Source organism: Pseudomonas sp. NY15354 (assembly GCF_048068075.1).
Classification (GTDB): Bacteria; Pseudomonadota; Gammaproteobacteria; order Pseudomonadales; family Pseudomonadaceae; genus Aquipseudomonas; species Aquipseudomonas guariconensis_C.
This window is the reverse complement of the sequence record NZ_JBLUPV010000014.1, coordinates 1-109,761: the sequence shown is the minus strand read 5'-3', so window position 1 is coordinate 109,761 and position 109,761 is coordinate 1. Positions and strand designations below refer to the sequence as shown.

Genomic DNA, 109,761 nt, shown 5'->3' with positions numbered 1-109,761 from the left:
ACGAGGCGCGGGTGCGCCTGGAGCAGGGGCGCAAGGGTGAGGAGGCGGTCAACGAGGGGCGCATCGCCCAGACCGTCGAGGCAGCGAGCCTGGTCGACCAGCTCAAGGCCTCGGTGAGCGACACCGGTTACCAGAGCGTCTTGGGCGAGGTGGCCGGGCATATCGCCAGCTTCTCCGACAAGCTCAACGAATACACCGACCTGCTGGCCAAGGAGCAAGGCATCAAGGCTCAGTTGCAGGCCCGGGCCGAGCAGGTCACCAGCCGGGTCAACCAGGCCTATGCGAGCCAGGAGCAAGCCATGCAGGGCGAACTTGCCCGCAGCACGGTCGCCATCGCCTTGGCCACCGCGCTGGCCTTGCTGGTGGGCGTGCTCGCCGCCTGGTTGATCACCCGTGCCGTGGTCGGCCCGCTCAAGCGTGTGATCGCCCGGGCCCAGCGTATCGCCGCGGGCGACCTGGCTGTCGAGACCGAAACCACGCGGCGTGACGAGGTCGGCCAGCTGACCTTGGCCATGCAGCAGATGGCCGCCGGGCTCTCCGGTATCGTCAGTGGCCTGCAACAGGGCATCGAACAATTGGCCGGCAACGCCCAGGCGCTGTCGGCGGTCACCGAGCAGACCAACCGTGAGGTGGGCAGCCAGAAGGAAGAAACCGAGCAAGTGGCCACCGCAATGCAGCAGATGACGGCCACCGTGCACGACGTGGCGCGCAACGCCGAGGAGGCCGCCCAGGCGGCGCAGAGCGCCGACGACAAGGTCGAGTCAGGCCAGCAGGTGGTGCGCCAGAGTATGCAGCGCATCGAACAGTTGGCTGCCGCGGCGGAGACCGCCAGCGCCGGCATCGACAGTTTGAGCGCCGAAATCCACACCATTGGCGACGTGCTGGAAGTGATCAAGAGCGTCGCCGAGCAGACCAACCTGCTGGCGCTCAACGCAGCGATCGAAGCCGCTCGGGCCGGTGAGCAGGGGCGTGGCTTTGCCGTGGTGGCGGACGAGGTCCGGGCCCTGGCGCGGCGCACCCGGCAATCCACCGAAGAGATCGAGCGCCTGGTCGCCAGCCTGCGCGGCAACGCCCAGCAGTCGGTATCGCAGATTCGCGGCAGTACCGAGCTAGTGCGTCTGGCGGTGGCCGATGCGCTGCACACCGAAAGTGCGCTGGGCAGCATTGCGGCTGCGGTGTCGTTGATCCAGCAGGTCGCCGCGGCGGCGGAGCAGCAAAGCTCGGTGGCCGAGGAAATCACCCGTAGCGTCACGCAGATCCGCGGCAGCGCCGATCAGGCCGCCCTGGCCATGCAGGACAACGCCCGCTCGAGCGTCGAATTGGCGCAGTTGGGCACTGACCTCAAGGGCATGGTCGGCCACTTCAGATTGTGATCGAGTGTGTCGGCCCTTCGCGGGTAAACCCGCGAACAGGCCGGCACTGACAACAAGGCATCGTCAGCCTTTACGCGGGCTCAGGATCAGCAAGGTCAACACCCCCGCCACAATCCCCCAGAACGCCGAGCCGATCGAGAACAAGGTGAAACCCGAGGCCGTCACCATGAAGGTGATCAGCGCCGCCTCACGCTCGCGGGGCTCGCCCATGGCCACGCTCAGGCCGTTCATGATCGAGCCAAACAACGCCAACGCCGCAATCGACAGCACCAGCTCTTTGGGCAGCGCCGCAAACAGGGCTGCCAGTGTGGCACCGAACACCCCGGCGATGCCGTAGAAAATCCCGCACCATACCGCCGCGGTGTAGCGCTTGCTCGGGTCCTCATGGGCGTGGGGGCCGGTGCAGATCGCTGCGCTGATCGCCGCCAGGTTCACGCCATGGGAGCCGAACGGCGCCAGCAGCAGCGAGGCAAAGCCGGTGGCCGAGATCAGCGGCGAGGCCGGCACCTGGTAGCCATCGGCCCGTAGTACGGCGATGCCCGGCATGTTCTGCGAGGTCATCGCCACCACGAACAGCGGGATGCCGATGCTGATGGTCGCCGCCAGCGAGAAGCTCGGCGTGGTCCACACCGGCTTGGCCACCTCCAGGTTGAAGCCGCTGAAGTCCAGCAGACCCAGGGCGCCGGACAACGCAGTGCCCACCAGCAACGCGGCCAGCACGCAGTAGCGCGGCGACAGGCGCTTGACCAGCAGGTAGCTGAAGAACATGCCCAGCACCAGCACGGTGCGGTGTTGGGCCGCGACGAAAATCTCGCTGCCGATCTTGAACAAGATGCCCGCCAGCAACGCCGAGGCCAGGGATGCCGGGATGCGACGCACCAGACGCTCGAAGCTGCCGGTCAACCCGCAAATCAGCACCAGCACCGCGCAGGTGATATAGGCGCCGATGGCCTCGCCATAGCTGACCCCGCCGAGGCTTGTGATCAGCAATGCAGCGCCGGGGGTCGACCAGGCGATGGTGATTGGCGTGCGATAACGAAGCGACAGGCCGATGCTGCACACCGCCATGCCGATCGACAGGGCCCAGATCCATGAGGAAATCTGCGCACTGGTCAGCCCAGCGGCCTGGCCTGCCTGGAACATCAGCACCAATGAGCTGGTGTACCCCGTGAGCATGGCGATGAAGCCGGCGACAATCGCCGACGGGGAACTGTCTGCCAGAGGGCGCAGGCGCGCGGAGGTGGCATCGGTCATTGAAAAGTCCTTGTAAAGGTGTAAGCAGTTTTTTCAGACTACCGTGACCGGGCGCAATCCTTGCGATACAGCGGCCATTGCATTTAGCCGTACAGTCGCCAACTATTGGGCACGATTGCGTAACTGCGCGGGAGGGGAGGAGTGATGTACAAGGTTTACGGGGATTACCAGTCGGGCAACTGCTACAAGATCAAGTTGATGCTGCACCTGCTGGATCGCCCCTACACGTGGCATCCGGTGGATATCTTGAAGGGCGAAACCGAGACGCCCGAGTTTCTGGCAATGAACCCCAACGGCAAGGTCCCGGTGTTGCAGCTCGAGGATGGCACCTGCCTGTGGGAGTCCAACGCCATCCTGAACTTCCTGGCCGATGGCAGTGATTTTTTGCCCACCGAGCCACGCCTGCGTACCCAGGTGCTGCAATGGCAGTTCTTCGAGCAGTACAGCCACGAGCCCTACATTGCCGTGGCGCGGTTCATCCAGTTCTACCTGGGGCTACCTGACGAGCGCGTGGAGGAATACCGCAAGTTGCACAAAGGCGGCTACAAGGCGCTCAAGGTCATGGAGAGGCAACTGCAGATGACGCCTTATCTGGTTGGCGACCAGTATTCGATCGCCGACGTGGCGTTGTATGCCTACACCCATGTCGCGCACCAGGGCGGGTTCGACTTGACGGATTATCCGGGCGTGCGGGCGTGGTTGGCGCGGGTGGCGAGCCATCCGCGGCATGTGCCGATGGTGGACTGATCCAGGCTTTTTGCTAGCGGTTCCGGCCCTTTCGCCGGTACACCCGCTCTTACAGGGTTCTTCGTACCTGTGGGAGCGGGTTTACCCGCGAAAAGGCCTCCACAGCCTGTGTTTCAGACTGCCGCGAAGCGTTTGTCCAGGTAGGCAATGATGTCCTTGGACTCGTACATCCAGGTCACCTCGCCACCTTCCTCGATACGCAGACACGGCACCTTCACGCGGCCGCCGCCCTCGAGCAGGGCCTGGCGGTGGGTCGGGTCGTTCTTGGCGTCGCGCAGGGCCACCGGCACGTTGAGGCGGTGCAAGGTGCGGCGGGTCTTGACGCAGAACGGGCAGGCGTGGAACTGGTACAGGGCCAGATTCTGGGCGTCTTTGGTGACCTGCGCCTGGGCTGCGGCATCACGCTTGCGCTTGGCCGGGCGGCTGATCCAGTCACCGAACACGATAAGCTGGCCGAGGCCGACCCGCAGGGCTTTGACGATCATGGACAACTCCTGAACAAAAGAAAAAGCCGACCTCGAAGGGTCGGCTCGCAGTCACACGCCGATCACTTGATCAGGCTGAGGAACTCGCTGCGGGTGGCGGCATTGGAACGGAACTCGCCGAGCATCACCGAAGTGATCATGGTGGAGTTCTGCTTCTCGACGCCGCGCATCATCATGCACATGTGCTTGGCCTCGATGACCACGGCCACGCCGGCGGCACCGGTCACCTGCTCCACGGCCTCGGCGATCTGGCGGCTGAGGTTTTCCTGGATCTGCAGGCGGCGGGCGAACATGTCGACGATGCGCGCGACCTTCGACAGGCCCAGGACCTTTCCCTTGGGCAGGTAGGCCACGTGGGCCTTGCCGATGAAGGGCAGCATGTGGTGTTCGCACATCGAGTAGAGCTCGATGTCCCGGACCAGCACCATCTCGCTGTTGTCGGAGGTGAACAACGCGTCGTTGGTGACTTCTTCCAGGGTTTGTTCATAACCGCGGCAAAGGTACTTCATGGCCTTCGCGGCCCGCTTGGGCGTGTCGCGCAGCCCCTCGCGGGAGACGTCCTCGCCGAGCTGGCTGAGGATCGCGGTGTAGTTCTGTTCCAGGGACATGGATCTACCTGTGGGGGATTAATCGCAAAGACGAAGGGTACGGCGGCGAAGGCGAGCCTGCAAGCCTGGCGTCACTCGTCGCGGCCTTCGAGCATGGTGCGCTTGAGCATCACATAGACCGCGCCGGTGCCGCCATGGCGGGCCTGGCAGGAGGTGAAACCGAGCACTTGCGGGTGCTGGCGCAGCCAGGTGTTGACGTGGCTCTTGATCATTGGCCGCTTGCCGTCCAGGCGCGCCGCCTTGCCGTGGGTGACGCGCACGCAGCGCACTTCGAGCTTGGTGGCCTCGGCGATGAAGTCCCAGAGGGTCTCGCGGGCTTTTTCCACGGTCATGCCGTGCAAATCGAGGCTGCCCTCGAAGGCGATCTGGCCGAGCTTGAGTTTGCGGATCTGGCTTTCCTGCACGCCATCACGGCGCCACATCAGCTCGTCCTCGGCACCGACGTCGATGACGAACTGGTCGGACATGCCATCGACCACCAGGGGCTGGTCGCTGTGCACGGTCGCTGCCATGCGCAGGCCGGCCAGTTTCTTGCGGTCGGCCTTGGGTTTGCCGACATCGGCGCGGTCGTGCTTGATCGGCTTCACGCCGTGCATCTGGGCGCTGAAGAGGGAAAAATCGTCGTCTTGCATGGTGCCTCCACGTAGGGGGCGTAGTTTACGTGATCAGCCTTTTGACGTCAGTACCAGCCAGGCCTGGTTGTGTAGGCGTGGCGCCGCGAAGGGGCGCGTAGCGGCCCCAGGCGCTGTAAAGGGGAGTCTTCGCGCAAGGCTCAGTCGTGCTTTTTCATCAAGTGCGGCGACAGGTTCAGCCCGTGCCCGCGACGCAGGCGGATCCGGCTGCGCCGCCAGAAGCGCACGCCCAGGTAGAGCAGCAGCAAGCCAACCCCCGTCAGGATCACTGACAGTGGGCGGTTGGCATTGAGTTCGGCCAGGGCGCTGTAGTTGCCCAGAAGGCCCGCGATGCCGGCCATGGCCAGCAGCACGCCCAGGGTGGCCACCAGGGCGGACAGGCCGGCGGCCAGGCGCGCACCCCAATTGCGCGGTTCGCGCTGGCGCAGGCGTTTGGCGTCGAAACTGCCTTTGAGCTTCATTCCGATTTCCTCTGTAGGTATCCGGAATTCGACCTGGGGTCGGCCCTGGGGTTCCGCCCGTCTGCCGGGCGGTCGTGGCTCAGATCAGGCTGGCGGTCGGGGCGACGCAGGCGAAGTTGTCGGCCATCACGGCCATTTCACACTGATGGATCTGCGCGGCCGGGATCACCGTGTCCTTGAACGCGAGGTCGCGGGTGGTGGAGGCATCCGCGACCAGGGTGCAACGATAACCATAGTCCTTGGCGCGGCGCACGGTGGTGCTCACGCTCGAATGGCTCATGAAGCCGCAGACGATCAGGTCCAGATGACCCAGCTCCTGCAGCGTCTCGTGCAGCTTGGTGTTCTTGAAGGCGTTGGGCATGCGCTTTTCGATGATGATCTCACCCTCGCGAGGCTCCAGCCCCGGGATGAACTCGCCGCGGCTGCCCTGCGGGTCGAACAGGCCACCGACGGTGCCCAGGTGGCGAACATGGATGATCGGACGGCCGGCCTTGCGCGCGGCGTCGAGCAACCGGGCGATGTTGGCCACGGCCTCGTCCATGCCCGACAGCGCCAGGGGACCGCTGAGGTACTCCTTTTGCGCATCGATGACAATCAGGCTGGCTTGGCCCAGCTTGGCCGGCGGATAGTCGCGGCCGCTGAGGCGGAACATCGTGGTTGGAACGGACATCAAGGGCTCCTTGGGTAGGGCTTTTGTATACCTATTCTCCCTTGCCTCGGCGCCAATGTGAATGGTTGACATTGCAGACAGCATGGTTACTGGCCTCTGGCTACCGGCTGGGCAATCGAAGGGAACATTTGTGTCGGTGGGCTGTTAGACTTTTGTCCTGTCTTAAAAGGAGTCATCCGTGATCACATCCCGCCTGCGCACCCTGCGCGACCATATCCGCTGGGCGGTCAGCCGCTTCCATGAGCACGACCTGTTCTTCGGCCACGGTGCCGACAACGCCTGGGACGAAGCCCGCCTGCTGGTGCTGGGCGCCGTGCACTTGCCGTGGGAAGTGGCCGACAGCTACCTGGACTGCCAGCTGGAAGATGACGAACGCGTGCGCCTGCAGCACCTGCTCAAGCGCCGAATCGAAGAGCGGGTGCCCACCGCTTACCTGCTGGGCGAGGCGTGGTTCTGCGGCATGTCGTTCGTGGTCGACGAGCGTGTGCTGGTGCCGCGCTCGCCCATCGGCGAGTTGATCGAAAAGCGCTTCGAACCGTGGCTGGCCGCGGCGCCTGCGCGCATCCTGGACCTGTGCACCGGCTCCGGTTGCATCGGCATCGTCGCCGCTGACGTGTTCCCCGAGGCCGAAGTGGTGCTGGCCGACCTATCCTTCGATGCGCTGGAAGTGGCCAACCACAACATCGAGCGCCACGGCCTGGAGGAGCGTGTATACACCGTTCAGGGTGATGGCTTCGCCGGTCTGCCGGGGCAGCGCTTCGACCTGATCCTGTCCAACCCGCCGTATGTCGATGCCGAAGACTTCGCCGACATGCCGGCCGAATACCACCACGAACCCGAGCTGGGCCTGGCCTGCGGCAACGATGGCCTGGACCTGGTGCGGCGCATGCTCGCCGAGGCGGCTGACCACCTGAACGAAAAAGGGTTGTTGATCGTCGAGGTGGGTAACAGCCAGGTGCATGTCCAGGCGTTGTACCCAGAGGTGGACTTCGCTTGGCTGGAGTTCGAGCGGGGCGGGCATGGCGTGTTCATGCTGACCGCCGAGCAGTGCCGCCAGCATCAAGAGCTGTTCCGCTCCCGCGTCTGATCAAGGCAAAGGGCTGCGGCGCAGCCCATTCGCGGGTAAACCCGCTCCCACAAGGTTCGACGCTGACCTGTAGCAGCCGAACTGCGACGCAGCGGAGCTTGGGAAAATTACCGGAAGGGCAAGGCGCAGCCGCTGCATTGGCCGGGCTGACGCCTTCGCGGGTAAACCCGCTCCCATTAAGGTTCGACGCTGGACCTGTGGGAGCGGGTTTACCCGCGAAGATGACGCCGCGTCTCTAGCGGGTGGCGATCCAGATCAGCAACCCGGCCTGGAACACGGCAAACGCCACCAGGCAGGTGATGGTGAACCGCAAACCGCTGTCTTCGCGGCGGTACTTGGCGACCCGTTCATCGCGCTCGCGCAACTGCGCCTGCTTCTCCAGTAACTGCTGCTCGGCCTGTTGCAGCATTCCGGCGGCTTCGAGGATCTCGACGCGCTGGACTTTCTCGTTGTTCCAGCCGCCCTTTAGCTGGCCCACCGGGGTGTCCATGGTACGCCCCTTGAGCAGTTGCCCCCCCTCGTACTCCACCGTCAGGCCGACACTGCTGAGCACATGGTCGCGGCGCAGGCGGGTGTCTTCGTTGAGGGCATCCTTGTTGGGCAGCGCCATGCCCTCGACCTGATAGTTCGACCAGCGCTGTTGCAGCCATTGCACTGCCTGGCCCAACAGGAAGCGCCCCAGGCCGCGGTTCAGGGGTTCCAGCTGCAAACCGTTGTCGTCGCCAATGCGCACCTGACGCTGCTCGTGATCGACGCGGATATCCAGCTGGTTCTGCTCCTTGCGAACCTTCTGCCCGGGCAGGCGGATTTCCAAGCGCAGCAGGCTGTGCGTCTTGCTGTGCCGCTCGGCATGGCCGAACTCGACGAAGCGCAGCGGGCGGGCGCCGCTGTTGCGGTCGATGGGCAAGGCCGCCAGGCGCAGCAACTGGAAGTGTTCGCAGGCCAAGTCTTCCCAGGGCAATGGGGCGCGTTCCGGGGCTTGGGGTTCTTCGTCCGCCTCAACGGCAGCGGGGGCGTCGGTCATCAGGGGTGTCCTCGAATGCACGGTGGCGGTGATTCGATCGGGGCTGCCTTGCAGCCTTCTCGCGGCACAAGGCCGCTCCTACAGGCATTGGGTAATGTCTGTTAGGAGCGGCCTTGTGCCGCGAAAGAGCCGCATGGCGACCCCAAACACACCGCCTCAATGATTGCGTTATCGGCAGCGACCAACACTTCCTGAGCCGAATCTACGCCTGCGGCAACTGACGGATGAACGCCACGATCCGAGCCCCCAGCTCACGGGCCAATGGCAGGCCCGGGTTGCGGTAGCTGTCGCGTTGCTGGCTCATGTCCCGTGGGCTGATGCGCAGCATGTGATTCATGCCATCGATCAGCGCCAGTTGCGCGTCGGGCTTGGCGGCCTTGAGGCGCTCGGCATCGGCGACCTCCACCTGCACATCGTTGCGGCCCTGGATGATCAAAGCGGGCATCTGCAGACGAGCGAACGCTGCTGCCGGGTCCTGGCGCAGCAGCGAAATCAGGTAGGGCTGTACGCTCGGGCGAAACACATCGCGCAGCGGCGCGGGTACATCGAACGTGGTCTGCCCGGCCTGCAGGCGGTCGATCACCGTGTTGCCGCGCGCCAGTTCCGCCGGCGGCAGGCGCTGGGCCAATTGTTCGCGCAGCACGTCGGCCACGGGGCGACCACTGCCGGCCACGGTGATCACCGCGCTGGCGCCGGCCTGTTCAGCGGCCAGGGTCGCGATCAGCGCGCCTTCGCTATGGCCGAGCAGGATCAACGGACCGAAGCGTGGGTCGGCCCTGAGCTTGCGGCCCCAGGCCACCGCATCGGCCACATAGCGTTCGACGCTCAGGTCTCGCTCATCGGGCGTGGCCGGCTGGCTGGCGGCCACGCCACGTTTGTAGAAGCGCACGCTGGCGATGTGCTCGCCGGCCAGCAGCAAGGCCAGGCGCTTGAGGTTGTCCAGGCGACCGCTGGCGGGATTGTTGCCGTCGCGGTCGGTGGGACCGGAACCGGCAATGATCAGCACCACTGGCGGTGGTGTGGCCTGTTGGGGTAGCAGCAAGCTGCCATGGAGCACGCCCTGGCCGGTGTCCAGGTCGATGGGACGTTGCAGGACGGTCGGGGCGGCGGCCTGGGCGAGGCCTGTGCACAGCAGCAGGAGCAGGGCGGCGAGGCGCAACATCATAGGGCTACTACTTGGTGGGATGTCGGTTGGACCGGGCGGTTGATCGAAGGTTCTGCCATGCCCCTTCGCGGGTAAACCGGGTGCGACAGGTTTCAGCGCAACACTGTGGCGCGGGTTTGCCCACGACGGGGGCCGAACCGAGCACCCGAATAAGGGGAATTTCCGTATACTGCGTGCCTCCTTCACATTCAGGCTGATTCGCGGAGCGTCCATGTCCGGCAATACCTACGGCAAGCTGTTCACTGTCACCACCGCAGGCGAAAGCCACGGCCCGGCGTTGGTCGCCATTGTCGATGGGTGCCCTCCGGGCCTGGAAATCTCCCTGGCCGACCTGCAGCACGACCTCGACCGCCGCAAACCGGGCACCAGCCGGCACACCACCCAGCGCCAGGAGCCGGATGAGGTCGAAATTCTCTCGGGTGTGTTCGAAGGCCGTACCACCGGCTGCTCCATCGGTTTGTTGATCCGCAACACCGACCAGAAGTCCAAGGACTACTCGGCGATCAAGGACCTGTTCCGCCCGGCCCACGCCGACTACACCTACCACCACAAGTACGGCATCCGCGACTACCGCGGTGGTGGCCGCAGCTCGGCCCGTGAGACCGCCATGCGCGTGGCCGCCGGTGCCATCGCCAAGAAATACCTGGCCACCCAAGGCATCCGCGTGCGTGGCTACATGAGCCAGCTGGGCCCGATCGAGATCCCGTTCAAGACCTGGGATTCGGTCGAGGACAACGCCTTCTTCAGCCCCGACCCGGACAAAGTCCCGGAGCTGGAGGCCTACATGGACCAGCTGCGCCGTGACCAGGACTCGGTCGGCGCGAAGATCACCGTGGTCGCCGAGGGCGTGATGCCTGGCCTGGGCGAGCCGATCTTCGACCGTCTGGACGCCGAACTCGCCCATGCCCTGATGAGCATCAACGCTGTCAAGGGCGTGGAAATCGGCGCCGGGTTCGCCAGTGTCGCCCAGCGTGGCACCGAGCATCGCGATGAGCTGACCCCTGAGGGCTTCCTGAGCAACAACGCAGGCGGCATTCTCGGCGGGATCTCGTCCGGCCAGCCGATCATCGCCCACCTGGCGCTCAAGCCGACCTCGAGCATCACCACTCCGGGCCGCTCCATCGATGTCGACGGCAACCCGGTCGAGGTCATCACCAAGGGCCGTCACGACCCGTGCGTGGGCATCCGTGCCACGCCGATCGCCGAGGCGATGATGGCCATCGTGTTGATGGACCACCTGCTGCGCCACCGCGCGCAGAATGCCGATGTGAAGGTGAATACCCCGGTGCTGGGCCAGCGCTGATTCGTCTGCACTGGTCACTTGGCGGGTAAAGCCGCTCCTACAGGATCATCGCAGTTCCTGTGGGAGCGGGTTTACCCGCGAAGGGGCCGGCACAGGCAACAAAAGGCCCGACCCATGCCCCCGATCCCTTACTGGCGCCTGTCCAGCTTCTATCTCTTCTATTTCGCCCTGCTCGGATCCACCGCTCCGTTTTTGGCGCTGTACTTCGACCATCTAGGCTTCTCACCGGCGCGCATCGGCGAACTGGTGGCCATCCCCATGCTGATGCGCTGCATCGCCCCGAACCTGTGGGGCTGGCTGGGGGACCGTAGCGGCCAGCGGTTGCTGATCGTTCGCCTGGGCGCCTTGTCGACCCTGGCCACCTTCTCGTTGATCTTCGTCGACAAAAGCTATGCCTGGCTGGCGCTGGTGATGGCCCTGCACGCGTTCTTCTGGCATGCCGTACTGCCGCAGTTCGAAGTGATCACCCTGGCGCACCTGCACGGGCAAACCTCACGCTACAGCCAAGTGCGCCTGTGGGGCTCGATCGGTTTCATCCTCACCGTGGTGGGCCTGGGCCGGCTGTTCGAGTGGCTGAGCCTGGATATCTATCCGCTGGCGTTGGTGACCATCATGGCCGGTATTTTCGTCGCCAGCCTGTGGGTGCCCAACGCCCAGCCGGTAGAGCATGCCGAGCGCAAGGGAGCAGGGGGCTTTCTGCGGCAATTGACGGCGCCGGGTGTGCTGGCGTTCTACGCGTGCGTGGCGCTGATGCAGCTCAGCCACGGCCCTTACTACACCTTCCTCACCCTGCATTTGGAGCACCTGGGTTACACCCGGGGTGCCATCGGCTTGCTGTGGGCGCTGGGGGTGGTGGCCGAAGTGCTGGTGTTCATGGCCATGAGCCGGATCTTTGCCAAGGTGTCGGTACGCCATGTGCTGCTGGCAAGCTTCCTGCTGGCGGCGCTGCGTTGGCTGCTGTTGGGCAATCTGGCGGATATCCCGGCTGTGCTGGTATTCGCCCAGGTGCTGCACGCGGCGACGTTTGGTTGTTTCCATGCCGCGGCCATCGCCTTCGTCCAGGCCAGCTTCGGCGCCCGCCAGCAGGGGCAGGGCCAAGCCCTGTACGCGGCGCTGTCTGGCACGGGCGGCGCCCTGGGCGCGTTGTATTCGGGCTACAGCTGGAAACTGCTGGGCCCGGCCTTCACCTTTGGTATGGCCAGCATCGCGGCACTGGCCGCAGCCGTTATCATTGCCTTTTGTTCGAAACAGACCAGGACCAGCCCCTGATGAGCATTCTCAGCGTTTTCCATCTCTCCAGCCCCGAGCTGCCGAACAAGGTGCTGACCCACCACGACGATATCGCCGCCACCCTGGCCGAGCAGGGCGTGCGCCTGGAGCGCCGCACCGATGAGCTGCGCATCCGCCCGGGCACCGCCCAGGAGCAGGTATTGGCCGAATGCCAAGGGCTGTTGGATCAGTTGATGACCGCCCATGGCAGCGTAGCGTTCGGCCTGCTCAACCGCGACGGCCTTGACCCGACCCAGGCCGATCTTCGCGAGGAGCACGTGCACGAGGCGGTCGAGGTGTTTGCCGTGATCAGCGGACGTGCACAGGTCAGCTTGCGCCTGGGCGACTACGTGCAGGCAGTGTTGTGCGAGAAGGGCGATGTGCTGGTGGTGCCGGCTGGCCTGCGCCGCTGGGTGGATCTTGGGGACAACCCGTTCTGCCTGGCCTTGCGCCTGTTTGGCAGCGAAGCGGGGATGCAGCCGCAGTTTACTGGCGATGCTTCGGCTCGGCAGTTTGCGGGGATGGACGAGCTCTGATGCACGCGACTTCGCGGATAAATCGGCCTGCCGATTTACCCGCGAAGGCTGCGGCGCATTCAGCGATAGGTCGGCAGGGCGAAACGCTGCTGGCTTTGCAACATGGAGATCACCGGCAGTTCGCTGGCCTGCTCGGCCAGATCGCGGCGGATGGCGCTGATCGCCCAGGACAACTGCTCGGCGCTGTGCAACTGTGCGTAGGTCAAGGCACGGCGAGTCACCTTGCCATCGGCTGCCCGCAAGGTCAGCTGGATACCGCCGTCGGGGCGAGGCTGGGTTTGGACTTGATAGGCGCAGAATACCGAGGCGAACTTTTCCTGGATGAGGTCCATATCTCAACTCCTGACTGTTGGGTGGGCAGACGTGAGTTGAGCGTTGCAGTGACCGTGCCAGCCTACGACTGGTAAAAATATCCTTTTAAATCAATATGTTGGTTGTTGATTGAGTTTCGTCGACCGTGCATTTCGCATGGTCGTGCATTTTGTACAGTGCAATTTGCAAGGTTCATAAGGTTTGTCTCTCGGGCCGATAGAATCTGAACCTTTGACCGCCTGGCACTGCCTGACAAAGACTTGGGCTCTATTCCTGCCAGGAGGTTCCAGATGTCCGACCAACAGCCCACCGCCATGACCGATGAAGAGACCGCAGCGTTTGCCGAAGAAGTCTTCGAGCGCGCCCGGCGGGGGGATGCGCCCATGCTCGAGCGTCTGCTGCAGAGCGGCCTGCCGGCCAACCTGCGCAACCACAAGGGCGACACCTTGCTGATGCTGGCCAGCTACCATGGCCACGTTGAGGCGGTGCGAGTGCTGCTGACCCATGGCGCCGACCCGCTGATCGCCAACGACAACGGGCAACTGCCTATCGCGGGCGCGGCGTTCAAGGGGGACCTGGCGATGATCCGCCTGCTGATCGAACACGGCGTACCGGTGGATGCTGCCGCCGAGGACGGTCGTACCGCATTGATGCTGGCGGCGATGTTCAACCGTAGCGAGATCCTCGAATTCCTGCTGGCCCAAGGCGCCGACCCTGCGCGTCAGGATGCCCGGGGCGCCACCGCCTTGGCCGCCGCTCAGACCATGGGCGCGGCGGACACCGGCGCGCGCCTGCAGGCGCTGGCCGGCTAACCCTCAGGGGGCATTTGCGGCTATCCTTGGCGACTTTTTCGCCAGCGCAGGGGCCCCCCATGAAAAACCAGTTGTTCGAACTCATCAGCCTCATCGGCGCCGGCTGCATGCGCGAGCAAGACATCGAGCGCATCGCCGATGAGGCCGCCCAGGCCTACGCCGATCCCGCCGCTTTCCTGGCCGCCAATCCGGACATCAACTACGACGACAGCTTCCCTATCCCGCTGGGTGAATGGGTCGTGGTCGGCAGCCTGCCGGACACCGTGCTGTTCCAGGCCGACAGCTATCAGGAACTGTTCGAGCGCATCACCGAGTCGTTCGACAAGAGTGTCCCGTTCAACCTCAAGCCCAAGCAGTTGGCGCGCACCGAGCCGCTGACCGCGCTCAATCGTATCCAGGTCCAGATGGGCGCCCTGAACAAGGAAGCCGGCGGCTATGTGCTGGTCAACTTCAGTCAGTTGCTCGATGACGAGCTGCAAATGGTGATGGTGGGGCAGAACGATCTGGCCCGGGTGTTGGAGCTGGGGGCAGAGGTGGGGATCAAGGTCGAGCCGGCGCTGGAGGCGTTGAAGGTCGCGGTTCACGTCTGACGTCAGCTCGGCCGTTGCTACTTCGCGGGTAAACCCGCTCCAGGGCTCAACGCTGGCCTGATGGGAGCGGGTTTACTTGGAAGAGGTTGGTACAGATCAGCCCAACGCGGTATCGAGGAACATCATCACCGCGAACCCACCCATCAGGCCCAGGGTTGCCGAGGTCTGGTGCCCATTGCGATGGGTTTCGGGAATCACTTCGTGGGACACCACGAAGATCATGGCGCCTGCCGCCAACCCCATGCTCACCGGGTAGGCCAGGGCGAAGCCGGTGGAGATGCCCAGGCCGATCACCGCACCCAGTGGCTCCATCAGGCCGGAGCCGATCGCTACCAGCGCCGCCTTGAGGTTCGACAGACCTGTCGCACGCAGGGCCAACGCCACCGCCAGGCCTTCAGGAATGTCCTGGATGGCGATCGCGCTGGTCAGCGGCAGGCCGATGTTCATGTCGCCGTTGGCGAAGCTCACACCGATGGCCATGCCTTCGGGCAGGTTGTGCAGGGTGATCGCCAGCACGAACAGCCACACCCGGTTGATGCGCTCCGCCTCTGGGCCGCAAGGCCCGGTGCTTTCGTGCTCGTGCGGGGTGAAGCGATCGAGGCCGAGCATCAACAGCACACCCAATCCCATCCCCAATACCACGGTGAAGGCTGCAGCCGGGCCATTGCCGGTGATCTCCCGGGCTGCGTCCAGGCCTGGCAGGATCAACGAGAACGAGCTCGCCGCGAGCATCATGCCGGCGGCAAAGCCGAGCATCACGTCCTGGCTGCGCGTGCTGACATCGCGCAGCACCACCGCCAGCACCGCGCCCAGAGCCGTGGCGCCGAACCCCGACAGGCCGCCGAGCAGCGCCAGGTGCAGGTTGTCGGCATGGTCGCCATGAATCGCGTTCCACAGGCTGGCCGCGAGCAGGCCGAGCACCACCAGCAGGCTCAGGGCCAGGCCGGCGCTGAGCCAGGGAGTGCTCGCGGCCTGTTGTCGCCAGGCGTTGAACAGCGAGACGGGAGCAGGGCTTTCAGTGGCGTGGGCAGGGGGCATGCGGACCTCGTGACAATGTATGAACGCAGTCTAGCCATTGACCTGCCGCCGCGGCCAAGCATTCCATTCTATCGACGCAATAGCCGGCTATGCTTGGCGGCAAACCTTTTGGCAGGAGCGGTCGCATGGGTTCCACCTTCAACAGCCTGGTCGGGCTGATCATCCTCGCCCTGGACATCTGGGCGATTCTTCATGTGCTCAAGAGCGGTGCCGAGGTGGGCATCAAGGTGCTCTGGATCTTGTTGATCGTCCTGTTGCCGGTGCTCGGGTTGATCATCTGGGCCATTGCCGGGCCCAGGGGCAACCTGAAGTTCTGAAGGCGCCGGCATAAATCCGGCCCATTGGCAGGTTTACCCGCCAATGGGCCCGCTAGACAGCGCAAACGCCGGCTCGTGACAAAATTTTCACACTGGATTATCGAAAATCCGCGCCGCACAATGCTGCGTTGGCCCAATAGCCGTGCTTTGATGGCCGGGCCCTTCAGGTAGCAGGGCGATTTCGCCTTTCCGCAAACCCGCAATCCTAGGATCCCCCCATTCATGGCTAACACGGATGCCTTGAAGCAACGGGCCGTGCCGGCTTCGTTCGCGCCGACCCTCAAATCGCACCTGGCCTACACGCTACTCAGCGGCCTGGTGATCATGCTGATGCTGAGCCTGGTTCGCTTGGCGTTGCTGATCTACAACAGCGACATGATCGGCGATACACCGTCCTCCACTGTGGCCGAAGGTTTTCTCAACGGCCTGCGCTTCGACCTGCGGGTGGTGGTGTACCTGAGCATTCCGCTGCTGCTGGCGCTGCTCAGTCCCTGGGCGATGGCCCGTCGCGGGCTCTTCCGCCTGTGGCTGACCCTGGCTTCCAGCGTGGTGATGTTCCTTGGCCTGATGGAAATGGACTTCTACCGCGAGTTCCACCAGCGTCTGAACGGCCTGGTGTTCCAGTACATCAAGGAAGACCCCAAGACCGTCCTGAGCATGCTGTGGTACGGCTTCCCGGTCGTGCGCTACCTGCTGGCCTGGCTGTTTGGCACCTGGCTGCTGAGCCTGCTGTTCAAGGGCATCGACCGCCTGACTCGCGGTGACGGTGTCTCCCAAGGCTTGGCGCCACGTCGTGTCGCCCCTTGGTACCACCGCCTGGCGGTGTTCATGGTGGTCCTGCTGGTGGCGGTGGCCGCTGCCCGTGGCACGCTGCGCCAGGGCCCTCCGATGCGTTGGGGTGATGCCTTCACCACCGACTCGAACTTCGTCAACCAGCTTGGCCTGAACGGCACCCTGACCCTGATCGACGCGGCCCATAGCCGCTTCGGCGAGGACCGTGCCAATATCTGGAAGCCCACCGTCGAGCAGGACGCGGCCACCCAAGCTGTGCGTGACCTGCTGCTGACCCCCAACGACACCTTGGTCGATGCCGATGAAGCTGCCGTGCGTCGCGACTTCGTGCCGCCAGCCGACCGCACCCTGGCCGTCAAGAACGTCGTGGTGATCCTCATGGAGAGCTTCGCCGGTCACTCGGTGGGCGCCCTGGGCAGCCCCAACAACATCACGCCGTACTTCGACAAACTGGCCAAGGAGGGTCTGCTGTTCGACCGCTTCTTCTCCAATGGCACCCATACCCACCAGGGCATGTTCGCCACCATGGCCTGCTTCCCGAACCTGCCGGGCTTCGAGTACCTGATGCAGACCCCGGAGGGTGGTCACAAGCTGTCTGGCCTGCCGGCATTGCTCAGCGCGCGTAAATACGACGACGTCTACGTCTACAACGGTGACTTTGCCTGGGACAACCAGTCCGGTTTCTTCGGCAACCAGGGCATGACCACCTTCATCGGCCGTAACGACTTCGTCAATCCTGTGTTCTCCGACCCGACCTGGGGCGTGTCCGACCAGGATATGTTCGACCGTGGCAATGAAGAGCTGGCCAAGCACGACGGCAAGAAGCCGATCTACGCGCTGCTGCAGACGCTCTCCAACCACACGCCATATGCACTGCCCAAGGACCTGCCGGTCGAGAAGGTCACAGGCCTTGGCCGTCTGGATGAGCACCTCACGGCCATGCGCTACTCCGACTGGGCCCTGGGCCAGTTCTTCGAGAAGGCACGTAAGGAGCCTTACTTCAAGGACACCCTGTTCGTCATCGTCGGCGACCATGGCTTCGGCAACCAGCAGCAGGTCACCGAGCTGGACCTGGGCCGTTTCAACGTGCCGCTGTTGCTGATCGCCCCGGGCATCCAGGAGAAGTTCGGCGCGGTCAACCACACTGTGGGTACCCAGGTCGACATCGTGCCGACCATCATGGGCCGCCTGGGTGGCCAGACCCGTCACCAGTGCTGGGGCCGCGACCTGCTCAACCTGCCTGAGGGCGACCCGGGCGTGGGCATCATCAAGCCGTCGGGCAGCGAACAGATCGTCGGCCTGGTCAAGGGGGATCGCATCCTGATCGAGTCCAAGGACATGAGCCCGCGCCTGTACCGCTACCAGCTGGGTCGCGAGTTCAAGGCCGAGCTGATCGAGAGCCCCGACCAGCCTGAGCTGTTGAAGAGCCTCGAGTCCTACATCCAGACGGCGACCAAGAGCCTGATGGAGAACACCGCCGGTGTCGTCCACGGCACACCCAAGGACTGACGCCGCGCGCGTTCGCCCCCACAGATGATGCGCAAGCCTGCATCTGTGGGGGCGGGGCTCGCCCCACCAAAGCGGCTTAACTGAACAAACGCCCTCGCCGACGGTCAAGGATACTGGCAGCACACACCCGGTATTCTTTGATTGAGAGGGCAATTCAATGAAAGAGTGGGAAGTCACCTTCGTCGACCAGAATGGCGTACAGAGTTCACTGCTGTACAACGGTGATCAACGCCCAAGCGATGAGCAAGCCGCCCGGTTGATCCGTTCGCATTTGTTCCCCGTCATCGATGAACTGGACCTCAATGACTTCCAGGACCGCAGTCCTTCCCCCACGGTGCGCTGGCTCAAGGAGCAGAACGGCGTCTCCATCACCGGCATCGATGAACGGCCCTGAGCGCGCTGCGCTGGCGCTGTGAGCCAGCAGGCACTACGCTCAGACGAGGCCCGGGTCTTTCTGCGGATCCGCGTCGGCTCCATTCGCGTCTCTCATTAGCTCGATCTGCCAGGCACTCGATTGTGCAAAGCAGGTGCGTTGTGCACGGAAAGTCTATCCATTGCGTTTGTAGGAGGACGTTTCATGAGCAGCCAGAACGACGATATCAGCAGCAATGTCCTTCGCCAGATGAAAGCTGGCGGTTTTGACTTCACCCGAATCCATCCCATCGAGTTCTATGCGGTGTTCCCCGACGAGGCCGGTGCGCGGCGTGCGGCCGGGCAGTTCCGTGGTGAATCCCTCAATGCCCAGGTGCGCGAGCTGGACGATGGCGCGTGGCACCTGGAACTGAGCAAAATCATGTATGCCACCTACCGAGGGATCGGCGCCTTCGAGGAAGCCTTCGAGCAGGTCGTCTCGCCGTTTGGCGGCGAGGTCGAGGGCTGGGGCGTGAAGCAGGAGCGGCCGGTCGCCTGAATACCTTGGGCCTGGGGCCGCTGCGCGGCCCATCGCAGGCTGCGCCAGCTTCCACGGTGTTTGGAAAGATCCACAACAGCGCAGGTTCTACAGTGCTTTGGGCGCCCCTCAAGGCTTGCGCTTGGCCATGTGCGCCAGGTAGGCGATCAGTTCGTCGAGCTCCTGTTCGCTCAGCACGTTTTCGGCAAACCCTGGCATCTTCGCCTGAGGCCATTGCCGCAGGCTTTGCGGGTCGCGGATGTAGCGGCGCAAAAAGCCTGGCTGGAAGTACTCGGTGGGGTTATGGGGTACGTTCAGGTCTGGGCCGAACTGAGCATCGCCTGCACCATTGAGGCGGTGGCACGCCAGGCAGTTCTGCTGGAACAGGGCAAAGCCTCGGCGCACCGGATCGTTCGCTGAAAGCTTGGGGTCGGGCAGCAGGGCAGGGAAGCGCGCCTGCACCGGCGGCAGGCGGCGAATCGTGGTGATCTGGAACGGCCATTGCTCGGGGCGGATGCCACTGGCCTGAGGGTTGGTCCAGACCAGATAGAACGGCCCGGCGCTCGGTTTGCCGTTACCCAGGGCGGGCCAAGGTTTGGCGGGGTCTTCCACCGCCAGCCACGCCCGTGCGGGCCCAGCCTGCAGCAAGGGCGCCGCGGGCATTTCGGCGGCGAAGCCATCCAGTGCGACGGCTTGCAGGTGATCGTCGGCCCCCACGCCTTCGAGCAACGCGCTCAAGGGCACCGCGCGGTAGTGCATGGGGCGCTTGTAGGAGACATCCTGCTCGATGCTGATGTCCTGGGCCTGCGGATGAGCCAGCAACGCCTCGCTTTGCCACTGGCGTGCGGTATTACCGAGCTCCAGATGCAATTGCGCCGCCGACAGCGGCAGGCAGAACAGCAAGGTCAATAGGGCAAGGCAATGGCGCATGGGTAATCTCCAACCATTTTTGGTCGGCAGATTACCTGCGCGATGCCTGTAAAGGCCACGGCTGCGTTTATCCGAACAAGCGTGTCAGGTTCGGCAGAATGAGCAGCAAGGTCGTGGCGAAGAGAATGAGCCCGGCTTGGCGTACTTTCGATTGTCTGAACATGGCGGACCGCCTTCTTGTTGTTATTCCTGAATAGCCCTTGGCTTCCTTGTCTCGCTTCGGGTCGATCGCGACGGCGTTTGGTGACGCCGGTCCCGCATGCCTCTTGTCTCTTGTGTCTGGATATACAACCAACAGTAGGGTGTGCGTTATCCATGTTTGAGAACCCTTTGTTCTATTGGTTGGCCCGTTGATTTCTTTCGCTTATGAGGCCAAGGGCTATCACGCTGGCATGCTCTGGCTAGACAGCTGCGCCCCCAATGCCCGACCCGCTGAAATAAGTGACCGTTCGTCAGTGCATCCTACTTGCTTGTAGGTAGGTTTCGCGTCAGTCTCTACAGCAAAAATCCCACACACGTCGTTCAGGACTATCCCTATGTCGTTACGCATCTGCATCCTGGAAACCGATGTCCTGCGACCGGAGTTGACCGCGCAGTATCAGGGCTACGGAAGGATGTTCGAGCAGCTGTTCTCGCGTCAGCCGATCGCAGCGCAGTTTCGCGTCTATAACGTGATGAACGGCGAGTACCCTCCCGAAGGCGAAACCTTCGATGCGTACCTGGTGACCGGCAGCAAGGCGGACTCGTTCGGCTCCGATCCCTGGATCCAGACGCTGAAGGCCTATCTGCTCAAGCTCTACGAACGTGGCGAGAAGCTGCTGGGCGTGTGTTTTGGCCACCAGGTGCTGGCGCTGGTGCTTGGCGGCAAGACCGCGCGGGCCGATCAGGGCTGGGGCCTGGGGATCCACCGTTACTCTTTGGCCGCCCACGCCCCGTGGATGGACCCTGAGGTGTCCGAGCTGACCCTGCTGATCAGCCACCAGGACCAGGTGACCGAACTGCCTGAGGGCGCCACGGTCATCGCCTCCAGCGATTTCTGCCCCAACGCGGCCTACCACATCCGCGATCAGGTGCTGTGCTTCCAGGGGCATCCGGAGTTCGTCCATGACTACTCCCGCGCCTTGCTCAATGCGCGCCAGGAGGTATTGGGCGAAGAAGTCTACCAGCGGGCGATCGCCAGCCTGGAGGAAGACCACCAGGGCGATCTGGTGGGCGAATGGATGCTGCGGTTCATCGGTCACTCGGACAAGGCGAAGGAGAACGCGGCCTAGGCCTAGTCAAGGCCTGTCCTGCAGGCATTGGGCGGTGTTTCAGAGCTGCGTTGTACCGAGGCGTCTGTGGCGTCCTTTTCGCGGGTGAACCCGCTCCCACCTGGATTTGCTCAGGCCCTTGTGGGAGCGGGTTCACCCGCGAAGCGGGCGCCGCTATAGCCAGCCGGAGCGCTTGAAGCTGGCGAACAATGCGCTACACCCCACGCCAATCACGCCCAAGACCCCAAAGTACCCGTAATGCCAGCCCAGTTCCGGCATGTTCTGGAAGTTCATCCCGTAGATACCGGCAATCGCCGTGGGGAACGCCAGGATCGCCGCCCAGGCTGCGAACTTGCGCTGCACGATGCTCTGGCGTGACGACTCCAGCAGCATGCCGATCTCGATGGTCTGGCTGGCGATGTCGCGGATACTGGCCAGGTCTTCCATCTGCCGAGTGACATGGATCTGCACGTCACGAAAGTACGGGCGCATGTTCTTGTCGATGAAGGGGAAGTTCAGGCGCTGCAGCTCTTCGCTGACTTCGACCATCGGCGCCACGTAGCGACGCAGGCGCAGGATGTCCCGACGCAGGCTGTGCAGGCGCTGGATATCCTCTTCCTGGAGCGAGTTGCTCAGCACGCTTTGCTCCAGCTCCTCGATCTCGCCGTGGATGGCCTCGCTGACCGGCTGGTAGTTCTCGGTGACGAAGTCGAGCAGGGCGTACAGCACGAAGTCTTCGCCATGCTCGAGCAGCAACGGGCGCGCCTCGCAACGTTGGCGCACCAGGGCATAGGATTTGGAGTGGCCGTTGCGGCAGGTGATGATGTAGCCGTTGCCGGCAAAGATATGGGTTTCGATGAATTCCAGCTTGCCTTCATGGCGTACCGGCGAATAGGTGACGATGAACAAGGCGTCGCCAAAGGTCTCGAGCTTGGGGCGGCTGTGCTTTTCCAGCGCGTCTTCGATGGCCAGTTCATGCAGGCCGAACTGACGCTGCAGGTTGGCCAGCTCTTCGGCGTTGGGCTCCTCCAGGCCGATCCAGACGAAGTGCCCGGGCTTGCGTGCCCACTCGCTGCCTTCATCGATGCTGATGTTGGTGACCTTTCTGCCGGCGCTGTATACCGCCGATGCCACGACTCGCCCCATGGTTGTCCGCTTCTTCGGTTGAACACCCGATACAGCTTGGGCTCTGTCACGTCATAGAGCAACCATCGTCTGCCCGCCAAAGCCGCTGGCGGGCGACACGCATACCGTGGCTCGAATCAGTGCTGCGCCAGCTCACCTTCCATGCGGTCGATGCACTGCTGCATCTGCGTGCGGCATTGCTCGATCAATTCCGGCAGGTCCTGTTGGCTGAGGCCTGCAGTGACAATCGGCGGCAGCGAACGCACGATCACCGTGCGCTGGCGCCAGCTGTTCAGACCCAGGCGCTTGGAGTAGCGGCTGACGCACACCGGCACGATGGGCACGCCGGCCTCGACGGCCATGTGGAAGGCGCCTTTCTTGAAGGTCAGCAATTGTTCGCCGGGGTTGCGGGTGCCTTCGGGAAAAATCCAGATCGAGGTGTCGTTGCGCAGGATGCGCGTGGTCACCTGCATGGCCTTGCGCGCTTGATAGGCGTTCTTGCGATCCACCAGCACGTTACCGCCCAGCCAGAACAGCTGGCCGAACAGCGGGATCCAGCCCAGGCTCTTCTTGCCGATGGCCACGGTGCGTTGCGGCACGACCTGGCCGAGGATGAACAGGTCGAAGTTGGATTGGTGGTTGGCGACGATGACGCAGCCGGGCGGCTGGTCCCACAACGGGCCGACCTCGGCCTTGACCCGGATGCGCATCAGCCAGGCAGCAGGGAGGCTGTAGAGGCGGGCGAAGACGCGGCTGTTATCGGGGTTGAATGGCCGGCACAGGCCGATGACCAGGCCTGCCACGCCGACGACCAGAAAATGCAGCGCCAGAAGGAGCATGCGGAGCATATAGAGCATGGGACGACTCACACACCAGACAGTCGCGGCGCAGTGTACGGGTGTGCACTGCCCGGGGCAAACCTTTGGGTGTGGCGGAGCGGGGCAAGCCTGCCCTACAGGTGGCGGTGCTTTTTGTAGGCGCGGGCTTGCTCAGCGATCAGCGCTCTCGACTAGCCCATTTGTTGCTGGTCCAGCACGATGGCATTGTCCAGCGTTTCAAGCAGGGCTTTGCGTACTTTCAGCTTGGTGTTCTTGTGCGCCAGCATGTTGATCTTCTTCAGTTCGCGGGCGGCCGCCAGGGCGGTTTCCTGCAGTTGTTCGGCGGGCACCACCTTGTCGAGGAAGCCTGCGTCCACGGCGGCCTGCGGGTCGAACACCTCGGCATTGATCACCGCACGATGGAAAGCCGAGCGGCGCAGGCGATCACGGGCCAATTCGATGCCGGCGTGGTGCATGGTCATGCCGATCTGCACTTCGTTCAGGCAGATCTTGTAGGGGCCTTCGACACCGATGCGGTAATCGGCCGACAGCAGCAGGAACGCTCCCTTGGCCACGGCGTTACCTGGGCAGGCGACCACCACGGGGAAGGGGTGGCTGAGCAGGCGACGGGCCAAGGTGGAACCTGCGGTGACCAGGCCGACGGCCTCTTTCGGGCCGGAGGTCATCACCTTGAGGTCATAGCCGCCGGAGAGAATGCCCGGCTGACCGGTGATGATCACCACCGCACGCTCTTGCACGGCGCGGTCCAGGGCGGCATTGAAGGCGGTGATGAGGTCCGGCGAGATGGCGTTGACCTTTCCGTTGTTCAGGGTCAGGGTGGCGATGCCGTCTTCGGCATGGTAGGTAATCAGCTCGCTCATGACAGAGTCCTTTGGGTAACGTGGCGACGACGGTACCCAGCGGCGCCGATCAGGTAAAGCAATAAGGCTGACTGGTCGGTCAGCGTCTGGGCTGCGTCCCTTGTCGCGGCGGGGTGGGGGTCAAGGCGGCTTGTAAAAGCACTGGCGAGATTGGCAGCATCGCCCTGGCAGGCCCGGTGTTTTGGCCAATTGGCTTAAGCGCATGAAAATTCTGAAAAAAATGCTTGCCAAAGGAAAAGGCTTCTACTAAATTAGCGCGCCTCGACAGGCTGAACTGCTTGAAGAGATCCGGTGAAGTGTCCGAGTGGTCGAAGGAGCACGCCTGGAAAGTGTGTATACGAGAAATCGTATCAAGGGTTCAAATCCCTTCTTCACCGCCACATTCCACAAGAAGCCCCCGCGCAGAAATGCCGGGGGCTTTTTGTTTCCTGTCCAAAAGTGCCGTGCGTCCCACTGCGGGACAAGCCCGCGCCTGCAAGGGGTGCGATGACCTTGTAGGCGCGAGCTTGTCCCGTGATGGGCTGTAGGGCCGCCAGACCTCAGAAGCTGACCGAGGCCGACAACCGAGCCGTGCGTGGCGCGCCCTGGAACAGGTAGTTGTCCCCCAGGTAGTTCCCCACATCCCGCCAGTAGCGCTTGTCGAAGACGTTATCCACCGTCAGGCGCAGCACGGTGTCATAGCCGCCGATGCGGGTGCGATAGCGGCTGCCGATATCGAACACCGTGTAGCCACCTACCTCCACATTACCCGCCTGGCTTGCGTACTTGCTGGCGCTGTAGCGGGCGCCGCCGAGCAGGGCAAGGCCCGGGACCGGCAGGCTGTAGTCGGCCTGCACTGCGGCGCGCAGCCGGGGGACGTTGATCGCCTGGTGGCCTTCGTAGGCGTCGGTGCCGCTATTTTGCACCCGGGCGTGAATGGCCGCGGCACTGGCCTGGATTTGCAGGCGCGAGGTCACCCAGCCGCTGGCGCCCACTTCCAGGCCGGTGTTCTTCTGCTGGCCTTGCTGCACATAAGTGAAGCCGCCGCTGTCCGGGCGTGCGTATTGGTAGGCCTGGCGGATCTGGAACAGTGCGGCACTGAAGCTCATGCCCTGCCAGTCATGCTTGATGCCCAGCTCCGTCTGGTGCGACAGGGTGGGGGCGAGGATTTCCGTGGCATTGCTGGCGAACCAAGGCGCGGTGCCACCGGCGGACAGGCCTTTCGAGTAGCTCGCGTAGAGCGTGGTGTCCGGCTGCGGCTTGTAGATGAGCGCGGCGTTGGGCAGCAACTGGTATTGCTGGGTATGGCGGCCGGCATCGCCGTTCTCATCCCAGGTTTTTTCGTCCAGGCGCACTTCGCGGGCACCGATGATGGTTTGCCATTGTTCGTTGAAGGTGATCTTGTCGCTGATGAACAGGCCGTATTGGCGGCTGTCCAGGCGGCGTTCGCTGGAGCCGATGGGCTTGTCGGAAGGGTCTTTCGCTGGCGCGCCGGTATAGATATTGCCGGTGCCGATCCATTCCATGTAGCTCGGGCGCTGATCGAGCGTGCGGCGCTGGGCGCTAGAACCGACAGTCAATTCATGCATCACGCCTAATACGTCGAAATGACCATTGAGCATGGCTTGGGCTTCATCGATGCGTCGAGTGTCATCAGGGCTGCGGAAATCATACATTTCATAGTCCCCGTTACTGCCGAAGAAGGCATCGGTTCCCGAGCCCCAGGCAAACGCACTGTAATCATCGATCACCACCTTGCTGCGCGAGGCGCTCAGCGTGCCGCTCCAGGCATCGCTGAAGCGGTACTCGAACCGCCCACCCAGGTTCAGCGAGTCGTTCTGCACAGGCTTGGCCCAGCGCTGGTAGGCCAGGTGGTCGTCAGGGTCGACGCCATGGGGCACCTCGGTGCCGCCGAGCAATTGATACCCGGGAACCGACAGTTGCTCGCGGTGTTGGTATTCGGCATCGAGCTGCAGCGTGGCATCGGGGTTGATCTGCCAGTCGAATGCCAGGGAGGCGAAGTCGCGCTTGCCATCGGCATGGTCGACGTAGGAGCGGATGTCCTCATGGGCCAGGTTGGCGCGCAGGCCGAACTGGCGCTCGCTGCCGAACCAGCCCCCGAGATCCGTGGCCAGGTAGCGCTCGCCTTGTTCGTTGGTCGATACACTGACGCTGCGCACGTCCTCGGGACGCTTGGTCACATAGTTGATCAGGCCACCCGGCGCCGACACGCCGCTCTGCAAACCGGACAACCCCTTGAGCAGTTCCACCTGCTGCTTGTTTTCCAGCGCCACGTTCTGCTCGCCAGCGATGGTCTGGCCGTTGATGCGGTAGCTGCTGGCGGCGTTGAGCTCGAAGCCACGCACATTGAAGTTCTCGTAATAACCGACCGGCGCGTAGCTTTCGCCAACCGACGCGTCGCTTTGCAGCACGTCGCTGAGCGTGCGGACCTGGCGATCGTCCAGCAGCTGGCGACCGAACACGCTGACCGAGGCTGGCGTATCGAGCAGCGGGCCTGGCTGCAGACCGCCCACCTGGGCTTCGCGTACCTGATAACCCTCCTCGCCGTATACCTCCGATACGCGCAGTGGCGCCAGGGTGACGCTGTCATCGGCCAGCCCCTGGGCGCTGTGCAGGGCAAGGCCAAGACCAAGCAGGCGAAGGGGCAGGCGAGGGCGAAGCGGGGTCATGCAGGGCTCCTTGAAGGCTGGGCGCTGGTCGGGCGGATGCCGGGGTGTCAGGCAGGGTGGCGCCGCCGACGTTGCGTCGGGCGGGCAAAAAGGGCGCCATGGTAGCAGGCAGAAACGCGCCAGGCGCCTGCATTTCGCAGGTGCCTGGCGACTGAAACGATTGGGTGACGAAAATGTTTAGCCAGCGGGGGCGCGCTGCTGTTTGCGCCAGTTGTCGTCGATCTTCGACCAGGTCTTGCCATCGGTGATGGCCATCAATTTGCGACCGTCCTTGAAGGTCGCCAGGAATGTCGCCTCTTCGTCCTTGCCGCCGAGCCAGAGCCCGGCAAGCAGACCGACCGGCCCGGCCACCAAGGCACCTGCCACGCCCCAGCCGATGGCACTGCCCAGGCTGCGACTGGGCTCGAGGCTCGCGAGCCTGAGGTCCTGGATACGAGTGAGGGAAATCCGCTCGCCTGGCGATGGGCTGCGCGGGGTCTTGAGTGTGAGCGATCCATTGCGATACTCGCCTTCACCTTGCAAGAAATCGCCGGATTGCACCGTGAGTCTTGTCATTGTGTCGTCCTGTCCGGGAAAGGGCTTTGACCAGCGCCTACTGAGCGCTGTGGCGCTCAGCAAGTCAACGGGCAGGCGACGGAGGGTGGATGGCGCATTGCCGCAGGATGGTGCGGTTTCTGCGGGTTATCCCACGGGCAGGAACAACGATGATCATCTGCTCCGGCCCTTTCGCGGGTGAACCCGCTCCCACAGGTTCGGCGGTGCCATCCACCGCGGAGTCTGCTGCCTGGCGGTTCGACGTCTCGATACCCCCCACAAGAGCTGCGCAGGTCCGGTGGGGGCGCGAAAGGTCAGACAGTCATGCCGTCTGCACAGTCAGCTTGCGCTTGCGCTCGGCCAGCGCCCATACCACCAGGGCCAGCGTGCCGATGATCAATCCAGCCACGACGATCCCCATCCAGCCCTGGCGTTGGAACAGCTGGGTACCCAGCAGCGAACCCAGCGCGCCGCCAATGAAGTAGCAGGTGATGTACCCGGCATTCAGCCGTGTGCGGGCTTCCGGGCGCAGGGCGATCACTGCGTTCTGGTTGCTGACGTGTATCAACTGCACCGCAAGATCCAGCACCAGCACCCCGATCAGCAAGGCCACCAGCGAACTCTGGGCAAAGCCCAGCGGCACCCACGACAGCAGCAGGGCGATCAACCCGACGGTGGTGCCCAGCGAGCCTTGGCCACGGTCGGCCAGGCGTCCAGCCCAGTTGGCCGACAACGCACCGGCCGCACCTGCCAGGCCGAACAGGCCGATCACGGCGTCGGAATACTGGTAGGGCTCACGGGCCAGCAGGAAGGCCAGGGGTGTCCAGAACAAGGCGAACAGGCTGAACGCCAGCAGGCCCAGCAGCGAGCGCAGTCGCAGTACCGGCTCCTCGACGAACAGGCGGAACACCGAGCCGATCAGGGCCGGGTACTTGAGCCCTGCATGGGAATGATGCTGCGGCAGGCTGCGATACAGGGCGATGGCGGTCACCGCCATCAATACCGCGGCCAGCACATAGATGCTGCGCCAGCCGCCGATTTCTGCCATGAACCCTGCGGCAGTGCGCGCCAGGAGAATGCCCAGCAGCAGGCCGCTCATCAGCGTACCCACCGCGCGGCCGCGTTGCTCCGGGGCGCTGAGGGTGGCGGCCATGGGCACCAGCACCTGGGCCACGACCGAGAACAGGCCGGTCAGCGCTGTGCCCAGCAACAGCCAGGGCAGGCTCGGCGCGCAGGCGCTGATCACCAGGCCCAGGGTGGCGATGGCGACCATGCAGACGATCAGCCGGCGCTGTTCGAACAAGTCGCCCAGCGGTGCCAGCAGCAACAGGCCGGCCCCGTAGCTGAGCTGGGCGGCGATGACGATGGTCCCGGCGCTGGCGGTGTCCAGGCCGAACTGTTCAGCGATGCTGTGCAGCAGAGGTTGGGCGTAGTAGTTACTGGCCACGGCAAGGCCTGTGGCGGTGGCCATCAGCAGGATCAAGGCGCGGCTCAGGGAGGGGGTGGTCATGGCTGCTCTCGTTGCGGGCAATCGGAAGTGAAGGCAAGTATCGGGAAGTGCACGGCATGACGCCAATGTATAGTTTTCAACTTATCTATCTCGAAAACAGATCAATCCATGAACCTCAAGCAGCTCGAATATGCCTTGGCCGTGGCCGACACCGGCAGTTTCACCCGCGCCGCCGAACGTTGCCATGTGGTGCAGTCGGCGCTCAGCCATCAGGTGGCGCGGCTGGAGGCGCAACTGGGGGTGAGCCTGTTCGAGCGCAGTTCGCGGCGGGTACGACTGACGCCGGCCGGTGAAGCCTTCGTGCTCAGCGCCCGCCCTGCGGTGGAGGCGGCGTTGCGCATCCCCGAGGACGTCGCCGCAGCCTGCGGCCAAGTGCGAGGACGGTTGGCGATCGGTGAAATCAGTTCGCTCACGGCGCTCGATCTGGTCGACCTGCTGGCGGTGTTCCACCAACGCTACCCGGATGTGGACATCCGCTGGTTGACCGCCAAGAGCGAATGGCTGGTGGCCGATGTCTGCGAGCGCCGCCTGGACGTCGGGTTCATTGGCCTCTGGCAAGGCGAGACGCTGCAGGGCGTGGAGCATCGTTTGCTGGCGCGTGAGGCCTTGGTGGCGGTATTGCATCCGGACCATCCTCTGGCAAATCGTGGGCAACTGGCCCTGGCGGAGCTTTCGGACCAGGTGTTGGTGGACTTTCCCGAGGGTACCGGTGCGCGCCGGCAGACCGATGAAGCGTTTTTGGCGGCGGGTGTGCAGCGCCGGGTGCAGTTCGAGATCGGTCATATCCGTCTGGTGGAAAAGTTCGTCCAGCGCGGTATGGCCGTGGGCTTGGTCCCGGAACGTATCGCCCAGGGCTTCCAAGGCGTGGCCATGGCACACCTGGACGATGCGCCGGTGCGTCATCTGTATGCGGTGTGGTCGAGTAGTCCGACGCCGGCGGCGCGGGCGTTTCTCGAGTTGCTCCAAGCGCATCTGCAACCACTTTGAGGCCTCGCCCTGGTGTTCGCGGGTCAACCCGCTCCCAGCGGATCACGGTGATCTGGCGGGAGCGGGTTGACCTATGAGCAGGGCGATACTCAGGCGGCAAAGCCCCCATCGGCGGTCAGGCTCGCGCCGGTGATATAGCCGGCTTCGGGCCCGGCCAGGTAAGCCACGAAGCTGGCGATCTCGTCGGCCTGCCCATAGCGCCCGATGGCCATCAGCGGGATCAGGCTGTCGGCGAACTCGCCGGAGGCCGGGTTCATGTCGGTGTCCACCGGCCCAGGCTGCACATTGTTCACGGTGATGCCCTGCGGGCCCAGGTCACGGGCCATGCCGCGGGTCAGGCCGACCAGCGCCGACTTGCTCATGGCATAGGGCGCGCCGCCTGCGAACGGCATGCGCTCGGCGTTGGTGCTGCCGATGTTGATGATGCGTCCGCCCTGGCCCATGTGGCGCGCCGCGGCCTGGCTGGCGACGAACACGCTGCGCACGTTGATGGCCAGCATGCGGTCGAACTCGGCGAGGTCGAACTCGGTCACCGGGGCCACGGCGAGCACACCGGCATTGTTCACCAGGATGTCGAGGCGGCCGAAGGCTTCGACGGTGGCCTGCACGGCCTGCTGCACGGCGACGGCGTCGGCGCTGTCAGCGCGCAGGGCCAGGGCCTGACCGCCATTGGCGTTGATGTCGGCAGCCAGTGCGGCGGCGGTGTCGGTAGCGCTGACATAGGTGAAGGCGACCTGGGCGCCTTCCTTGGCCAGACGGCGGACGATGGCCGCGCCGATGCCGCGGGAACCGCCCTGGACCAGGGCCACCTTGCCGTTGAGGTTGAATGCGTTGGACATGCTGATCTCCTGCTTCGAAGCAAGGCCCGATGCCTTGGATGGACGCCAGTATCGACCGTGGATTACCTGCTGATAAGATGGCAATCGCTATTAGCAGAGTAAACCTTGGGTTGGTAATCATGGCCATGGAATCGTTCAGCACGCTGGAATGCTTCATTCGCAGCGCCGAAGTCGGCAGTTTCGCCGAGGCGGCCCGGCGGCTATCCCTGACCCCGGCGGCCGTCGGTAAGAACGTTGCCCAGTTGGAAGCACGTTTGGGGGTGCGGTTGTTCCAGCGCAGCACCCGCAAGCTGACCCTGACCGAAGCGGGGCAGCGGTTTCTGGGCGAGGTGAGCGACAGCTTTCGTACCATCCAGTACGCCATGGCCAACCTGGCCAGTGCCGAGGGCCAGCCGGCCGGGGCGTTGCGGGTAAGCATGGGTACGGTGTTCGGGCGGCTGTACGTATTGCCGTTGCTAGGGGAGTTCTTGCAGCGCTATCCGGCGATCATCCCCGATTGGCATTTCGACAACCGCCAGGTCGATCTCATTGGCCAGGGCTTCGATGCAGCCATCGGCGGCGGCTTCGAGCTGCCACCGGGCGTGGTGGCGCGCAAGTTGACGCCTGCGCATCGGGTGCTGGTGGCGGCACCTGACTATTTGCAACGGCACGGGTCGATTGATGCGCCCGAGGTCTTGCCACGGCATGCCGGCATCCTGATTCGTTCGCCGCAGACCGGCCGCGTGCGTTCCTGGCCGTTGACCAGCCGCTGGCAGGAGCAGAGGCCCTTGCAACTGCACCAGGCGATGACCATGAGCGATTCGGACGCCGCCTGTGTAGTGGCCGAGCAGGGGTTGGGCATTGCCCTGGTCAGCCTGCCTTTCGCAGTGCCCTATCTGGTGGCCGGGCGGCTGCGCAGAGTACTGCCGGACTGGTATGTCGACGATGGGCATATCAGCCTGTACTACGCCGAGCACAAGCTGCTGCCGGGCAAGACCCGGGCGTTCATTGATTTTGTGGTACAGCGCTTTGGCGAGCAGGGGTTGGCGAGGCGCTTCAATGCCCTGGAAGCGTTGTAGGTTGGCGGTGATCCGTTCGCGGGAAGCCAGCGAAGGGGGGGCGTTCAGACTACCTCGACCACCACCTGGACCTGCGCCACTGCGGCCACCATCAGGCTCACCTCGTCATCGACCTTCTTGCCCAGCAACTGCTGCCCCAAGGGTGAGCGCGGGGTGATGACCGTCACCTGCTCATCCCCAGAGCCGATCTTCAGCCCGGCGGCTTCCGGCCCCAGGAACAGCAGGCGCCGATCGCCGCTTTCGTCTTCCAGGGTGACGAGGTTGCTGATCTGGATGCCGCGCGCTGGATCATAGTCGCGCAGCAGCAACTGTTGGTACGCCAGCAGCGACTGGCGGATCTCGGCTGTACGGCGGGCCTGGCCGGTGGCGAGGTACGAGGCTTCCAGGCTCAGGGTGTCGTACTTGTTCTCGGCGATGTTCTCCTCGGCAGTGGCGGCTTCGTAGGCGGCCTGGGCGGCGCGCCGGAGCACCTCTTCATCGCGTACGAGGGTCTCGACGATACGGGCGAGCAGGGTGGGCTTGTCCATGGTCAGTAGCAGAACTCCAGCACGTTGGCTTGGCTCTTGTCGGTGGGGGCGGTGCGGTTCTGCTGCAGCCAGAACTGACACTTGGGGTTGTTCAGGTTGCGCGGGTTGCCTTGGGCGGCATCGGCGGCCTGGCGGGCCTCCTGTTCCTGCAGGATGACCTTGTAGCGCTCGAACATCTCGGCCTGGGCGTCGGCGGGCTGGGCAGGCGCTGGCGCGGGGGCATAGGTGCTCGGCGCAATGGCTTGGGCCACCGGTTGCACCTGCTGCGGCCACCACTGCCAGGCCAGCCACAGGCTCAGGGCGATGGCGACGGCACCGAGCCACAGGCCCAAGGCCACGCAGAGGACCAACTGCACAGGCTTGAGGGTAATCTTCAGTTCGCGGTGACGGGGCATGATGGCCTCCTGGCAAGCGGTTCGTGGCCAGCATTGTCGCATGGCGATGGTCGATATTTTCAGCCTCGCGCTTTCGTCTGCGACAATTTATCCGCAAAATCGGTGGTTTTTCCGCGCGGTGAGGGGAGTGGGCAATGAAAGCCACCTGGGACATCTTCTGCACGGTCGTGGACAATTACGGTGATATCGGCGTGACCTGGCGCCTGGCCCGGCAACTGGTGGCCGAACAGGGCCTGGCCGTGCGCCTGTGGGTGGATGACCTGGCCGCGTTCGTGCGCCTGTGCCCGCAAGCCGATGCCGACGCTTCGCAGCAATGGCAGGCGGGCGTCGAGGTACGACACTGGCCTGCCCAGTGGCACCCGGCGGAGCCCGCCGATGTGGTGATCGGCGCCTTCGGCTGCCGCCTGCCTGCGGACTACGTCGAGGCCCTGCGCTTGCGCACCACCCCTGCGTTGTGGCTGAACCTTGAGTACCTCAGTGCCGAAGACTGGGTGGAGGGTTGCCACGGCTTGCCTTCGCCACAGCCCAATGGCCTGCGGACGATCTTTTTCTTCCCTGGATTCACCGACAGGACCGGCGGCTTGCTGCGCGAGGACTCGCTACTGGCCCAGCGAGAAGCGTTCGAGGCGGACCCGGTGGCGCGTCAGGCGTTTCTCCAGGGGCTGGGCGTGCAAGCGCAGGAGGGCGCGCAGTTGATTTCGCTGTTCGCCTACGAGAACGCACAATTGGGCAACTGGCTCGATGCCTTGGTCGAGGATGTCCAACCCAGCCATCTGTTGGTGCCAGAGGGGCGCATCCTGGCCGATGTGCGTCGTTGGCTCGAGGCGCCGACCCTGGGTGTTGGCGATGTGCGGCGCAAGGGCGCGTTGACGGTGCAGATCCTGCCTTTCGTCAGCCAGGAGGACTACGACCGGCTGCTCTGGGCCTGCGACTTCAATGCCGTGCGTGGCGAGGATTCGTTCGTGCGTGCCCAGTGGGCCGGCCGGCCGCTGCTGTGGCACATCTATGTCCAGGAAGAGAATGCCCATTGGGAAAAGCTCGAGGCCTTTCTCACGCTTTATCGCCAGGGCCTATCAGAAAAAGCAGGGGATGCGCTGGTCGCGCTCTGGCGTGCCTGGAACATGGATCAGGACATGGGCGCCGCCTGGCGCAGGGTACGTGAGCATTGGGCGGAGCTCGTCGCCCATGCCCGGCAATGGAGCGCCGCACAGGCCGCTCGGCCGGACCTTGCCACGACGCTGGTACAGTTTTACCGAAATTGGCTATGATATGCGGCCTCGATTTTTATAAATCCATCCAGATTCGGATACTTCGTAATGAAAACTGGTAAAGAACTGAAACCCGGTACCGTACTGCGGATCGACAACGACCCGTGGCTGGTACAGAAAGCCGAATTCACCAAGTCCGGTCGCAACAGCGCGATCATGAAGACCAAGCTGAAGAACCTGCTGACCGGCTACAAGACTGAAACCGTCTACTTCGCCGACGACAAGCTGGACGACGTGATCCTCGATCGCAAGGAAGTCACCCTGTCCTTCATCAGCGGTGATGCCTACACCTTCATGGACACCACCGACTACACCATGTACGAACTGAACGCCGAAGACATCGACGCCGTTCTGCCGTACATCGAAGAAGGCATGCAGGACGTCTGCGCCTTGACCATGTACGAAGAGAAAGTCGTATCGGTCGAACTGCCGACCACCATCAGCCGTCAGGTTGTCTACACCGAGAACGCTGCACGTGGCGACACCTCGGGCAAGGTCATGAAGCCGGCCAAACTGGCCAACGGCACCGAAGTACAGGTTGCCGACTTCATCGAGATCGACGAGATGATCGACATCGACACTCGCGACGGCAGCTTCAAGGGCCGTTCCAAGAAGTAATCCTTCTTGCGATCGCAAAAAACCCGGCCTCGGCCGGGTTTTTTATGCCACTGCAACGTGTTCATGTCATGCACTGCAGTGCCTTCTTCGCGGTTAACCCCCCCACAAGTATCACCACAAGCCCGGTGGAAGCGGGTTGATCCGTCAAAAGGCTCAGACGGTCACATGCAGCCTTACATCTACGTTGTTGCGGGTGGCGTTGGAGTAAGGGCACACGTGGTGCGCTTTCTCCACCAGTTCCTCGGCTTGTGCCTGGGCCAGGCCCGGCAGGTTGATGTGCAGGTCGATGTCCAGGCCGAATCCACCGGGGATCTGACCAATGCCGACCTTGGCCGTGATCGAGGTGTCTGCCGGCAGTTGTTGCTTGGCCTGGCCCGCGACGAACTTCAGAGCGCCGATGAAGCAAGCGGAATAACCAGCGGCGAACATCTGCTCCGGGTTGGTACCTTCACCGCCTGCGCCGCCCAGTTCCTTGGGGGTGCTCAGCTTGACCTCGAGCTTGCCGTCGCTGGAGCGGGATTTGCCATCGCGCCCGCCAGTGGAGGTTGCTTCGGCGATGTACAGAGGAGTGACCTTTTGCATCTTGAGCCTCGCTTGTGTGCTGTGCGCCATGGCGCTGGGTGAGTACGGGATTTAAATTAGCGTTCAATTATTTTGCGCGCAAGATAAATTTGCCGCCGCTCATCGGAACGGCCTTCCCAGCATAGTCCTCAGAGGTTTTTTTGCAGACTGGCGCGCAGCTCCAGCAGGTCCGCTTGCAGTTGTTGCAGGCGTTCGATGCTGCGCCCGCTGGCTTGCAGGATGCATGGTGGCACGCGTTTGGCCTCCTCCTGCAGGGCGTGGCCTTTGTCGGTCAGTTCGACCAGTACCACCCGTTCATCCTCGCGGCTGCGGGTGCGCTTGAGCAGGCCTTCGCTTTCCAGGCGCTTGAGCAAGGGCGTGAGCGAGCCGGGATCGGTGAGCAAGCGTTGACTGATCTCGCCCACGGTGAGGCCGTCCTGCTCCCAAAGCACGAGCATGGCCAGGTACTGCGGATAGGTCAGGCCCAAGGCTTGCAGCAGCGGCTTGTAGACTTTGGTCATCAGCAACGAGGTGGAGTGCAGGGCGAAGCAGACCTGGTTGTCCAGCAGCAGCTCGTCGCAAGGGGCGTTGGTGGTGGCGTTCATGCAGGTCCTTCAATGAGTTCAGGTGAAAATCTAGCACGCTGATGGTTAGCGCGCTTACTACCCGCGCAGTTCGCTGCGCAGGGCCAGGTCCCAAGGAGGGATCGGGCTGAAGCGGCTCTTGAGGAATTCGAGCAGCAAGCGACTGCGAGAGTTCGTTTCATGTGCAAGGCGCATTGCATAGATGCCGCTGCTTTCTGCCGGAGGCAGGCCGTTGTCGCAGAACAAGGGCACCAGTTCGCCTCGCAACAGGTAGTCGCTGATCAACCAAGTGGGCAGATGCGCGATGCCGAGCCCGGCCAAGGCGCCGAACAGCAAGGTTTCGGCGTTGTTGGCAGCCATGCGCATGCGCGCGGGGCGATACAGACGTGCCTGACCATCCACTGTGAAACGCCAGGCGAAGGGGGGCGCCAGGCCGTCCCAGTCCAGGCCATGGTGCTCCGGCAGCTCGCTGGGGCTGGCGGGTACGCCGCGGCTGGCCAGGTAGGCGGGGCTGGCGCAGGCAATGCGCACCATGTACGCCAGGGGCGTCGCCACCAGTCGGGTATCGGCCAGAGGGCCTGCGCGCAGTACCAGATCGACTTCTCCCAGATGACTGCCGTGCAGGTCGACGAAGCTGTCGATCAAGCGCAACTGTACGTCCAGGCCCGGGTAGGCCACCAGGAAGTCAGCAATGGCCGGGGCCAGGTGGCGGCGCCCGAACGCGGCGGGGGCGTCGACGCGGATCAGGCCCTCCGGCGCGCTGCTCAACGACACTGCTTCGGCCCGTGCCAGACGCAGCTCCTCGATGATGCGCCGGGCCCGTTCGGAGAAGGCCTTGCCGGCGGGCGTGGCGCGTACGGCGTGGGTGCTGCGGTCGAACAAGCGGCTACCCACCGCTTGCTCGAGATTGTCGATGCGCCGGGCCACGGCCGAAGGCGTCAGCGGATAGCGCCGGGCAGCGGCGGAAAAACTGCCGGTTTCCAGTACATCGAGGAATAGGCTCAGTTGTTCGGTGAGGATATCGGGGCTCATGTCGACTCTGCTTGTGCGAAATACGCAAAGCCATTGTGCGCTGCTGTGCGTTTCCCCGCCAGGTATCCGTCGCTAGCATGCAGGCATCGTTGAACGTAGGTGAGGCCCTGATGATCGAGTGGTTGATGTACATAGCGCTGGGCGCGGCCCTGGGCACCCTGGGAGGTCTGTTCGGCATTGGTGGCGGCCTGATCGCCATCCCGGCCCTTGGCGTGCTGTTCGGCCTCGACCAGCAATTGGCCCAAGGGACGGCGTTGGTGATGGTAGTGCCGAACGTGTTGCTGGCGCTGTGGCGCTATCACCAGCGCAACCGCATCGAGCTGCGCCATGCGCTGCCGTTGGCGGCGTGCAGCTTTCTGTTCGCCTGGCTCGGGTCGATCTGGGCGGTCGGCATCGATGCCCACTCCATGCGTCTGGGCTTCGTGGGCTTTCTGGTGGCGCTGGCGGTGTGGAACGTGGCGCGGATGTTCCTGCCGGTCGCACCGCCGAGCACCGAGCTGCGTTATCCCTGGCCATGGCTGGGCGTGCTGGGCAGCTTTGCCGGTGCCATGGGCGGGTTGTTCGGTGTGGGCGGGGCAGTAGTGGCCACGCCGATTCTGACCAGCGTGTTCGGCACCACCCAGGTGGTGGCGCAAGGGTTGTCCCTGGCCTTGGCCGCACCCAGCACCCTGGTGACTCTGGTCACCTATGGCGTGCACGGTAGCGTCGATTGGCACGTGGGGATTCCGTTGGCCATCGGTGGCCTGCTCAGCATCAGCTGGGGTGTGAAACTTGCCCACGCACTGCCGGAAAAAGTACTGCGCACGCTGTTCTGTGTCTTCCTGGTGGTCTGTGCGGTGATGCTGGCCTTTGAGCTGTAGACAGCGGCAGTTCCGCTCCTTACTTGAACCCTTCCACGATGTAATCGGCCATGCAGTCGGTGATGGGCGACTGATGTTGCGTGTTGCGCAGCAGCATCACGTTGGCCAGGGGCAGTTGTGGCAGGCCTTCCTGCTCGCCGAGGGTGCGCAAGTTGCCGCTGATCAGGCTCTGCAGTTGCGCCGTCACCGCCAGGCCTGCGGTGACGATGGCGAAGATCGCCGCAAGGCTCGGGCTTGTGTAGGCAATGCGGTAATCGATGCCTTGGCTCTCCAGGGCATTGCACGTCCAGGCGCGGCAGAAGCAATCGGTGTTGAACAAGGCCAGGGGCATGGGCCGTTGCTCCTGGGGGCAAAAGCCCTGGGCGGCCGCCCAGACCAGACGCTCCTGGCGCAGTAACTGGCCGATCTCGTTGCCGGGTTCGCGGGTGACGATGGTCAGGTCCAGGTCCTGGCGCAGCATCAGTTGCTTGGACGAGTCGCAGTGCACCTCGACCTGAATCAACGGATACGCCTGGGCAAAGCTTGAAAGAATGGTGGGCAGAAAGCGCATGGCATAGTCGTCTGGCGTGCCGATGCGCACCACGCCGACCATGTGCGGCATGCGCAGGGTGTTGAACACCTCGCCCTGCAGCTTGAGGATGCGCCGGGCATAGCCGAGCAGGACCTGGCCTTCGGCGGTCAGGCGTACCTGGCGGCCGTCGCGCTCGAACAGTTGGCGCTGGAGGATGTCTTCTTCCAGGCGTTTCATCTGCATGCTCACCGCCGACTGGGTGCGGTTGACCACCTCACCGGCACGGGTGAAGCCGCCTTGCTCGGCGATGGCGACGAAGGTACGCAGGACGTCGGCGTCGAGGTTCTGGTACTGGGACATTGCATCAATCTCCGAGATGCATCGCATCAGAAACATTCGTTGGATTGATCTTAGGCCGGGCGCGAGACTGAAGCCATCTTCACGGAGGGCTTCAAGATGAAAGGTCAGATCACTTCCCTGTACGTCAAACCTGCCTTTTCGTTCACCCATCTGGGAGAGGTCGCACTGGCGCAGATCCTTCGCTGGTACCAGTTGTACCGTCAGCGTCGGGAGCTGCTCAGCCTGAGCGATGCGACCTTGCATGACCTGGGGCTGAGCCGGGCGGACATCCAGCAGGAGGCCGAGCGGCCATTCTGGGATGACCCTCTGCGCAAATGATCGGGTGTTGCTGTGGTCGTTTCGCGGGTAAACCCACGCCCACAGGATCACCGCTGATCGTGTGGGAGCGGGTTTACTCGCGAAACAGTTGACGCGATTGAGGCCTTAGCGGCGCACTTGCTTGAGCGTCTCGGCGATCAGGAATGCCAGTTCCAGCGACTGGTCGGCATTGAGCCGTGGGTCGCAGTGGGTGTGGTAGCGATCCGACAATCCGTCCTCGGTGATCGGCCGTGCGCCGCCAATGCATTCGGTGACGTTCTGCCCCGTCATCTCGATATGGATGCCGCCGGCATACGAGCCTTCGGCCTGGTGCACCTGGAAGAACTGGCGCACCTCATCGAGAATCTGCGCGAAATCCCGCGTCTTGTAGCCGCTGCTGGCCTTGATGGTGTTGCCGTGCATCGGGTCGGAACTCCACAGCACCTTGCGGCCTTCGCGCTCGACGGTGCGAATCAACCCGGGCAGGTGATCGCCCACCTTGCCGGCGCCCATGCGCACGATCAGGTTCAGGCGTCCCGGGTCGTTGGCCGGGTTGAGGGTGTCGATCAGGCGGATCAATTCCTCGGGATTCATGCTTGGGCCGACCTTGACCCCGATGGGGTTGTGCACCCCGCGCAGGAACTCCACGTGCGCGCCATCCAGTTGCCGGGTGCGGTCGCCGATCCACAGCATGTGCGCCGAGCAGTCGTAGTAGTCGCCGGTCAGGCTGTCGCTGCGCACGAAGGCTTCCTCGTAGTTGAGCAGCAAGGCTTCGTGTGCCGTGAAGAAGCTTGTTTCGCGCAGTTGTGGCGCGCTGTCCAGACCGCACGCGCGCATGAAGGCCAGGGTTTCGTCGATCCGTCCGGCCAGTTGGTGGTACTTCTCCGACAGCGCCGAATTGGCGATGAAGTCCAGGTTCCACTTATGTACCTGGTGCAGGTCGGCAAAGCCGCCCTGGGCGAATGCACGCAGCAGGTTCAGGCTGGCAGTGGCCTGGTGGTAGGCCTGTAGCAGACGCTCCGGGTCCGGGACGCGGCTTTGCTCGTCGAAACCGATGCCGTTGACGATGTCGCCCCGATAGGCCGGCAGCGTCACCTGGCCAATGGTTTCGTCGCCTGCGGAGCGCGGCTTGGCGAACTGCCCGGCCATGCGTCCGACTTTCACCACTGGGCAGCCGGCGGCGAAGGTCATGACGATCGCCATTTGCAGCAATACCTTGAAGGTGTCACGGATCTTGGCTGCCGAGAACTCGGCGAAGCTTTCGGCGCAGTCGCCGCCCTGAAGCAGGAACGCCCGGCCTTGCGTGACCTCGGCGAACTGCCGGCGCAGCTCTCGCGCCTCGCCAGCGAACACCAGGGGCGGGTAGCTGGCCAGGGTCTGCTCGACCTTGAGCAGGTGCGCGGCGTCGGGGTAGGTCGGTTGCTGCTGGATCGGCAGGGCGCGCCAGCTATCGGGACTCCAGGGTCGGTTCATCACAGGCTCGGTGTTGTCGGCTATAGGCATGATCGCCATGGTAACAGTTGGCGGCGCGCTTGTTGCACCGGGGGCATTGGCGGACAATGTCGGCTTTTGCGCGGGCAGGTGTCGGTCATGGGGACGGAGCGGGAAGAGCGGTTGTTGGCCCGGGTCGAGGATGCCTTCGGGGTCATCAGCGTCTATGAGGTGGAGGACTACCGCTTCCTCGAGTTTGGCGATGCCATCGAGCAAAGCTGCACGTTTACCGCCGACCCCAGCTGGCTGGAGTACGACTACACCCGCGCCATGCTGGTGGGCGCGCTGTGCCATGAACAGCCCGAGAGCGCGTTGTTCCTGGGGTTGGGCGCCGGGACATTGACTCAGGCGTGCTTGAAGTTCCTGCCTTTGGATGATGTCGAAGCCATCGAACTGCGGCCGGATGTGCCGCGCCTGGCCATGGAGTACATGGGCCTTGATGATGATCCGCGGCTGTATGTACGGGTCGGCGATGCCTTGGAGCTGCTGCCCACGGCCGAAAAAGCCGACCTGCTGTTCGTCGACCTCTACACCGACCATGGGCCGGGCGTCGGCCACTTGGCCTGGGGCTTTCTGGAAAACTGCCAGAAGCAGCTCAACCCCGGCGGCTGGCTGGTGATCAACCAGTGGGCTGGCGATGATGGCAGGCCGCTGGGCGCGGCCCTGTTGCGTGGGTTGTACCACCGCCATTACTGGGAGCTTCCGGTGAAGGAAGGCAACGTCATCCTGCTGGTGCCGGCAGACCTGGACCAAACCCTGGACCTCAATGGTTTGCGCGAGCGCGCCGAGGCCCTGGCGCCGCGGCTGGGGTATTCGCTGGAGTACCTGATCAAGGAGGTCCGGCCGGCGACCTGACGGGCAGGGGCATCTTGTAGGCGCTGGCGATAGCCTGCGCTTGGGGCGCGAAGCGGCCCCTTACCATTACGCTGGTGGAAACGATTCAGCCGCATGTAGCTGACTGCTGCGTGCTGGCCTTCACAACTGAAAAAAATCTCACGGTCCGGCATCAATTCGGGTATAGTACGCGCCGGTCTTTTAGCGGACCCCAAAATCAGGTGGTGCAAACCCTCCGAGTCCAGCTTCGGCTGCACGTCCGCTAGGCGGACCTTCCCAAGACGTTCCTTTTTCAATCGTTTTCGCAAATCCCCGCCGCCAAAGCTGCCTGGGTGACCTTTTGGTCTTTCAAGGCATGTGCAGCTTTGGAGCATGGGTCTTTGCGGATGCACATAGAGGCAGACCCATGACCCAGGAAACCGGCGGATTCGCCGCTCTCGATCTTCATCCGAACATCGTTGCCGCCGTGCTGGCCACAGGCTATGAAGAGCCATCGGCCATCCAGCAACAATCGATCCCGATCATCCTCGCCGGTCACGACATGATCGGCCAGGCGCAGACTGGCACCGGCAAGACCGCTGCCTTCGCCCTGCCGATCCTCAACAAGATCGATGTGAGCAAGCGCGAACCGCAAGCCCTGATCCTGGCGCCAACCCGTGAGTTGGCGCTGCAAGTAGCCACCGCCTTCGAAACCTACGCCAAGCAGATGCCAGGCGTGAACGTGGTCGCTGTGTACGGTGGTGCCCCGATGGGCCCACAACTGCGCGCCATTCGTAACGGCGCACAGATCGTCGTCGCCACCCCTGGCCGCCTGTGCGACCACCTGCGCCGCGACGAGAAAGTCCTGTCCACCGTCCAGTACCTGGTACTCGACGAGGCGGACGAGATGCTCAAGCTCGGCTTCATGGACGACCTGGAAGTGATCTTCAAGGCCATCCCTGAGTCGCGCCAGACCGTGCTGTTCTCCGCCACCCTGCCGTCTTCGATCCGTTCCATCGCCGAGCGCCACCTGCGCGAGCCGAAGCACGTCAAGATCCAGAGCAAGACCCAGACCGTCACCGCGATCGACCAGGCCCACCTGATGGTCCATGCCGACCAGAAGATCCCGGCTGTGCTGCGTCTGCTGGAAGTGGAAGAGTTCGACGCGCTGATCGCCTTCGTGCGTACCAAGCAAGCCACCCTGGACCTGGCCGCCGCGCTGGAAGCCAAGGGCTACAAGGCTGCCGCGCTGAACGGCGACATCGCCCAGAACCAGCGTGAACGCGTCATCGACTCGCTCAAGGATGGCCGCCTGGACATCGTCGTCGCCACTGACGTCGCCGCCCGAGGCCTGGACGTACCGCGCATCACTCACGTGTTCAACGTCGACATGCCGTACGATCCTGAGTCCTACGTGCACCGTATCGGCCGTACCGGCCGTGCCGGTCGCGAGGGTCGTGCGCTGCTGCTGGTCACCCCGCGTGAGCGTCGCATGCTGCAGGTCATCGAGCGCGTGACCGGGCAGAAGGTCGCTGAAGCCCGTCTGCCGAACCCGCAGGCCGTGCTCGATGCGCGTATCAAGAAGCTGACCGCAAGCCTGGCGCCGATGGTTGCCGAGGCGGAGGCCAGCCATGGCGAATTGTTCGATCGCCTGACCGCAGACCTGGGTTGCAGCCCGCGCGCCCTGGCTTCGGCCCTGCTGCGCAAAGCCACCAACGGCCAAGCCCTGGACCTGGCCTCGGTCGAGCGTGAGCAGCCGCTGGTGCCGACCTTCGCTCCGCGTGAGCGTGGTGAGCGTTCCGATCGCGGTGAGCGCAGCGAGCGTGGTGATCGCGAGCGTCGTGCGCCGATGCCGCTGGCTGAAGGCCGCGTGCGTTGCCGTACCGCCCTGGGTGCCCGTGACGGTATCGCCGCCAAGAACCTGCTCGGCGCGATCCTCAACGAAGGTGGCCTGGCGCGTGACGCCATCGGCCGTATCCAGGTCCGTGACAGCTTCAGCCTGATCGAGCTGCCCGAAGACGGTCTGGAGCGTCTGCTGTCCAAGCTCAAGGACACCCGTGTGGCTGGCAAGCAGCTGAAGCTGCGCCGCTACCGCGAGGACTGATCCTGGCGCAATGAAAAATCCCCGGCCTAGGCTGGGGATTTTTTTTGCCGCTGCATTTTTGAGCGCGGCGTAACCTGCGGGGTTAACCGCCAAAGGGCCCTTCAGTCGAACCGATAGATATCCATTCCCAACGCCCCCAAGGTGAATCCTTGGTGGACGATACCAAACCGTTCGCCAGCCCCAAGGGCGAAGAACAACGGCAGCAAATGTTCATCGCTCGGGTGATTGCGCACTGCAAACGGGGCCTGCTGCCGGTAGTCGAGCAGAGTCTCCCGGTCGTTCTGTGTCAGCTTCTCCACCACCCAGTCCCGAAATGCCAGCGCCCAGGGTTCGATCACATCCGGCCCGGCGTGCCAATCCAGTTCGCCCAAGTTATGGGTAATGCTGCCGGAACCGATCAGCAGCACGCCTTCGGCCCGCAATCCCGCAAGCGCTTCGCCGACCTTGAGTTGAAGGGCAGGGCCAAGCTGGCTGGGCAGTGACACTTGGATGACGGGAATGCTGGCATCCGGATACATCAGCGACAGCGGTACCCAGGCGCCATGGTCGAAGGGGCGGTGGGTATCCAGCCGGGTGGGTAGGCCGGCCGCTGTCAGGCGGGCACTCACCTGCTGGGCCAGTTCCGGCTCGCCCGCCGCAGGGTATTGCACGGCATACAGCGCGGCAGGAAACCCATGAAAGTCATGCCAGGTTGGCGGATGTGGATTGCCTGTCACCAGCAGCTCGCGGCTCTCCCAATGTGCCGATACCACGATGATCGCCTTGGGAAGTGCCAGGGTATTGGCCAGCTTGGATAATGCTGGCCCGCTGGCACCAGGTTGCAAGGCGAGCATGGGCGAACCATGGGAAATGAACAGGCTGGGCAGCATGGCAAAGTCCTGGCGGTTAAGATGCATTCATCTTCGATCAGTTACCGATCGAGATCCAATATAAGTTTTCAGCGCATTTCATCGAAAAACCGGGAGGAAGCATGGAGCCGGCGTTCTGGCACAAGCGGTGGGCGGACAATCAGATCGGCTTTCATCAGGCGCGCGTCAACCCTTACCTGCAAACCTACTGGCCTGCGTTGGGCCTGGCACAGGGCAGTCGCGTGCTGGTGCCGTTGTGCGGCAAGAGCCTGGACCTGGCCTGGCTCGCAGGGCAGGGGCATCGGGTCCTGGGCGTGGAGCTGTCTCGACGGGCTGTGGAGGACTTCTTCAGCGAGCACGGTCTGACACCTCAGGTGATCCAGCAGGGTGCCTTCGAAGTCTGGCGCAGCGGTGACGTGGAGTTGTGGTGCGGGGATTTCTTTGCTCTGCAGGCGCAGGATGTGGGTGATTGCGTAGGCCTGTATGACCGCGCGGCGGTGATTGCCCTGCCGCCTGCCATGCGTGAGCGTTATCTGGCGTTGCTGTCGACACTGTTGCCGCCTGCTTGCAAGGGCTTGCTGGTGACGCTCGACTACGACCAGTCACGGCTCGACGGGCCGCCTTTCTCGGTGGCGGATGACGAGATTCGGGCAGGATTTTCCAGCTGGCAGGTAGATACGCTCGAGGAGCGGCAGATCATCCAGGAGAGCCCGAAATTCGAACAGGCCGGGATGACGAGCCTGGTCGAGCGGGTATATCGGCTGCTGCGTTGAGGTGGGGATTTACGACAGCCAAATGAAAAAGGGCGACCGAAGTCGCCCTTTTCTGTTTGCGTTTGGATCAACCGCGGCGGCGCAGCGCCTCGATGCGGTCTTCCAGCGGCGGGTGGCTCATCAACAGACCCGCCAGGCCGTGCTTGAGGCCGCCGTTGATGCCGAACGCCTTCAGGGTGTCGGGCATGTGCACAGGCATGCCTTGTTCCACGCGCAGGCGCTGCAGGGCACCGATCATCGCGCCGGTACCGGCCAATTGGGCACCGGCTTCGTCGGCGCGGTACTCGCGGCGGCGCGAGAACCACATGACGATGATGCTGGCCAGGATGCCCAGGATCAGTTCGGCGACGATGGTCGCCACGTAGTAGGCAATGCCCTGGCCTTCTTCGTTCTTGAAGATGACCTTGTCGACGAAGTTGCCGATGATCCGGGCGAAGAACATCACGAAGGTGTTCACCACGCCTTGCACCAGTGCCAGGGTGACCATGTCGCCGTTGGCCACGTGGCCGATCTCGTGGGCCAGCACGGCGCGTACTTCATCAGGCGAGAAGCGCTCGAGCAGGCCCTGGGAGACGGCCACCAGGGCATCGTTGCGGTTCCAGCCGGTGGCGAAGGCGTTGGCCTCGTAGGCTGGGAAGATACCCACTTCGGGCATCTTGATACCGGCCTCGCGGGACAGCTCCTCGACCGTCTGCAGCAGCCACTGTTCGTGGCGGGTGCGGGGCTGGCTGATGATCTGGGTGCCGGTGGTCATCTTCGCCATCCACTTGGAGATGAACAGCGAGACCAGCGAGCCGGCGAAACCGAACACGGCGCAGAAGACCAGCAGTTGGCTGAGATTGAGGTCAACGCCGTTGGCCGCCATGAACCCGTTGAAGCCGAACAGGCTCAGGGTAATGCTTGCAACCAGCACCACCGCGAGGTTGGTGGCTACAAACAACAGAATGCGCATCATGGTTGTTACGTTCTCCTGACGGATGAAAATGTCGCGTACTGCGGGCTATATAAGGGGCGGGTCATACGGATTCAACCGGCCGACTATTTCAAACTGTGTACGGCGGAGTATGGCAGAGGATAGTGCGGGGGCTGTGGGATAGAGCGTTGCAGGATGTAAGAACTCTCCTGCGAGAAAACGCATGGAAACGGCTGAGCAGCTCATCGCGGGTCATCGCCAGGCGGCGGCGATAACCCGCGACGGGGCGCAATTACTGCTGGTAGGTGCGCAGGAAGTTTCCGATTCGCCCGATGGCCTGTTCCAGGTCATCCACCCGCGGCAAGGTCACGACGCGGAAGTGGTCCGGCCAAGGCCAGTTGAAGGCCGTGCCCTGGACGATCAGCAGTTTCTCCGACAGCAGCAGGTCGAGGACGAACTTCTCGTCGTTGTGGATCGGGCAGACTTTCGGGTCGATCTTGGGGAAGGCGTACAGCGCGCCCATGGGCTTGACGCAGCTCACGCCAGGAATGTCGTTGAGCAGCTCGTAGGTGCGGTTGCGCTGCTCGAGCAGACGGCCAGGCGGCAGCACCAGGTCATTGATGCTCTGATAGCCACCCAGGGCGGTCTGGATGGCATGCTGGGCCGGGACGTTGGCGCACAGGCGCATGTTGGCCAGCATGTCGATGCCTTCGATGTAGCTCTGGGCGTGTTGCTTGGGCCCGGAAATGATCAGCCAGCCGGAGCGGAAGCCCGCCACCCGGTACGACTTGGACAGGCCGTTGAAGGTCAGGCACAGCAGGTCCGGGGCCAGCGACGCGGTGCTGATGTGCACGGCTTCGTCGTAGAGGATCTTGTCGTAGATCTCGTCGGAGAACACCACCAGGTTGTGCTGGCGGGCCAGTTCCAGCATGCCCAGCAGCAGTTCCTTGGAGTACACCGCGCCGGTCGGGTTGTTCGGGTTGATGATCACCAGGGCCTTGGTGTTCGGGGTGATCTTGGCCTTGATGTCGTCCAGGTCCGGGAACCAGTCGGCCTGCTCGTCGCACAGGTAGTGCACAGGCTTGCCGCCCGCCAGGCTGACGGCCGCGGTCCACAGGGGGTAGTCCGGGGCCGGGATCAGCACTTCATCGCCGTTGTTGAGCAGTGCCTGCATGGACATCACGATCAGCTCGGACACGCCATTGCCGAGGTAGATGTCCTCGATGCCCACGCCCTCGATCTGCTTTTGCTGGCAGTACTGCATGACTGCCTTGCGCGCGCTGAACAGGCCTTTGGAGTCGCTGTAGCCTTGGGCGGTGGGCAGATTGCGGATCACATCCTGGAGGATTTCGTCCGGCGCCTCGAAGCCAAACGGCGCCGGGTTGCCGATGTTCAGCTTGAGGATGCGGTGGCCTTCCTCTTCCAGGCGTTTGGCGTGCTTGAGCACTGGGCCGCGAATGTCGTAGCAGACATTGGCGAGCTTGTTCGATTTGCTGAACTGCATGATGTGATCCCGATTGAGAAGTCGCGGCGCGCCGCCGTCAAAAGGTTTGAAAAGGGCGGAGTGCATGCCAGACTGGCTGGCAAAAGAAGCCAACTAATATACGTGTCACCCCCGCCATAAAGAAAGACGGCGCGAGGTGAAATTCAGCCTGCCGAGGTCCCCCCATGCAAAAGATCGACAAAACCCTGGATGAATGGCGCCAGATGCTGGATCCGGCCCAGTATCAGGTGTGCCGTTTGAAGGGCACCGAGCGGCCATTCAGCGGCAAGTACAACAGCGAGCGCCGCGATGGCATCTACCACTGCATCTGCTGTGACCTGCCATTGTTCGACTCGCGTGCCAAGTTCGACTCCGGCTGCGGTTGGCCCAGCTTCTACGAGCCGATCGAACAGCGCGCCATGATCGAGATACGCGACACCTCCCACGGCATGATCCGCACCGAAGTCACCTGCGCGCGTTGCGATGCCCACCTGGGCCATGTGTTCCCCGATGGCCCGCCACCGACCGGCCTGCGCTACTGCATCAACTCGGTGTGCCTGGACCTCAAGCCGCGTGACTGACCGGAGACCTGCGATGGCCGATACGCTGAAGAACATCCGCTGCGTCACCTTGAGTGGCGAGCAGAAGGTGCTGGGCGACTTCCCGGGCAAGGCGCTGCTGGTGGTCAACACCGCCAGCCAGTGTGGTTTCACGCCTCAGTACAAAGGCCTGGAGCAGCTGTGGAAGCAATACCGCGAACGCGGGCTGGTGATCCTGGGGTTCCCCTGCAACCAATTTGGCAAGCAGGAGCCGGGAGACGCGCTGGATATCGCGCAGTTCTGCGAACGCAACTTCGGCGTGAGCTTTCCGTTGTTTCGCAAGATCGAGGTCAACGGCCCGGATGCCCATCCGTTGTTCGTCGAGCTGAAAAAGCGCGCCCCGGGCATTCTAGGTACGCAGCGGATCAAGTGGAATTTCACCAAATTCCTCGTCGACCCGGCCAGCGGCAAGGTCACGCGCTACGCCCCCAACACCAAGCCCGAGGCGCTCAAGGCATCGATCGAGGCCTTGCTCAGTCGCTGAGCGGCACCCAGTGGTCGATCAACGCCAGCAGTTCCTCGCGGCGAAATGGCTTGGCCAGGTAATCGTTCATGCCGGCGGCGCGGCACCGCTCGCGCTCCTCGGGCATGGCGTTGGCGGTCAGGGCAACGATCGGCAGCCCTGACCAGCGCCCGTCCTGGCGGATGCGTCGGCTGGCCTCGTAGCCGTCCATCACCGGCATGTTGCAGTCCATCAGCACCACGTCCACCGCTTCCTGCTCCAGTCGTTCCAGGGCCTCGGCGCCCTGGGTGGCGAGCAGAACCTGGCAACCGAGCTTGACCAACATGCCCTTGGCCACCAGTTGGTTGACCGGGTTGTCCTCCACCAGCAGCACGCGCGCCCGTCGGTGTTGGGGCTGAATCTGCTGGTGGGGCAGGGGAGCGTTGATCTCGGCGCCCTCCAGTGCGCGGCGCAGTGTCTGGTACAGAGTGTTGCGTGCCAGGGGGCGCGCCAGTTGCAGCAGCGGCGCCAGTTGCGTGGCGTGTTCTTGGGTGAGGAAGTTGCCGTACGCCGTCACCAGCAGGATCGGTGCCTGCAGGCCAGGGCGCAGGGCATCCAGGTGCTCCACATCGTCGGTGATCACCAGGTCGGGGGCAGTATCGGCGGCCTGCGCCGCATCATCGAAGCCGTGGTACGACAGGCCCCAGCCGGGCAGCAGCTTGTGTAGCAGTTCGGTCAGGCCGCTGGCGGCGTTGCTCAGGACGACGATGCGCCCATGCAAGGGGGTGGGCGGGATAGCCTCGGTATGCGGAAGCAACGGCAGCTCAGCCGTGAAGCGACTGCCAAAGCCCGTTTCGGAGTCGATGTGCAGATGGCCTTGCATGGCCTTGCACAGGTTGCGGGTCAGCGCCAGGCCCAGCCCCGTGCCGCCGTACTGGCGGGTGATGCCGGCGCCGGCCTGGGTGAAGGGCTGGAAGATGCGCGCCTGGGCCTGTTCGGGGATGCCGATGCCGGTGTCACACACCTCCAGGCGCACGCCCCCGACGATAGGCGCCAGGCGTACATCGACCCGGCCGAAACGGGTGAACTTGAGGGCGTTGGACAGCAGGTTGCTGACGATCTGCCGCACCCGGGTCGGGTCGCCCAACACCGTGCTGGGAAAATGGGGGCTGATCAGGCAGGTCAGTTCGACATTGGCCGCCGCGTTCTGTGACAGCAGATTGGCAGTGTCTTCGACCATCGCCCCCATGTCGAAAGGGATGCGCTCGAGTTCCAATTGCCCGGCATCGAACTTGGACAGGTCGAGGATATCGTTGAGCAGCTCCACCAACACCTTGCCCGAGTCGTGGGCGATGGACAGCTGTTGGCGTTGTTCGGCGGCCAGCGGGCTGTCCAGGGCGAGGGAAATCATGCCGAGCATGCCGTTGAGCGGCGTGCGGATCTCATGGCTCATGTTGGCCAGGAATGCAGCTCTGGCCTGGGCCATGTCCAGCGCCTGCTGACGCGCGTGCTCCAGTTCCTGGTTGGACTGGCTCAGGCGGTTGTTGCTGGCCTTGAGCTCGTCGGTGCGGGCCGAAACGATGTCCTCCAGCTCGTTCAGGTACTCGGTCAGGCGGTTTTCGGCATTGCGGCGCTGCTGGATCTCGGTGGACATGCTGACGAACTGCTGGTTGGCGACCTTGACCAGGACGCCGATCTCATCCTGCTCATGGCCATGGGGGCACGTCAGGCGCCCTTGGTGGGGATGGCGCGGGTCGCTGCCGCTGAGGGCGGCGATCACCGTCACCAGCGGCTTGGTCAGCATCATGTAGAACAACGCCAGGAGAATGCCAGCCAGTACCAGGCTGCGGGCGAAGCCATTGACCAGGGTGATGCCCGCGCGGTCCAGGAAGCGGCCGCCAAAGGCATAGGTGTCGACGTCCAGGTACAGGGTGCCGAGGTATTCGTGAGGGAGGCTGGACAGGAACAGGCGTTCCTGGAACTGGCGCTGTTCGCCGAACAGGAAATCGCTCAGTGGTCGGTAGCGATCTTCCAGGCGGGGTCGGCTGGCATCGGCCAATACCGTGTCGTTGTTGTCGACCAGGCGCGCGCGGATCACCGCCGGCGATTGCAGCAGCCCGCCGATCAGCTCTTCGGCGAGCTCGGCGTCGATGTTATAGGTGATGCGTGACAGCGGATCGTGGCTGATTTGCAGCAGCGCCTGCACTTCGCGGTTGATGGACGCGTCTTCGCTGGCATAATCGATGCCGATCTGCACGAGGCTGAGCAGCGCCCCCAGGATGAAGCCGACCAGGACTGTCAATCGGGCTTGCTTGTATGACAGGCGATTGGTGAACTTGATATCCATGGAGTCCGAGCCGGTTTACGTCCCTTGCGCTGCGCAAGCATAGCCGATACAGCCAGGCTACTCGCGGCGCTGCGGTTGGTTTCAGGTTCATCCTTCCTTGATCAGACACTGTTGGACGGCGTGATATTGCCAATGACAGGAGCGTTCAACGGCACCTGAATCGTGGGCTGGCGTCGTGCGAAGCCCTGGACAAATTCGTCGTGCGCCGGTCGTCCGGCCGCGGCAACCGTAATGGCCGTTGTGCCTATCAGTACGCCCGCTATTGGGTCGGGCGGCAATTGTTGGAGCAGAAACAATGATCGACCTCAACGCCAGCGGCTCCGGCCTCGATGGCTATGACCTGCTGGCCGCGCAAGTGCAGGCGCTGTTCGCCGATGAGCGCGACTTCATCGCCAATGCCGCGCAGTTCTCTGCGTTTCTCTATCAACAGGTGGAGGACCTGAACTGGGCCGGTTTCTATCTCAATCGCGACGAGCAATTGGTGCTCGGCCCGTTCCAGGGGCAGGTGGCCTGCGTGCGTATTCCGTTCGGCAAGGGTGTGTGCGGCGCGGCCGCGGCATCGCGTCAGACCCAGCGGGTCGAGGATGTGCATGCCTTCCCGGGGCATATCGCCTGTGACAGCGCTTCCAACAGCGAACTGGTGATTCCGCTGGTGAAGGCGGGCAGGTTGATTGGTGTGCTGGATCTGGACAGCCCGAAGTTGGCGCGGTTCAGCGAGGTGGATCAGATCGGGCTGGAGCGCCTGGCGGCGATCTTCCTTGAGTTGACGGACTGCTGAAAACGACAAGGGGCCTGCGAGGGCCCCTTGTCTTTGGTGTGTTTTTTGTGGGTCCAACTGTCTGGCCCCATGGAGACTTCTTCGCGGGTAAACCCGCTCACAGGGTTGGTGGTGATCTTTGCAGCGCGTGAACACCGAACGCGTTACTTGCTTGGCGCGACAAGCAGGGTTGACGAAACGGTCGGAGTGATCACGCACTCAATCGTAAAGGGCTTTCTTTTTCCAGTTTTCGCTTTCGTCGGTCTTCAAGCCTTGGGTCAGCGCATTTTCGTCGTTTTCGGCAGGCTCCATCTGATCCTTCACCAGGGCGTCGGCGCGGGCCAGTAGTTTTTCCAGATAGATGCGCTGTTCGTCGTACTGCTTGGGGTCCTGCTGTTTGCGCAGGTACTGCACGCCTCGGTCGAAGGCCAACCGTGCCTGGCCGGGCTGGTTCTGCTGCAGGGCTTGCTGGCCCAGGTTATTGAAGAATTCGATGTGCAGCAGGACCAGGAGGTGGCGAATCTCCTTGACCCAATACTTGCCTTCGTTCGTCTGCAGGAAACCTTCCTGGGTGGCGCGCACGATCTGGTTGTGCAGCGACTCCAGGAGAAAACGGACTTCCTTGGCCTTGGCCTCGGTCTGGATCGGGCTGGGCGGGTTGTTGATCGCAATGCCGTCGCCTTGGGCAACGAGGCTTTCCAGCTCGCTGATGCGTCCCTTGATTTCGGTGTTTTGCTTGTCCAACGCCAATTGACGCTGATAGAGGTTGAGCTCCAGGCGGGTCAGCAACGTCTTGAGGGCCGGCGTCATCAGTTGCCGGGGGAAGGTTTCGCTGATTTCGCCGCAGCGCCGTAGGCGTTCGGCCAGTTCTATCTTCAGGCGAGCGCGCTCAAGCTTGGCGTTTTCCACGACATTGTTGAGATAGCCGATCACGATCAGTAGCGCGATACCTGCCACGATGAGCAAGGTGATCAGAAGTGGTGTCACCGTTAACGCCTCGTCAAATAGATGTTTTCCGACTTGAGTGTAGGAGAGTTCGCCTATGGCCGGGTAGACCTATCCGACGGGATTACGAATTGCTCTGCTAGCACTTTGCCACGAGCTTGCCGACCTGCTGTCAAAAAATCAACGCCAGTCGTTGGGCGCATGCTGCCCGTTGGCTTCCTGTCGCTGGAAGTCATTGATTTAAATAAATTTCCATAAAAGGGTTGACGACCCCTCAAGGCATCCATAGAATGCGCGCCACTTGCAGCGTAAAGCTCACAGCAAAGCGCGGCAGGGAGTGAAAAGTTGTAGTGTGTGTCCCCTTCGTCTAGTGGCCTAGGACACCGCCCTTTCACGGCGGTAACAGGGGTTCGAGTCCCCTAGGGGACGCCAATGCGGGAATAGCTCAGTTGGTAGAGCACGACCTTGCCAAGGTCGGGGTCGCGAGTTCGAGTCTCGTTTCCCGCTCCAGTTTTCTTGAGTTTTGCCTTTGGCAGAGCTCTAAAAATCCAGTCGCTGTCGAAAGGCAACGTGCTGGTGCGCTGAAAAGCGTCGGGTATGTCCCCTTCGTCTAGTGGCCTAGGACACCGCCCTTTCACGGCGGTAACAGGGGTTCGAGTCCCCTAGGGGACGCCAATGCGGGAATAGCTCAGTTGGTAGAGCACGACCTTGCCAAGGTCGGGGTCGCGAGTTCGAGTCTCGTTTCCCGCTCCATTTTTCAAGCTGTGTCGTTTAACGATGCAGGGGTGGTGAAGGTCGGTATGGCGCTTCATGCCAAACAGCAGTTTGCTACAAAATTTGCGGGAATAGCTCAGTTGGTAGAGCACGACCTTGCCAAGGTCGGGGTCGCGAGTTCGAGTCTCGTTTCCCGCTCCAAATCGAAAACGCCCTCTCATACGAGAGGGCGTTTTTTTTTGTGCCCGGTTTTCTGGATTTACCCCTGTGTTCTTGTTTGAGGGGGTAGGGCAAGTGTGTGCTTGCCCCAATGGATGTCGTCAGTGCTTCGGCGTTTGTTCCGGCAGACTCAGCAGTTGTTTTTGCTGGTTCCAATCGAAAGCCTCGCCGTTTTGTTCGGCTTCATAGCGCAGGTCTTCGAGTTGCTGGTACATGTCCAGTTCTTCATCGGGCATGAAGTGCAGGCAATCGCCGCCGAAGAACCACAGAAGATCCCGTGGTACCAGGTGAGCGATCTGTGGGTAGCGCTGAATGACCTGGCAAATCAGATCCTGGCCCAGGTACTGGCTTTCCAGTGGGTCCTGCGGCAGCAGGGTGAGCAGTTCATCGAAGCGTTCGAGGAACAGGGCGTGGCTCTCTTCCGGCACCTGCTCGGCTTCACCCAAGGCGACCAGAATGGTGCGCAGGTGCTGAAGCAGTTGCAGGTGGTATTCCAGATGCGGGTTGGCCATGGAAAGGGTCCTCGGTATGGCTGAAACGGGGGCGGAGTATACGCCGGTTGTGCGGGCCGTGCTGAGCGAGTCGCTTAGCACGGCCCGGGCGTCATGAGATCAGCGTACCGTGCCTTGCATCGGGCGTAGCGCCTCTTTGTCGAATGCATCCACATCGATCACCCGCCGCCGCGCAGCCTCAGCCTCTTGCAGGCGCTGCCCTTCGGATGCCTGCAACACGCCAGCCTCCACGGCAGCGTCTATCGCTGACTGCCCAGGAGCAGGGTGGACCTTGCTGTGCTTGATCGCCTCGTGCAGCGCTTTGCGAAGAGGCGCGCACTCCTCCAGCAGGTCGCTGGCCCGTTGCAGGGCTGCCACGGGGTCCGCATCGGCCTGTGGGCGGAAGCAGCCGTTCAGCAACTCTTCGAGCGCAGGGTCGCCCTTGCGTCGCCCGATCAGCTCTGCCACTTCAGCGTCCAGCTCGTCGCTTGGCCCAGTGTGGCGACGGCCCAGAGGGAAGACCAGTACGCGCAAGGCGCAGCCAACGAAGCGGTTGGGGAAATTGTCGAGCAGCCGATCCAGCGCGGCCTCTGCTTGGCCCAAGCTTTCCTCTAGGGCCCAGCGAAGCAGAGGTTGCAGGTGCTCAGGCGAGCCTAGGTCGTGGTAGCGCTTTAGCGACGCTGAGGCCAAGTACAGGTAGCTCAGCACATCGCCCAGTCGGGCACTGAGGCGTTCGCGGCGTTTGAGCGCGCCGCCCAGCATCATCATCGACAGGTCCGCCAATAGGGCGAAAGCCGCAGCCTGGCGGTTCAGCGCGCGGAAATAGCCTTGGCTGAGGGCATCGCCAGGCACCTGTTCGAAGCGCCCCAGGCCCAGCCCCAGCATCAGGCTGCTGGCGGCGTTGCCGGCGGCGAACAGGATATGCTTGAGCAGCAGTTCGTCGAACTCCACCAAGGCCTGGGCGGCATCTTCGTGCCCGGCCACGGCCATTTCATCGAGCACGAACGGGTGGCAGCGGATCGCGCCCTGCCCGAAGATCATCAGGTTACGCGAAAGAATGTTGGCCCCTTCGACGGTAATGGAGATCGGCGCGCCCATCCAGTTGCGCGCCAGGTAGTTGTTCGGGCCCAGGATGATGCCTTTGCCACCGTGCACATCCATAGCGTGCTGGATGCATTCGCGGCCACGCTCGGTGAGGTGGTACTTGAGAATGGCCGACAGCACCGAGGGCTTTTCACCCAGGTCGACGGCCTTGGCGGTGAGTATCCGGGCGCTGTCGGCCAGCCAGGCATTGCCGCCAATGCGGGCCAGGGAGGCTTGGATGCCTTCGAAAGTCGCGAGCGGTACATTGAACTGTTCCCGAATACGCGCGTACTGGCCGGTCACCAGGCTGCTGTACTTGGCCGCGCCCGTGCCACCGGCGGGCAGGGAAATGGAGCGCCCCACGGATAGGCAGTTCATCAGCATCATCCAGCCTTTGCCGAGCATGTCCTTGCCGCCGATGAGGTAATCCAGCGGTATGAAGACATCCTTGCCGCTGTTGGGGCCGTTCATGAAGGCCGCGCCCAGCGGATAGTGGCGCCTGCCGATTTCAACGCCTGCTGTGTCGGTGGGCACCAGTGCCAGGCTGATGCCCAGATCTTCCGTGTCGCCCAGCAGGTGTTCCGGGTCATAGGCCTTGAACGCCAGGCCCAGCAGCGTCGCGATCGGACCGAGTGTGATGTAGCGCTTTTCCCAGGTAAGGCGCAGGCCGATCACCTCTTCACCTTGCCATTGGCCTTTGCAGATCACGCCGGTGTCGGGCATGGCGCTGGCGTCAGAGCCGGCCAGCGGACCGGTGAGGGCGAAGCAGGGAATTTCTTCGCCGCGGGCCAGGCGTGGCAGGTAATGATCGCGCTGTTGGTCGGTACCGTAGTGCAACAGCAGTTCGGCCGGGCCCAGGGAGTTGGGCACCATCACCGTCGAGGCCAGGTCGGCGCTGCGGGTGGCCAGCTTCATCACGATCTGGGAGTGGGCATAGGCTGAGAAACCCTTGCCGCCGTAGGCCTTGGGGATGATCAGGGCGAAGAAACCGTGGGCCTTGATATGCGCCCACGCCTGCGGTGGCAGATCCAGATCCTGGCTGATCTGCCAGTCGCTGACCAGGGCGCAGAGGGCCTCGGTAGGGCCATCGATGAAGGCCTGCTCTTCGTCGGTCAGCTTGGCCGCCGGGTAGTCGAGCAAGACCTTCCAGTCGGGGCGGCCGCTGAACAGTTGGCCATCCCACCAGACCGTACCGGCATCGATGGCCTCGCGTTCGGTCCGCGACATGGGCGGCAATGTGCGCCGGAACCACTGGAACACCGGGGCGGTGAACAACTTGCGCCGCCATTGCGGCAACACCAGGAATGCGGTCTTGATGGCCAACACCAGCCAGATCAATGCCAGCAGCCAGCCCGGGGCATGCCCCCAGATACCCATCAGCAACACGTACACCGCGACGGCCCCCAGGATCTTCAGGGGGGCCAGGCGTCGATGCGTGAGGTAAGCCGCACCGAGCACCAACACCACCAACCACAGCAGCAACATAGTCCTTCCTCCATGGAACATTGGGTTCGAGCTATCCCACAGAGCTTAGACCTGCCTGGCGGGACGGCCCGACCTGAACAGTGACAGGGTATGGCAGCGAGCGTTCAGCCCGGTCGGGTGTTTCACCAAACCAGCGAGTGGATTGGAGTAGACTATCGGCCCTCTGCATACCAAAGGACGCTGTCATGCTGAAGATCTGGGGCCGGAAGAATTCAAGCAATGTGCGCAAAGCGCTGTGGATTGCCCATGAGCTGGGCCTGGACTTCGAAGCGATAGACGCTGGCGGCGCCTTCGGGGTGGTGGACGAGCCGCATTATCGGGCGCGCAATCCCAATGGCCTGGTGCCGATGCTCGAAGATGGCGACCTGGTGCTCTGGGAGTCCAACGCCATCGTGCGCTACCTGTGCGCCCAGTATGGTCGCGACCAGGGCTGGTATCTGGACGACCCTCGCCAGCGCGCCCTGGCGGACAAATGGATGGATTGGACCACCTCGTCCTTCGCCACGCCGTTCCGGCCGTTGTTCTGGGGCTTGTTACGCACGCCAGAGGACCAGCGTGACTGGGTGGCGATCAATGCCGCCCACAAGCAATGTGCGCAGCTGCTGTCGATCGCTGACCAAGCCTTGGCGCACCAGCCCTACTTGTCCGGCCAGCAGATCGGCATGGGTGACATCCCTTTGGGCAGTTTCATCTACGCCTGGTTCGAGATGCCGATCGAACGGCCTGACATGCACCACTTGCGGGCCTGGTACGAGCGTCTGCGTCAACGCCCGGCCTACCAGGCAGCGGTGATGACGGCATTGACCTGAACACCGTGGCCAGTTCGATAGTCATTATCGATACACATGACTGTACTTGCGCGGCCAAGGCTTGCACCATTGGTCGCACTCACTGCGCCAGTGATCAGCCCTGGCGTGTCCTGAACCCTTTTCTCGGTACCTGACCCGCTATGAGTTCCGCCCTGTCCATTCGACAGCTGACCAAGACCTACGGCAACGGCTTCCAGGCCCTCAAGGGCATCGACCTGGATGTCGCCGAGGGTGACTTCTTCGCCCTGCTCGGCCCCAACGGCGCAGGCAAATCCACCACCATCGGGATCCTTTCGACCCTGGTCAACAAGACCAGCGGCACGGTGAATGTCTTCGGGCATGACCTAGATCGCGACCCCGCCGCGCTCAAACGCTGCCTTGGCGTGGTGCCCCAGGAGTTCAACTTCAACCAGTTCGAGAAGACCTTCGACATTGTGGTCACCCAGGCGGGCTACTACGGCATCCCGCCCAAGCTGGCCAAGGAGCGCGCCGAGCAGTACCTGACCCAGCTGGGCCTCTGGGACAAGCGGGACGTGCAGTCGCGCTCGCTCTCCGGCGGCATGAAGCGCCGCTTGATGATCGCCCGAGCGCTGATTCACGAACCGCGCCTGTTGATTCTCGATGAACCAACCGCGGGTGTGGATATCGAGTTGCGCCGTTCGATGTGGAGTTTTCTCACCGAGCTGAACCAGAAAGGCATCACCATCATCCTGACGACCCATTACTTGGAAGAAGCCGAGCAACTGTGCCGGAACATCGGCATCATCGATCACGGCACCATCGTCGAGAACACCAGCATGCGTAAGCTGCTGGGCAAGCTGCACGTGGAAACGTTCGTCCTCGACCTCAAGCAGGACCTTGCCCAGGCGCCGGTGCTGCAGGGCTACCCGTGCCGGCTGATCACGCCGCACACCCTGGAAGTGCAGGTGGACAAAGCAATGGGTATCACTGCGTTGTTCGGCCAACTGGCGCTGCAGCAGATCGAAGTGCAGAGCCTGCGCAACAAGACCAACCGACTCGAGGAGCTGTTCGTGTCCCTGGTGGAAAAAAACCTGTCGAAGGTGGCGGTATGAGCCTGGACCTGCGCACCAACTGGGTCGCCCTCAACACTATCGTCTACCGTGAAGTCCGGCGCTTTTTGCGCATCTGGCCGCAAACCCTGTTGCCGCCGGCGATCACCATGGTCCTGTATTTCGTGATCTTCGGAAATCTCATCGGTCGGCAGATCGGCGACATGGGCGGCTTCACGTACATGGAGTACATCGTGCCGGGGCTGATCATGATGTCGGTGATCACCAACTCCTACGGCAACGTGGTCTCGAGTTTCTTTGGCAGCAAGTTCCAACGCTCGATCGAAGAGCTGATGGTCTCGCCGGTATCGCCGCACACCATTCTCGTCGGCTATGTGCTCGGGGGTGTGTTGCGTGGCCTGGCAGTTGGCGTGATCGTGACCATTCTGTCGATGTTCTTCACCCACCTGCAGGTCCATCACCTGGGGGTGACCGTCGTGGTGGTGCTGCTGACCGCGACCATCTTCTCGCTGTTGGGCTTCGTCAACGCAGTGTTCGCGCGCAACTTCGATGATATCTCGATCATCCCGACGTTCGTGCTGACGCCGCTGACCTACCTCGGCGGGGTGTTCTATTCGATCAGCCTGCTGCCGCCGTTCTGGCAGACCGTGTCGTTGGCGAACCCGGTACTGCACATGGTCAACTCGTTCCGCTACGGCATCCTAGGGGTGTCGGATATCCGTATTGGCACTGCGATCACCTTCATGCTGGTGGCCACTGCCGTGCTTTATCTGTTGTGCGTTCGTCTGCTGGTGAGCGGCCGCGGCATGCGCGCCTGAGGCGTGCTTGCCTGACCCTTGGGCCTTGCGCCGGCGCCACTGCCGGCCAACCCACCAGCGCCAGTACAGCATGGTGGCGAAGTAGGCGAAGACGCCTAGCACCAGCCCACACACCACCGAGCCCAGCAGGAAGGGTTGCCAGATCGTCGACAGTTGGTCGGTGACCCATTGGACGGTGATTTCGTCCGGCAGGGTGCGCGGCGGTACCTGCATCAGCCAGGCGCCAGTCATGTAGGTGACGAAGAACACCGGCGGCATGGTCAGCGGATTGGTCAGCCAGACCAGGCTGACCGCGATCGGCAGGTTGCCCCGAAGTGGGATTGCCAGGCTGGCCGCCAACAGCATCTGCATTGGCATGGGGATCAGTGCCGCGAACAGACCCACGCCCATGGCCCGCGCCACCGAATGGCGATTCAGGTGCCAGAGGTTCGGATCGTGCAGCAATTTGCCGAAAAAGCGTAAGGACTTGTGTTCCCGAATGCTGGTTGGATCCGGCATGTAGCGTTTGAATAGACGGCGCGGCATGTACGCTCCCGGCGGGGTGAATAGGGGCAGTATGCCTTTTTTGCCTGACGACCTTGTTCAGAGTTTGTGACAATTATTGAGCAAGGTCGGTCGACTTTTCAGCTAAGCCTCAGAAGGCCGTTTCGCTTCTGGAGCTCTATCTCATGCGCACAGGGATGTTCGCGCTCGCGCTCGGGCTGTTGGGCCTGCGTTTTCTACCTGCTTTGCCATCGGTCGGCGCGATGCTGACGATGTTGGTGCTTGGCATGTTCTGCCTCTCTGGCAGGGCCAGGCCCGTTGGCTGCTTTCTACTCGGATTGAGCTGGGCCTGCTGGTCGGCGCAGCAAGCGCTGGATGACCGTCTGGAGGCGGCGCTGGACGGGCGTACCCTGTGGCTGGAGGGTCGCGTGGTGGGTTTGCCGGTGCAGCGCGGCCAGTCCGTGGGCTTCGAACTCGAAGAGGCTGTTTCACGTCGTGCGGTCCTGCCGCAGCGGCTTCAGTTGAGCTGGTTCGAGGGACCGCAACCGAGGGCCGGCGAACATTGGCGCCTGGCTGTCACGCTCAAGCGCCCTCATGGGCTACTCAACCCTCATGCCCCGGATCGGGAGGCGCTTTTGCTGGCGCGTCGAATCGGTGCTGTCGGCACGGTCAAGGCCGGTCAATTGCTAGGTCCTGCCACGAGCAATTGGCGCGACGCTCTACGCCAGCGGCTGCTGGCGGTCGATGCGCAGGGACGCGAAGCCGCCCTGGCGGCACTGGTGCTGGGGGATGGCTCAGGGCTTGCACGCGCTGACTGGCAGGCGTTGCAGGCCACCGGGACGGTGCATCTGATGGTGATCTCCGGCCAGCACATTGGCTTGGTGGCCGGGCTGGTCTATGGCTTGGTGGCCGGGTTGGCGCGCCTGGGTCTATGGCCCTTGCGCGTACCGTGGTTGCCTTGGGCATGTGCGTTGAGTCTGATCTCGGCGCTGGGTTATGGCGGGCTCGCCGGGTTTGGCGTGCCGGTGCAGCGCGCCTGCCTGATGCTGGCGATGGTCTTGCTCTGGCGTTTGCGCTTTCGCCAACTGGGGGCGCTCATGCCGTTGTTGGCGGCCCTGTGTGGCGTGCTGCTGATCGAGCCGTTGGCGAGCCTGCTGCCGGGGTTCTGGCTGTCGTTCGCCGCGGTTGCGGTGCTGGTGTTCTGTTTTGCCGGGCGCCTCGGCGGTTGGCGGCCCTGGCAGGCCTGGAGCAGGGCGCAATGGGTGGTCGCAGTGGGTCTGTTACCGGCTTTGCTGACATTGGGCTTGCCAATCAGTTTGACGGCGCCTGTGGCCAACCTGCTGGCGGTGCCCTGGGTCAGTTTTGCCGTACTGCCGCTGGCGCTGCTGGGCAGTGCATTGCTGCCACTGGGTCAGCCCGGCGAGCTGTTGCTGTGGTTGGCAGGTGGGTGGCTGGAGGTGTTGTTTCAGCAGTTGGCGCTGTTGGCACGGTGGCGTCCGGCCTGGGAGCCCCAGGCATTGACGTTGTGGGCAGGGTTGCTGGTGGGCCTGGGGGCGTTGTTGCTGTTGCTGCCCCGGGGCGTCCCGCTGCGTGGCCTGGGGGGCGTGATGTTGATGGCATTGTGGGCGCCTCGGGAGCCGGTGCCTCAGGGGCAGGTCGAGGTCCTGCAACTGGATGTGGGGCAGGGCCTGGCGGTCCTGCTGCGAACCCGCACGCACAGCCTGCTGTACGATACCGGCCCCGCCAAGGGTGACGTGGACCTGGGCGAACGCGTGGTGTTGCCGGCCTTGCGCAAGCTGGGCGTCAAGCAGCTCGACCTGATGCTGATCAGCCACGGTCACGCCGATCATGCCGGTGGCGCCGGGGCCATTGGGCGGGGGCTGCCGCTGGGCAGGGTGCTTGCGGGAGAGCCTGAGCAGTTGCCGGAGGCACTGCAGGCACAACCGTGTGTCAGCGGTGAGCGCTGGCAGTGGGACGGGGTGGATTTCATGCTCTGGCAGTGGGCCCAAGGGCCGGCCGGCAACGAGCGATCCTGTGTCCTGCTGGTACAGGCCCAGGGCGAGCGACTGTTGCTGGCTGGGGACATGGAGGCCGGTGCCGAGCGGGCCTGGCTGGGCGCCACCGACACACCGCGCATCGACTGGTTGCAGGCGCCGCACCATGGCAGCCGCAGTTCGTCCACAGAGCCGTTCATTCGCGCCACGGCGCCACGTGGCGTATTGATTTCGCGGGGGCGCTACAACGGCTTCGGCCATCCGCATCCCCAAGTAGTGGCGCGTTACCAGCGGTATGGGGTGAGCGTTCATGACACGGCGCTGGAGGGGGCGTTGCGCTTGCGCCTGGGCAGCCATGGCGAGGTTGAAGGGGTACGGGCGCAGCGGCGGTTCTGGCGGCAGGTGCAATGATCTGCCTGTTCGTTGCCCGTGGCATGAACGGCCGACTCCCTGACCTTCGGCAGATGAGCCCCCCACGGTCCTATGGTAGAGTGGCGGCCTTTTTCAAGGGGATGCTTACTGTGTGGGAATTGGTCAAGTCCGGTGGTTGGATGATGCTGCCGATCATTCTGAGCTCCATCGCCGCCATGGCTATCGTCGCCGAGCGCCTATGGACCCTGCGCGCCAGTCGCGTGACCCCGCCGCACCTGCTTGGCCAGGTATGGATGTGGATCAAGGACAAGCAACTGACCAGTGACAAGCTCAAAGCCCTGCGCGCCGATTCGCCGTTGGGCGAGATCCTCGCCGCGGGCCTGGCCAACTCACGCCATGGTCGCGAGATCATGAAGGAGTGCATCGAGGAGGCCGCATCCCGAGTCATCCACGAGCTGGAGCGCTATGTCGGTACCTTGGGCACCATCGCTGCAATGGCCCCCTTGCTGGGCCTTCTGGGCACGGTGCTGGGCATGATCGATATCTTCAGCGCCTTCATGGGCTCGCAGATGACCGCCAACCCGGCCGTGCTGGCAGGCGGCATTTCCAAGGCGCTGGTCACCACCGCTGCTGGTCTGATGGTGGGGATCCCGGCGGTCTTCTTCCATCGCTTCCTGCAGCGACGCATCGATGAGCTGGTAGTCGGCATGGAGCAGGAGGCGATCAAGCTGGTCGAGGTGCTGCAGGGCGATCGCGAAGTGGAAGTGGCCGGAGGCAAGGCGTGAAGTTCCGGCGCAACCGGCAACGGGAGAATGTGGACATCAACCTGGCGTCGCTGATCGACGTGGTGTTCGTCCTGTTGCTGTTCTTCGTGGTTACCACCACCTTTACTCGCGAGACCCAACTGCGTGTCGAGCTGCCGGAGGCCGCCAGTGCCAGCCAGGCGCCAGCGGAGGAGGGCAAGCTCGTGGAAATCACCATCAGTGCGGATGGCGTCTATTCGGTCAACAATCACCTGCTGCCCAAGAGCGACCTGGCCACGCTGACCGAGGCGATCGAGCGCGAGTCGGGCGGAGACATCACCCTGCCGCTGGCGATCAGCGCGGACGGCAAGACGCCGCACCAGGCTGTGGTCACCGCAATGGATGCGGCCGGCAAGCTCGGCTTCAGCAAGTTGCGCATGACCACCGTCGAGGCCGCGCAGGGTACCCCCTGATGGCCTTCGCTGACCGTCTGCTCGCGGCCTGGTATGACGGGCACCCGGCGCTTGCACTGTTGCGTCCGCTCGAGTCCCTGTACCGGCGCGTGGTCACGCGCAAGCGCGCGCGTTTTCTCAGTGGCGACAGCGCCAGCTATCGGGCGCCGGTGCCGGTGATCGTGGTGGGTAATATCACCGTCGGCGGGACCGGCAAGACGCCGATGATTCTCTGGCTGATCGAACACTGCCGCCTTCGCGGGCTCAGCGTCGGTGTGGTCAGCCGGGGCTATGGTGCAACGCCGCCAAGCCTGCCCTGGCGTGTCCGGGCAGACCAGAGCGCGCAGCATGCCGGTGACGAGCCGCTGCTGATCGTTCAGCGCACAGGCGTGCCTCTGATGATCGACCCCGACCGCTCCCGTGCCGTGCAGGCGTTGCTGGCCAGTGAGCCGGTGGACCTGATCCTGTGCGACGACGGCATGCAGCACTACCGCCTGGCGCGTGACCTGGAACTGGTGCTGATCGATGCAGCCCGCGGCCTGGGCAACGGGCGCTGCTTGCCGGCGGGGCCATTGCGTGAGCCGGTCGAGCGTCTGGCCGAGGCCGATGCGGTGCTGTACAACGGCGCCAAGGCGGACCAGAACGACGGCTTCGCCTTCGGCTTGCGGCCCTCGGCCCTGGTCAACCTGCGCAGCGGCGAGCGCCGCCCGCTCGATCACTTTCCTGCTGGCCAGGCGTTGCACGCCGTGGCCGGCATCGGCAATCCACAGCGTTTCTTCAATACATTGCAAGGGCTAAACTGGCAGCCGATACCGCATCCCTTCGCCGATCATGCGCAGTTCAGCGTCGAGAGCCTGGCGTTCAGCCCGGCGCTGCCGCTGGTGATGACCGAGAAGGATGCAGTGAAGTGCCGGGCCTTCGCGGCCGACGACTGGTGGTACCTGGCGGTCGACGCCGTACCCTCCCAGGCCTTTGCCAGCTGGTTCGACGGGCAGTTGCAACGCCTGTTGCCCGAACGTCTCCAGCCCTGAGCCTTTTTCTTTTTTCCGGCCTCTGGCCTCAAGGAAGCCTCCATGGACACCAAACTGCTCGATATCCTGGCCTGCCCGATCACCAAAGGCCCGCTCAAACTCAGCGCCGACAAGACCGAGCTGATCAGCAAGGGCGCGGGCCTGGCCTATCCGATTCGTGATGGCATCCCGGTGATGCTGGAAAGCGAAGCGCGTACCCTGACCGACGACGAGCGCCTGGACAAATGAGCTTGAACTTCACCGTGGTGATTCCCGCCCGCCTGCGCTCCACGCGCCTGCCGGGCAAGCCACTGCTGCCGATTGCCGGCAAGCCAATGGTTCAGCATGTCTGGGAGCAGGCCCGTAAGAGCGGTGCCAGTCGCGTGGTCATCGCCACCGACGATGCCTCTATCGTCGAGGCTTGCCAGGCTTTCGGCGCCGAGGTCCTGCTGACCCGCGCCGACCACGAGTCAGGCACTGATCGACTTGCCGAGGTGGCCGCGCGTCTGGGCCTGCCGGCTGATGCCATCGTGGTCAATGTGCAGGGTGACGAGCCCCTGATTCCGCCGGTGATCATCGACCAGGTAGCTGCCAATCTCGCGGCGCATCCGGAAGCGGGCATCGCCACACTGGCCGAGCCGATCGCCGAACCCGAAACCGTGTTCAACCCCAACGCGGTGAAGGTGGTGAGCGACAAGCACGGCTTGGCCCTGACTTTCAGCCGGGCGCCGCTGCCTTGGGCCCGGGATGCGTTTGCCAAGAGCCGTGACAGCGTCCCCACAGGTGTCCCGTACCGCCGTCATATCGGCATGTACGCCTACCGCGTGGGCTTTCTCCAGGACTTCGTCAGCTGGGGCCCTTGCTGGCTGGAGCAGACCGAGGCACTGGAGCAACTGCGCGCCCTGTGGCATGGCGTGCGCATCCACGTCGCAGACGCCATCGAAGCCCCGGCGGTGGGCGTGGATACCCCTGAAGACCTGGAGCGCGTACGGCGCTTGCTGGAGGCCTGATGCGCGTTCTGTTCGTCTGCCTGGGCAATATCTGTCGTTCGCCGACTGCCGAAGGCGTATTGCGTCACCAACTGCAGGCCGCAGGGCTTGCCGAGCAGGTGCATGTGGCCTCGGCCGGTACCGGTGACTGGCACGTGGGCAAGGCGCCTGACAGCCGTACCTGTCGCGCGGCCTTGGCGCGTGGTTATGACTTGTCCCGGCAGCGCGCCCAGCAGGTCAAGGCAGAACATTTTGTCGAGTACGACCTGATTCTGGCGATGGACAAGAGCAATCTGGGTCATCTCCAAACCATGCGTCCCCAGGCCGCTGGCGGCGAGCTCGACCTGTTCCTGCGTCGCTACGGTGCAGCCCTGGATGAGGTGCCGGACCCTTACTACGGTGGTGCCGAAGGTTTCGAACAGGTTTTGGACCTGATCGAAGCCGCGTGCCAGGCGTTGGTCGTGGAAATCAAGGGGCGGTTATGACGAGCTGGCAGGAATGGGTCTCGCTCAAGCCCTACAACACCTTTGGCATCGACGTGAAGGCACGCTACTTCACCCAGGCCCATGACGATGCGCAGGTTCGCCAGGCCCTGGCCGAGGCGGATGAGCGACAAGTGCCGGTGCTGGTGATCGGTGGGGGAAGCAACCTGCTGTTGACCCGCGATATAGACGCCTTGGTGCTGCACATGGCGAGCCATGGGAAGCGCGTGTTGCAAGATGAGGGTGATCGTGTCGTGGTCGAGGCCGAGGCCGGTGAGCCTTGGCATCCTTTCGTGCAATGGAGCCTGGCGCAAGGCTTTTGCGGCCTGGAAAACCTCAGCCTGATCCCCGGCACCGTTGGCGCTGCGCCCATGCAGAACGTCGGCGCCTATGGCGTGGAGATCAAGGACGTATTTGCAGGACTCACCGCCCTGGACCGGGAAACCGGCGAATTGCGGGATTTTGCTCTGGAGGAATGCGCCTTCGCCTACCGGGACAGCCTGTTCAAGCGCAACCCCGGGCGTTGGCTGATCCTGCGGGTGCGTTTCGCCCTCAGCCGTACCCTGCATGCGCACCTGGATTACGGGCCGGTTCGCCAGCGCCTGTTGGAGCAGGGCGTGCAGACGCCGACAGCCATGGCTATCAGCGAGGCCATCTGCAGTATTCGCCGAGAGAAGCTGCCTGACCCGGCCGAGCTGGGCAATGCCGGGAGCTTCTTCAAGAACCCGGTGGTGCCGGCGGTGCTGGCCGAGCAAATCCGTGAGCGTTTCCCGGGCGTGGTGGCTTATCCGCAAGCCGATGGGAACGTGAAGCTGGCCGCGGGCTGGCTGATCGAGCAGGCGGGATGGAAGGGGTACCGGGACGGGGATGCCGGTGTGCATCGTCTGCAGTCGTTGGTCCTGGTGAATTATGGCCAGGCGAGCGGGGCGCAGTTGCATGACCTGGCGTGCAGGATCCAGGCAGATATCTTCGAGCGCTTTGGCGTCGAGTTGGAGATGGAGCCGAACCTGTACTGATGCTTGCGGGCTGCGGTGCAGCCCATCGCAGGTGTCGCTTTACCCCAAGTTTCCGAAAGAGCGCTACACATTCAGGGCAGCCACGCGTTGACTGTCCCAGATATGAAAAAGCCCCGCCAGTTCGCACTGGTGGGGCTTTTTCATTCAACCGGTGGCATCAACCGTGGTTAGGCTTCTGCTCTTCGGTGGTTTCCAGCGCTTCGACAGCCTGTGGCTCGGCGGCAGCCTTGGCAGCGGCCTCGGCTTCACGCTTGCGGCGACGCACTTCACGTGGGTCGTTCGGTGCGCGGCCGTTCGGCAGCATGACAGTGGCAGGCTCGACCGGAGCGGTTGCTTGCTCTTGTGCTTCGGTTTCGGCGGCTACCGGCGCAGGCTCGGCCACTTCTGGCTTGGCCTCGACAACCTCGACAGCCTGTTCGGCAACCGGTGCTGGCGCAGCGGCCTGTTCGATGGCAGGGGCTTGCTCGACTTCACCGGATTCCACGACAGCCGCTTCGACGACCGCTTCGGCAGCAGGGGCTTCGACGACGGGTTGTGGGGCCACTTCGACCACAGGTTCGGCACTTGGCTCGACCACTGCGACAGGTTCGCTGACCGGTTGCTCGACCGCAGGCGCGATGGCGACTTCCTCGACCTGGACGGTCTGCTCGACGAACTGCTCGGCAGGCTGGGCCGCTTCCTGGGCTTCGGCAACCACGGTGGTGGCCTGTTCGGCCTGTTGGTTGGCCTGGGCTTCAGCTTCGGCGCTGATGTTGCTGGAGGCGACGGCGGCAGTGACGGCAAGGCCGGCGGCCAGCTCTGCACCCAGCTCGGTCGCCTGGTGCTGTGCCGGTTGCTCATCGCCCGTGGCTTCGTCTTCGCTGCCTTCGATCAGCTCGCCATTGGCGTTGCGCTGACGCTCGCGACGGTTGCTGCGACGACGCTGGCCGCGGGAGCGGCGACGCGGGCGTTCGCCATCGGCGCCGTCCTGTTGCTCATCCTGCAGCAGTTCTTCGTTTGGCAGTTGTTCCTCGGTGGCCTCGGCAAGCTCGGCAACTGGGCGAGGCTGACGCTCTTCGCGAGGTGGACGAGGCTGACGCTCTTCACGCTCGGCACGTTCTTCACGTGGGGCGCGTTCTTCGCGCGGAGCACGCTCCTCGCGTGGGGCGCGCTCTTCACGTGGCGCACGTTCTTCACGAGGCTGACGCTCTTCGCGTGGTTGGCGCTCTTCACGTGGTGCGCGCTCCTCGCGGGTTACACGCTCTTCGCGCGGGGCGCGTTCTTCACGTGGCTGGCGCTCTTCACGGGCGACAGGGGTGGCATCCAGAGGCTCGCGCAGTTCGCGCACACGCTCTTCACGGTTGCCGCGGCGGTCTTCGCGTGGCTGACGTGGTTGGCGCTCTTCGCGTGGAGCACGTTCCTCGCGAGGTGCACGCTCTTCACGTGGTTGACGCTCTTCGCGCGGGGCGCGCTCGCTGCGCTCTTCACGCGGCTTGCGGTCTTCGTCGCGACGGCCGTTGCGGTTGCGGCTCTGTTGGCGACCGTTACGGCGCTCTTCGTTACGCTGTGGACGCTCGGCAGCAGGCTTCTCGGTGTTGGCGACCGGGGCGGCTACAGGTTCGTCCTTGCCGGCGAACAGGCTTACCAGCGACTTGACCAGGCCTTTGAACAGGCTCGGCTCCGGCGCGCTCGGCGCTGGTGCGACCGGGGCGGCTGGCGCAGGTTCCGGCGTGCTCGGCACGGGTGCGTTGGCGCGGGCCGGGGCGGTCTTGACCGCGGCTTCCTGGCGAACCAGGGTGCGGGTGGCGGTCGGCTGCGGCGCTTCTTCGGTTTCGGTAGCGGCGATCTCGTAGCTGGACTGGTTGTTCAGCACGTCCGGATTGTCGTCGCGCAGGCGCTGGACTTCGAAGTGCGGGGTTTCCAGGTGATCGTTCGGCAGGATGATGATGCGTGCGCGGGTGCGCAGTTCGATCTTGGTGATCGAGTTGCGCTTTTCGTTGAGCAGGAAGGCTGCAACCGGGATTGGCACCTGGGCGCGGACCTCGGCGGTACGGTCCTTCAGGGCCTCCTCCTCGATCAGGCGCAGGATGGCCAGGGACAGCGATTCGACGTCACGGATGATGCCGGTGCCGGAGCAGCGTGGGCAGACGATGCCGCTGCTTTCACCCAGGGATGGGCGCAGGCGCTGACGGGACATTTCCAGCAGGCCGAAGCGCGAGATGCGACCAACCTGGACACGGGCGCGGTCGGCCTCGAGGCATTCACGCACACGCTCTTCGACGGCACGCTGGTTCTTGGCCGGGGTCATGTCGATGAAGTCGATGACGATCAAGCCGCCGATGTCACGCAGGCGCAGCTGGCGGGCGATTTCCTCGGCCGCTTCCAGGTTGGTCTGCAGGGCGGTTTCCTCGATGTCGCTGCCTTTGGTGGCGCGCGCCGAGTTGATGTCGATGGAGACCAGGGCCTCGGTCGGATCGATGACGATGGAGCCACCGGATGGCAGGTCGACCACACGTTGGAAGGCGGTTTCGATCTGGCTTTCGATCTGGAAGCGGTTGAACAGCGGGACGCTGTCTTCGTACAGCTTGACCTTGCTGGCGTACTGCGGCATGACCTGGCGGATGAAGGTCAGGGCTTCTTCCTGGGCGTCGATGCTGTCGATCAGTACTTCGCCGATGTCCTGGCGCAGGTAGTCGCGGATGGCGCGGATGATGACGTTGCTTTCCTGGTAGATCAGGAAAGGTGCGGCGCGATCTTGGGAGGCTTCCTTGATGGCGGTCCACAGCTGCAGGAGGTAGTCGAGGTCCCACTGCATTTCTTCGCTGCTGCGGCCAAGGCCGGCGGTGCGCACGATCAGGCCCATGTCGCCTGGCACGGTCAGGCCGTTGAGGGCTTCGCGCAGTTCATTGCGCTCTTCGCCTTCGATGCGGCGGGAGATGCCGCCAGCGCGTGGGTTGTTGGGCATCAGCACCAGGTAGCGGCCGGCCAGGCTGATGAAGGTGGTAAGGGCGGCGCCTTTGTTGCCGCGCTCTTCCTTCTCGACCTGGACGATGACTTCCTGGCCTTCGCTCAGTACTTCCTTGATGTTGACGCGGCCTTCGGGCGCCTTCTTGAAGTACTCACGGGAGATTTCCTTGAGCGGCAGGAAGCCGTGACGTTCGGAGCCGAAGTCGACGAAAGCGGCTTCGAGGCTGGGTTCGATCCGGGTGATCCGGCCTTTGTAGATGTTGGCCTTCTTCTGCTCGCGCGCCCCGGATTCGATATCCAGGTCGTAGAGACGTTGGCCATCCACCAGGGCTACACGCAACTCTTCGGGTTGAGTTGCGTTAATCAGCATTCTTTTCATGTTGTACCGTCGGTTTCCGGGCTGCCGGAAACGGCGTTCGGCACACACGACTTCTCATGGTCGGTGCCAAGGTGCGCAAAGGGTGGCGGGCCACCCCCGTGTCCAGCGACATTCGGCACCAGCCGGTTGCCCAGCCTGCCGTGGTCGCGACGACGCGTCCTGTTTTGCGGTGCCTGGTGGTCGGTGTGGTCGAGCCGAGTATTTCACCTCGGCGCCAAGACTTGCCTCGCTGCATTGCCATTGCTCGGCGTAGCTTGGCTACGACGGAACGTGGCGCCTTGCCTGGCAAACCCTGGCACTCGAAGTTGAATCCTCGAACAACCGTACAGACCACTTGCACTCAGTCAGGAGGAGGAATCAGCCGTGGGGCCGTGGACACCCTCGGGGGTGTCTGCGAAGCCCGGGTCCGCTCGCCAGACCAGCCTGGGGCTGGTGGCCGGATGCCGTGCTACACGGTCCGAGGTCTGTGCATCTCCACCCTGCACGTATCCTTGATAGTTCGGGTGCTGCCGCGCGCTGAATCCGCAACGGGTTGCATTTTTCGTCAGTTCCGATTCGGGAACTGGCGCCATTTATGTCCAAGGCAGGTATTTCCGAAGCATTCGCCGGGCGATGCGTGCAAGCGCCAAGGGGCGGGCAGAGGTACAGCGAAAAGAAGCGGGTAAGCAGGTGAAACACCGCACTTGTCGTTTTTTTCGGTCTTCTCTACACGGCGCTGGTGGCGATTCCAGGCATTTCGGTAAACTGGCGAAAACCCCGTCGGACGGCCTCGCGTCCTCGAGAATTGCGATGGTCAGGGGCGGGCCTGGAGCCTGCTGCCGCTGGCCTGCCGCTTTTGGCGGCGTTCGCGACTATAGCAGCAATGATTAAGTGCTTCAATTCCATAAAAAATTGTTATGATTCCGCCATGACGACCAATACCCCTCCGACTTCCGGCGTTCAGCTGATCGAAGTCGCGCCGGAGCTTGCCGGCCAACGCATCGACAATTTCCTTATCACGGCCCTCAAGGGTGTGCCCAAGACCTTGGTCTACCGCATCTTGCGTAAAGGCGAGGTGCGGGTCAACAAAGGACGGATCAAGCCTGAGTACAAGCTGCAGGCCGGCGACATCGTCCGCGTGCCGCCTGTCCGGTTGCCTGAGCGCGACGAGCCGGCGCCGGTCGCCCAAGGCCTGTTGCAGCGCCTGGAAGCAGCCATTGTCTATGAAGACAAGGCGCTGATCGTGCTCAACAAACCAGCCGGCATCGCCGTGCATGGTGGCAGTGGCCTGAGCTTTGGCGTGATCGAGGCGCTGCGCCAGCTACGACCGGATGCCAAGGAGCTGGAGCTGGTGCATCGCCTCGATCGCGACACCTCCGGGCTGCTCATGATCGCCAAGAAACGCAGCATGCTGCGCCACCTGCATGCCGCGCTGCGTGGTGACGGTGTCGACAAGCGTTACATGGCCTTGGTGCGTGGCCACTGGCCAACGTCCAAGAAGCAGGTCAATGCGCCGCTGCAAAAGAGCAATCTGCGCTCCGGCGAGCGCATGGTCGAGGTCGATGAAGAAGGTAAGGAGGCGCTGACGCTGTTCCGCGTCCTGCGTCGCTTCGGCGACTTCGCGACCATGGTCGAGGCGCGTCCGGTGACCGGTCGTACCCACCAGATTCGTGTGCACACCTTGCATGCCGGTCACAGCATCGCGGGGGACAACAAATACGGCGACGAAGACTTCTCCAGGGAGATTCGCGACCTGGGCGGCAAGCGCCTGTTCCTGCATGCCTATGCCTTGACGGTGCCGCTGCCCGATGGCGGCGAGCTCAAGCTCGAGGCGCCGGTGGATGAAGTCTGGGCCAAGACCGTGGAGCGCTTGAGTGCGACCTGATTGTTCATGAATAAACGCTATGAGTTGTTGATCTTCGATTGGGATGGCACGTTGGCCGACTCGATCGGGCGTATTGTCGAGGCCATGAATGTCGCCGCCGAGCGTGCGGGTGAGGCGCCGAGCAGCGATGCTGCGATCAAGGGCATCATCGGTCTGGCGCTGGGGGAGGCGATCTCCACGCTTTATCCTCATCTCGATGCTGTCGAGGTCGAGGTTTTCCGGCAGCACTACGCCGATATCTACATGGCCCTGGATCAGCAACCCTCGCCGTTGTTCGAGGGCGTGGTCGAGTCGTTGGAGGCTTTTCGCGCTGAGGGCTACCAGCTTGCGGTCGCTACCGGCAAGGCGCGTCGCGGTTTGGATCGGGTACTCAAGGCCAATGGTTGGGAGCGATACTTCGACATTACGCGCGCCGCCGACGAGACGCGTGGCAAGCCGCATCCGCTGATGCTCGAGCAGATCCTTGCCCATTGTCAGGTCGAACCCCATCAGGCGTTGATGGTCGGAGACTCTGCGTTCGACTTGCAGATGGCCAGCAATGCCGGGATGCATTCGGTTGCGGTGGGGTATGGTGCTATGTCGCTGCAGGCCTTGAGCGAATTCGGTCCGCAGGTATGCATCGATCATTTTTCTCAGTTGCGCGAATGGCTCGCCCGTTCACGCGCAGTCAATTCCAAGGTAGGTGAGCATGGCTGACGAATGGCGGGCGCCCGAGCCCGAGGGGTCTGAAGAGCGCGAGGATCGCAAGAGCTGGAAGCTGCTGGAAAAGACCCTGCTCGCAGGTGTCCAGGAGCAGCGCAGGGCGCGGCGCTGGGGGATCTTCTTCAAGCTGCTGACCTTTGTGTATCTGTTCGGGCTGCTGGTGCTGTTCACGCCCATGATGGACGTGGACAAGGCCGCTTCGCGCAGTGCCAGTCATACGGCGCTGGTGGAGGTGCGCGGCATGATCGCTGATGAAGAGCCTGCGAGTGCCGACAACATCATCAAGAGCCTGCGGGACGCCTTCAAGGATGCCAAGACCAAGGCTGTGATTCTGCGTATCAACAGTCCTGGCGGCAGCCCGGTGCAGTCGGGTTACATTTACGACGAGATCCGTCGCCTGCGCGGCGAATACCCCACGATCAAGCTCTATGCGGTGATCGCCGATCTGGGGGCTTCAGGGGCTTACTACATCGCCAGTGCGGCTGACGAAATCTATGCCGACAAGGCCAGTCTGGTTGGCTCCATCGGTGTGACCGCTGCGGGTTATGGCTTCGTCGGTGCCATGGAAAAACTGGGTGTGGAGCGGCGGACCTATACTGCCGGCGAGCACAAGGCGTTCCTTGATCCGTTCTCGCCGCAAAAACCGGAGGAGACCGCCTTCTGGCAGGGCGTGCTCGATACCACGCATCGCCAGTTTATCGCGATGGTCAAGCAGGGGCGGGGTGATCGCCTGAAGGACAAGGATCATCCAGAGCTGTTCAGTGGCTTGGTCTGGTCGGGTGAGCAAGCCAAGGCACTGGGGTTGGTGGATGGGCTGGGCAGTGCCAGCTACGTGGCGCGTGAGATCGTGGGCGAGAAGGAGTTGGTGGACTTCACTGTCCAGGAGTCGCCGTTCGATCGCTTCTCCAAGCGCTTGGGCGCCAGTGTGGCCGAGCACCTGGCCATGTGGATGGGATTCCAGGGGCCATCGCTGCGCTGAGGAAGTCTGGTGATGCTGTCGCGGGGTGAGCCCGCTCCTTTGCCGTCTGCGTCGCTCGTGCATGAGGGGCGGCGCGGGGAGGGGTGGGCTTGCCCCGCGCTGCTTTCAGGGAATCTGTACGCCTTCGTTCAAAAGCATGTCCACCAGTCGGATCAAGGGTAGCCCGACCAAGCTGGTCGCGTCGCAGCCGTGGGTGCTCCGGAATAGACTCACTCCCAGTCCTTCGGCCTTGAAGCTGCCTGCGCAGTCCAGTGGTTGCTCCGCTGCGACATAGCGCTCCACGCATTCACGATCCAGTTCGCGCAGGTTTACGGTAAACGGCACGCAATCTACCTGGCATTCTCCTTTGGCGCTGTTGAGTAGCGCCAGGCCGGTCAGGAACGTGACCTGCTGTCCGCTGGCGGCCAGCAGTTGCTCGCAGGCGCGTTCGAAGGTGCGTGGCTTGCCCAGGATCTGCTCGCCGAGTACCGCCACTTGGTCGGAGCCGATGATCAGGTGGTCGGGATGGCTGGTGGCCAGCGCCTCGGCTTTTTGACGTGCCAGGCGACGAACCAGGGCTGCGGCCGGTTCGTCATCATGGCGCTGCTCGTCTATATCGGGGCTTGCCCAGGTAAAGGGCAGGCGCAGGCGCTCGAGCAGTTCGCGCCGGTAGGGAGAGCTGGAAGCCAGTAACAGAGGAAGCATGGTAGACTCCTGGGCAGATGAACCAAATTCTAACATGCGAGATGCCGCCGAATTTCCTTTGACAGGGGCGGGGGGCATCCCTAGAATGCTGCGCCTATGTTGAATGACCCGATTCCACCTCACGTTGACCCGCGCAAATTGGCCGATCGCGGCGTAACCATCCAAGGTTCGCTGCAACTCGCTGATTTGGAAAGACTCTGCGACCCGCTGTCCGACGATGTCGGTACGGTGCAGGCGAAGTTCGATTTTGAGCGAGACGAGCAAGGCGCTGTGGTGTTTCACAGCGAACTCGATGTCGAAGTCAAGATGGTTTGCCAGCGTTGTCTTGAGCTGGTCACCCTGCCGATTCACAGCGAATGTACGTACGCTGTGGTGAAGGAGGGTGCGAATACCCAGTCGTTGCCGAAAGGCTATGACGTGCTGGAACTGGGCGAAGATCCTTTGGATCTGCAGGCGTTGATCGAGGAGGAGCTGTTGCTCGCCTTGCCGATCGTGCCTGCTCATCATCCGGAAGAATGCCAGCAGCCGGCGGGCGCAGATGAGCCCGAATCGAGCAAGGACGAGGTATCGCGGTCCAACCCGTTCAGTGTTTTGGCGCAGTTAAAGCGTGACCCAAACGTTTAGGAGTTAATCAATTATGGCTGTTCAGCAGAACAAAAAATCCCGCTCTGCCCGTGACATGCGCCGTTCCCACGACGCCCTGTCGGAAAACGCGCTGTCCGTAGAGAAGAGCACCGGTGAAGTACACCTGCGCCACCACGTTTCGCCAGAAGGCGTATACCGTGGTCGCAAAGTGATCGACAAGGGCGCTGACGAGTAATCCTTGTCCGCTCAGATCATCGCGATCGACGCAATGGGCGGGGACTTCGGTCCCCGCAGCATTGTTCAGGCAAGTATTGCTTGCCTCTCGGCTACCCCCTCGCTACACCTGACCCTCGTCGGTCAACCCTCCTTCCTTGAAGATCTTGTCAGTGGCCTGCCGGCTGCGGATCGCGCGCGCCTGCAGATTGTGGCGGCAAGCGAAGTGGTGGGTATGGACGAGCGGCCTTCCCAGGCGTTGCGGGGTAAGCCCGACTCGTCGATGCGCGTCGCTCTGGAGTTGGTGCGCGATGGCAAGGCGCACGCCTGCGTGAGCGCCGGCAACACCGGTGCGCTCATGGCGCTGTCGCGCTTCGTGCTCAAGACGCTTCCGGGTATCGACCGGCCGGCGATGGTGGCGGCGATTCCCACTCAGGCAGGCTACTGCCAGTTGCTGGACCTCGGCGCCAATGTCGACTGCAGCGCCGAGAACCTCTACCAGTTCGCCGTGATGGGTTCGGTGGCCGCTCAGGCTCTGGGTATCCATCGTCCGCGGGTGGCGCTGCTCAATGTCGGCACCGAGGACATCAAGGGCAACCAGCAGGTCAAGCTGGCGGCGAGCCTTCTGCAGAATGCCCGTGGGCTCAACTATATCGGTTTCGTCGAGGGAGACGGTCTCTATCGTGGTGAGGCCGATGTGGTGGTATGCGACGGTTTCGTCGGAAATATCCTGCTCAAGTCCAGCGAAGGTCTGGCCACCATGATCGGTGCGCGCATCGAGGCATTGTTCAAGGGGAGTGTGTTGGCCCGGGCTGCCGGTGCCATGGCCATGCCCTTGCTCAAGCGTCTGCAGGCCGACCTGGCCCCGGCGCGACACAATGGTGCGAGTTTCCTGGGGCTGCAGGGTATCGTCATCAAGAGCCACGGTTCTGCCGGGGTGCAGGGCTTCCAGAGCGCCATCCAGCGGGCGCTGATCGAAATCCAGGAGAACCTGCCGCAACGCTTGCATGGTCGCCTGGAAGATCTCTTGCTTTAATTCCCGCCGTGAAATGGTTAAATGTGACCGCTTGGTCTCTTTTCCCATCCAAGTTTTCAGTTTCCGCGTCCAGCCCTTGGCTCGACGCACCCTATCCGACGACAAGATCATAAGGGCTTGTTCAATGTCTGCATCCCTCGCATTCGTCTTTCCCGGTCAAGGTTCCCAGTCGCTGGGCATGCTCGCCGAACTCGGCGCAGAGAAGCCGGTAATCGTCGAGACCTTCAAGGAAGCTTCCGAGGCTCTGGGCTATGACCTGTGGCAGTTGGTCCAGCAAGGTCCGGAAGAGCAACTCAATCAAACCGACAAGACCCAGCCGGCCATTCTCACGGCTTCCATCGCCCTGTGGCGTCTGTGGCTGGAAGAGGGTGGTGCACACCCGGCCTTCGTTTCCGGCCACAGCCTGGGTGAGTACAGCGCTTTGGTTGCCGCGGGTAGCCTGAGCCTGAAGGACGCCGTGCGCCTGGTTGAGCGTCGTGGCCAGCTCATGCAGGAGGCCGTTCCTGCAGGTCACGGCGCCATGGCCGCGATCCTGGGCCTGGATGATGCCGATGTCGTGGCGATCTGTGCCGAAGCGGCTGAAGATGAAGTGGTCAGCGCAGTCAACTTCAACTCGCCAGGTCAAGTGGTCATCGCAGGCAACAAGGCTGCGGTCGATCGTGCGATCGAGCTGTGCAAGGCCAAGGGCGCCAAGCGCGCGCTGCCGCTGGCGGTCAGCGTGCCGTCGCATTGTGCATTGATGAAGCCTGCCGCCGAGCGTTTCGCCGAAGCGGTCAACGCCATCGAGTGGAAAGCCCCGCAGATCCCGGTCGTGCAGAACGTTACCGCCGCGATCGCCGCTGACCTTGCTGCGCTCAAGCACGACCTGCTGGCCCAGCTGTATCAGCCGGTGCGTTGGGTCGAGTGCGTGCAGACCCTGGCCGCCAATGGCGCGATCAATCTGGTCGAGTGTGGCCCAGGCAAGGTCCTGGCTGGCCTGAACAAGCGTTGCGCCGATGGCGTGACCACCTACAACCTCAATACCCCTGACGCCGTCGCCGCCACCCGTGCGGCGCTGGCCTGAAACTGGAGAAGCTTGCATGAGCCTGCAAGGTAAAGTTGCCCTGGTCACCGGCGCCAGCCGCGGTATCGGCCAGGCTATCGCCCTGGAACTGGGCCGCCAGGGCGCGACCGTGATCGGCACCGCTACCTCGGCCTCGGGTGCCGAGCGCATCGCTGCGACCCTGAAGGAGCACGGCATCACCGGCACCGGCATGGAACTGAACGTGACCAGCGATGAGTCGGTCAGTGCCGTGCTCGCGGCGATCGGTGAGCAGTTCGGCGCACCGGCCATTCTGGTCAACAACGCCGGTATCACCCGTGACAACCTGATGCTGCGCATGAAGGACGATGAGTGGTTCGACGTGGTCGATACCAACCTCAACAGCCTTTACCGTCTGTCCAAGGGTGTACTGCGCGGCATGACCAAGGCACGCTGGGGTCGTATCATCAGCATCGGCTCGGTCGTTGGCGCCATGGGTAACGTCGGTCAGGTCAACTACGCTGCCGCTAAAGCTGGTCTGGAAGGTTTCAGCCGTGCGCTGGCGCGTGAAGTGGGCTCGCGCAACATCACCGTCAACTCGGTGACTCCGGGCTTCATCGATACCGATATGACCCGTGAGCTTCCAGAAGCACAGCGCGAAGCCCTGCAGTCGCAGATTCCGCTGGGCCGCCTGGGTCATGCCGAAGAGATTGCCAAGGTGGTTTCCTTCCTGGCATCCGATGGCGCGGCTTACGTGACTGGCGCCACCGTGCCGGTCAACGGCGGGATGTACATGTAAAAACCTGCAGCATCAATGTGACGGATTGCTTCAAAAAAGTGTCATACACGGAGCCTAAAATCCGTTATAAAGCTGCAACCAGATTCCAGGCAGGGGGTCAGGTGACTTCGAGATCGGCGCGTTCCGCTTGAAAAGCAGGCGTCTTTCTATAAACTTGGTCACCGGCCAGCTGCCTGACATATGTCCATTAGGAGTGAAAACTAGGTATGAGCACCATCGAAGAACGCGTCAAGAAAATCGTCGCCGAGCAACTGGGCGTCAAGGAAGAGGAAGTGACTGCTGAGAAGTCCTTCGTCGATGACCTGGGTGCCGATTCGCTTGACACCGTTGAGCTGGTGATGGCTCTGGAAGAGGAATTCGAGACCGAAATCCCTGACGAAGAAGCCGAGAAGATCACTACCGTTCAAGCTGCTATCGACTACGTCAAAAGCCACCAGGCCTAAGACGCAGTAGTCGACGCTTCTTGTCGGGAAAAACCGCACTGCCTTTGCCGGCGTGCGGTTTTTTCTTTGCGAGCGCCGAGAGCCTGTTGCCATTTCATTCCATTGCCTGAATGCAATGGCAAGAGACTCTGTTATTAGAAGAGGAGAGTACTGTGTCGCGTAGACGCGTCGTGGTCACCGGTATGGGTATGCTTTCGCCGCTGGGTACCGATGTACCGAGCACCTGGCAGGGCATTCTGGCTGGCCGCAGTGGCATTGGGCCGATCGAACATACGGACCTGTCTGCCTATACCACCCGTTTTGGCGGCTCGGTGAAGGGCTTCGAGGTTGAGCAGTACCTGTCGGCCAAGGAAGCTCGCAAGCTCGATCTGTTCATCCAGTACGGCCTGGCGGCCGGTTTCCAGGCGGTGCGCAATGCCGGTCTGGAGGTCACCGACGCCAACCGTGAGCGCATCGGTGTGGCCATGGGCTCGGGCATCGGTGGCCTGACCAACATCGAAGAAACCAGCCGGACCCTGCATGATCAGGGACCGCGACGGATTTCGCCGTTCTTCGTGCCGGGTTCGATCATCAACATGATCTCTGGTTTCCTGTCGATCCATTTGGGGCTGCAGGGGCCGAACTACGCCATCGCCACCGCCTGCACCACCGGTACCCACTGCATCGGCATGGCCGCGCGCAACATTGCCTACGGTGAAGCCGACGTGATGATTGCCGGTGGTGCCGAGATGGCTGCCTGCGGCCTGGGCATGGGCGGCTTCGGTGCCTCCCGTGCGCTGTCGACACGCAATGATGAGCCGGCCCGTGCCAGCCGTCCATGGGACAAAGGCCGTGATGGCTTCGTGCTCTCTGATGGCGCTGGTGCGCTGGTCCTCGAGGAGCTTGAGCACGCCAAGGCCCGTGGCGCGACCATCTATGCCGAGCTGGTTGGCTTTGGCATGAGTGGCGATGCCTATCACATGACCTCGCCGCCCGATACGGGTGATGGCGCTGCGCGCTGCATGGCCAATGCCCTGCGTGATGCTGGCATCCAGCCGGAAGAGGTCAGCTACATCAATGCCCACGGTACCTCGACCCCTGCGGGCGACATTGCTGAAGTGGCTGCGATCAAGCGGGTATTCGGCGAGCACGCCTACAAGCTGGCCGTGAGCTCGACCAAATCGATGACAGGTCACCTGCTGGGTGCTGCCGGTGCGGTGGAAGCGATCTTCAGCGTGCTGGCGATCAACAGCCAGATGGCGCCGCCGACCATCAACCTGGATGAGCCGGACGAAGGCTGTGACCTGGACTTCGTGCCTCACGAAGCCCGTAGCATGCCCATCGATGTGGTGCTGTCCAACTCCTTCGGCTTTGGCGGGACCAACGGTTCGCTGGTATTCCGCCGGTTCGTCGGTTGATGCACAGCTGGATCGACGGCCAGCGCGCGACTGCACTCAACCTGCAGAACCGCGGCCTGGCCTACGGCGATGGCCTGTTCGAGACCATCGCCGTGCGTGCCGGCAGGCCCAGCCTGCTCACGCAGCACCTCGACCGCCTGGCGCTGGGTTGCCAGCGACTGGCGATCGAGGCCGACCTGCCACTGATCCGCGACGAAATCATCGCCTACGCCAGCCAACTCGGTGAAGGGGTGGCCAAGCTCATCCTCACCCGTGGCGACAGTCTGCGCGGCTACGCACCTGTCGTAGGCGCCGCGCCTCGTCGCATTCTCCAGGGCAGTCCGCTGCCTGCTTATCCCCCGGAAAACGCCGAGCACGGCGTTCGGCTGTTCGATTGCCAAACCCGCCTGGCGGAACAACCATTGCTGGCCGGCCTCAAACACCTGAACCGCCTGGAGCAAGTGGTAGCGCGTGGGGAATGGCAAGGTGCCGATCATGCCGAAGGGCTGATGCGCGACATGCACGGGCGATTGATCGAGGGGGTGTACAGCAACCTGTTCCTGGTGCGCGACGGCGTACTGCTTACGGCAGACCTGAGCCGCTGTGGTGTGGCGGGCGTGATGCGTGGGGCGTTGCTGGAACAGGCCGCCCTGAGCGGTATCCCAACTCAGGTGCGCGACCTCGAGCAGGTGGAGCTGGAGCGGGCCGACGAAGTGTTCCTGTGCAATAGTGTGTATGGCGTCTGGCCGGTGCGCGAGTTCGCCGCGCTCAAGCTTGACTGGTCGCCAGGCCCGCTCACCCGTAAACTGCAGGCCGTTGCCCGTACGTTACTGGAAACCTGATTCGTGAGACGCAAATTCCTGCTGCTGCTAGAAATGGGGTTGATCCTGGCTGGCCTGGCCGTGGGCTGGTCGGCCTGGAAGGTCAACTCGGTCCTGGAGCAGCCTCTGCACGTGACGCAGGAGCAACTGCTCGACGTGCCCAGTGGTACCACCCCCAATCGTATGTTCTATCGCATGCAGAGCGATGGGCTGCTGGATGATGCTGTCTGGCTGCGCCTGTACTGGCGTTTCAACATGGCTGGAACCCCGCTGCACACCGGCGAGTACCGCCTCACCCCAGGCATGACCGTGGCCGAACTGTTCGACGCCTGGCGTCGTGCCGACGTGGTGCAGTACAACCTGACCCTGGTCGAGGGCTGGACTTTCCGCCAGGTGCGCGCCGCAGTGGCCAAGCACGAGAAGATCAAGCATACCCTCGATGGCCTGTCCGACGCCGAGGTGATGGACAAGCTGGGGCATACCGGCGTATTTCCTGAAGGGCGCTTTTTCCCTGACACCTATCGTTTCGTACGGGGCATGAGCGATGTCGAGCTGCTGCAGCAAGCCTACATGCGCCTGGAGGAAGTCCTGGCCAAGGAGTGGGCCGAGCGGGTCACCGACTTGCCGTACCGCGACCCGTACCAGGCGCTGATCATGGCGTCTCTGGTGGAGAAGGAAACCGGTATTCCCCAGGAGCGTGGGCAGATCGCCGGCGTGTTCGTACGCCGTCTGCGCTTGGGCATGATGCTTCAGACCGACCCGACCGTGATCTATGGCATGGGCGAGCGCTATAACGGCAAGATCACCCGCGCCGACCTACGTGAGCCTACGCCCTACAACACCTACACCATGACCGGCTTGCCGCCGACGCCGATCGCCATGGTCGGTCGCGAGGCGATCCATGCCGCGCTGAACCCATCCGATGGCACCAGTCTGTATTTCGTCGCCCGCGGCGATGGCAGCCATGTGTTCTCGGATGACCTGGACGATCACAACAGCGCGGTGCGTGAGTTCCAGCTCAAGCGCCGCTCCGACTACCGCTCCAGCCCCGCGCCGCAGACGCAGCCGGATGCGAGCGAGCAGGCACCGGCCGAGCCGGGCGTCAGCCCGACTCCCGAGGGCGATGCACCTGCCAGCGAACCTGCGCCGGGCGATGCGCCGGCACCTGACGAACAACAGTAAGGACTGCCCGTGAGCGGCTTGTTTATTACCCTGGAAGGCCCCGAAGGCGCGGGCAAGAGTACCAATCGCGAATACCTGGCCGAGCGCTTGCGCGAGCAGGGGCTGGACGTGGTCATGACCCGTGAGCCCGGCGGTACGCCGCTGGCCGAGCGGATCCGTGAGTTGTTGCTGGCGCCCAGTGACGAGACCATGGCGGTCGATACCGAGCTACTGCTGATGTTCGCCGCCCGTGCCCAGCACTTGGCACAGGTCATTCTCCCGGCCTTGGACCGTGGCGCGGTGGTGCTGTGCGATCGTTTCACCGATGCCACTTACGCCTATCAAGGCGGTGGTCGCGGACTGTCCCAGGCGCGTATCGCCACCCTGGAAACCTTCGTTCAAGGCTCGCTGCGTCCCGACCTGACCCTGGTGTTCGACCTGCCGGTCGAGGTTGGCCTGGCCCGCGCTGCTGCCCGTGGTCGTCTGGACCGCTTCGAGCAGGAAGGCCAGGACTTCTTCGAGGCTGTGCGTCAGGCGTACCTGCAGCGCGCCCAAGGCGATCCGCAGCGCTACAGCGTCCTGGATGCCGCCCAGCCGCTGGAGGCGGTGCAGCGTGCCATCAATGCGCTGCTGCCGGGCATTCTGGAGCGGTGCCGTGGCTGAGGCCTATCCCTGGCAGCAAGGCCTTTGGCAACAATTGGCCGGACGTGCCCAGCACGCCCACGCCTACCTGCTGCATGGGCCGCAGGGCATCGGTAAGCGCGCCCTGGCCGAGCGTCTGATGGCGCGCCTGCTGTGCCAGCAGCCCCAGGGGTTGGATGCCTGCGGCCAGTGCAAGGCGTGTCTGCTGCTCAAGGCGGGGAGCCATCCGGACAATTTCGTGCTCGAGCCTGAAGAGGCCGACAAGCCGATCAAGATCGACCAAGTGCGTGAATTGGTGTCCTTCGTGGTGCAGACCGCCCAGCAGGGCGGGCGCAAGGTGGTACTGATCGAGCCGGTCGAAGCGATGAACATCAATGCGTCCAACGCCTTGCTCAAGAGCCTGGAAGAGCCATCCGGCGACACCGTGTTGCTGCTGGTCAGTCACCAGCCGAGCCGCCTGCTGCCGACCATCAAGAGCCGCTGTCAGCAGGTTGCCTGTCCGCAACCGAGTCTGGCCCAGAGCCAGGCTTGGCTGGCCGGTGCCTTGCCCGAGAGCAGCGCCGAGGAGCGTGATGAGCTGCTGACCCTCGCCGCCGGTTCGCCGCTGATGGCTGTCAGCCTGCAGGGCCAGGGCGTGCGCGAACAGCGTGCGCTGGTCACCGAGGGGGTGAAGAAGCTGCTCAAGCAGCAGCAATCGCCCAGTCAACTCGCCGAGGCCTGGAGCAGCGTACCCTTGCTTTTGTTGTTCGATTGGTTCTGTGACTGGTCGCACCTGATCCTGCGCTATCAATTGACCCAGGACGAAGAAGGGCTAGGCTTGGCCGATATGCGCAAGGTGGTTCAGTACCTGGCGCAGAAGAGCCGACAGGGCAGGGTGCTGGAGGTCCAGGCGTGGATTCTCGAGCAGCGCCAGAAGGTCCTGGCCAAGGCCAATCTCAATCGTGTCTTGCTGCTGGAAGCCTTGCTAGCCCATTGGGTCCAATTGCCAGGCGCCCGCTGATTTCTTTCGTTTTCTCATGTGTGCCGTCATTCCATGCTCGTAGATTCCCATTGCCACCTCGATCGACTAGACCTCAGTGCCCACCAGGGCTCCCTCGATGCTGCGCTGCAAGCAGCCCGCGAGCGGGGCGTCGGGCATTTTTTGTGCATCGGTGTGAGCGCCGAGAATGCCGGTGCCGTCAAAGCGTTGAGCGAGCAGTACGCCGACGTGGACTGCTCGGTAGGGGTACACCCGCTGGACCTGGCGCCTGGAGAAACGCCGGCGCTGGAATGGCTGCTGCGTGAGCTGACCCACCCCCATGTCGTCGCTATTGGTGAAACCGGTCTGGATTACCACTACGAGCCGGAGGCGGCAGCGCTGCAGCAGGCGTCCTTCCGCCTGCACCTGGAGGCATCGCGCCAGACCGGCAAGCCGGTGATCGTCCATACCCGTGCGGCGCGGGCCGACACCTTGGCGTTGCTGCGCGAGGCCAACTTGCCCCAGGCCGGTGTGCTGCACTGCTTCACCGAAGACTGGGACATGGCCCGACAGGCCCTGGACCTGGGCTATTACATCTCCTTGTCGGGCATCGTCACCTTCCGCAATGCGGACGCCCTGCGCGATGTCGCCCGCCAGGTGCCTGCCGACCGGCTGCTGGTGGAGACCGACTCGCCCTACCTGGCACCGATTCCGTACCGGGGCAAGCCGAACCTGCCGCAATATGTGCGTGAAGTGGCTGAGTACGTGGCGTCGCTGCGTGGCGCCAGCTATGCCAAGCTGGCCGAGCAGACCACGGCCAACTTCAAGCGGCTGTTCCCCCTGGCGCGGGTGGCTGGCTGATCGTTTTGGCTTGACCCTCGCGGCGCGTGTCACTCGCGCCTGCAAGGCGCTCCCTCGTGGGCTCCGGGCAAAAAAAAACCCGGGTTCTGGGGGGGGAATCCGGGTTAAGACCATTAGGAGTAAAACAAAGGTACCGCGGTCCCTGGGCACCTTTATTGACGCGCCACTTGGGGGGATGCGCCGCGCCAACACTCCAAGTATTGGTCAGGTTTGGCACAGTGCCAGCGACAACTGGTCGTTTTTTAAACAGATTTGGAATACGCCTTGGAACCATTGAGCCATCCCCGTATGGCCGGGTGGATTTGCTGGGCCCGCAAGGGCGTCCGTACACGTATCGTGATACATAGATGCTTGGATGATCCGTGCAATTTCCCGCAAGTTAGGCATAATAAACCGCTTCGATTGTCATCCAGTCCTTCCTATGCAGAAAGAACCTCGTAAGGTCCGTGAGTTTCGCCGCCGCGAACAAGAGATCCTCGATACCGCGCTCAAGCTGTTTCTCGAACAAGGGGAAGACAGCGTCACCGTCGAGATGATCGCCGACGCCGTGGGCATCGGCAAAGGCACGATCTACAAGCACTTCAAGTCCAAGGCGGAGATATACCTGCGCCTGATGCTCGACTACGAGCGCGACCTGAACGCGCTGTTGCATTCGGACGACGTCGACCGTGACAAGGAAGCCCTGTCGCGCGCCTACTTCGAGTTCCGTATGCGCGATCCGCAGCGCTACCGGTTGTTCGACCGCCTGGAAGAGAAAGTGGTCAAGGGCAATCAGGTGCCGGAGATGGTCGATGAACTGCACCGCATCCGTGCCTCCAACTTCGATCGTCTCACCCTGTTGATCAAGGGGCGCATCAGCGAGGGCAAGCTCGAGGACGTGCCGCCGTACTTCCACTATTGTGCCGCCTGGGCGCTTGTACACGGCGCTGTAGCGCTGTATCACTCGCCGTTCTGGAGCAATGTATTGGAGGATCAGGAAGGCTTCTTCCAGTTCCTCATGGACATTGGCGTACGCATGGGCAACAAGCGTAAACGCGACCCGGAAATCGCAAACTGAAGGTCTCTCCGGGCTTCGCCCGGTAACCGTCCGGCAATGAGGCTTGCAAAAACCTGATTTTTGAGTCAGGTTTTGCAGGCCCGATTCTTCCATGCCGGAGTCATTCATTCATGATCGTCGATCGTCAAGGCAGGCGCTTTCGCAACCTGCGTGTCAGCCTGACGGCTGCTTGCAACTACGCCTGTACCTACTGTGTGCCTGATGGCAAGCGCCTGGTGGCGGCACAGGATGAACTCCCGGCTGAAACCCTCGCCCGCGGCGTCGCCTATCTGGTCGAAGCGGCAGGCATCGAGCGGCTGCGCATTACCGGGGGTGAACCCTTGGTCAGTCCTCGGTTGGAGGACTTTCTAAAGTCGGTGGCCAAACTGGGATTGGCCGAGATCGGCCTGACCACCAACGGACAATTGCTGTCGCGCAAGCTGCCGCTGCTGCGGGCCGCTGGCATTCGCCGACTGAATGTTTCCCTCGATACCCTCGACCCTCAGGCTTTTCGCCGAATCGCCCGCGGGGGTGACCTGCAGAGCGTGTTGGCCGGCATGGAGCAAGCCAGTGACGCCGGCTTGAGCATCAAAGTGAACATGGTGCCGATGCGGGGGCAGAACCTCGATCAGGTGTTGCCGCTGCTCGACTATTGCCTGGAGCGTGGTTACGAGCTGCGTTTCATCGAGCTCATGCGCATGGGGCATCTGGCCCGCGATCACAACGCGTTCTTGCAGCAATTCGTGAGCCTGGAGCAACTGCTTGGGTTGATCGGCCAGGCCCATGCCTATCAGCAGGCCAGTGCGCCCATCGATGCCACGGCGCTGCGCTATCGCATTCCGGGTAAAGGGCATTTTGGCGTGATCGCCAACGAAAGCGTGCCATTCTGCCGAACCTGCTCCCGCCTGCGGCTTTCTTCTACCGGCTGGTTGCATGGCTGCCTGTCGTCGGGGAATCGGCATTTTGTCGGTGATCTGCTCGACAAGCCGCGTCACCAGGCGCTCCCCAGCCTGCAGCGGCTATTGGTCAAGGCCTTGGCCGACAAGCAGGACGTGGCGTTTTCCGGTGGTGTGACGATCATGAAAGTGATCGGCGGCTGATTCTGGCGCAAAAGCTGCATCTGGCGGCTATTCGCCGGTTTTTCGTCGCCGGTTTCTGGAGGAATGATGCGTAGCCTGGTCTTGTCGCTCGCCCTGATGGCGTTGGGCGGCTGCATGAATGTCAGTGATATGGGAGAAGGCGTTCGCTACCACATGAGCGATGCTGGGCTACTGGACCACAGCGAGACCCGGCGTAGCTTGTCAGTGCGTCTGCAGCCTGACTCGTTCATCTTCATCGGTCAGGGCCACTTCGTACCGCCGGCCAAAGGTCCGCTCCCGCGCCAGAACGCAGTGGCCGAGGAGGCGTATAAGAACTTTGTCGAGTACTTCCCGCTGGTACGCCGTGCGCAAGGGCCTCTGGGGCTGGAAGAGGCGATTGCCGAGGCGCGCTCGGTCGGCGCTGATTACGTCCTGTACACCCGCTTCGCCCGTACCGATGACCGCATCGGCAATGGGGACGAATGGTATGACGAGCAGGCCGTGGATCGCCTGGGCGTGGACACCGGCGTGGTTCAGATGATGCTGATCGAGACCAGCACCCGCTACCTGATCGACACCGTACGCATCAAGAGCCGTGGCGGTTTGTTGACGTTCCACGACAAGGCACCTGAAGATTTGCTTGGTCCACCCATGCGCGATTACGCTCGTAGTCTCGTGGGTATGAGTCGTTGAGGGCAGGGGCATGACAGGTAGCGGCAAGGCCAATGATCTTCTGGCGCAGATCCCCAAGGAGAAGGGCCTGCCTCCGGTGCATCTGTGGAATCCTGACTTCTGCGGTGACATCGACATGCGCATCGCCCGGGATGGCACCTGGTACTACCTGGGTACCCCTATTGGGCGCAAGCCGATGGTGCGGTTGTTTTCCACCATCATTCGCCGCGATGGCGATGACTATTTCCTGGTTACCCCAGTGGAGAAGGTCGGTATTCGCGTCGATGACGCACCGTTCGTCGCAGTCACGCTGGACGTGGAAGGCAGTGGCGAGCACCAAGTGCTGCGCTTTACCAGCAACGTCGATGACCAAGTCGCTGCGGGCCTGGATCATCCCCTTCGCGTCGAAATCGATCCGCGGACTCAAGAGCCTTCGCCCTATGTCCTCATGCGCAGCAACTTAGAGGCGTTGATTCACCGCAACGTATTCTACCAGTTGGTCGAGTTGGCGGTGCCGCGCGAAATCGATGGGCACACATGGCTGGGTGTCTGGAGTGGCGGCGAGTTCTACCCGATCGGTCGGCCGTGAACAGCCGAAGGGTGCAATGAACCGCGCAGCGGCCCCTGGGCTGGCACTGATCGGCCTCCCGCTTTTTCGCTGAATTGGCCATTTGTCCCAAGCGTTTCGGGGCATAACCTGCTGGCAGTCACCCATCAGGAGAAGCCCATGAAAATCCGCCGTTATTCTTTTGCCTTGCTGTTGTCCCTTGGCTTGTGGGGCGCCCAAGCGCCAGCCTGGGCCCACGGCGAGCAACCGGATCAGGTCAAGGTTCTGCAAGAACAGCTCCCCAGTAATGCCCCAGGCAAGAAGGCCGTCATGCTCACCGTCAACTATGCCCCGGGACAGGCTTCGCCGGCGCACCGGCACCCTGGTGCAGTAATGGCCTATGTACTCGAAGGAGCGGTGACCTCCAGGCTCAATGATGAACAAGAAAAGACCTACACAGCAGGGGAGTACTGGTATGAAACACCGGGTACCGTGCATAGCGTGTCGCGTAACGCCAGCACGACCCAGTCTGCCAAGCTGCTGGTGTGGAGCCTGGTCGAGGAAAGCAAGCCGGTCACCGAGCCGCTGAAATAAAGCGCTACGCCAGAAACGAAAAAACCTCCAGTGCTTGCGCATCTGGAGGTTTTTCAGTGTTTGGCTCCGCGACCTGGACTCGAACCAGGGACCCAATGATTAACAGTCATTTGCTCTACCGACTGAGCTATCGCGGAATCTGCGCGTATCTTACTGATAGCCAAGGGGAAGTCAAGCTTCCCCCTGGGCAATCAATAGGTTACAGCACTTCGACGATGGCCTTGGTGACCACGTGGATGTTGCTCTGGTTCAGCGCGGCGACGGCGATACGGCCGGTGTCCAGGGCATAGATACCGAAGTCGTTCTTCAGGCGCGCGACTTGATCAACGGTCAGGCCCGAATAGGAGAACATGCCTACCTGGCGGCCGACGAAGCTGAAGTCGCGCTTGGCGCCATATTGGGCCAGCAGCTCGACCATCTGCTTGCGCATGCCGTGGATGCGCTCGCGCATTTCGCCCAGTTCCGCTTCCCACATCTGACGCAGTTCGGCGCTGTTGAGCACGGTGGCGACGATGGTGGCGCCGTGAGTCGGCGGGTTGGAGTAGGTGGTGCGGATCACACGCTTGACCTGCGACAGCACGCGGGTGCTTTCGTCCTTCGAGGCGGTGACGATCGACAGTGCGCCAACGCGCTCGCCATACAGCGAGAACGACTTGGAGAACGAGCTGGAAACGAAGAACTCCATGCCCGACTCGGCGAACAGGCGCACGGCGAAGGCGTCTTCGGCGATGCCGTCACCGAAGCCCTGGTAGGCCATGTCAAGGAATGGCACATGGCCCTTGGCCTTGACGACGTCCAGAACGTTTTTCCAATCGTCCAGGGTCAGGTCGACGCCGGTCGGGTTATGGCAGCAGGCGTGCAGCACGACGATCGAACCGGAAGGCAGGTTGTTCAGGTCTTCGAGCATGCCAGCGCGGTTGACGTCATTGCTCGGCGCGTCGTAGTAACGGTAGTTCTGCACCGGGAAGCCAGCGCTTTCGAACAGGGCGCGATGGTTTTCCCAGCTCGGATCGCTGATGGCCACGACGGCGTTGGGCGAAAGACGCTTGAGGAAGTCGGCACCGATTTTCAGAGCACCGGTACCGCCAACGGCCTGTACGGTGACCACGCGGCCAGCGGCCAGCAGGGGCGACTCGGCGCCGAACAGCAGCTTCTGCACGGCCTGGTCGTAGGTGGCGATACCATCGATCGGCAGGTAGCCGCGCGAGGCATGCTGGGCAGCACGCTGGGTTTCGGCTTCGATCACGGCGCGCAGCAGCGGAATGCGGCCTTCCTCATTGCAGTACACGCCTACGCCCAGGTTGACCTTGTCGGTACGTGGGTCGGCGTTGAATGCTTCGTTGAGGCCCAGGATGGGGTCGCGGGGTGCCAGCTCGACAGCGGAAAACAGGCTCATTGTTACCTTGGCTCTGATTGGAGAGTGATAGGACGCGCACACTCCGGCCGAGTGCACAGAAGTGGTGCGCAAACGGGGAGTCAGTATAGTGATACCGATCGGTCACGGCGACAGTCTGGCGCAGGTTTTCCGGGCTTTTGTGCGAATATTTTTCGACCATTGGTCGAATTGCCCGGTCCACTGTAATGCGCGTTCACACCTGGGCCTTGATTCCGGTCCCGGGCGGGCGCATTTGGGTATAGACTACTGGCTAAATTTACAGTTGCTGCGTTACCGCGAGGTTCGTCATGTTCGAGTTCCAGCTCGTCACCCGTTTCCAGCCGGCCGGCGACCAGCCCGAGGCCATCCGCCTGATGGTCGAGGGCATCGAGGCCGGGCTTTCGCACCAGACCCTGCTGGGCGTGACCGGCTCGGGCAAGACCTTCAGCATCGCCAACGTCATCCAGCAGGTGCAGCGCCCGACCCTGGTACTGGCTCCGAACAAGACCCTGGCGGCGCAGCTGTACGGCGAGTTCAAGGCGTTCTTCCCGAACAACGCGGTGGAGTATTTCGTCTCCTACTACGACTACTACCAGCCTGAGGCCTATGTGCCCTCGTCCGACACCTTCATCGAGAAGGATGCCTCGATCAACGATCACATCGAGCAGATGCGCCTGTCGGCCACCAAGGCCCTGTTGGAGCGCCGCGACGCGATCATCGTCACTACGGTGTCCTGCATCTACGGCCTGGGCAGCCCGGAGACCTACCTGAAGATGGTCCTGCACGTCGATCGGGGCGACAAGCTCGATCAGCGTGCCCTGTTGCGCCGACTGGCGGACCTGCAATACACCCGCAACGAGATGGATTTTGCCCGTGCCACCTTTCGCGTGCGTGGTGACGTGGTCGATATCTTCCCCGCTGAATCGGACCTCGAGGCGATCCGCATCGAGCTGTTCGATGATGAGGTGGAGAACATCGCCGCATTCGACCCGCTCACCGGCGAGGTCATCCGCAAGCTGCCGCGGTTCACCTTTTACCCCAAGAGCCACTACGTCACGCCGCGTGAAACCTTGCTGGAGGCTGTGGAGGGCATCAAGGAGGAACTCAAGGATCGCCTCGACTACCTGCAGAAGGCCAACAAACTGGTAGAGGCCCAGCGTCTGGAGCAGCGTACCCGCTTCGACCTGGAGATGATCCTCGAACTGGGTTACTGCAATGGCATCGAGAACTACTCGCGCTACCTGTCCGGCCGCCCAGCCGGAGCGCCCCCACCGACCCTGTATGACTACCTGCCGGCGGACGCGCTGCTGGTGATCGACGAATCCCATGTCAGCGTTCCCCAGGTCGGTGCCATGTACAAGGGTGACCGCTCACGCAAGGAAACCCTGGTGGAGTACGGCTTCCGCCTGCCGTCGGCGCTGGACAACCGTCCCATGCGCTTTGACGAGTGGGAGTCTGTCAGCCCGCAGACCATTTTTGTCTCGGCAACCCCCGGCCCTTACGAAGCCGAGCACGCCGGACGGGTGGTGGAGCAAGTGGTACGCCCCACCGGCCTGGTGGACCCGCAGGTGGAGGTGCGACCGGCGCTGACCCAGGTCGATGATCTGCTTTCGGAAATCCACAAGCGGGTGGGCGCTGGCGAGCGAGTGCTGGCCACCACCTTGACCAAGCGCATGGCCGAGGACCTCACCGATTACCTGGCCGATCACGACGTGCGGGTACGCTACCTGCACTCGGACATCGACACCGTCGAGCGGGTGGAGATCATTCGTGATCTGCGCCTGGGAACTTTCGACGTGCTGGTGGGCATCAACCTGCTGCGTGAGGGCCTGGACATGCCCGAGGTGTCCCTGGTGGCCATCCTCGATGCGGACAAGGAAGGCTTCCTGCGCTCGGAGCGCTCGCTGATCCAGACCATCGGCCGCGCCGCACGTAACCTCAACGGCAAGGCGATCCTTTACGCCGATCAGGTCACAGGTTCCATGCAGCGCGCCATTGACGAGACCGAGCGACGCCGGGCCAAGCAGATCGAGTTCAACTTGGCCCACGGCATCGTGCCCAAGGGCGTGGTCAAGGACATCACCGACATCATGGAGGGTGCGAGCGTCCCGGGTGGGCGCAGCAAGAAGCGCAAGGGCATGGCCAAGGCTGCGCAGGAGAGCGCCCGCGACGAAGCCGAATTGCAGACACCGGCGCAGATCACCAAGCGCATCAAGCAGTTGGAAGAGAAGATGTTCCAGTTCGCCCGCGACCTGGAGTTCGAGGCCGCGGCCCAGCTGCGCGACGAGATTGGCCAGCTGCGCGAGCTGTTGATCACCAGCTGAGATCTATGACCGGTCCCGGCTTTTTTGCGGGTGGCCCGCGAAAAGGCCGGTATAGGCGGCAACTCCAGTCAATGGGCCTCGCCTGGTTTTAGCCCGGGGGGCAACTTACGGGTCATCAGCACGGCCACCATGCTTACCACCAACCCGAGTCCAACCCAGTGGAAGGCATCGTTGTAGGCCATGATCAACGCTTGTTGGTGGGTGATCTCGCTCAGTTTGCCCAGTGCCGCGTTATCACTGCCCAGTCGCTCAGCCAGCTGCGCCAGCCGCTCGGCCACCTGTGGATTGTTCGGTACCACCGATTCGCGCAGGTAATCGAAGTACACTTTGGTCCGCGCATCCAGCAGCGTGGCCAGCAGCGCGATACCTATCGCCCCGCCCAGGTTGCGCAGGATATTGAACAGGCTCGACGCCGACCCCGCGTCTTCCGGCAGGATGTAGGCGGTGGCGATGAGCGAAATGGTCACCATGATCATCGGCTGCCCCACAGCGCGGATGATCTGGATCTGATCGAATTGCGGCCCGGCAAAGTCAGGGTTCAGCACCCCCGAGCCGAAGCTGGCCAGCCCGAACAGACAAAAGCCCAGCGCACAGAGCACTTTGGGCGGGACCACTCTCATCAACAGCGGCACCAACGGAATCAGAAACAGCTGCGGCAACCCCATCCACATGATCACCTCGCCGATCTGCAGGGCGTTGTAGCCCTGGACCTGCGCCAGGTACAGCGGCAACAGGTAGATCGAGCCATACAGCCCAACGCCCATTCCCAGGCTCGCCACGCTGCTAAGCCCGAAGTTGCGGTTGCCTAGGATGCGCAGGTTGATCAGCGGGTGAGGCCTGGAGAACTGCAGGATGACGAAGGTGATCAGGCTGATCAGCGCGACCGTGCCCAGGCTGACGATAAGATTCGACTCCAGCCAATCCTTGCGATGGCCTTCTTCCAGAAACACTTGCAAGCAGCCCAGGCCCAGCCCCAGCGTGACGATGCCGGCGTAGTCGGTGCGCTTGAGCAGGTCCCAGTGTGCTTCCTTCTTCTCAAGGCCATAGAGCAGGCCTGCGATCATTACGATCCCTGGTGGCACATTGATGTAGAAGATGTACTCCCAGCCCCAGTTCTCGGTCAGCCAGCCGCCCAGCGTCGGGCCGATCGAGGGGGCGAACGTAGCGGTCATGGCGAACATGGCCATGCCCTTGGCGCGTTGATGCTCCGGAAGCTTGATGAGGGTGAGGGTGAATGCCAGGGGGATCAATGCGCCGCCGGTGAAACCCTGGAGGGCGCGAAAGAGAATCATGCTCTCCAGATTCCAGGCCATGGAGCACAGCAGCGAAGAGGTGAGAAACCCCAGGGATACCCAGACTGCCAAGCGCCGGGCCGAGAGTAGCTGCACCAGCCAGGCGGTGAGGGGAATCATGATGATCTCCGCCACCAGGTACGAGGTGGAAATCCACGAACCTTCCTCAAGGGTGGCCGAGAGCGCGCCCTGAATGTCCTTGAGCGATGAGTTGGTGATCTGGATATCCAGGACCGCCATGAAGGCGCCGAGCATCGCGCTCATCACCGCGATCCAATCGCGGCGGCTCGGCTGTGCAGTGGGGCGTATCAGCGCATCACCGGCCATCGTGGCCTTCGTCCGCATCTCGCAGGTCAACGGTCGCGGTCACCGACATGCCCGGGCGGATGCGCCCATGCAGCGGATTGTCGGCGGCAAAGGTGAGCTTGACCGGAATGCGTTGGACCACCTTGGTGAAGTTGCCGGTGGCGTTGTCCGGGGGCAACAGGCTGAACTGTGCACCGGAAGCCGCGAACAGGCTGTCCACCTGGCCTTCGATCGGGGTGTCCGGGTAGCTGTCGAACACCAGCTCCGCGCGTTGCCCAGGCCGCATCCGGCCTATCTGGGTCTCCTTGAAGTTGGCCTGTACCCAGATGTCTTCGTCCGGAACGATCGATAACAGGTAGGCTCCAGCTTGCACCACCTGGCCATTACGCGCGTTGCGCTGGCCAATGGTGCCGCTGATCGGCGCGCGGATTTCGCAGCGGCTCAGGTTCAGCTCGGCCTGGGCCAAGTCGGTGCGAGCATTGGCGATCTGCGCATCGAGACGCTTGAGGTCGGCGCTCAGGGCATTGACCTGCTGGCGCTGGCTTTGCAGGTCGGCTTGGGCTTTGTCGACCTGGGAGCGGGCCACGTGGCTTTCTGCCGAGAGGGTGGTGACGCGTTCTTCAGAGACAAAACCCGGTTTACGCAAGGCTTGGGCACGGTTGAGGTCCAGTTGCGAGCGGTTGAAGGTCGCCTGGTTGGCCGCTACCTGGGCCTGGCCGGCTGCAATCAGGCTGCCTTGCTGGGTCAGCCGGCTTTGCGCCTGTTCGCGTTCGGCCTCGCGCGTGGCCAGGGCAGCGCGGGCGCGCTCGACGGCCAGCTCGAAGTCGGCGAGTTCCAAGTGAACCAAGAGCTCGCCCTTGCTCACATGTTGGTTGTCCTCGACCAGGACGTTGTCGATGCGTGCGCCGAGCTGGCTCGAGATGCGCGTGATTTCGCCCTGGACGTAAGCATTGTCGGTGCTCTCGTAGAAGCGGCCCTTGAAGTACCAGTGGGCCAGGAAGGCGAGGGCGACGAGCAGGACCAGGGTGAAGAAGATCAGCAGGCGGCGTTTGAGCTGGGCGGGCATGAGGACTATGGTTCCAGAAATGTAAGTAAATTTAACAGCGAGTACTGGCGCCCTAACAAGTGACAATCGCGCCATTGCTGGAGCCGGACGCCCGCTCCCTGCTAACATCCCGCCTTTGTTTCATCTTTCGTTCGAGACTCTCCATGACCACCGTTCGCACGCGCATCGCGCCATCGCCTACCGGCGATCCCCATGTCGGCACCGCCTACATCGCCCTGTTCAACTACTGCTTTGCCAAGCAGCATGGCGGTGAGTTCATCCTGCGTATCGAAGATACCGACCAGTTGCGCTCGACCCGTGAGTCGGAGCAGCAGATCTTCGACGCCCTGCGTTGGCTCGGCATCGAATGGAACGAAGGCCCGGACGTCGGCGGCCCCCACGGCCCGTACCGGCAGAGCGAGCGCGGTGAGATCTATGCCAAGTACGCCAAGCAACTGGTCGATGCCGGGCATGCCTTCTATTGCTTCTGCACCGCCGAGGAGCTGGAGCAGATGCGTGCCGAGCAGATGGCCCGTGGCGAGACCCCGCGCTATGACGGCCGGGCGCTCTTGCTGAGCGCCGAGGAAGTGCAGCGTCGCCTGGATGCCGGCGAGCCCCACGTGATCCGCATGAAGGTGCCGAGCGAAGGTATCTGCGTGGTTCCGGACATGCTTCGTGGTGACGTCGAGATCCCATGGGATCGCATGGACATGCAGGTGTTGATGAAGAACGACGGCCTGCCGACCTACTTCCTGGCCAACGTGGTCGACGACCACCTGATGGGCATCACCCACGTCCTGCGGGGCGAGGAGTGGCTGCCATCGGCGCCGAAGCTGATCAAGCTGTACGAATACTTCGGCTGGGAGCAGCCCAAGCTTTGCTACATGCCGCTGCTGCGCAACCCCGACAAGTCCAAACTGTCCAAGCGCAAGAACCCGACTTCGGTGACATTCTACGAGCGCATGGGCTTCATGCCCGAGGCCATGCTCAACTACCTGGGCCGTATGGGCTGGTCGATGCCGGACGAGCGCGAGAAGTTCTCCCTGGCGGAAATGGTCGAGCACTTCGACCTGTCGCGCATCTCTTTGGGGGGGCCGATCTTCGATATCGAGAAATTGTCCTGGCTCAATGGCCAATGGCTGCGCGAGCTGCCGGTGGAAGAATTCGCCGCACGCGTGCAGAAGTGGGCCTTCAACAGCGATTACATGATGAAAATCGCGCCGCACGTGCAGGGCCGGGTGGAGACCTTCAGCCAGATCGCCCCATTGGGAGGTTTCTTCTTCGAAGGTGCGCTCAAGCTCGATGCCAAGCTGTTCGAGAGCAAGAAGCTGTCCGCCGATCAGGTGCGTCAGGTCATGCAATTGATCCTGTGGAAGCTCGAGAGCCTGCGCCAGTGGGAGAAGGACCGTATCACCGGCTGCATCCAGGCGGTGGTCGATGCCCTGGAACTGAAGCTACGTGACGCCATGCCGCTGATGTTCGCTGCGGTCACGGGCCAGGCCAGCTCGGTGTCGGTGCTCGATGCCATGGAGATCCTCGGTCCTGACCTGACCCGCTACCGCCTGCGCCAGGCGCTGGACCTGCTCGGTGGTGTATCGAAGAAAGAAAACAAGGAATGGGAAAAGCTGCTGGCGAGCATCGCCTGACCGCTTTGCGAAGGTCGCCGCTGAACCTGCGGGAGCGGGTTCAGCCGCGATTACGGTGGCGCATCCACCTCTGCATTGGCGGATAAACCCGCGCCTGCAGTGGGCGGTGCTCCAGAGGCACCAGGGCAGGGCGGTAAGTGATTGTTATCTGTGAAAAAATTTTTGAGGTTTTTCAAAAATTTGTTTGACAGCCCTGCAATCGGAACTTAATATGCGCCCCGTCCACAGCGATGAGTGAAATGAAGCGCAAGGCACCCAGCCAGCACTTCAGCTCAAAGCGACATTGTGGGGCTATAGCTCAGCTGGGAGAGCGCCTGCATGGCATGCAGGAGGTCAGCGGTTCGATCCCGCTTAGCTCCACCAAATTCCGCTTCGCGATCAACATGATTGGTCGGGAAGAAAGATCGGTTCCAGCAATCCGGTCTTTGAGGTAGAAGGTTCGTCCCCTTCGTCTAGTGGCCTAGGACACCGCCCTTTCACGGCGGTAACAGGGGTTCGAGTCCCCTAGGGGACGCCAGTTTTGCACAAGCGATGTTTCGATGTCGCTGGGCCGAGAGGCTAGAAATCCGGGGCTATAGCTCAGCTGGGAGAGCGCCTGCATGGCATGCAGGAGGTCAGCGGTTCGATCCCGCTTAGCTCCACCAATTTTGCCGCGGTTCGTGAAAACGGATCGGCACGAAGGTTGTTGTCCCCTTCGTCTAGTGGCCTAGGACACCGCCCTTTCACGGCGGTAACAGGGGTTCGAGTCCCCTAGGGGACGCCACTTTTACCCGCGTTTTGCGGGACTTTAAAGGCTCATTCGCATATTGAATGGGCCTTTTGTTTTTCCGCCTCGAAAAAAGCTCAGCCATCCGGCGGAAGGGGGCTTTTTTCTGCTTGCCAAAAAATATTACAGGCATAATATTTCGCTCATAATATTTTAGAGGCTGCCCATGAGCGACAAAAAGAGCAAAACCCGCGAGCGCATCCTGGAGGCGGCCTGCAGCGCCTTGATCCAGCACGGTCCCGCCGACCCGAGCGTAAGCCAGGTAATGGGCGCCGCCGGGCTGACGGTCGGGGGGTTCTATGCCCATTTCGACAGCAAGGATGAGCTTATGCTCGAGGCCTTTCGCCAATTGCTGGGTGAGCGCCGGGCCTTGCTTGCCCAGGTCGACCCGAGCCTCGATGGGGCAGGGCGGCGTGCGCTGGTGGCGGCGTTCTACTTGTCGCGCAAACATCGCGATGCCCAGGAGCATGCCTGCCCCCTGCCTACAGCCCTGAGCGAGATGCAGCGACTACCCGAGACATTCCGTGAGGTGCTGGCCGAGCACCTCGAGCTGATGACCGCGCAGATGGTCGATCGCCCGGAAGACGTCGATAAAGCCTTTGCCGACCTGTCTTTGATGATCGGCGGGCTCACCTTGGCGCGGGCCTTGGGTGATACCGAGTTGTCCGACCGTATCCTGCGTGCCGCCAAATCGGCGGTGATCTGAGCTAACCGACCCCTGGAGCAAGGTGATGACAACCCTGAGCTGGATTCGTGGCGTCAATGGCACCCTGGGCCATCTGGCCCCTGAGCATGTCGCCGGCAAGATGCGCCGAGCCTTCATGACCCCGCGTCCGTTGCCGCCCAGGCACTGGGAGTTGCCGCTGTTGGCCAAGGCCGAGCGCATCACCTTGCGCTTTGGGCTCTCGGCCTTGCGCTGGGGCAAAGGCCCGACTGTCTTGATGATGCATGGCTGGGAAGGCCGGCCAACTCAGTTCGCCGCACTGATCGAGACCCTGGTGGCGGCTGGGCACACGGTGGTGTCCCTCGAAGGGCCTGGTCACGGGCAGTCTCCGGGGCAACAGGCGCATGTGGGGCTGTTTGCCCGCGCCTTGCTGGAGGCGGCCGCAGAATTGCCACCGCTGCGTGCGGTGGTGGGGCATTCCATGGGCGGTGCCAGCATGCTGCTGGCCCTGCAATGGGGGCTGCGTACCGAGGTGGCGGTGAGCATCGCGGCGCCGGCGCAATTGCTCGGTGTATTGCGGGGCTTTGCCCATCGCCTGGGGCTGCCGGCCCGGGCCAGGGCAGCATTCATCCGACAGGTGGAGAAAGATGTCGGTGTGCAGATCTCGCGACTGGACGTCAGCGGCTACCAGCTGGACGTGCCTGGTCTGGTGGTGCATGCCAGCGACGACTCCCTGGTGCCGGCCACTGAGGCCCAGGCCATCCACAATGCGTGGTTCGACAGCCGCCTGATGCTGTTGGAGGAAGGTGGCCACCAGCGGGTGCTGGCCGATCCGCAGGTGAATCAGGCAGTGCTCGAGCTGCTGGCGCGCACGCCACAAGGAGCACGGCAAAGCGCCTGAGCATCCGGTACACTCTGCCCGATCACTGACCAAGGAGAGCGGGCATGAGCTGGGATCTGGCATCGCCATTCATCATTGATCTTCGCGTCGGCACCGAGGACATCGACGGCCTCGGTCATGCCAACAATGCGGTCTACGTCACCTGGCTGGAGCGTTGCGCGTGGCGCCATTCGCAGCGCCTGGGGCTGGATCTGGCCGAGTACCGCCGTCTGGACCGGGCCATGGCCGTGGTCCGTCATGAGATCGACTACCTCGCCGCCGCCTACGAGGACGACGAGCTGCAACTGGCGACCTGGATCATCGATTGGGACCAGCGTCTGCGCATGACCCGTCGCTTCCAGCTCAAGCGCCCGCGTGATGGCGTCACCCTGTTGCGGGCGCAGACCACCTTTGCCTGCATCGAGTTGTCCAGCGGCAAGCCCAAGCGCATGCCGGCAGAATTTATCGAGGGTTATGGTCCGGCGCTGGCCGGTGCCTGAATCGGCAGTCTTTTTTGCTAGACTGCCGCCTTTTTTCGCCGAGACCCTGACATGCAAATTGCCCTGGCCCCTATGGAGGGGCTGGTCGACAACATCCTGCGCGACGTCCTGACCCGGGTGGGGGGCATCGACTGGTGCGTCACCGAGTTCATCCGCGTTTGTGATCGTCTGCTGCCGGCTTCGTCATTCGACAAGCTGGCGCCTGAGCTGCGCCATGGTGCGCAGACCGCAGCTGGGGTGCCGATGCGCGTGCAGTTGCTGGGTTCGGACCCTGTCTGCCTGGCCGACAACGCCGTGCTGGCTTGTGAGCTGGGCGCGCCAGTGATCGACCTGAACTTCGGCTGCCCGGCCAAGACGGTGAACAAGTCTCGTGGTGGCGCAGTGCTGCTCAAGGAGCCCGAGCTGCTGCATGCCATCGTGCGCGAAGTTCGTCGCGCCGTGCCGGCTCACATTCCGGTGACCGCCAAGATGCGCCTGGGCTTCGACAGCCCGGACGGCGCCCTGGAATGCGCTACGGCGCTGGCCGAAGGCGGTGCCGAACATCTGGTGGTGCACGCCCGGACCAAGGTCGAGGGCTACAAGCCGCCGGCCCATTGGGAGTGGGTGGCGCGGGTGCAGGATGTGGTGAAGGTGCCGGTGTTCGCCAACGGCGAAATCTGGACTGTCGACGATTGGCGGCGTTGCCGTGAGGTCAGTGGAGCCGAAGACATCATGCTCGGCCGCGGCCTGGTATCGCGGCCAGATCTGGGGTTGCAGATCGCTGCGGCTCGCGATGGGCGGGAATACCAGCCGATGACCTGGGACGACCTGCTGCCGCTGCTGCGTGAGTTCTGGCGCCAGGCTCAAGCCAAGCTGTCGCCGCGTTATGCGCCTGGGCGCTTGAAGCAGTGGCTGGCCATGCTGACCCGCAGTTATCCCGAGGCGGTGGTGTTGTTTGCCGAACTGCGGCGCGAGGACGATTGCCAGCGGATCAGTCGACTGTTGGGTATTGAGCAGGCGGCAGCGGTGGATCTTGACGCGTGCGTGGCCTGAGGCAAAGCCTGCGCCTATAGCCCTCGTGCACGACGCCGCCAAAAAAAAATTTTTGAACGGCCTCTTGAAACCCTTTTGTCGGGCCTTATCTCTTGAGTACGCGATGCCGAAGTCGGGTCGCGTAATGACTTAACTTGCTGAATCTCAGGAGTTCATGACCATGACTACCGCTTTCTCTCTCGCTCCACTGTTCCGCCATTCCGTTGGTTTCGATCGTTTCAACGACCTGTTCGAATCTGCGGCACGTAACGAGGCGGGTAGCAGCTACCCTCCCTACAACGTGGAAAAACATGGCGATGACCACTATCGCATCGTGGTTGCCGCAGCCGGTTTCCAGGAGCAGGACCTCGACCTGCAGGTCGAAAAAGGCGTCCTGACCGTGATCGGTGGCAAGCGCGACAACAGCACCGAAGGTGTTACCTACCTGCATCAGGGCATTGCCCAGCGCGCCTTCAAGCTGTCCTTCCGCTTGGCTGACCACATCGAAGTGAAAGCCGCGGGCCTGGCCAACGGCCTGCTCAGCATCGACCTGCTGCGCATCGTGCCTGAAGAGGCCAAGCCAAAGCGCATCCCGATCAATGGCGAAAAGCCAGCGCTGAACTAAGTTCGGCGAGATGAAGAAAGGGCACCTTCGGGTGCCCTTTTTGCATTGTGAACCCGGCCTATCCCAAGCATCTTGGGGAGCAATTGTCTTCTCTGTGGCGTTCTCTTCGCGGGCAAACCCGCATGTGTTTGCCCGCGACGGCCAGGCTCTCCCAGGGCTCAGTAATCCGCCGGTGCTTCCATCAGCATCTGGCGAAACTCTGGCAGGGGCAGTGGGCGGCTGTGCAGGTAGCCTTGGTACAGGTAGCAGCCTTGGCGCTCGAGAAACTCCAGTTGATCGGACTGCTCCACCCCTTCGGCGATCACCGCTAAATCCAGGCTACGGGCCATGGCCACGATGGCGCGGACGATCTCGGCGTCGTTAGGATCGATCGGGGCATCCCGCACGAAGGTCTGGTCGATCTTCAGCGCATCCACCGGCAGGCGTTTGAGGTAGGTCAGCGAAGAATAGCCGGTGCCGAAGTCGTCCATGGCAAAGCTCACCCCATAGCGCTTGAGCTCGCGCATCTTGCTGATGGTGTCTTCCAGGTTCTGGATGACGATGCCTTCGGTGATCTCAAGCTTGAGCATTCGTCGCGGCAGGCGGTAATCATCCAGGCTGCGCAGTACCCGTTCGACGAAATCGTTCTGGCGGAACTGCCGGGGGCTGATATTGACGCACAGGCTGAAATCATCGGCGTCGATCAGCCCATCCTCGAGCATGCGCGCACAGGCATCACAGGCTTCGTCGAGGATCCAGCTGCCCACTTCCAGAATCAGGCCACTTTCCTCGAGCACCTGGATGAACTGCGACGGGGGCTGTTGGCCCAGTTGCGGATGGTGCCAGCGCAGCAGGACCTCGGCACCGACAATGCGGTTGTCGCGGGCGTCCACCTGCGGCTGGAAATGCAGCGCGAGCTCGCCGCGGGCCAGGGCCAGACGCAGATCGGTCTCCATGCGCAGGCGTTCGCTGGCAGCCTTCTGCATGGTGGTGTGGAACAGTTGCGTGGTGTTGCGCCCCGAGTCCTTGGCCCGATACAGGGCGATGTCGGCGCGCTTGAGCAGGTCGGCGGGGGTCGCGCCATGGTCCGGTATCAGCGCCACGCCGATGCTGGGGGTGACCTGCAGGCGCTGGCCATCCAGGGACATGGGTTCGGCAAGCAGCTCGCGCAGGGTGTCGGCCAGTTCGCGGACTTTTTCCTCCACTTGATCGCGGCTGCCCTCCAGGCCGCTGAGCAGCACCACGAACTCGTCGCCGCCCAGGCGGGCCACCGTGTCCTCCAGGCGTACGCTGGCCTCCAGGCGCGCGGTGATGATCTTGAGCACCGTATCGCCCACCGGGTGACCGAGGGAGTCGTTGATGTGCTTGAAATGGTCAAGATCCAGGAACAACAGCGCGCCGCGCAGGTTGTGGCGCTTGAGCAGGGCGATCTGCTGGCTCAGGCGGTCCATCAGCAGGGCGCGGTTGGGTAGGTTGGTCAGCGGGTCGTGGTAGGCCAGGTGGCGAATCTGCGCCTGGGCGTTCTTCAGCTGGCTGACATCGCGGGCGGTGAGCAACAGGCAGTCGGCCTCGTTGAGGCTCAGCGGTTCCACCGAGACCTCCACGGTGAGGATGTCGCCGCGTTTGTTGCGGCCCAGCATTTCACGATGGTGCACCCGGCCGCGCTCCCTGAGTTCGGTGAGCAGGGCTGCGCGTTGCTTGTCGTCCGCCCAGATCCCGATTTCATAGACCGTGCGCCCGATCACTTCGGCGCTGCTGTACCCGGTCAACCGGCAGAAACCGTCGTTGACTTCGAGGTAGCGGCCCGTCGTGCGTTCGGTAAGCGTGATGGCGTCGGGGCTCGAGTGGAAGGCCTTGGCGAATTTCTCTTCGCTGGCCTTGAGGGCCGCTTCGGCGCGCTGCTGTTGGGTGATGTCGCGCAGGGTTGTGACGCTGCAGGGCTGGTCGTCGACGATGATCTGGCAACTGGAGATGACGCACGTCAGTGACGTGCCGTTGTGGTGATTGACCACCACCGCCACATTGTTCAGTGCCCGTTCGCGAATCACCTGCTCGATGCGCTGAGCCCGTTGCGCCGACTCCGCCCACAGGCCGATCTGCTCGGCGGTGCGGCCGATGACCTGCTCGGCGCTCCAGCCGAAGGTCTGGGTGAAGGCGCGGTTGATTTCAATGAACTGGCCGTTGTCCTGGCGGGTCACGCAGATCGGGTCCGGGCTGACCTGGAACAGGCTGGCGAATTTTTCCTCGGAGGCGCTCAGGCGCTGTTCGCGTTCCACCTGATCGGTGATGTCGAGCAGGGTGCCGGCCATGCGCAGTGGGTTGCCCTGTTCGTCGCGATAGAGGCGGGCGCGGCTTTCGATATAGCGCGAAGCGCCGTTGTCCAGTTGCACCCGGTAGGTGACCTGGTAGTTACCCGCCGGCCCTTCGCGCAGGCTGCGGTAGGTCTGGCGCATGACGCTGCGCTCCTGCTCCGACACGCCCTCGAAGAAAGCCTCGAACGACTCGTGAAATGGCACGGGGGCCAGGCCGTGCAGCTGTGCGGCGCGGGCCGAGCCATAGAGCATGCCGCTGGGGATATGCCAGTCCCAGGTGCCCAGTTGCGCGGAATCCAGTGCCAGGTCCAGGCGCTCCTGGCTGTCCTTGAGGGCTTGCTCTGCGCGCTTGCGTTCGCTGGTATCGACAAAGGTGCTGAGCAGGTAGGTCACGCCTTCGAGCTCGATGCTCTGGGTGCAGAGGATGCCATCGTGGATCTTGCCGGTGCTGGCGCGAAACTGCACCTCGAGGGTCAGCGGGCCACCATTGCTGCTGCGCGTGCTGTCCAGCACTTGGTGGCGCAGCTCGGGGTTGACCCACAGCCCCAGCTCCAGGGTGGTCTTGCCGATCACCTGGTTGCCGGGCCAGCCGAACATGTCTTCGAAATGCTGGTTGACCTCGAAGATCATGCCGTCGTGACGGCGGGTCAGAAGGATGACATTGGGGCTCAAGTGAAAGAGGGTGGCGAAGCGCTTTTCCGAGTTGATCAGCGCGGTCTCCCGCTCGTGTTGCCGGGTGATTTCCCGCACGACCCCGATCATTTGCGGGCGACCGTCCGGGGCATGGGTCAGGCTGCCGGTAACTTCCAGCCAGTGCACGCTGCCGTCCGGCCAGCGTATGCGGTGGCGCATGGCCGGCTCCACGGGTTCGCCATTGACCACGGCCTGGAACATCTGGCGCGTGCGGGCGCGATCCTCCTCAGGCAGCAGATCGAGGTAATCGATGTCATTGGGCAATGGCCGATCAGGCGCGAAGCCGAACAGCGCCTGGGTAGCCCGCGACCAACTGATTCGGCCGCTGTCGATATCCCACAGCCAAGCGCCCAGGCGCGCGCCATTGAGCGCGGCCAGCAGTTGCGGAGCGTTCTGCCAAGTCTGCTCCGACTCCTGGGGAGCTGCCGCGTGGATGCGCGGCAGGCGCGGAAAACGGTTTGCTGATTTGGGCATCGGTACCAGACCTTTGGCGGATGACGCGTCCCTGTTTGGAAAACCGGCCGGACTGTGCTCAGGCGGCCGCTGCGTGGCTGTCGAGCAGCGCCATGAAGGCCTTGGCCGCGTTCGACAGCGTGCGTTCCGTATGCAGAATGTAGCCTAGCTGGCGTGACAGCTGTATGCCGGGCAAGGCGATGGGTGCAACCTGCTCATCGAGCATGGTGCGCGGTAGCACGCTCCAGGCAAGGCCAATGGAAACCATCATCTTGATGGTCTCCAGATAGTTGGTACTCATCGCGATGTTCGGTGTCAGGCCCTGGCTTTCGAACAGGCGCTGGACGATATGATGAGTGAAGGTATTGCCGCCGGGGAACACCGCGGGGTGACGGGCGACATCGGCCAGGCTGACTTGCTGGTTGCTGGCCAGGGGGTGCTCGGGGGCGGCGACGAAATCCAGTGCGTCGTCCCAGACGGGCACGGCACGAATCAAGTGGTGTGGCTCTGGAGCCAAGGTGATGACCGCGATCTCTGCACGCCCATGGAGAATCTCATCGTAGGCCGCTTCCGAATCCAGGAACTGAATATCCAGCGCCACCGACGGGTGCTGGCGGGTGAAAGCCCGCAACAGCGGGGGCAGGCGGTGCAAGCCGATATGGTGACTGGTGGCGAGGGTCAGGCGACCACTCACCTCACCGGTCAAATTGGTCAGCGCTCGTCGGGTATCATCCAGAACGTTGAGGATCTGGTAGGCACGGGGCAGCAGGGCGCGTCCGGCTTCGGTCAGGGTCACTTCCCGGCCGAGGCGGTCGAACAGGCGCACGTCCAATTGCTGCTCCAGCCCGGCAATGCGTTTGCTGACGGCCGGCTGGGTCAGATGCAGGCGCTCGCCGGCTCCTGAAAAGCTCCCGGTTTCGGCGATGGCAATGAAGGCGCTGAGGTTGGCCAGGTCCATGACGTCGAATTCCTGTTGGTTATCCAAAGCATAAAAATTATGAATTTGAGTTATTCAATCTAACCCCATAGCATCGACCGTACAAGCCAAGGGGTTATTGGCATAGAAATACGCTGATGAGGAATAGTCAGATGTCTGGCAAAACGCTCTACGACAAACTCTGGGATGCGCACGAAGTCAAGCGGCGCGACGATGGTTCGTCCTTGATCTACATCGATCGTCACATCATCCACGAAGTGACTTCGCCCCAGGCCTTCGAAGGCCTGCGCCTGGCCAACCGCAAGCCATGGCGTATCGATGCCAACATCGCGACCCCTGACCATAACGTGCCGACCACGCCAGAGCGCAAGGGCGGCATTGAGGCCATCGTCGACGAAGTGTCGCGCCTGCAGGTGCAGACCCTCGACGAGAACTGCGACGAATACGGCATCGTCGAATTCAAGATGAACGACGAGCGTCAGGGCATCGTGCACGTCATCAGCCCCGAGCAGGGCGCTACCCTGCCTGGCATGACCGTGGTCTGCGGCGACTCGCACACCTCGACCCACGGCGCCTTCGGCGCACTGGCCCATGGCATCGGCACCTCGGAAGTCGAGCATGTGCTGGCCACCCAGTGCCTGGTCGCCAAGAAGATGAAGAACATGCTGGTGCGCGTCGAAGGGCAGTTGCCTGCAGGCGTGACCGCCAAGGACATCGTCCTTGCCGTGATCGGCAAGATCGGCACCGCCGGCGGCAATGGCCACGCCATGGAGTTCGCTGGCAGCGCCATCCGTGAGCTGTCGATGGAAGGCCGCATGACCATCTGCAACATGTCCATCGAAGCCGGTGCTCGCGTAGGCCTGGTTGCCGTGGATGACACCACCGTTGCCTATGTCGAGGGCCGTCCGTACGCGCCCAAGGGCGAGCAATGGAAGCAGGCGGTCGCGGCCTGGAAGGGCCTGGTTTCCGATGCCGATGCGGTGTTCGACACCGTGGTCGAGTTGGACGCTGCGCAGATCAAGCCGCAGGTCAGCTGGGGGACTTCGCCTGAGATGGTCCTTGCCGTCGACCAGCGTGTGCCGGATCCGGCTGTCGAGCCTGACCTGATCAAGCGCGGCTCCATCGAGCGCGCGCTCAAGTACATGGGCCTGGCCGCCAATCAGGCGATCACCGACATCAAGCTCGACCGTGTGTTCATCGGCTCCTGCACCAACTCGCGCATCGAAGACCTGCGCGCCGCCGCCGAGATCGCCAAGGGCCGCAAGGTCGCGGCGAACGTCAAGCAAGCCTTGGTGGTGCCAGGCTCGGGCCTGGTCAAGGCCCAGGCCGAGCGCGAAGGGCTGGACAAGATCTTCATCGAGGCGGGTTTCGAATGGCGTGAGCCTGGCTGCTCCATGTGCCTGGCGATGAACCCGGACCGCCTGGAAAGCGGCGAGCATTGCGCCTCGACCTCAAACCGCAACTTCGAAGGCCGTCAGGGCGCGGGTGGTCGTACCCACCTGGTCAGCCCGGCCATGGCCGCCGCCGCCGCGGTGACCGGCCACTTCATCGATGTCCGCGAGTTGATCCAAGGGAGCGCAGCATGAAAGCCTTTACCCAGCACATCGGTCTTGTCGCACCATTGGATCGCGCCAACGTCGACACCGACCAGATCATTCCCAAGCAGTTCCTGAAGTCGATCAAGCGCACCGGTTTCGGTCCGAACCTGTTCGATGAGTGGCGCTACCTGGACGTGGGCCAGCCCTACCAGGACAACAGCAAGCGTCCGCTCAACAAGGACTTCGTGCTCAACCACGAGCGCTACCAGGGGGCCAGCGTGTTGCTGGCGCGGGAGAACTTCGGTTGTGGCTCGAGCCGTGAGCACGCGCCATGGGCGTTGGATGAATACGGCTTCCGTAGCGTCATCGCGCCGAGCTTCGCCGACATCTTCTTCAACAACAGCTTCAAGAACGGCCTGCTGCCGATCATCCTCAGCGACGAAGAAGTCGACGAGTTGTTCAAGCAGGTCGAAGCCAACCCGGGCTACCAGCTGACTATCGATCTGCAAGCGCAGGCCGTGACTCGTCCGGACGGTAAGGTGCTGCATTTCGAGATCGACGCCTTCCGCAAGCACTGCTTGCTCAATGGTCTCGACGATATCGGCCTGACCCTGCAGGACAGCGACGCCATCCAGGCGTTCGAGGCCAAGCACCGCGCCAGTCAGCCCTGGTTGTTCCGCGACGCTTGATACGCGGATTGCCCGGCAGGGCGTCTCCTGTAACGATGTAGGGCAGGGGCCGTTTCGCCGGGCCGGTTTTTATCGGTGGGCCGAGCAGGCGCGCCGTTCGAATGGATAGAGGAAAGCATGAGCAAGCAGATTCTGATTCTCCCAGGTGATGGTATCGGTCCGGAAATCATGGCCGAGGCGGTCAAGGTGCTGGAGCTGGCCAACGACAAGTTCCAGCTCGGCGTCACCCTGGAGCACGACGTGATCGGCGGCGCGGCCATCGACAAGCACGGCATTCCGCTGGCCGACGAGACCCTGGAGCGCGCGCGCAAAGCCGACGCCGTACTGCTCGGTGCGGTCGGTGGGCCCAAGTGGGACAAGCTCGAGCGTGACATCCGCCCAGAGCGCGGCCTGCTCAAGATCCGTTCGCAACTGGGTCTGTTCGCCAACCTGCGCCCAGCGATCCTCTACCCGCAGTTGGCCGATGCCTCCTCGCTCAAGCCGGAAATCGTCGCGGGCCTGGATATTCTCATCGTTCGCGAGCTGACGGGCGGCATCTACTTCGGTGCACCACGCGGTCAGCGCGAGCTGGAAGGTGGCGAGCGCCAGGCCTACGACACCCTGCCGTACAGCGAAAGTGAAGTGCGCCGCATTGCCCGTGTCGGTTTCGACATGGCTCGCGTGCGTGGCAAGAAGCTGTGCTCGGTGGACAAGGCCAACGTACTGGCTTCCAGCCAGTTGTGGCGTGAAGTGGTCGAGGACGTGGCCAAGGACTACCCGGACGTCGAACTCAGCCACATGTACGTCGATAACGCCTCCATGCAACTGGTCCGTGCACCCAAGCAGTTCGATGTGATGGTGACCGACAACATGTTCGGTGACATTCTGTCGGATGAAGCTTCCATGCTGACCGGTTCCATCGGCATGCTGCCGTCTGCGTCCCTCGATGCCAACAACAAGGGCATGTACGAGCCTTGCCACGGCTCGGCGCCGGACATCGCAGGTCTTGGCATCGCCAACCCGCTGGCGACCATCCTGTCGGTGTCGATGATGCTGCGTTACAGCTTCAACCAAGTGGTTGCAGCTGATGCGATCGAGAAGGCTGTCAGCGTGGTGCTGGATCAGGGCCTGCGTACTGGTGACATCTGGTCGGCCGGCTGCAACAAGGTAGGCACGCAGGAAATGGGCGACGCAGTAGTCGCAGCGCTGCGGAATCTGTAATCTCTCTGGCCCGCCATCGTCTTCCCTCGATGGCGGCCCACTTTTAGCAAAGGTGTAGTTGCGATGAAACGTGTAGGTCTGATCGGTTGGCGAGGTATGGTCGGTTCCGTGCTCATGCAGCGGATGCTGGAGGAGCAGGATTTCGACCTCATCGAGCCGGTGTTCTTCACCACGTCCAACGTGGGTGGCCAGGGTCCGAACGTGGGCAAGGATATTGCTCCGCTCAAGGACGCCTATAGCATTGAAGAACTCAAGACCCTCGACGTCATCCTGACCTGCCAGGGTGGCGACTACACCAACGAAGTCTTCCCCAAGCTGCGTGAAGCGGGCTGGCAGGGCTACTGGATCGACGCGGCTTCCTCCCTGCGCATGCAGGATGACGCCGTGATCATCCTAGACCCGGTCAACCGCAAGGTCATCGACCAGCAGCTCGATGCGGGCACCAAGAACTACATCGGCGGCAACTGCACCGTCAGCCTGATGCTGATGGGCCTGGGCGGCCTGTTCGAAGCCGGTCTGGTCGAGTGGATGAGCGCCATGACCTATCAGGCGGCCTCCGGTGCCGGTGCGCAGAACATGCGCGAGCTGATCAAGCAGATGGGTGGCATCCACGCGGCGGTCGCCGATGACCTGGCCAACCCGGCCAGTGCCATCCTCGACATCGACCGCAAGGTTGCCGAAACCATGCGCGGCGAAGCCTTCCCAACCGAGAACTTCGGCGTACCGCTGGCAGGCAGCCTGATCCCATGGATCGACAAGGAGCTGCCTAACGGCCAAAGCCGTGAGGAATGGAAAGCCCAGGCCGAGACCAACAAGATCTTGGGCCGCTTCAAGAACCCGATCCCGGTCGACGGCATCTGCGTGCGCATCGGCGCCATGCGTTGCCACAGCCAGGCGCTGACCATCAAGCTGAACAAAGACGTGCCGCTGGCGGATATCGAAGGCATGATCAGCCAGCACAATCCTTGGGTGAAACTGGTGCCGAACCAGCGTGAGATCAGCATGCAGGAGCTGAGCCCGACCAAGGTGACGGGCACCCTGAACGTGCCGGTTGGTCGTCTGCGCAAGCTGAACATGGGGTCGCAGTATCTGGGGGCCTTCACTGTGGGTGACCAGTTGCTGTGGGGCGCTGCGGAGCCGCTGCGTCGCATGCTGCGGATTCTGCTGGAGCGTTGATCGCACCTTTGCTTTGACCGAGAACCCACGCCTGGCGTGGGTTTTCTGTTTTTTGGTGTTGGTGTTTGTGTTGCGGGCATATCCGTTATTGGGTGACGCTTAGTCACCTTTGCGCCCTTACGGCGGGTCACTTTGGTCTTGGCCAAAGTAAACCAAAGCCGCTGCGCCCCCGCATACGGCCCGGCGCTTCGCACCGGGTTCCCTCGCTGCGGTGCCTTGCGGGGCTTCGCGGCCTCCGGCTTGCTGCGCAAGCCTCCATCTCGCGACTTCGGCTACGCCGAAGGGTGCTACGCGCCTGCCCCTACAGACACCTCCGCTCGGCCTGCTGATGGGGCGCAAGTTACAGGTGGCGCCTGGGCTGGCGTTGTTTTTTCAGTGAGGTGGGTGTTGAGTTTTCCGGCCATTCGCGGGTGAACCCGCTCCCACAGGCTCACCGCTGCCCATGAGAGCGGCGCTGTACCTGTAGGAGCGGGTTACCCGCACAACAAATTAATCAGCTTGTTTGCCGTTGCCGTTGCCGTTGCCGTTGCTTTTGATGCGCGATAGTCCAGACACCACCAATCGCGACCTCAGAAGGCCGAGTGGAGGTGTTTGGAGGGGCAGGCGCGCAGCGCCCTTCGGCGAGAGCCGAAGTCGCGAGATGGAGGTTTGCGTAGCAAGCCGGAGGCCGCGAAGCCCCGTAAGGCACCGGAGCGGAGGGAACCCCGGAGCGCAGCGCAGGGGCCGTATGTGGGAGCAAGACGGCTTTGGTTACTTTGG

105 protein-coding genes, 11 tRNA genes and 4 pseudogenes (1 of these 120 only partly in view) are annotated in these 109,761 nt (G+C 62.9%); 79 read left to right on the top strand and 41 right to left on the bottom strand.

The genetic code is table 11. The annotated features are described in order from the left end of the window. Positions 1-476 (top strand): annotated as a pseudogene (locus tag ACNFCH_RS15430) (methyl-accepting chemotaxis protein); its annotated part reaches 577 nt to the left of the window's first position; the annotation flags it as partial. Between the two features lie 36 nt (positions 477-512). Beyond that, positions 513-1,373, top strand: coding sequence for a methyl-accepting chemotaxis protein (locus ACNFCH_RS15425; RefSeq protein WP_416743076.1), 861 nt, complete (start codon positions 513-515; stop codon positions 1,371-1,373). 63 nt (positions 1,374-1,436) lie between these two features. On the opposite strand, the gene ACNFCH_RS15420 is transcribed toward ACNFCH_RS15425, so the two are convergent. After that, entirely contained in the window at positions 1,437-2,627 is a 1,191-nt protein-coding gene (locus tag ACNFCH_RS15420) for a benzoate/H(+) symporter BenE family transporter (RefSeq protein WP_337157556.1), read from the bottom strand. Positions 2,628-2,771: 144 nt separating this feature from the next. On the opposite strand from ACNFCH_RS15420, the gene ACNFCH_RS15415 reads away from it, so the two are divergent. Next, positions 2,772-3,374, top strand: coding sequence for a glutathione S-transferase family protein (locus ACNFCH_RS15415; protein WP_099593009.1), 603 nt, complete (start codon positions 2,772-2,774; stop codon positions 3,372-3,374). A 113-nt stretch (positions 3,375-3,487) separates the two neighbouring features. Here ACNFCH_RS15415 and ACNFCH_RS15410 read toward each other — a convergent pair whose 3' ends face one another. From ACNFCH_RS15410 to ACNFCH_RS15390, 5 genes are all read right to left on the bottom strand, one after another. Then, positions 3,488-3,859, bottom strand: coding sequence for a glutaredoxin family protein (locus ACNFCH_RS15410; protein ID WP_416743064.1), 372 nt, complete (start codon positions 3,857-3,859; stop codon positions 3,488-3,490). A gap of 62 nt (positions 3,860-3,921) precedes the next feature. Further along, entirely contained in the window at positions 3,922-4,467 is a 546-nt protein-coding gene (folE, locus tag ACNFCH_RS15405) for a GTP cyclohydrolase I FolE (RefSeq protein WP_099593013.1), read from the bottom strand. 71 nt (positions 4,468-4,538) lie between these two features. Next, positions 4,539-5,099, bottom strand: coding sequence for a Smr/MutS family protein (locus ACNFCH_RS15400; protein WP_196163922.1), 561 nt, complete (start codon positions 5,097-5,099; stop codon positions 4,539-4,541). Positions 5,100-5,239: 140 nt separating this feature from the next. Continuing rightward, positions 5,240-5,560 (bottom strand): hypothetical protein, encoded by a 321-nt coding sequence (locus tag ACNFCH_RS15395; protein WP_196163921.1) that lies wholly within the window; start codon positions 5,558-5,560, stop codon positions 5,240-5,242. 79 nt (positions 5,561-5,639) lie between these two features. Further along, the gene (locus tag ACNFCH_RS15390; RefSeq protein ID WP_043209762.1) at positions 5,640-6,230 is read right to left on the bottom strand and encodes a cysteine hydrolase family protein; all 591 of its coding nucleotides are present in this window, start codon (positions 6,228-6,230) and stop codon (positions 5,640-5,642) included. Between the two features lie 178 nt (positions 6,231-6,408). On the opposite strand from ACNFCH_RS15390, the gene prmB reads away from it, so the two are divergent. After that, positions 6,409-7,317, top strand: coding sequence for a 50S ribosomal protein L3 N(5)-glutamine methyltransferase (gene prmB, locus ACNFCH_RS15385; protein ID WP_070093735.1), 909 nt, complete (start codon positions 6,409-6,411; stop codon positions 7,315-7,317). Positions 7,318-7,552: 235 nt separating this feature from the next. On the opposite strand, the gene ACNFCH_RS15380 is transcribed toward prmB, so the two are convergent. Next, positions 7,553-8,341 carry a hypothetical protein gene (locus tag ACNFCH_RS15380; protein ID WP_416743063.1) on the bottom strand — a complete coding sequence of 263 codons (789 nt, stop codon included), beginning with the start codon at positions 8,339-8,341 and terminating at the stop codon, positions 7,553-7,555. A gap of 202 nt (positions 8,342-8,543) precedes the next feature. Continuing rightward, positions 8,544-9,506 carry an alpha/beta hydrolase gene (locus ACNFCH_RS15375; RefSeq protein ID WP_416743062.1) on the bottom strand — a complete coding sequence of 321 codons (963 nt, stop codon included), beginning with the start codon at positions 9,504-9,506 and terminating at the stop codon, positions 8,544-8,546. Positions 9,507-9,717: 211 nt separating this feature from the next. Here ACNFCH_RS15375 and aroC point away from each other — a divergent pair, with 211 nt between their 5' ends. The 3 genes from aroC to ACNFCH_RS15360 all read left to right on the top strand — a co-directional run bounded on the left by aroC (position 9,718) and on the right by ACNFCH_RS15360 (position 12,614). Next, positions 9,718-10,809, top strand: coding sequence for a chorismate synthase (gene aroC, locus ACNFCH_RS15370; protein WP_070093738.1), 1,092 nt, complete (start codon positions 9,718-9,720; stop codon positions 10,807-10,809). Positions 10,810-10,923: 114 nt separating this feature from the next. Next, positions 10,924-12,078, top strand: a complete 1,155-nt coding sequence (locus ACNFCH_RS15365) for an MFS transporter (protein ID WP_337157557.1) — start codon at positions 10,924-10,926, stop codon at positions 12,076-12,078. Next, the gene (locus ACNFCH_RS15360) at positions 12,078-12,614 is read left to right on the top strand and encodes an oxidase (protein ID WP_337157558.1); all 537 of its coding nucleotides are present in this window, start codon (positions 12,078-12,080) and stop codon (positions 12,612-12,614) included. The genes ACNFCH_RS15365 and ACNFCH_RS15360 overlap by 1 nt, the downstream gene beginning before the upstream one ends. A 59-nt stretch (positions 12,615-12,673) precedes the next feature. Here ACNFCH_RS15360 and ACNFCH_RS15355 read toward each other — a convergent pair whose 3' ends face one another. Next, positions 12,674-12,946, bottom strand: coding sequence for a DUF3509 domain-containing protein (locus ACNFCH_RS15355; RefSeq protein ID WP_070093741.1), 273 nt, complete (start codon positions 12,944-12,946; stop codon positions 12,674-12,676). 270 nt (positions 12,947-13,216) lie between these two features. Here ACNFCH_RS15355 and ACNFCH_RS15350 point away from each other — a divergent pair, with 270 nt between their 5' ends. Together ACNFCH_RS15350 and ACNFCH_RS15345 are read left to right on the top strand one after the other, a co-directional pair. Continuing rightward, positions 13,217-13,738, top strand: a complete 522-nt coding sequence (locus ACNFCH_RS15350; protein WP_337157559.1) for an ankyrin repeat domain-containing protein — start codon at positions 13,217-13,219, stop codon at positions 13,736-13,738. Positions 13,739-13,797: 59 nt separating this feature from the next. Next, a complete protein-coding gene (locus ACNFCH_RS15345) occupies positions 13,798-14,328 on the top strand; it encodes a hypothetical protein (RefSeq protein ID WP_337157560.1) in 531 nt (176 codons plus the stop codon). Between the two features lie 96 nt (positions 14,329-14,424). On the opposite strand, the gene ACNFCH_RS15340 is transcribed toward ACNFCH_RS15345, so the two are convergent. After that, positions 14,425-15,366, bottom strand: a complete 942-nt coding sequence (locus ACNFCH_RS15340) for a ZIP family metal transporter (protein WP_416743061.1) — start codon at positions 15,364-15,366, stop codon at positions 14,425-14,427. Positions 15,367-15,491: 125 nt separating this feature from the next. Between ACNFCH_RS15340 and ACNFCH_RS15335 the strand changes: the two genes are divergently transcribed. The 4 genes from ACNFCH_RS15335 to ACNFCH_RS15320 all read left to right on the top strand — a co-directional run bounded on the left by ACNFCH_RS15335 (position 15,492) and on the right by ACNFCH_RS15320 (position 18,894). Next, positions 15,492-15,683: a PLDc N-terminal domain-containing protein gene (locus ACNFCH_RS15335; protein ID WP_196163912.1), complete on the top strand. Its 192-nt coding sequence runs from the start codon at positions 15,492-15,494 to the stop codon at positions 15,681-15,683. 222 nt (positions 15,684-15,905) lie between these two features. Beyond that, complete coding sequence (locus ACNFCH_RS15330) at positions 15,906-17,984, top strand: LTA synthase family protein (RefSeq protein ID WP_337157562.1); 2,079 nt, start codon at positions 15,906-15,908, stop codon at positions 17,982-17,984. Between the two features lie 157 nt (positions 17,985-18,141). Further along, positions 18,142-18,378 carry a hypothetical protein gene (locus ACNFCH_RS15325; RefSeq protein WP_070093747.1) on the top strand — a complete coding sequence of 79 codons (237 nt, stop codon included), beginning with the start codon at positions 18,142-18,144 and terminating at the stop codon, positions 18,376-18,378. 183 nt (positions 18,379-18,561) lie between these two features. Next, positions 18,562-18,894: a ribonuclease E inhibitor RraB gene (locus ACNFCH_RS15320; RefSeq protein WP_043209796.1), complete on the top strand. Its 333-nt coding sequence runs from the start codon at positions 18,562-18,564 to the stop codon at positions 18,892-18,894. Between the two features lie 108 nt (positions 18,895-19,002). On the opposite strand, the gene ACNFCH_RS15315 is transcribed toward ACNFCH_RS15320, so the two are convergent. Continuing rightward, on the bottom strand, positions 19,003-19,803 hold the full coding sequence (locus ACNFCH_RS15315) for a cytochrome c (RefSeq protein ID WP_337157563.1): 801 nt from the start codon (positions 19,801-19,803) through the stop codon (positions 19,003-19,005). A gap of 536 nt (positions 19,804-20,339) precedes the next feature. On the opposite strand from ACNFCH_RS15315, the gene ACNFCH_RS15310 reads away from it, so the two are divergent. After that, entirely contained in the window at positions 20,340-21,074 is a 735-nt protein-coding gene (locus tag ACNFCH_RS15310) for an amidotransferase (RefSeq protein WP_416743060.1), read from the top strand. Positions 21,075-21,227: 153 nt separating this feature from the next. Here the strand turns inward: ACNFCH_RS15310 and ACNFCH_RS15305 are convergent, their stop codons facing one another. From ACNFCH_RS15305 to ACNFCH_RS15295, 3 genes are all read right to left on the bottom strand, one after another. After that, complete coding sequence (locus ACNFCH_RS15305) at positions 21,228-22,199, bottom strand: magnesium and cobalt transport protein CorA (RefSeq protein ID WP_196163908.1); 972 nt, start codon at positions 22,197-22,199, stop codon at positions 21,228-21,230. Between the two features lie 116 nt (positions 22,200-22,315). Continuing rightward, positions 22,316-23,035 (bottom strand): lysophospholipid acyltransferase family protein, encoded by a 720-nt coding sequence (locus ACNFCH_RS15300; RefSeq protein WP_337157566.1) that lies wholly within the window; start codon positions 23,033-23,035, stop codon positions 22,316-22,318. Between the two features lie 152 nt (positions 23,036-23,187). After that, positions 23,188-23,877 carry a crotonase/enoyl-CoA hydratase family protein gene (locus ACNFCH_RS15295; RefSeq protein ID WP_337157567.1) on the bottom strand — a complete coding sequence of 230 codons (690 nt, stop codon included), beginning with the start codon at positions 23,875-23,877 and terminating at the stop codon, positions 23,188-23,190. Positions 23,878-24,167: 290 nt separating this feature from the next. Between ACNFCH_RS15295 and ACNFCH_RS15290 the strand changes: the two genes are divergently transcribed. Further along, positions 24,168-24,257, top strand: a tRNA-Ser gene (locus tag ACNFCH_RS15290). Between the two features lie 159 nt (positions 24,258-24,416). On the opposite strand, the gene ACNFCH_RS15285 is transcribed toward ACNFCH_RS15290, so the two are convergent. The 3 genes from ACNFCH_RS15285 to ACNFCH_RS15275 form a co-directional block, all read right to left on the bottom strand. Further along, positions 24,417-26,546: a TonB-dependent siderophore receptor gene (locus ACNFCH_RS15285; protein ID WP_416743059.1), complete on the bottom strand. Its 2,130-nt coding sequence runs from the start codon at positions 26,544-26,546 to the stop codon at positions 24,417-24,419. A gap of 177 nt (positions 26,547-26,723) precedes the next feature. Next, positions 26,724-27,101: a hypothetical protein gene (locus tag ACNFCH_RS15280; RefSeq protein WP_416743058.1), complete on the bottom strand. Its 378-nt coding sequence runs from the start codon at positions 27,099-27,101 to the stop codon at positions 26,724-26,726. Positions 27,102-27,402: 301 nt separating this feature from the next. Further along, entirely contained in the window at positions 27,403-28,590 is a 1,188-nt protein-coding gene (locus tag ACNFCH_RS15275) for an MFS transporter (RefSeq protein WP_416743057.1), read from the bottom strand. A gap of 108 nt (positions 28,591-28,698) precedes the next feature. On the opposite strand from ACNFCH_RS15275, the gene ACNFCH_RS15270 reads away from it, so the two are divergent. Then, the gene (locus tag ACNFCH_RS15270; RefSeq protein WP_196163903.1) at positions 28,699-29,577 is read left to right on the top strand and encodes a LysR family transcriptional regulator; all 879 of its coding nucleotides are present in this window, start codon (positions 28,699-28,701) and stop codon (positions 29,575-29,577) included. A gap of 89 nt (positions 29,578-29,666) precedes the next feature. On the opposite strand, the gene ACNFCH_RS15265 is transcribed toward ACNFCH_RS15270, so the two are convergent. Further along, on the bottom strand, positions 29,667-30,416 hold the full coding sequence (locus ACNFCH_RS15265; RefSeq protein ID WP_070093757.1) for a 3-oxoacyl-ACP reductase family protein: 750 nt from the start codon (positions 30,414-30,416) through the stop codon (positions 29,667-29,669). A 119-nt stretch (positions 30,417-30,535) separates the two neighbouring features. Between ACNFCH_RS15265 and ACNFCH_RS15260 the strand changes: the two genes are divergently transcribed. Further along, positions 30,536-31,474, top strand: coding sequence for a LysR family transcriptional regulator (locus ACNFCH_RS15260; RefSeq protein ID WP_416743056.1), 939 nt, complete (start codon positions 30,536-30,538; stop codon positions 31,472-31,474). Positions 31,475-31,518: 44 nt separating this feature from the next. On the opposite strand, the gene ACNFCH_RS15255 is transcribed toward ACNFCH_RS15260, so the two are convergent. Together ACNFCH_RS15255 and ACNFCH_RS15250 are read right to left on the bottom strand one after the other, a co-directional pair. Further along, positions 31,519-32,001, bottom strand: coding sequence for a GreA/GreB family elongation factor (locus ACNFCH_RS15255; protein ID WP_416743055.1), 483 nt, complete (start codon positions 31,999-32,001; stop codon positions 31,519-31,521). Positions 32,002-32,003: 2 nt separating this feature from the next. After that, positions 32,004-32,396: a hypothetical protein gene (locus ACNFCH_RS15250; RefSeq protein ID WP_416743054.1), complete on the bottom strand. Its 393-nt coding sequence runs from the start codon at positions 32,394-32,396 to the stop codon at positions 32,004-32,006. Between the two features lie 134 nt (positions 32,397-32,530). Here ACNFCH_RS15250 and earP point away from each other — a divergent pair, with 134 nt between their 5' ends. Together earP and efp are read left to right on the top strand one after the other, a co-directional pair. Then, positions 32,531-33,664 carry an elongation factor P maturation arginine rhamnosyltransferase EarP gene (earP, locus tag ACNFCH_RS15245; protein ID WP_416743053.1) on the top strand — a complete coding sequence of 378 codons (1,134 nt, stop codon included), beginning with the start codon at positions 32,531-32,533 and terminating at the stop codon, positions 33,662-33,664. A 48-nt stretch (positions 33,665-33,712) separates the two neighbouring features. Next, positions 33,713-34,282 (top strand): elongation factor P, encoded by a 570-nt coding sequence (gene efp / locus ACNFCH_RS15240; RefSeq protein WP_062573262.1) that lies wholly within the window; start codon positions 33,713-33,715, stop codon positions 34,280-34,282. A gap of 153 nt (positions 34,283-34,435) precedes the next feature. Here efp and ACNFCH_RS15235 read toward each other — a convergent pair whose 3' ends face one another. The 3 genes from ACNFCH_RS15235 to ACNFCH_RS15225 all read right to left on the bottom strand — a co-directional run bounded on the left by ACNFCH_RS15235 (position 34,436) and on the right by ACNFCH_RS15225 (position 36,459). Further along, positions 34,436-34,864 carry an organic hydroperoxide resistance protein gene (locus ACNFCH_RS15235; protein ID WP_337157574.1) on the bottom strand — a complete coding sequence of 143 codons (429 nt, stop codon included), beginning with the start codon at positions 34,862-34,864 and terminating at the stop codon, positions 34,436-34,438. 128 nt (positions 34,865-34,992) lie between these two features. Continuing rightward, the gene (locus ACNFCH_RS15230; RefSeq protein WP_337157575.1) at positions 34,993-35,448 is read right to left on the bottom strand and encodes a MarR family transcriptional regulator; all 456 of its coding nucleotides are present in this window, start codon (positions 35,446-35,448) and stop codon (positions 34,993-34,995) included. Between the two features lie 57 nt (positions 35,449-35,505). Next, positions 35,506-36,459 (bottom strand): LysR family transcriptional regulator, encoded by a 954-nt coding sequence (locus ACNFCH_RS15225; RefSeq protein ID WP_416743052.1) that lies wholly within the window; start codon positions 36,457-36,459, stop codon positions 35,506-35,508. A gap of 110 nt (positions 36,460-36,569) precedes the next feature. Here ACNFCH_RS15225 and ACNFCH_RS15220 point away from each other — a divergent pair, with 110 nt between their 5' ends. After that, positions 36,570-37,319, top strand: a complete 750-nt coding sequence (locus ACNFCH_RS15220; RefSeq protein ID WP_416743075.1) for a sulfite exporter TauE/SafE family protein — start codon at positions 36,570-36,572, stop codon at positions 37,317-37,319. A gap of 19 nt (positions 37,320-37,338) precedes the next feature. Here ACNFCH_RS15220 and ACNFCH_RS15215 read toward each other — a convergent pair whose 3' ends face one another. After that, entirely contained in the window at positions 37,339-38,190 is an 852-nt protein-coding gene (locus ACNFCH_RS15215) for a LysR substrate-binding domain-containing protein (RefSeq protein WP_337157577.1), read from the bottom strand. Positions 38,191-38,286: 96 nt separating this feature from the next. Between ACNFCH_RS15215 and ACNFCH_RS15210 the strand changes: the two genes are divergently transcribed. Then, the gene (locus ACNFCH_RS15210) at positions 38,287-38,508 is read left to right on the top strand and encodes a DUF1127 domain-containing protein (RefSeq protein WP_196163892.1); all 222 of its coding nucleotides are present in this window, start codon (positions 38,287-38,289) and stop codon (positions 38,506-38,508) included. Positions 38,509-38,613: 105 nt separating this feature from the next. Here the strand turns inward: ACNFCH_RS15210 and ACNFCH_RS15205 are convergent, their stop codons facing one another. Further along, the gene (locus ACNFCH_RS15205) at positions 38,614-39,960 is read right to left on the bottom strand and encodes a class II 3-deoxy-7-phosphoheptulonate synthase (RefSeq protein ID WP_337157578.1); all 1,347 of its coding nucleotides are present in this window, start codon (positions 39,958-39,960) and stop codon (positions 38,614-38,616) included. A 117-nt stretch (positions 39,961-40,077) separates the two neighbouring features. On the opposite strand from ACNFCH_RS15205, the gene ACNFCH_RS15200 reads away from it, so the two are divergent. Both ACNFCH_RS15200 and ACNFCH_RS15195 read left to right on the top strand, forming a co-directional pair. Then, the gene (locus tag ACNFCH_RS15200; protein ID WP_196163890.1) at positions 40,078-40,833 is read left to right on the top strand and encodes a spermidine synthase; all 756 of its coding nucleotides are present in this window, start codon (positions 40,078-40,080) and stop codon (positions 40,831-40,833) included. 351 nt (positions 40,834-41,184) lie between these two features. Further along, positions 41,185-42,895: pseudogene (locus ACNFCH_RS15195) on the top strand (DEAD/DEAH box helicase). Positions 42,896-42,996: 101 nt separating this feature from the next. Here the strand turns inward: ACNFCH_RS15195 and ACNFCH_RS15190 are convergent. Beyond that, positions 42,997-43,764, bottom strand: coding sequence for a class III extradiol ring-cleavage dioxygenase (locus tag ACNFCH_RS15190; RefSeq protein ID WP_337157588.1), 768 nt, complete (start codon positions 43,762-43,764; stop codon positions 42,997-42,999). A gap of 101 nt (positions 43,765-43,865) precedes the next feature. Between ACNFCH_RS15190 and ACNFCH_RS15185 the strand changes: the two genes are divergently transcribed. Further along, a complete protein-coding gene (locus ACNFCH_RS15185) occupies positions 43,866-44,516 on the top strand; it encodes a thiopurine S-methyltransferase (protein ID WP_416743051.1) in 651 nt (216 codons plus the stop codon). 67 nt (positions 44,517-44,583) lie between these two features. Here ACNFCH_RS15185 and htpX read toward each other — a convergent pair whose 3' ends face one another. Both htpX and ACNFCH_RS15175 read right to left on the bottom strand, forming a co-directional pair. Continuing rightward, positions 44,584-45,471 (bottom strand): protease HtpX, encoded by an 888-nt coding sequence (gene htpX, locus ACNFCH_RS15180; protein ID WP_196163887.1) that lies wholly within the window; start codon positions 45,469-45,471, stop codon positions 44,584-44,586. 250 nt (positions 45,472-45,721) lie between these two features. Continuing rightward, positions 45,722-46,933: a pyridoxal phosphate-dependent aminotransferase gene (locus ACNFCH_RS15175; protein ID WP_070092609.1), complete on the bottom strand. Its 1,212-nt coding sequence runs from the start codon at positions 46,931-46,933 to the stop codon at positions 45,722-45,724. A 164-nt stretch (positions 46,934-47,097) separates the two neighbouring features. Here ACNFCH_RS15175 and msrB point away from each other — a divergent pair, with 164 nt between their 5' ends. Both msrB and ACNFCH_RS15165 read left to right on the top strand, forming a co-directional pair. Beyond that, positions 47,098-47,493, top strand: a complete 396-nt coding sequence (gene msrB / locus ACNFCH_RS15170; protein ID WP_070092608.1) for a peptide-methionine (R)-S-oxide reductase MsrB — start codon at positions 47,098-47,100, stop codon at positions 47,491-47,493. Between the two features lie 13 nt (positions 47,494-47,506). Then, entirely contained in the window at positions 47,507-47,995 is a 489-nt protein-coding gene (locus tag ACNFCH_RS15165) for a glutathione peroxidase (protein WP_337157581.1), read from the top strand. Here the strand turns inward: ACNFCH_RS15165 and ACNFCH_RS15160 are convergent. Next, positions 47,985-50,341: pseudogene (locus ACNFCH_RS15160) on the bottom strand (response regulator). The gene ACNFCH_RS15165 and the pseudogene ACNFCH_RS15160 sit on opposite strands and share 11 nt — an antisense overlap. Before the next feature lie 138 nt (positions 50,342-50,479). On the opposite strand from ACNFCH_RS15160, the pseudogene ACNFCH_RS15155 reads away from it, so the two are divergent. Together ACNFCH_RS15155 and ACNFCH_RS15150 are read left to right on the top strand one after the other, a co-directional pair. Then, a pseudogene (locus ACNFCH_RS15155) lies at positions 50,480-50,599 on the top strand (AAA family ATPase); the annotation flags it as partial. After that, positions 50,596-51,078 carry a GAF domain-containing protein gene (locus ACNFCH_RS15150; protein WP_416743050.1) on the top strand — a complete coding sequence of 161 codons (483 nt, stop codon included), beginning with the start codon at positions 50,596-50,598 and terminating at the stop codon, positions 51,076-51,078. The pseudogene ACNFCH_RS15155 and the gene ACNFCH_RS15150, both read left to right, overlap by 4 nt. Positions 51,079-51,276: 198 nt before the next feature. Here the strand turns inward: ACNFCH_RS15150 and ACNFCH_RS15145 are convergent, their stop codons facing one another. Continuing rightward, entirely contained in the window at positions 51,277-52,044 is a 768-nt protein-coding gene (locus ACNFCH_RS15145) for a hypothetical protein (protein ID WP_196163883.1), read from the bottom strand. 314 nt (positions 52,045-52,358) lie between these two features. Between ACNFCH_RS15145 and ACNFCH_RS15140 the strand changes: the two genes are divergently transcribed. The 5 genes from ACNFCH_RS15140 to ACNFCH_RS15120 all read left to right on the top strand — a co-directional run bounded on the left by ACNFCH_RS15140 (position 52,359) and on the right by ACNFCH_RS15120 (position 52,917). Beyond that, positions 52,359-52,434, top strand: a tRNA-Glu gene (locus tag ACNFCH_RS15140). A gap of 2 nt (positions 52,435-52,436) precedes the next feature. Continuing rightward, positions 52,437-52,512 (top strand) — tRNA-Gly (locus ACNFCH_RS15135). Positions 52,513-52,601: 89 nt separating this feature from the next. Beyond that, positions 52,602-52,677: transfer RNA gene (locus tag ACNFCH_RS15130), tRNA-Glu, on the top strand. A gap of 2 nt (positions 52,678-52,679) precedes the next feature. After that, positions 52,680-52,755: transfer RNA gene (locus tag ACNFCH_RS15125), tRNA-Gly, on the top strand. 86 nt (positions 52,756-52,841) lie between these two features. Next, positions 52,842-52,917: transfer RNA gene (locus ACNFCH_RS15120), tRNA-Gly, on the top strand. 119 nt (positions 52,918-53,036) lie between these two features. On the opposite strand, the gene ACNFCH_RS15115 is transcribed toward ACNFCH_RS15120, so the two are convergent. Together ACNFCH_RS15115 and ACNFCH_RS15110 are read right to left on the bottom strand one after the other, a co-directional pair. Then, positions 53,037-53,447, bottom strand: a complete 411-nt coding sequence (locus ACNFCH_RS15115; RefSeq protein ID WP_070092602.1) for a PA2817 family protein — start codon at positions 53,445-53,447, stop codon at positions 53,037-53,039. 99 nt (positions 53,448-53,546) lie between these two features. Then, positions 53,547-55,994 carry an acyl-CoA dehydrogenase gene (locus tag ACNFCH_RS15110; RefSeq protein ID WP_416743049.1) on the bottom strand — a complete coding sequence of 816 codons (2,448 nt, stop codon included), beginning with the start codon at positions 55,992-55,994 and terminating at the stop codon, positions 53,547-53,549. A gap of 185 nt (positions 55,995-56,179) precedes the next feature. On the opposite strand from ACNFCH_RS15110, the gene ACNFCH_RS15105 reads away from it, so the two are divergent. From ACNFCH_RS15105 to ACNFCH_RS15095, 3 genes are all read left to right on the top strand, one after another. After that, entirely contained in the window at positions 56,180-56,803 is a 624-nt protein-coding gene (locus tag ACNFCH_RS15105; protein ID WP_337158716.1) for a glutathione S-transferase, read from the top strand. A 140-nt stretch (positions 56,804-56,943) separates the two neighbouring features. Continuing rightward, positions 56,944-57,876, top strand: a complete 933-nt coding sequence (locus ACNFCH_RS15100) for an ABC transporter ATP-binding protein (RefSeq protein WP_070092599.1) — start codon at positions 56,944-56,946, stop codon at positions 57,874-57,876. Further along, entirely contained in the window at positions 57,873-58,652 is a 780-nt protein-coding gene (locus tag ACNFCH_RS15095; protein WP_070092598.1) for an ABC transporter permease, read from the top strand. The genes ACNFCH_RS15100 and ACNFCH_RS15095 overlap by 4 nt, the downstream gene beginning before the upstream one ends. Here the strand turns inward: ACNFCH_RS15095 and ACNFCH_RS15090 are convergent. Continuing rightward, complete coding sequence (locus ACNFCH_RS15090) at positions 58,536-59,177, bottom strand: DUF2062 domain-containing protein (protein ID WP_416743048.1); 642 nt, start codon at positions 59,175-59,177, stop codon at positions 58,536-58,538. The two genes, ACNFCH_RS15095 and ACNFCH_RS15090, sit on opposite strands and share 117 nt — an antisense overlap. 143 nt (positions 59,178-59,320) lie before the next feature. On the opposite strand from ACNFCH_RS15090, the gene ACNFCH_RS15085 reads away from it, so the two are divergent. The 8 genes from ACNFCH_RS15085 to murB all read left to right on the top strand — a co-directional run bounded on the left by ACNFCH_RS15085 (position 59,321) and on the right by murB (position 66,193). Further along, positions 59,321-61,540, top strand: coding sequence for a DNA internalization-related competence protein ComEC/Rec2 (locus ACNFCH_RS15085; protein ID WP_416743047.1), 2,220 nt, complete (start codon positions 59,321-59,323; stop codon positions 61,538-61,540). 110 nt (positions 61,541-61,650) lie between these two features. Beyond that, positions 61,651-62,286: a MotA/TolQ/ExbB proton channel family protein gene (locus tag ACNFCH_RS15080; protein ID WP_070092596.1), complete on the top strand. Its 636-nt coding sequence runs from the start codon at positions 61,651-61,653 to the stop codon at positions 62,284-62,286. After that, on the top strand, positions 62,283-62,717 hold the full coding sequence (locus ACNFCH_RS15075; protein WP_196163876.1) for a biopolymer transporter ExbD: 435 nt from the start codon (positions 62,283-62,285) through the stop codon (positions 62,715-62,717). Before ACNFCH_RS15080 ends, ACNFCH_RS15075 begins: the two co-directional genes overlap by 4 nt. Further along, positions 62,717-63,727, top strand: a complete 1,011-nt coding sequence (lpxK, locus tag ACNFCH_RS15070) for a tetraacyldisaccharide 4'-kinase (RefSeq protein ID WP_337158719.1) — start codon at positions 62,717-62,719, stop codon at positions 63,725-63,727. Before ACNFCH_RS15075 ends, lpxK begins: the two co-directional genes overlap by 1 nt. Before the next feature lie 42 nt (positions 63,728-63,769). Next, a complete protein-coding gene (locus ACNFCH_RS15065; protein ID WP_003247142.1) occupies positions 63,770-63,955 on the top strand; it encodes a Trm112 family protein in 186 nt (61 codons plus the stop codon). After that, a complete protein-coding gene (gene kdsB / locus ACNFCH_RS15060) occupies positions 63,952-64,716 on the top strand; it encodes a 3-deoxy-manno-octulosonate cytidylyltransferase (RefSeq protein ID WP_337158720.1) in 765 nt (254 codons plus the stop codon). Before ACNFCH_RS15065 ends, kdsB begins: the two co-directional genes overlap by 4 nt. Beyond that, positions 64,716-65,180 carry a low molecular weight protein-tyrosine-phosphatase gene (locus ACNFCH_RS15055; protein WP_416743046.1) on the top strand — a complete coding sequence of 155 codons (465 nt, stop codon included), beginning with the start codon at positions 64,716-64,718 and terminating at the stop codon, positions 65,178-65,180. Before kdsB ends, ACNFCH_RS15055 begins: the two co-directional genes overlap by 1 nt. Then, positions 65,177-66,193, top strand: coding sequence for a UDP-N-acetylmuramate dehydrogenase (murB, locus tag ACNFCH_RS15050; protein WP_416743045.1), 1,017 nt, complete (start codon positions 65,177-65,179; stop codon positions 66,191-66,193). Before ACNFCH_RS15055 ends, murB begins: the two co-directional genes overlap by 4 nt. Before the next feature lie 157 nt (positions 66,194-66,350). On the opposite strand, the gene rne is transcribed toward murB, so the two are convergent. Next, positions 66,351-69,518, bottom strand: a complete 3,168-nt coding sequence (gene rne / locus ACNFCH_RS15045) for a ribonuclease E (protein ID WP_416743044.1) — start codon at positions 69,516-69,518, stop codon at positions 66,351-66,353. Positions 69,519-70,425: 907 nt separating this feature from the next. On the opposite strand from rne, the gene rluC reads away from it, so the two are divergent. The 3 genes from rluC to ACNFCH_RS15030 are packed head-to-tail and all read left to right on the top strand — an operon-like array spanning position 70,426 to position 73,063. Further along, positions 70,426-71,382 carry a 23S rRNA pseudouridine(955/2504/2580) synthase RluC gene (rluC, locus tag ACNFCH_RS15040; protein ID WP_416743043.1) on the top strand — a complete coding sequence of 319 codons (957 nt, stop codon included), beginning with the start codon at positions 70,426-70,428 and terminating at the stop codon, positions 71,380-71,382. A 6-nt stretch (positions 71,383-71,388) separates the two neighbouring features. Beyond that, entirely contained in the window at positions 71,389-72,078 is a 690-nt protein-coding gene (locus ACNFCH_RS15035; protein ID WP_416743042.1) for an HAD family hydrolase, read from the top strand. Then, positions 72,071-73,063 carry a S49 family peptidase gene (locus ACNFCH_RS15030; protein WP_416743041.1) on the top strand — a complete coding sequence of 331 codons (993 nt, stop codon included), beginning with the start codon at positions 72,071-72,073 and terminating at the stop codon, positions 73,061-73,063. The genes ACNFCH_RS15035 and ACNFCH_RS15030 overlap by 8 nt, the downstream gene beginning before the upstream one ends. Before the next feature lie 105 nt (positions 73,064-73,168). Here ACNFCH_RS15030 and ACNFCH_RS15025 read toward each other — a convergent pair whose 3' ends face one another. Next, positions 73,169-73,747, bottom strand: a complete 579-nt coding sequence (locus ACNFCH_RS15025) for a Maf family protein (protein WP_416743040.1) — start codon at positions 73,745-73,747, stop codon at positions 73,169-73,171. A 96-nt stretch (positions 73,748-73,843) separates the two neighbouring features. Here ACNFCH_RS15025 and ACNFCH_RS15020 point away from each other — a divergent pair, with 96 nt between their 5' ends. From ACNFCH_RS15020 to ACNFCH_RS14940, 17 genes are all read left to right on the top strand, one after another. Then, positions 73,844-74,371: a YceD family protein gene (locus ACNFCH_RS15020; protein ID WP_043214407.1), complete on the top strand. Its 528-nt coding sequence runs from the start codon at positions 73,844-73,846 to the stop codon at positions 74,369-74,371. A 13-nt stretch (positions 74,372-74,384) separates the two neighbouring features. Further along, the gene (gene rpmF, locus ACNFCH_RS15015) at positions 74,385-74,567 is read left to right on the top strand and encodes a 50S ribosomal protein L32 (protein ID WP_008096416.1); all 183 of its coding nucleotides are present in this window, start codon (positions 74,385-74,387) and stop codon (positions 74,565-74,567) included. 3 nt (positions 74,568-74,570) lie between these two features. Next, positions 74,571-75,581, top strand: coding sequence for a phosphate acyltransferase PlsX (gene plsX, locus ACNFCH_RS15010; protein WP_081337452.1), 1,011 nt, complete (start codon positions 74,571-74,573; stop codon positions 75,579-75,581). Positions 75,582-75,705: 124 nt separating this feature from the next. Beyond that, positions 75,706-76,644: an ACP S-malonyltransferase gene (gene fabD, locus ACNFCH_RS15005; RefSeq protein WP_337158727.1), complete on the top strand. Its 939-nt coding sequence runs from the start codon at positions 75,706-75,708 to the stop codon at positions 76,642-76,644. A gap of 16 nt (positions 76,645-76,660) precedes the next feature. Continuing rightward, entirely contained in the window at positions 76,661-77,401 is a 741-nt protein-coding gene (fabG, locus tag ACNFCH_RS15000) for a 3-oxoacyl-ACP reductase FabG (RefSeq protein ID WP_070092585.1), read from the top strand. Positions 77,402-77,607: 206 nt separating this feature from the next. Then, positions 77,608-77,844, top strand: a complete 237-nt coding sequence (acpP, locus tag ACNFCH_RS14995; RefSeq protein WP_043214413.1) for an acyl carrier protein — start codon at positions 77,608-77,610, stop codon at positions 77,842-77,844. Positions 77,845-77,996: 152 nt separating this feature from the next. Continuing rightward, entirely contained in the window at positions 77,997-79,241 is a 1,245-nt protein-coding gene (fabF, locus tag ACNFCH_RS14990) for a beta-ketoacyl-ACP synthase II (protein WP_196163864.1), read from the top strand. Continuing rightward, positions 79,241-80,062 carry an aminodeoxychorismate lyase gene (pabC, locus tag ACNFCH_RS14985; RefSeq protein WP_337158728.1) on the top strand — a complete coding sequence of 274 codons (822 nt, stop codon included), beginning with the start codon at positions 79,241-79,243 and terminating at the stop codon, positions 80,060-80,062. The genes fabF and pabC overlap by 1 nt, the downstream gene beginning before the upstream one ends. Positions 80,063-80,065: 3 nt before the next feature. After that, positions 80,066-81,223 (top strand): endolytic transglycosylase MltG, encoded by a 1,158-nt coding sequence (mltG, locus tag ACNFCH_RS14980; RefSeq protein ID WP_337158729.1) that lies wholly within the window; start codon positions 80,066-80,068, stop codon positions 81,221-81,223. 9 nt (positions 81,224-81,232) lie between these two features. Continuing rightward, positions 81,233-81,865 carry a dTMP kinase gene (gene tmk, locus ACNFCH_RS14975; protein WP_337158730.1) on the top strand — a complete coding sequence of 211 codons (633 nt, stop codon included), beginning with the start codon at positions 81,233-81,235 and terminating at the stop codon, positions 81,863-81,865. Next, positions 81,858-82,844, top strand: a complete 987-nt coding sequence (locus ACNFCH_RS14970) for a DNA polymerase III subunit delta' (RefSeq protein ID WP_337158731.1) — start codon at positions 81,858-81,860, stop codon at positions 82,842-82,844. Before tmk ends, ACNFCH_RS14970 begins: the two co-directional genes overlap by 8 nt. Before the next feature lie 33 nt (positions 82,845-82,877). Next, positions 82,878-83,663 (top strand): TatD family hydrolase, encoded by a 786-nt coding sequence (locus ACNFCH_RS14965; RefSeq protein ID WP_337158732.1) that lies wholly within the window; start codon positions 82,878-82,880, stop codon positions 83,661-83,663. A 421-nt stretch (positions 83,664-84,084) separates the two neighbouring features. Then, on the top strand, positions 84,085-84,720 hold the full coding sequence (locus tag ACNFCH_RS14960; RefSeq protein WP_043215450.1) for a TetR/AcrR family transcriptional regulator: 636 nt from the start codon (positions 84,085-84,087) through the stop codon (positions 84,718-84,720). A gap of 110 nt (positions 84,721-84,830) precedes the next feature. After that, complete coding sequence (locus tag ACNFCH_RS14955) at positions 84,831-85,799, top strand: GTP 3',8-cyclase MoaA (protein ID WP_416743039.1); 969 nt, start codon at positions 84,831-84,833, stop codon at positions 85,797-85,799. A 66-nt stretch (positions 85,800-85,865) separates the two neighbouring features. Beyond that, positions 85,866-86,471: a DUF4823 domain-containing protein gene (locus tag ACNFCH_RS14950; RefSeq protein WP_196163857.1), complete on the top strand. Its 606-nt coding sequence runs from the start codon at positions 85,866-85,868 to the stop codon at positions 86,469-86,471. A gap of 10 nt (positions 86,472-86,481) precedes the next feature. Beyond that, the gene (locus ACNFCH_RS14945; RefSeq protein ID WP_416743038.1) at positions 86,482-87,039 is read left to right on the top strand and encodes a DUF1285 domain-containing protein; all 558 of its coding nucleotides are present in this window, start codon (positions 86,482-86,484) and stop codon (positions 87,037-87,039) included. Positions 87,040-87,177: 138 nt separating this feature from the next. Next, complete coding sequence (locus tag ACNFCH_RS14940) at positions 87,178-87,591, top strand: cupin domain-containing protein (RefSeq protein WP_416743037.1); 414 nt, start codon at positions 87,178-87,180, stop codon at positions 87,589-87,591. A gap of 61 nt (positions 87,592-87,652) precedes the next feature. Here the strand turns inward: ACNFCH_RS14940 and ACNFCH_RS14935 are convergent. Both ACNFCH_RS14935 and ACNFCH_RS14930 read right to left on the bottom strand, forming a co-directional pair. After that, a tRNA-Asn gene (locus ACNFCH_RS14935) sits at positions 87,653-87,728 on the bottom strand. A gap of 62 nt (positions 87,729-87,790) precedes the next feature. After that, entirely contained in the window at positions 87,791-88,987 is a 1,197-nt protein-coding gene (locus tag ACNFCH_RS14930; RefSeq protein ID WP_337158736.1) for an amino acid aminotransferase, read from the bottom strand. A gap of 287 nt (positions 88,988-89,274) precedes the next feature. Between ACNFCH_RS14930 and uvrB the strand changes: the two genes are divergently transcribed. Then, the gene (uvrB, locus tag ACNFCH_RS14925; protein WP_416743036.1) at positions 89,275-91,290 is read left to right on the top strand and encodes an excinuclease ABC subunit UvrB; all 2,016 of its coding nucleotides are present in this window, start codon (positions 89,275-89,277) and stop codon (positions 91,288-91,290) included. A gap of 68 nt (positions 91,291-91,358) precedes the next feature. Here the strand turns inward: uvrB and ACNFCH_RS14920 are convergent, their stop codons facing one another. Together ACNFCH_RS14920 and ACNFCH_RS14915 are read right to left on the bottom strand one after the other, a co-directional pair. After that, entirely contained in the window at positions 91,359-92,849 is a 1,491-nt protein-coding gene (locus ACNFCH_RS14920; protein ID WP_416743074.1) for a DHA2 family efflux MFS transporter permease subunit, read from the bottom strand. 49 nt (positions 92,850-92,898) lie between these two features. Next, on the bottom strand, positions 92,899-93,954 hold the full coding sequence (locus ACNFCH_RS14915) for an HlyD family secretion protein (protein WP_337158738.1): 1,056 nt from the start codon (positions 93,952-93,954) through the stop codon (positions 92,899-92,901). 143 nt (positions 93,955-94,097) lie between these two features. Here ACNFCH_RS14915 and gltX point away from each other — a divergent pair, with 143 nt between their 5' ends. From gltX to ACNFCH_RS14865, 10 genes are all read left to right on the top strand, one after another. Beyond that, positions 94,098-95,579 (top strand): glutamate--tRNA ligase, encoded by a 1,482-nt coding sequence (gene gltX, locus ACNFCH_RS14910; RefSeq protein ID WP_337158739.1) that lies wholly within the window; start codon positions 94,098-94,100, stop codon positions 95,577-95,579. A 287-nt stretch (positions 95,580-95,866) separates the two neighbouring features. Next, a tRNA-Ala gene (locus ACNFCH_RS14905) sits at positions 95,867-95,942 on the top strand. A 78-nt stretch (positions 95,943-96,020) separates the two neighbouring features. Then, positions 96,021-96,096 (top strand) — tRNA-Glu (locus tag ACNFCH_RS14900). A gap of 51 nt (positions 96,097-96,147) precedes the next feature. Further along, positions 96,148-96,223, top strand: a tRNA-Ala gene (locus ACNFCH_RS14895). Positions 96,224-96,266: 43 nt separating this feature from the next. After that, positions 96,267-96,342 (top strand) — tRNA-Glu (locus tag ACNFCH_RS14890). 169 nt (positions 96,343-96,511) lie between these two features. Continuing rightward, positions 96,512-97,051: a TetR/AcrR family transcriptional regulator gene (locus tag ACNFCH_RS14885; protein ID WP_337158740.1), complete on the top strand. Its 540-nt coding sequence runs from the start codon at positions 96,512-96,514 to the stop codon at positions 97,049-97,051. Positions 97,052-97,076: 25 nt separating this feature from the next. Continuing rightward, complete coding sequence (locus ACNFCH_RS14880; RefSeq protein WP_337158741.1) at positions 97,077-97,910, top strand: alpha/beta fold hydrolase; 834 nt, start codon at positions 97,077-97,079, stop codon at positions 97,908-97,910. 44 nt (positions 97,911-97,954) lie between these two features. Further along, positions 97,955-98,389, top strand: coding sequence for an acyl-CoA thioesterase (locus tag ACNFCH_RS14875; protein ID WP_043215805.1), 435 nt, complete (start codon positions 97,955-97,957; stop codon positions 98,387-98,389). 51 nt (positions 98,390-98,440) lie between these two features. Continuing rightward, positions 98,441-99,421: a tRNA dihydrouridine synthase gene (locus ACNFCH_RS14870; protein ID WP_416743035.1), complete on the top strand. Its 981-nt coding sequence runs from the start codon at positions 98,441-98,443 to the stop codon at positions 99,419-99,421. Between the two features lie 160 nt (positions 99,422-99,581). Continuing rightward, positions 99,582-100,025 carry an Hsp20 family protein gene (locus ACNFCH_RS14865; protein WP_416743034.1) on the top strand — a complete coding sequence of 148 codons (444 nt, stop codon included), beginning with the start codon at positions 99,582-99,584 and terminating at the stop codon, positions 100,023-100,025. 158 nt (positions 100,026-100,183) lie between these two features. Here the strand turns inward: ACNFCH_RS14865 and ACNFCH_RS14860 are convergent, their stop codons facing one another. Next, complete coding sequence (locus tag ACNFCH_RS14860) at positions 100,184-103,483, bottom strand: PAS domain S-box protein (protein ID WP_337158744.1); 3,300 nt, start codon at positions 103,481-103,483, stop codon at positions 100,184-100,186. Positions 103,484-103,541: 58 nt separating this feature from the next. After that, entirely contained in the window at positions 103,542-104,420 is an 879-nt protein-coding gene (locus ACNFCH_RS14855) for a LysR family transcriptional regulator (RefSeq protein ID WP_070092563.1), read from the bottom strand. A gap of 131 nt (positions 104,421-104,551) precedes the next feature. Between ACNFCH_RS14855 and leuC the strand changes: the two genes are divergently transcribed. From leuC to asd, 4 genes are all read left to right on the top strand, one after another. Next, the gene (gene leuC / locus ACNFCH_RS14850; RefSeq protein WP_416743032.1) at positions 104,552-105,985 is read left to right on the top strand and encodes a 3-isopropylmalate dehydratase large subunit; all 1,434 of its coding nucleotides are present in this window, start codon (positions 104,552-104,554) and stop codon (positions 105,983-105,985) included. Further along, positions 105,982-106,626 carry a 3-isopropylmalate dehydratase small subunit gene (leuD, locus tag ACNFCH_RS14845; RefSeq protein ID WP_337158746.1) on the top strand — a complete coding sequence of 215 codons (645 nt, stop codon included), beginning with the start codon at positions 105,982-105,984 and terminating at the stop codon, positions 106,624-106,626. The genes leuC and leuD overlap by 4 nt, the downstream gene beginning before the upstream one ends. Before the next feature lie 117 nt (positions 106,627-106,743). Beyond that, positions 106,744-107,826, top strand: a complete 1,083-nt coding sequence (leuB, locus tag ACNFCH_RS14840; RefSeq protein ID WP_337158747.1) for a 3-isopropylmalate dehydrogenase — start codon at positions 106,744-106,746, stop codon at positions 107,824-107,826. A gap of 63 nt (positions 107,827-107,889) precedes the next feature. Beyond that, on the top strand, positions 107,890-109,002 hold the full coding sequence (gene asd, locus ACNFCH_RS14835; protein WP_043206838.1) for an aspartate-semialdehyde dehydrogenase: 1,113 nt from the start codon (positions 107,890-107,892) through the stop codon (positions 109,000-109,002). Positions 109,003-109,761: the final 759 nt, after the last annotated feature.

Excerpts from the sequence above, each read along its gene's own strand:
- ACNFCH_RS15425 (WP_416743076.1), top strand. The coding sequence starts at position 513 with ATGCAGCAGATGGCCGCCGGGCTCTCCGGTATCGTCAGTGGCCTGCAA.
- ACNFCH_RS15420 (WP_337157556.1), bottom strand. The coding sequence starts at position 2,627 with ATGACCGATGCCACCTCCGCGCGCCTGCGCCCTCTGGCAGACAGTTCC.
- ACNFCH_RS15415 (WP_099593009.1), top strand. The coding sequence starts at position 2,772 with ATGTACAAGGTTTACGGGGATTACCAGTCGGGCAACTGCTACAAGATC.
- ACNFCH_RS15410 (WP_416743064.1), bottom strand. The coding sequence starts at position 3,859 with ATGATCGTCAAAGCCCTGCGGGTCGGCCTCGGCCAGCTTATCGTGTTC.
- folE (WP_099593013.1), bottom strand. The coding sequence starts at position 4,467 with ATGTCCCTGGAACAGAACTACACCGCGATCCTCAGCCAGCTCGGCGAG.
- ACNFCH_RS15400 (WP_196163922.1), bottom strand. The coding sequence starts at position 5,099 with ATGCAAGACGACGATTTTTCCCTCTTCAGCGCCCAGATGCACGGCGTG.
- ACNFCH_RS15395 (WP_196163921.1), bottom strand. The coding sequence starts at position 5,560 with ATGAAGCTCAAAGGCAGTTTCGACGCCAAACGCCTGCGCCAGCGCGAA.
- ACNFCH_RS15390 (WP_043209762.1), bottom strand. The coding sequence starts at position 6,230 with ATGTCCGTTCCAACCACGATGTTCCGCCTCAGCGGCCGCGACTATCCG.
- ACNFCH_RS15380 (WP_416743063.1), bottom strand. The coding sequence starts at position 8,341 with ATGACCGACGCCCCCGCTGCCGTTGAGGCGGACGAAGAACCCCAAGCC.
- ACNFCH_RS15375 (WP_416743062.1), bottom strand. The coding sequence starts at position 9,506 with ATGATGTTGCGCCTCGCCGCCCTGCTCCTGCTGCTGTGCACAGGCCTC.
- aroC (WP_070093738.1), top strand. The coding sequence starts at position 9,718 with ATGTCCGGCAATACCTACGGCAAGCTGTTCACTGTCACCACCGCAGGC.
- ACNFCH_RS15365 (WP_337157557.1), top strand. The coding sequence starts at position 10,924 with ATGCCCCCGATCCCTTACTGGCGCCTGTCCAGCTTCTATCTCTTCTAT.
- ACNFCH_RS15360 (WP_337157558.1), top strand. The coding sequence starts at position 12,078 with ATGAGCATTCTCAGCGTTTTCCATCTCTCCAGCCCCGAGCTGCCGAAC.
- ACNFCH_RS15355 (WP_070093741.1), bottom strand. The coding sequence starts at position 12,946 with ATGGACCTCATCCAGGAAAAGTTCGCCTCGGTATTCTGCGCCTATCAA.
- ACNFCH_RS15350 (WP_337157559.1), top strand. The coding sequence starts at position 13,217 with ATGTCCGACCAACAGCCCACCGCCATGACCGATGAAGAGACCGCAGCG.
- ACNFCH_RS15345 (WP_337157560.1), top strand. The coding sequence starts at position 13,798 with ATGAAAAACCAGTTGTTCGAACTCATCAGCCTCATCGGCGCCGGCTGC.
- ACNFCH_RS15340 (WP_416743061.1), bottom strand. The coding sequence starts at position 15,366 with ATGCCCCCTGCCCACGCCACTGAAAGCCCTGCTCCCGTCTCGCTGTTC.
- ACNFCH_RS15335 (WP_196163912.1), top strand. The coding sequence starts at position 15,492 with ATGGGTTCCACCTTCAACAGCCTGGTCGGGCTGATCATCCTCGCCCTG.
- ACNFCH_RS15330 (WP_337157562.1), top strand. The coding sequence starts at position 15,906 with ATGGCTAACACGGATGCCTTGAAGCAACGGGCCGTGCCGGCTTCGTTC.
- ACNFCH_RS15325 (WP_070093747.1), top strand. The coding sequence starts at position 18,142 with ATGAAAGAGTGGGAAGTCACCTTCGTCGACCAGAATGGCGTACAGAGT.
- ACNFCH_RS15320 (WP_043209796.1), top strand. The coding sequence starts at position 18,562 with ATGAGCAGCCAGAACGACGATATCAGCAGCAATGTCCTTCGCCAGATG.
- ACNFCH_RS15315 (WP_337157563.1), bottom strand. The coding sequence starts at position 19,803 with ATGCGCCATTGCCTTGCCCTATTGACCTTGCTGTTCTGCCTGCCGCTG.
- ACNFCH_RS15310 (WP_416743060.1), top strand. The coding sequence starts at position 20,340 with ATGTCGTTACGCATCTGCATCCTGGAAACCGATGTCCTGCGACCGGAG.
- ACNFCH_RS15305 (WP_196163908.1), bottom strand. The coding sequence starts at position 22,199 with ATGGGGCGAGTCGTGGCATCGGCGGTATACAGCGCCGGCAGAAAGGTC.
- ACNFCH_RS15300 (WP_337157566.1), bottom strand. The coding sequence starts at position 23,035 with ATGCTCTATATGCTCCGCATGCTCCTTCTGGCGCTGCATTTTCTGGTC.
- ACNFCH_RS15295 (WP_337157567.1), bottom strand. The coding sequence starts at position 23,877 with ATGAGCGAGCTGATTACCTACCATGCCGAAGACGGCATCGCCACCCTG.
- ACNFCH_RS15285 (WP_416743059.1), bottom strand. The coding sequence starts at position 26,546 with ATGACCCCGCTTCGCCCTCGCCTGCCCCTTCGCCTGCTTGGTCTTGGC.
- ACNFCH_RS15280 (WP_416743058.1), bottom strand. The coding sequence starts at position 27,101 with ATGACAAGACTCACGGTGCAATCCGGCGATTTCTTGCAAGGTGAAGGC.
- ACNFCH_RS15275 (WP_416743057.1), bottom strand. The coding sequence starts at position 28,590 with ATGACCACCCCCTCCCTGAGCCGCGCCTTGATCCTGCTGATGGCCACC.
- ACNFCH_RS15270 (WP_196163903.1), top strand. The coding sequence starts at position 28,699 with ATGAACCTCAAGCAGCTCGAATATGCCTTGGCCGTGGCCGACACCGGC.
- ACNFCH_RS15265 (WP_070093757.1), bottom strand. The coding sequence starts at position 30,416 with ATGTCCAACGCATTCAACCTCAACGGCAAGGTGGCCCTGGTCCAGGGC.
- ACNFCH_RS15260 (WP_416743056.1), top strand. The coding sequence starts at position 30,536 with ATGGCCATGGAATCGTTCAGCACGCTGGAATGCTTCATTCGCAGCGCC.
- ACNFCH_RS15255 (WP_416743055.1), bottom strand. The coding sequence starts at position 32,001 with ATGGACAAGCCCACCCTGCTCGCCCGTATCGTCGAGACCCTCGTACGC.
- ACNFCH_RS15250 (WP_416743054.1), bottom strand. The coding sequence starts at position 32,396 with ATGCCCCGTCACCGCGAACTGAAGATTACCCTCAAGCCTGTGCAGTTG.
- earP (WP_416743053.1), top strand. The coding sequence starts at position 32,531 with ATGAAAGCCACCTGGGACATCTTCTGCACGGTCGTGGACAATTACGGT.
- efp (WP_062573262.1), top strand. The coding sequence starts at position 33,713 with ATGAAAACTGGTAAAGAACTGAAACCCGGTACCGTACTGCGGATCGAC.
- ACNFCH_RS15235 (WP_337157574.1), bottom strand. The coding sequence starts at position 34,864 with ATGCAAAAGGTCACTCCTCTGTACATCGCCGAAGCAACCTCCACTGGC.
- ACNFCH_RS15230 (WP_337157575.1), bottom strand. The coding sequence starts at position 35,448 with ATGAACGCCACCACCAACGCCCCTTGCGACGAGCTGCTGCTGGACAAC.
- ACNFCH_RS15225 (WP_416743052.1), bottom strand. The coding sequence starts at position 36,459 with ATGAGCCCCGATATCCTCACCGAACAACTGAGCCTATTCCTCGATGTA.
- ACNFCH_RS15220 (WP_416743075.1), top strand. The coding sequence starts at position 36,570 with ATGATCGAGTGGTTGATGTACATAGCGCTGGGCGCGGCCCTGGGCACC.
- ACNFCH_RS15215 (WP_337157577.1), bottom strand. The coding sequence starts at position 38,190 with ATGTCCCAGTACCAGAACCTCGACGCCGACGTCCTGCGTACCTTCGTC.
- ACNFCH_RS15210 (WP_196163892.1), top strand. The coding sequence starts at position 38,287 with ATGAAAGGTCAGATCACTTCCCTGTACGTCAAACCTGCCTTTTCGTTC.
- ACNFCH_RS15205 (WP_337157578.1), bottom strand. The coding sequence starts at position 39,960 with ATGAACCGACCCTGGAGTCCCGATAGCTGGCGCGCCCTGCCGATCCAG.
- ACNFCH_RS15200 (WP_196163890.1), top strand. The coding sequence starts at position 40,078 with ATGGGGACGGAGCGGGAAGAGCGGTTGTTGGCCCGGGTCGAGGATGCC.
- ACNFCH_RS15190 (WP_337157588.1), bottom strand. The coding sequence starts at position 43,764 with ATGCTGCCCAGCCTGTTCATTTCCCATGGTTCGCCCATGCTCGCCTTG.
- ACNFCH_RS15185 (WP_416743051.1), top strand. The coding sequence starts at position 43,866 with ATGGAGCCGGCGTTCTGGCACAAGCGGTGGGCGGACAATCAGATCGGC.
- htpX (WP_196163887.1), bottom strand. The coding sequence starts at position 45,471 with ATGATGCGCATTCTGTTGTTTGTAGCCACCAACCTCGCGGTGGTGCTG.
- ACNFCH_RS15175 (WP_070092609.1), bottom strand. The coding sequence starts at position 46,933 with ATGCAGTTCAGCAAATCGAACAAGCTCGCCAATGTCTGCTACGACATT.
- msrB (WP_070092608.1), top strand. The coding sequence starts at position 47,098 with ATGCAAAAGATCGACAAAACCCTGGATGAATGGCGCCAGATGCTGGAT.
- ACNFCH_RS15165 (WP_337157581.1), top strand. The coding sequence starts at position 47,507 with ATGGCCGATACGCTGAAGAACATCCGCTGCGTCACCTTGAGTGGCGAG.
- ACNFCH_RS15150 (WP_416743050.1), top strand. The coding sequence starts at position 50,596 with ATGATCGACCTCAACGCCAGCGGCTCCGGCCTCGATGGCTATGACCTG.
- ACNFCH_RS15115 (WP_070092602.1), bottom strand. The coding sequence starts at position 53,447 with ATGGCCAACCCGCATCTGGAATACCACCTGCAACTGCTTCAGCACCTG.
- ACNFCH_RS15110 (WP_416743049.1), bottom strand. The coding sequence starts at position 55,994 with ATGTTGCTGCTGTGGTTGGTGGTGTTGGTGCTCGGTGCGGCTTACCTC.
- ACNFCH_RS15105 (WP_337158716.1), top strand. The coding sequence starts at position 56,180 with ATGCTGAAGATCTGGGGCCGGAAGAATTCAAGCAATGTGCGCAAAGCG.
- ACNFCH_RS15100 (WP_070092599.1), top strand. The coding sequence starts at position 56,944 with ATGAGTTCCGCCCTGTCCATTCGACAGCTGACCAAGACCTACGGCAAC.
- ACNFCH_RS15095 (WP_070092598.1), top strand. The coding sequence starts at position 57,873 with ATGAGCCTGGACCTGCGCACCAACTGGGTCGCCCTCAACACTATCGTC.
- ACNFCH_RS15090 (WP_416743048.1), bottom strand. The coding sequence starts at position 59,177 with ATGCCGCGCCGTCTATTCAAACGCTACATGCCGGATCCAACCAGCATT.
- ACNFCH_RS15085 (WP_416743047.1), top strand. The coding sequence starts at position 59,321 with ATGCGCACAGGGATGTTCGCGCTCGCGCTCGGGCTGTTGGGCCTGCGT.
- lpxK (WP_337158719.1), top strand. The coding sequence starts at position 62,717 with ATGGCCTTCGCTGACCGTCTGCTCGCGGCCTGGTATGACGGGCACCCG.
- ACNFCH_RS15065 (WP_003247142.1), top strand. The coding sequence starts at position 63,770 with ATGGACACCAAACTGCTCGATATCCTGGCCTGCCCGATCACCAAAGGC.
- kdsB (WP_337158720.1), top strand. The coding sequence starts at position 63,952 with ATGAGCTTGAACTTCACCGTGGTGATTCCCGCCCGCCTGCGCTCCACG.
- ACNFCH_RS15055 (WP_416743046.1), top strand. The coding sequence starts at position 64,716 with ATGCGCGTTCTGTTCGTCTGCCTGGGCAATATCTGTCGTTCGCCGACT.
- murB (WP_416743045.1), top strand. The coding sequence starts at position 65,177 with ATGACGAGCTGGCAGGAATGGGTCTCGCTCAAGCCCTACAACACCTTT.
- rne (WP_416743044.1), bottom strand. The coding sequence starts at position 69,518 with ATGAAAAGAATGCTGATTAACGCAACTCAACCCGAAGAGTTGCGTGTA.
- rluC (WP_416743043.1), top strand. The coding sequence starts at position 70,426 with ATGACGACCAATACCCCTCCGACTTCCGGCGTTCAGCTGATCGAAGTC.
- ACNFCH_RS15035 (WP_416743042.1), top strand. The coding sequence starts at position 71,389 with ATGAATAAACGCTATGAGTTGTTGATCTTCGATTGGGATGGCACGTTG.
- ACNFCH_RS15030 (WP_416743041.1), top strand. The coding sequence starts at position 72,071 with ATGGCTGACGAATGGCGGGCGCCCGAGCCCGAGGGGTCTGAAGAGCGC.
- ACNFCH_RS15025 (WP_416743040.1), bottom strand. The coding sequence starts at position 73,747 with ATGCTTCCTCTGTTACTGGCTTCCAGCTCTCCCTACCGGCGCGAACTG.
- ACNFCH_RS15020 (WP_043214407.1), top strand. The coding sequence starts at position 73,844 with ATGTTGAATGACCCGATTCCACCTCACGTTGACCCGCGCAAATTGGCC.
- rpmF (WP_008096416.1), top strand. The coding sequence starts at position 74,385 with ATGGCTGTTCAGCAGAACAAAAAATCCCGCTCTGCCCGTGACATGCGC.
- fabD (WP_337158727.1), top strand. The coding sequence starts at position 75,706 with ATGTCTGCATCCCTCGCATTCGTCTTTCCCGGTCAAGGTTCCCAGTCG.
- fabG (WP_070092585.1), top strand. The coding sequence starts at position 76,661 with ATGAGCCTGCAAGGTAAAGTTGCCCTGGTCACCGGCGCCAGCCGCGGT.
- acpP (WP_043214413.1), top strand. The coding sequence starts at position 77,608 with ATGAGCACCATCGAAGAACGCGTCAAGAAAATCGTCGCCGAGCAACTG.
- pabC (WP_337158728.1), top strand. The coding sequence starts at position 79,241 with ATGCACAGCTGGATCGACGGCCAGCGCGCGACTGCACTCAACCTGCAG.
- ACNFCH_RS14965 (WP_337158732.1), top strand. The coding sequence starts at position 82,878 with ATGCTCGTAGATTCCCATTGCCACCTCGATCGACTAGACCTCAGTGCC.
- ACNFCH_RS14960 (WP_043215450.1), top strand. The coding sequence starts at position 84,085 with ATGCAGAAAGAACCTCGTAAGGTCCGTGAGTTTCGCCGCCGCGAACAA.
- ACNFCH_RS14955 (WP_416743039.1), top strand. The coding sequence starts at position 84,831 with ATGATCGTCGATCGTCAAGGCAGGCGCTTTCGCAACCTGCGTGTCAGC.
- ACNFCH_RS14950 (WP_196163857.1), top strand. The coding sequence starts at position 85,866 with ATGCGTAGCCTGGTCTTGTCGCTCGCCCTGATGGCGTTGGGCGGCTGC.
- ACNFCH_RS14945 (WP_416743038.1), top strand. The coding sequence starts at position 86,482 with ATGACAGGTAGCGGCAAGGCCAATGATCTTCTGGCGCAGATCCCCAAG.
- ACNFCH_RS14940 (WP_416743037.1), top strand. The coding sequence starts at position 87,178 with ATGAAAATCCGCCGTTATTCTTTTGCCTTGCTGTTGTCCCTTGGCTTG.
- ACNFCH_RS14930 (WP_337158736.1), bottom strand. The coding sequence starts at position 88,987 with ATGAGCCTGTTTTCCGCTGTCGAGCTGGCACCCCGCGACCCCATCCTG.
- uvrB (WP_416743036.1), top strand. The coding sequence starts at position 89,275 with ATGTTCGAGTTCCAGCTCGTCACCCGTTTCCAGCCGGCCGGCGACCAG.
- ACNFCH_RS14915 (WP_337158738.1), bottom strand. The coding sequence starts at position 93,954 with ATGCCCGCCCAGCTCAAACGCCGCCTGCTGATCTTCTTCACCCTGGTC.
- gltX (WP_337158739.1), top strand. The coding sequence starts at position 94,098 with ATGACCACCGTTCGCACGCGCATCGCGCCATCGCCTACCGGCGATCCC.
- ACNFCH_RS14885 (WP_337158740.1), top strand. The coding sequence starts at position 96,512 with ATGAGCGACAAAAAGAGCAAAACCCGCGAGCGCATCCTGGAGGCGGCC.
- ACNFCH_RS14880 (WP_337158741.1), top strand. The coding sequence starts at position 97,077 with ATGACAACCCTGAGCTGGATTCGTGGCGTCAATGGCACCCTGGGCCAT.
- ACNFCH_RS14875 (WP_043215805.1), top strand. The coding sequence starts at position 97,955 with ATGAGCTGGGATCTGGCATCGCCATTCATCATTGATCTTCGCGTCGGC.
- ACNFCH_RS14870 (WP_416743035.1), top strand. The coding sequence starts at position 98,441 with ATGCAAATTGCCCTGGCCCCTATGGAGGGGCTGGTCGACAACATCCTG.
- ACNFCH_RS14865 (WP_416743034.1), top strand. The coding sequence starts at position 99,582 with ATGACTACCGCTTTCTCTCTCGCTCCACTGTTCCGCCATTCCGTTGGT.
- ACNFCH_RS14860 (WP_337158744.1), bottom strand. The coding sequence starts at position 103,483 with ATGCCCAAATCAGCAAACCGTTTTCCGCGCCTGCCGCGCATCCACGCG.
- ACNFCH_RS14855 (WP_070092563.1), bottom strand. The coding sequence starts at position 104,420 with ATGGACCTGGCCAACCTCAGCGCCTTCATTGCCATCGCCGAAACCGGG.
- leuC (WP_416743032.1), top strand. The coding sequence starts at position 104,552 with ATGTCTGGCAAAACGCTCTACGACAAACTCTGGGATGCGCACGAAGTC.
- leuD (WP_337158746.1), top strand. The coding sequence starts at position 105,982 with ATGAAAGCCTTTACCCAGCACATCGGTCTTGTCGCACCATTGGATCGC.
- leuB (WP_337158747.1), top strand. The coding sequence starts at position 106,744 with ATGAGCAAGCAGATTCTGATTCTCCCAGGTGATGGTATCGGTCCGGAA.
- asd (WP_043206838.1), top strand. The coding sequence starts at position 107,890 with ATGAAACGTGTAGGTCTGATCGGTTGGCGAGGTATGGTCGGTTCCGTG.